Raw genomic sequence first — 115,343 nt, 5'->3', positions numbered from 1 at the left:
ATCGCAGTCATCAAGCCATTCAAGCTCGACGAAGTGCGCGAAGCGCTCGGCGGCATTGGAGTGGCGGGAATGACCGTTACCGAAGTCAAGGGTTTCGGCCGCCAGAAGGGCCAGACCGAAATCTACCGCGGCGCCGAATATTCGACCAACATGCTGCCCAAGGTGAAGCTCGAAATTGCGGCAAGCGACGATCTCGCCGCGCAGGTCGTCGAGACGATCCAGCAGACCGCCAGCACCGAAGCCATCGGCGATGGCAAGATCTTCGTCTTCGACCTGGCCAGCGCCACGCGCATCCGCACCGGCGAAACCGGCGACACCGCGCTTTGAGGGGGCATCCGCACATGACCAGAAAACATCTCTACACTGCACCCCTGGCGCTCGCCGGGTTGCTCGTTTCCGCCCCTGCCTTTGCGCAGGAAGCGGTCCTTCCCGAAGCCGCGGAAGCGGTCTCGGGCGGCACCGCCTATATCCTCAACACCCTGCTGTTCCTGATCGGCGGTTTCCTCGTCATGTGGATGGCCGCTGGCTTTGCCATGCTCGAAGCCGGGCTGGTGCGTTCGAAGAACGTCTCGGTCCAGTGTCTCAAGAACATCGGGCTCTACTCGATTGCGGGCCTGATGTTCTGGGTGATCGGCTACTCGATCGCCTATCCGGGTTTCGAAGGCGGGTTCATCGGCGTCGCCGATTTCCCCTATGCCATGCAGGGCGTGGGTGAAGCCGATACCGGCACCGGCTATTCGGTCGCCTCCGACTGGTTCTTCCAGATGGTATTCTGCGCGACCACCGCATCGATCGTTTCGGGCACCGTGGCCGAACGCATCAAGATCGTGCCCTTCTTCATCTTCGTCACGCTGCTGACCGGCTTCATCTATCCGGTCATCGTCAGCTGGGAATGGGGCGCCGGCTGGCTCGACGCCATGGGCTTCTCCGACTTCGCGGGTTCGACGCTGGTGCACTCGACCGGTGGCTGGGCTGCGCTGATGGGTGCGCTGATCATCGGCCCCCGTCTGGGTCGCTACACTGCCAAGGGCATGACCGTGTTCCCCGGGTCGAGCATCCCGCTCGCGACGCTGGGTACGTTCATCCTGTGGCTCGGCTGGTTCGGCTTCAATGGCGCCTCGCAGCTTGCGATGGGCACCGTGTCCGACGTGTCCGACGTGTCGAAGATCTTCGTCAACACCAACATGGCGGCAGCTGCCGGCGTGGTCGTGGCGATCATCCTGACCCAGCTGCGCTATGGCAAGGCCGACACCACCATGGCGCTCAATGGCGCACTGGCCGGTCTCGTCGCCATCACCGCCGAACCGCTGACCCCCAATGTGGGTATGGCGATCGTGATCGGCGGCATCGGCGGCGCACTGCCCGTGATCTTCGTGCCGCTGCTCGACAAGCTCAAGATCGACGACGTCGTCGGTGCGATCCCGGTTCACCTCGTGGCTGGCATCTGGGGTACGCTCGCCGTGCCGCTGACCAACACCGAAGTGCCGTTCATCGCGCAGCTTACCGGCGTGGTGGCAACCGGTGCCTTCGTCTGCATCACCTCGGCCATCGTCTGGTTCGCCCTCAAGGCCACCATCGGCGTACGTCCGAGCGAAGAAGAAGAATTGGCCGGTCTCGACGTCGGTGAAACCGGCATCGAAGCCTACCCGGAATTCTCCCGGGCCAATTGATTACCAGTTCGGCGGGGCGCCTTCTCTCTCTCCTCTCTCTCCCGGCGCCCCGCCTACCCATGTTCCTCCTGCGAACACCGACTTAATTGGGCCGGAGATCAACTCTCCGGCCCCTTTTTTTGGTCGGGTCGCACAGCGGGGCCGCGGTGATCGCTTGTGACGCTCGCACATATGAAAACGGGCCGGAGGAAACCTCCGGCCCGTTCGTCTTTCCGGCCATGTCAGCGGGGTCAGGCTGCGAGGGCGTCCTTGACGAAATCGGCGCAGCGTTCGCCGATCATGATGCTCGGTGCATTGGTGTTGCCCGAAACCAGCCGCGGCATCACGCTCGCATCCGCGACATACAGGCCCTCGATCCCCCCCGCCTTGAGCGTGTGATCGACCACCGCATCGCTATCGCCGCCCATCCGGCAGGTGCCGACCGGGTGATAGACCGTATCGGCGCGGTTGCGGATCATGGCGTCGAGCGCGGCATCGTCTTCCAGATCGATCGGATAGCGATCCTGCGGGTCGTATTTCGCCAGGCTGGGCGAGGATACGATGCGGTGCGACAGTCGCACGCCTGCGCGCAGCGTTGCCATGTCGCGCTCATCATCGAGGAAATTGGGATCGATCCGGGGCGCCATTCGCGCGTCGGCGCCGTTCAGCCGCACCGTCCCCCGGCTTTCGGGCCGCAGGACGCAGGCATGCAGCGAGAAGCCGTGACCTTTCACCTTCGTGCGTCCGTGATCCTCGAGCATGGCGGGAACGAAGTGCCACTGGATGTCGGGCGCCGGGGCATCGGGCATGACCTTCCAGAACCCGCCCGCTTCGGCATAGGGCGTGGTCATGATGCCGGTGCGCTTGCGGCGGTGCTCGATGATGGCCTTTGCCATGCGGACCGTACCCGCCAGGCTGTCGCCGATCAGATCCTTGCTCTCGGTCTGCCAGCTCGACACATAGTCGATATGGTCCTGCAGGTCCGCGCCGACCGCCGGCTTGTCGAGCACGACGTCGATACCGTGCTCCTTGATATGGGCGCCCGGTCCGATGCCCGACAGCATTAGTAGCTGCGGCGTGTTGAAGGCGCCGGCGGACAGCACCACCGCGCCCCGGGCAGTGACCGTACGTTCCTTGTCGCCGACCGAATAGGTCACGCCGGTAACGCGGCCGTCCTTGATCACCAGCCGCTGGACGCTGACCCCGATGCGGACGTCGAGATTTTTCGAACCGCGCTTCGGTTCGACATAGGCGCGCGCGGCCGACCAGCGTTCGCCGTTCTTCTGGGTAACCTGATAAAGCCCGAAACCGGCCTGTTCCTCGCCGTTGAAATCGGTGTTGCGTGGGAGCTGCAACTGCGCTGCCGCCTCGACAAAAGCGACGCTGCCCGGATTGGGCCATTTCTGGTCCGAAACCCACAGCGGCCCCGAAGCCCCGTGATAGGCGTCGCCGCCGCGCACGTTATGCTCTGCCCGCTTGAAATAGGGCAGCACGTCCTCGTAGCTCCAGCCGGTGCAGCCGAGCTCGGCCCAATTGTCGTAATCCCAGCGATTGCCGCGGATATAGATCATCGCGTTGATCGCCGAAGACCCGCCCAGTCCGCGCCCGCGCGGCTGGTAACCAACGCGGCCGTTGAGCCCTTTCTGGGGCACCGTTTCGTAGCGGTAGTTCGACCCTTCGCGCAGAAACGGCATCAGGCCTGGCGTCTTGACCAGAATGGTGTCGTTGCGCGGTCCGGCCTCCAGCAGGCATACGCTTTTCCCGGCCTCGGCCAGTCGACCGGAAACCGCGCTGCCCGCGCTGCCGCCACCGATCACGATGACATCGAATTCGTCCATGGTATCTCCTCTCGATTCGAGAGGTTAGGCAGCCTCGGCGTCGCCCGCAATCAGGTTTTCAGATGAAACGGACTTTTCCGTCGACCCGGTCCGTTCGAGCCAGTCGCTGCGGATCTGGTCGGATGTCTGGCGACTGCCATCGTGCGTCCAGCCCGGTTCGCGCAGCAGGTAGGACAGCTTGTGCTTCCACGGCGCGCGCCACATGTCCTGCGCAATCCCGATCCATTCGTGAAAGACCGCCCATAGCAGGTTGAAACTGCCCAGTTGCTTGACGATGCCGTAGCGGATTTTTTCGCCCCGCACTTCGGGTTCGAAGGTGCCGAACAGCTTGTCCCAGACAATGAAGACCCCGGCATAGTTGCGGTCGAGATAGCGCGGGTTGGTTGCATGGTGCACGCGGTGATGGCTGGGCGTGTTCATTACCGCTTCGAACCAGCGCGGCATCCGGTCGATTGCCTCGGTATGGATCCAGAACTGGTAGATCAGGTTGAACCCGCCGCAGATCGCGATCATCGCCGGGTGGAAACCCAGCAGCACCAGCGGGAGGGCGAAGACGAAACCCAGTGTGAGAAAGCCGGTCCAGGTCTGACGCAGTGCGGTGGACAGGTTGTAATGCTGGCTCGAATGGTGGTTCACATGGCTGGCCCAGAACCAGCGAACGCGGTGACCGAACCGGTGGACCCAGTAATATTTCAGGTCGTCGAGCACGAAGCACAGCGCGAAGGCCCACCAGGTCCACGGCACGTCGAACAGGCGGAATTCCCACAACCCCATGTACAGCGCGACGAACACGCCGCCGAACAGCAAAGCGGAAACGGTGCTGCCCAGTCCAAAGGCGAGGCTGGTGAGCGTATCCCGCGGTTCGTAGGCATCGCGCCGTGCGCGGCGGGCCCACAGCATCTCGATCAGGACCAGCGCAACGAAGCCGGGCACGGCATATTCTGTCGGCGAGAAATCGGGCATGGTGGCTATTCCTGTATCGCTTCTACCGCGCGAACCCAAGCGCGCGGGTCGTCGAGCACAAGGCGCGCAGCGCCGAAGCGCTTTTCCGCGGTGTCGATTACCAGCGCTTCCCCGTCGCTGCTGGCCCGTGCCTGCGGGGTCAGTATCCGGCCCGCGAAATGGCCGCCATGCGGGCGCAACAGCAGGACCCTGCCGCCGGCATCGCGCAATATCGCGCCGCGTCCGTCGCGATCGAGCCCGATGGCCACGGGCGCAAAACCGCTGACCGCTTCATCGGCGGCTGTCCGCGCATCCTCTTCGTTGGCCAACTCCGGCGGCGGACCGAGCTTGAGCCAATAGGCCAGGCCCGCCAGTGCGAGAATGGCGATCAGCGATCCGGCGAACTGGAGCGTGGCGGCTGAAAAATCCATGTCGTAGGCGATTGGCATGCGGCGCGCTTTCCGGCAAGCAGGACCCAACAGGGAGACGCCAATGAAATCGCTCGCCATTCTTGCTGCCGGGGCAGCACTGGTTGCTTCACCGCTCGCCGCCCAGCAAGCCGATCCGATCGCGCAGGTCGAAGCGCAGCAGGAGCGCACCCAACGGGTGGCCCAGCAGATCTGGGACTTCGCCGAGCTCGGATATCTCGAGACCCGCTCGAGCGGCCTGCTGATCGACGAGCTGGAAGGTGCCGGCTTTTCGATACGCCCCGGCGTGGCGGGCATCCCCACTGCGTTCGTGGCCGAATGGGGAGACAGCGGGCCGGTCATCGGCCTGCTGGCGGAATTCGACGCGCTGCCGGGGATCACCCAGTCCGCGCAGCCGACGCGGGATCCGGTGGCCGACAAGCATGCCGGCCATGCCTGCGGGCACAATCTGTTCGGTGCCGGTTCGCTGAGCGCGGCCATCGCGATCCGCAATTGGCTCGAAGCCACGGGCACACCGGGCCGGGTCCGCCTATATGGCACACCGGCAGAAGAGGGCGGATCGGGCAAGGTCTACATGGCGCGCGCTGGCCTGTTCGACGATGCCGATTTCGTGATCGACTGGCACCCGGCAGACCGCAATTCGGCGGCCTCGCGCAAAAGCCTCGCCAACCGCTCGGGCAAGTTCCGTTTCCGCGGTGTTTCAGCCCATGCGGCGGGTGCGCCCGAACGCGGGCGCTCGGCGCTCGACGGGGTCGAGGCGATGAACATGATGGTCAACATGATGCGCGAACACACCAGCATGGATACGCGCATCCATTACGTGATCACCAGCGGCGGGGCAGCGCCCAATGTCGTGCCCGACTTCGCCGAAGTCTTCTATTACGTCCGCCATTCGGATGCGGACGAGGTGCGGGCACTGTGGCCCCGGCTCGAGGCTGCGGCGCAGGGTGCGGCGATGGGAACGGGGACCGATGTCGATTGGGAGATCATCCACGGCAACAATCCCACGCTGCCGCTCGAATCGCTGCAGACCATGATGGATGCCAAGCTGCGCCAGCTCGAGCCGATTGCCTATACTGCTGAAGAGCTGGCCTGGGCCGGGACGATCCGCGACAGCCTGGGCGAGGATGCCCCGGCCCTGGCGCAAGCGCAGGAGGTCGAGGACTATGCCGTGCTGACCGGATATGGCTCGACCGACGTCGGCGATGTAAGCCGCGCGGTGCCGACCGTGAGCGTGCGCACGGCGACCTGGGTTCCCGGAACGGCGGCGCACAGCTGGCAGGCGGTCGCCGCCAGCGGCCACAGCTACGGGGCGAAGGGAACGCAGCAGGCTGCCAAGGCCATGATCCTCGCTGCCGTCGAACTGTACACCAACCCGCAGCTACGCGAGCAGGCCAAGGCCGAATTCATCGCCGAGCGGGGCGAGGATTACGTCTACGAATCGCTGCTTGGCGACCGCGAGCCGCCGCTCGATTATCGGCAGTGATCACTCAGCCGCACGGGCGGCGAACATATCCATCGCGGGGCGCACGGGGCTGACATCGTAGCCGACCGCCGCAGCGGCCTCGGCAATCGCGTCGGGGTCGCCGCCGCTGCGCGCCTTGGCGAGCGACCACAACAGGGTCGAACGCGTGCCCGAACGGCAGAAGCCGAGGACCGGGCCCTGCGCCGAGGCAAGCGCATCCTGCAGCCGTTCCACCTGCGGTTCGCTGAAGCCTGCGCTGCCGATCGGGATCGCCAGATAGTCCATCCCCGCAGCACGCGTCGCTGCTTCGATGGCGGCGCCTTCGGGCTGATCTGCCGCTTCCCCGTCGGGACGGTTGTTCACCACCAGCGCCATGCCCATCGCTGCCGCTTTGGAAATGTCCTGCGGGCTGACCTGCGGGCTAGCATAGAAAGTGTCCGAAAGTTTGCGGAATTCGCCCATTATACGTTCCCTCCAGCAGCCGCCTGTCGCGACACACGGCGATTGCGTTGCATGATGTTGAGCAGTTCGACACCGATCGAAAAGCCCATCGCGGCATAGATATAGCCCTTGGGCACGTGGAATCCGAAACCGTCGGCGATCAGCACCAGGCCGATCATCACGAGGAAGGCAAGCGCAAGCATCACCAGTGTCGGGTTCTTTTCGATGAACCTGGCCAGCGGATCGGCTGCCACCATCATGATCCCCACCGTGATCACGACTGCCATGACCATGATCGGGATTTCGTCGGTCATGCCCACCGCAGTCAGGATCGAATCGACCGAGAAGACGATGTCGATCGCTACGATCTGCGCGATTACCGCACCGAAGGTCGCCTTAGCGGCATCGGCGACCCCGGGGGTCTTGTCGAGCAGGTCACCCGAATCATCCTCCGGCTCCATCGAATGGTGGATTTCCTTGGTCGCCTTCCACAGCAGGAAGAGTCCCCCGGCCAGGAGGATCAGGTCGCGTCCCGAGAACGCGGTTTCGAAGCTGGGCTTGCCGTATTCGTTCGGGGCCCCGACGAGGCCGAGGTCGAACAGCGGGGCCTGCAATGTCACCAGCCAGCCGATCAGCATGAGCAGGCCGATCCGCATGATCAGGGCAAGCGCCAGCCCGATGCGCCGGGCCCGCTGTTGCTGGTGTTCGGGCAGCTTGTTCGACAGGATCGCGATGAAGATCAGATTGTCGACGCCGAGCACGACTTCGAGCGCGATTAGCGTGAGCAGCGCCAGCCAGGCGGCGGGATCGCTGAATAGGGCGAGTAAATCCATGCCTGCCCTGTGCCGAACCAAGTGGCTGCGTTCAAGCGATCATTCGCACGCAAAGCCTATGCGAAAATGTCACATTTCTGCGCTTTGCTGGTACTTGCAGCTAAATCATTCGCGCGTGGACATCTTTCGCGCTATAAAGGTTGCGTGAGGGTGGGTTTCGTGCCTGTCCGCGTCGGTGTGAACAGCAGTTCTTCGCTCTGGCGGGTTTGGATACTGGACTGCACGACAAGGTATTGTTCGAGTTATGGGTTACGACAGAGGGCGCCGCCGCGGTAAGGACAAGCGCGACGGTTTCGGCGAAGACGGTTACGACAATTTCGGCGGGCCCCCGTCCGATTTTGCTCCCCACGAGGCATTCCAGGGCGATCGTTTCGGCGGCGGTGACCGCGGTGGTGATCGTGGCGGCGGATTTGGCGGCGGCAATCGCGGTGGCGGTTTCGGCGGCGCCAATCGTGGCGGCGGCGGTGATCGCGGCGGCGGTGGCGGTGGCGGAGGCGGCGGCTTCAACCGCATGCCCGCTCAGGTCGTCGGCACCGGCAAGGGCACGGTGAAATTCTTCAACAGCCAGAAGGGTTTCGGTTTCATCCAGCAGGAAGGCGGCGGTGAGGACGTGTTCGTCCACATCAGCGCGGTCGAACGCGCGGGCCTCGAAGGCCTCGCCGAAGGGCAGGAACTGGAATTCAACCTCGTCGATCGTGGCGGCAAGGTGTCGGCGCAGGACCTCCAGGTCGTCGGCGATGTGATTGCCGTCGAATCGCGCGGTGACGCAGGCGGCGCACCCCGCCGCGAGCTGACGGGTGAGAAGGCGACCGGCACGGTCAAGTTCTTCAACTCGATGAAGGGCTTCGGCTTCCTGACTCGCGACGACGGACAGCCCGACGCTTTCGTTCACATCAGCGCGGTCGAGCGTTCGGGCCTCGCCGGGATCAACGAAGGCGAACGGTACGAATTCGATCTCGAAGTCGACCGACGCGGCAAGCATTCGGCGGTCAACCTCGTCCCTGCCCAGGGCTGAGGCCATGCCTCCCGCGATCCGGTTTGACCGGAACCGCGAGACGCAATAGATCGCTGGCAAACACGCAGATGGCGGTTCCTTCAGGGGCCGCCATTTGTCTTTCACCCCGAGAATGCACTGCCCAACCGGTGCCGCTGGAGGACCCATGTCGATTTCACCGCTGATGCCCGTCTACCCGCGCTGCGGCGTGCGCCCCGTAAAGGGCGAGCACTGTCATCTGATCGACGAGGATGGCACGCGCTATCTCGATTTCGCCAGCGGGATTGCCGTCAACCTGCTCGGCCACAGCCATTCGGGGCTTATCGGGGCGATCCAGCGCCAGGCCGAGACCTTAATGCATGTCTCCAACCTCTATGGCAGCCCGCAGGGTGAAGAACTGGCGCAGATGCTGGTCGACAAGACCTTCGCCGATACGGTGTTCTTCACCAATTCGGGTGCCGAGGCGGTCGAGGCGGCGATCAAGACGGCGCGGGCGTACCACCAGCATGACGACGGTGATGCGCAGCGTACCGAACTGATCACCTTCACCAACGCATTCCACGGGCGGACGATGGCGACGATCAGCGCCTCGAACCAGGAGAAGATGCACAAAGGCTTCATGCCGTTGCTTCCCGGGTTCCAATATGCGGAATTCGACAATCTCGACCACGCCAAATCGCTGATGAGCGACAAGACTGCCGGCTTCCTCGTCGAGCCGATCCAGGGCGAGGGCGGCATCCGTCCCGGTTCGGACGAGTTCATCCATGGCCTGCGCAAGCTGGCCGATGACAACGATCTGATGCTGGTGTTCGACGAAGTACAATGCGGTGTCGCAAGGACCGGCAAGCTCTACGCTTACGAGCATTACGGGATCGAGCCCGATATCATGGCGACCGCCAAGGGTATCGGCGGCGGCTTCCCGCTGGGTGCGTGCCTTGCCACCGAGAAGGCCGCTCGCGGAATGGGCTTCGGCACACACGGCTCGACCTATGGCGGCAACCCGCTCGCCATGGCAGCCGGGAAGGCGGTCATGGAAGCCGTAGCGAACGACACGTTCCTGAACGAGGTGGCCGGGAAGGGCGAGCGGCTGCGCAGCCGTCTCGAGCAGTTCATCGGCAATTACCCCGAAATGTTCGAGCTCGTCCGCGGCAAGGGCCTGATGCTCGGCCTCAAGATGAAAGTCGAAAGCCGGCCGTTCTTCGTCCACCTGCGCGACAACCACCAGCTGCTGACCGTGGCCGCGGGCGACAACACGCTGCGTATCCTGCCGCCGCTGGTGGCGGGCGACGCCGAATTCGACGAGTTCTTCGACAAGCTTTCGGCGGGCGCCGCAAGCTATGACGTAGCCGGCTAAGCGGAGCGACACGATGCGGCATTTCCTCGATCTTTCCGATGCAGGCGGGGACGCGATCGCCGCCATGATCAACGACGCGCAGGACCGCAAGGCGGCGCGGCAGGCCTGGCCGAAAGGCCGCGCCGATGCCGATGCGCCGCTGGCGGGCCATGTGCTGGGCATGATCTTCGAAAAGAATTCCACGCGCACCCGGGTCAGCTTCGATATCGCGATGCGGCAGCTGGGCGGTTCGGCGCTGATTCTCGATTCGGGCACCAGCCAGCTGGGTCGCGGGGAAAGCGTGGCCGATACCGCACGCGTGCTCAGCCGGATGGTCGACGCGATCATGCTGCGCACCGACGATCACGATAAGGCGCTGGAAATGGCGCGGCATGCGACCGTACCGGTCATCAACGGGCTCACCGACCGTTCGCATCCCTGCCAGATCGTTGCCGACCTGCTGACGGTGGTCGAACATGGCAAGGCGCTGCCGGGTCTCGAACTTGCCTGGCTCGGCGATGGCAACAATGTGCTGCATTCGATCCTCGAGGCTGCCGCGCTGATGAAGTTCAATGTCCGGGTCGGTACTCCGAAAGGCTATGAACCCGAGGCCGAATTCATCGACATGGCGCGTGCGGCCGGGTGCACAGTCACGCTGACCAACGATGCGCGGGAAGCCGTTGCCGACGCCGATATCGTCGTCACCGATACCTGGGTCTCGATGGGTCAGGAGCATGTCCATAACAAGCTGGCCGCGATGGCACCCTTCCAGGTTTCGGATGCGCTGATGGCATCGGCCAAGCGCGAAGCGAAATTCCTGCACTGTCTGCCCGCGCATGTCGGCGACGAAGTGACCAAGGAAGTCTTCGAAGGTGACCAGTCGGTTGTCTTCGACGAGGCGGAAAATCGCATCCACGCCCAGAAGTCGGTGCTGTTGTGGTGTTTCGACAAAATCTGATGGCGTTTCGCCCGCTCTAACATTTTGCCGAACGCGCACCATATGGCGGCGATGGACGCTATTCCCGCTACGACCGACGAAACATATTCGGATCGCCTGCTCGCCTTCACCATTCCCGCACGGCATGCGCGGGGACGGCTCGTGCGGCTCGATGAGACGCTCGATGTCATTCTTGCCGCGCATGATTATCCGCCGCCGATCACGCACCTGCTGGCCGAAACGCTGGTTCTTGCCGTGCTGATAGGCGGCCTGGTCAAGGATGACGGCTCGCAGGTCACCATGCAGGCACAGACGGAGGCCGGTGCAGTCAACCTGCTGGTTTGCGACTACAAGGGCGGAGAATTGCGCGGCCATGTCGATTTCGACCCGGCCAAGCTGGCTGAACTCGGCGCCAACCCTTCGCTGTTCGCGCTGTTCGGCAAGGGCTATCTGGCGATCACCTTCGATCTCGCCGGTGGACAGGGGCGGTATCAGGGAATCGTCCCGCTCGAGGGCGACACGCTGGCCGAAGCGTGCGAGCGCTACTTCTATCAGTCGGAACAGGTCCCCACGCTGCTCCGCTGCGCGGTCCGGTCCGATGACGACGGCGTGCGCGCTGCGGGCCTGCTGGTCCAGCATCTGCCCGAAGGCGAGGAAGGCCGCGAGCGCCTCCATGCCAAGCTCGATCATCCCGAATGGGAACATGTCGCGATCCTCGCCGGTTCGCTGCGCCATGACGAACTGCTCGACGACGAGCTTTCGCTTGAGGCGATCGCCTGGCGGCTGTTCCACGAGGAAACCGAAGTGCGCGTCCAGCCAGGGGCTGCCATTGCGCGCGGCTGCCGCTGCTCGGTCGAACACTACCGCTCGGTTCTCGAACGGTTTCCCGAAGACCAGCGGGTCGAAATGCGCGACCCTGACGGGATCGTCCGGGTCGATTGCGCATTCTGCTCGAAACAGTTCGAGATAACTGTCTGACGAGACGTGTCGTTGTTTTACAACGGTTCAGAGTGATTGTGATGTAATGCAGGCGAATCACGGGCGCGTCTGGTTTCACGGACGAAAGGTCAATTCCGATATGGCTCGCAAACGGGCATTCATTCTCGCGGCGCTTGGTGCGCCGTTCGCACTTTTGGCGGTTCCGGGCGTTGCGCAGGCATCGCTCGACATGCTCGATACGCTCGACCGGGGCGAATGGGAGCTGCGCTTCCGCGACGGTGGCAATGTGCGCAAGATCTGCCTGCGCACGGGGCGTGAATTCCTCCAGCTTCGCCATCCGGGGACGAACTGCAACCGGTTCGTCGTCGAGAACAGCGCCAGCGACGTCACGGTGCAATACACTTGCCGCGGCAATGGATATGGACGGACCCATATCCGCAAGGAATCGACCGGACTCGTCCAGATCGATGGCCAGGGGATCGCCGGGGGCAAGCCCTTCCAGTTCACCGCCGAAGCGCGCCAGATGGGCCGCTGCAACTGATCGCCCGGCTTGCAGCGCGCTGCATTCGCGCATAGCGGGCGGGCATGACCCAGTCCGACACTCCCGGCCCCGCCGTCATCCTGCTTTCGGGCGGGCTCGATTCCATGGTAACTGCTGCAATCGCGCGCGAACGGGGGCATTCGCTTCATGCGCTGACGATCGATTATGGCCAGCGGCATATCCGCGAGCTGCAATCGGCGCGGGCAATCGCCGAGAAACTGGAAGTCGAGCGGCATGTCGAGCTGCCCCTCGATCTGCGCCAGTTCGGCGGTTCGGCGCTGACCGACGAGATCGATGTTCCCAAAGACGGTGTCGGCGACACGATCCCCGTTACCTATGTGCCTGCCCGCAATCTGGTGTTCCTGGCGCTGACGACGGCTTTCGCTGAAACTGCGGCGTCGCGCGATATCTTTATCGGGGTGAACGCACTCGATTACTCGGGTTATCCCGATTGTCGTCCAGAGTTCATCGCGAGCTTCGCGGAAACCGCGCGGCTAGGCACCAAGCAGGGTGTCGAGGGTCGGCCGTTCGCGATCCATGCTCCGCTGCAGCACATGTCCAAGGCCGATATCGCGCGCGAATGCGACCGGCTGGGGCTCGACCCGGCGTGGAGCTGGTCGTGCTACGATCCGACGGCGGAGGGTCAGGCCTGCGGAACATGCGATTCATGCCGCCTGCGCCGAAAAGGCTTTGCCGACGCGGGGCTTGTCGATACCACCCCCTACTCAGAGGATATAACGCAATAGCGGAGTGGGGATGTGACCGAAGCGAAGGGCGCCGCAGTGCCACAGGAACCGGCGGTAGGCAGCGGAACGGACAAGGTCCCGGCCTATAGCTGGTACGCCCTCAGCGTCCTGGTCCTGATCTATGTCCTGAACTTCATCGACCGGCAGATCCTCTCGATCCTCGCCAACGATATCAAGGCTGATCTGGGCGTCGAGGACGATTACCTCGGCTTTCTTTACGGCACCGCCTTTGCTGTCTTCTACGCGCTGTTCGGCATCCCGCTGGGCAAGCTGGCCGACAGCTGGAAACGCGTTCGCCTGATGGCCCTCGGCCTCGCGCTGTGGTCGACGATGACTGCACTATCGGGCTTCGCCAAGAACGCGACCGTCCTTACCGCGGCAAGGATCGGGGTCGGGGTTGGCGAAGCGACCGCCAGCCCGTCCGCCTATTCGCTCATTTCCGACTGGTTTCCCGCGCGCCTGCGGGCGACGGCCCTGGCGATCTATTCATCCGGCCTGTACATCGGCGGCGGCATCTCGCTGCTCATCGGCGGCTTGATCGTCGAAAACTGGAACGCCGCCTATCCCGGTGGCGGTCCGCTGGGCCTGGTCGGCTGGCAGGCGGCCTTCCTCGCTGTGGGCATACCCGGGCTGCTGCTGGCGCTGTGGGTGCTGACCCTGCGCGAACCGGTTCGCGGCGCGATCGACGGTTTGCCGACGCCGGAAGATCCCGCACCGTTCCGCGGTTTCCTGCAGGAGCTTTTCCAAGTCATTCCACCCTTTACCGTCTTCGGTGCGGCCGCTCGCGGCAAGAAGGCGCTGATGGGCAATCTTCTCGGCGCAGCCTTTTTCGCCGCGCTTGCATGGGTGCTCTGGCTTCTCACCGGTGTGGTCGAGCAATGGGTATTCCTCGGCGTGGGGTATTATGCCGTGTTTAGCTGGACCATGGGGCTGCGCGCACGCGATCTGCCCACGTTCAAGCTGACCTGGGGCTCGCCCGCCTTCCTGTGTGTCATTCTGGGGTACGGCACGGTCGCCTTCACCGCCTATGCCGCTTCCTACTGGGGCGCGCCCTATGCCGAACGCGCGCTGGGCGTGGACAAGACCGATCTCGGCTGGTTCCTGGGCGCCCCTGCCGCGGTGGCCGGCTTCCTGGGCGTCATCCTCGGCGGGCGCATGGCTGACTTCCTGCTCGAGCGGCGACCCGACGGGCGCGTGTGGGTCATCCTGTTCGGCTTGATTATGCCCGTTCCTGCAATGTGGCTTGCCTATACCACCGATGATGTCGTGCTTTTCTACATCGGCGCATTCCTCGCCCAGATGCTCAGCGCGGCCGCGCTCGGCGCAGCAGCCGCCTCGAGCCAGGCGCTGGTGCTTCCGCGCATGCGCGGCATGGCCACGGCAACGTTCTTCCTGTCGACCACGCTGATCGGTCTGGGCCTCGGCCCGTTCATGGCGGGCTATGTCTCGGCAACCAATGGCGACGACCTGTCGCTCGGCGTGCTCTCGACACTGGTGGCGGCTCCATTCGGTCTGGTGCTGCTTATCGCAGCGTTGAAGCTGGTTCCTGAAGCTGCCGCCAGCGTCGTCGAGCGTGCCCGTGCCGCGGGTGAGACTATCTAGACGCTGGAGAGCACGCCGCAGGCGATCCGCGAACCGGCATCGCCGGCCGGATCGGTGCGATAATCGTCCGCCCCTGCGTGAACCACGACCGCTGTGCCGTCTTCGTCGAAGATTTCGTCGAGCACGACCCGGGCGTCACCGGTTAGCTCGACCTGTGCCGAACCGGTCCGGTTCTCCCCGATCATCAGATTGGGCATATCACCGAGGTGCTTGCCCCCGGGGGACAGTGCGCCGTGGGTTTGCCCGCCGGGATTGAGATGACCGCCGGCGCTGGTGAAGTCGGGGGCAGTGCACTTGCCCGTGGTATGCAGGTGAAAGCCATGTTCGCCTTGCGACATGCCGGTAGCCGCGACCGCCAGGGTCACCGTTTGCCCATTGCTGAGCAATTGCACCGTGCCAGCGGGCAGGCCGTTGGCGAAGCGCAGCGTCGTCTGCCCGACGCGGTTGTCGGCCAGATCGTCTACGGTGGCGCATCCTGCCAGTGCGAGTGCACCCGCGGCGGGTATCAGGCGAAGGTAGTTCATGGCGATCCTTTCGGTTGCAGACAGTCCGTCATCCCATAACGAAAAAGGGGCCGGATTGCTCCGGCCCCTCTTCATTTTGGCGTATCGCCGTTCGCTTACATGCCCGAACCCGGACCGTAAGTGATTTCGACACGGCGGTTCTGCAGTTCGCGGACACCGTCAGCGGTGGGTACGCGCGGCTGCGATTCGCCGAAGGCTTCGCTGGTGATCCGGCCGTCCGGAATACCACGCGAGCTGAGATAGCCGCGGACCGATGCGTTGCGGCGTTCGGCGAGGCCCATGTTGTAGGCTACCGAACCCGAACGGTCGGTGTGACCGGCGAGCATGACTGCAGCCGTACCGCAGTTGGCATAGGCCGACACGGCGTTGTCGAGGATCGTCGCTGCTTCCGGAGTGATGTCCGACTTGTCCCAGTTGAAGAAGACAATGTACGGACCCGTCTCGCAGACCGGCGCCGGCGGCGGCGGGGGCGGAGGCGGCGGGGGCGGCGGCGGCGGCGGCGGGGGAGGCGGCGGCGGTGCTGCCGGCTCACCGAAGTTGAACTCGAGCGTACCCATCAGCGAGTGGCTGGTGAAGTCGTCTTCGAGAGTGTTGCCGCCGAGGTCGACCAGTTCGACTTCCGTTGCGCGGAAGAAACGATAACGCAGGCCGACATCGATGCTGTCGGTCAGCGGAGCGCGGATACCGGCCAGAGCCTGGTATGCGAGGCCGCTGTCCGAATCGTCAACCGACGATGACAGGTTCGAGTACGGGGTCACTTCGTAGCTGGTACGTGCGACACCGATACCGCCGCCGACGTAGCCCTGAAGGCCATCGTCAGCGCCAAAGTCGAGCAGGCCGTTGAGCATGAACGACAGGGCGCTGGCGTCACCGCCAACGGTGTAAATGCCAGCCGGAGCGACGACGCCGCCGCCGGTGGGCAGGCCAGTCGGACCAGCTTCGACCGAGTCGAGATCTGCCTGACGATAGCTGACTTCGGCTTCGAGGCGGAAGCCACCGAAGTCATAGCCAACGTAGCCGCCGCCGTCGAAACCATAGTCATGGTTTACTTCGTGCGTTGCTGCACCGTCATTGACGTCGAATTCACTGTCTTCGACCAGCATCGAACCGAATTCGGCACCGATATACCAGCTGTCGTCCTTTGCCAGGGCAGGCGATGCAAGGGCCGTAGAGGCCATCGCCATTCCTATGACGAATTTCCGCATTATAGTTTCCCCTTTTTGCGATTTGGAGCCACCGAGTGGACCGTATCTAACTTTCAACCCATAAGGTGGCAAGAAAACAATCGGCGGGACCTGTGGCAAGAATGCCGCTTTTCCTGCGCGATGAGAATAGGTTCCGCAACCAGGATCCCTTCCCGTGACAGCCGAACGATACCAGCCGCTTGCGGTTCCCGTCATTCGTTGCGAATAATCGACAGTGTTGCAATTGCATCGATAATCGCTCCGATCGCCGTTCGTGCTTCGACGTCGATCGTCGAACCCCCGGTGGGGGGCTGCGGGCGAGTAACGCGCCGCCAGCCGGACCGAAAAACGATCCACTGACCTTCTGCCCGGTCGAACATCTGCATGCCGTCGACGGGGGCGCAGAAGCTCCACTGGACGCCGTCCCAGAATGCCAGCGCGTCGGCCTGCCCCTCCCACGCACCTGAGGGGTCGGGCCCGACCAGCCAGCATTCGCCCGCGGCAGGAAGGGCGGGAGGCGTGCTGGCGACCGTCTCGAAGGCGGGATGGAGCAAGGCGTCGACCCGCGCGAGAGCTTCGTTGACGAAGAACTCTTTCTGCGCCTGTCCGGCGGGCATGGCTGTGCTGCGGACCGCGCAGGCTTTCGGGTTCGGCGGCGAACAAGCGAGGATCCCGCTGTCGCCCTCGACCATTACCGCGCGCGCCTCGCCCAGCGATGCAGCGACCAGCGCGATCCGTGCGCCGCGGTTCGTTTCGGCGATATCGCGAACCCATTCGGCACCCGCACGCGTCTTGCCGAAGCCGCGACCGGCCATCATCAGCCAGATCCGCCAGTCGCACTCGGGCGGCAATTGCCCGTCATGCGCCGTGTTGCGGAAGTCATAGGGCCATTCATTGCGTTCGGCCTGGTCGAGCCCGGCTACGAAGGCGTCGCGTGCTGCGCTGCGGGCCCGCGCGAACAAGCCCGGGCGGGTGGGTTCACCGTTCATCGGCGGCAGGCTCGCGGCGGTTGGCGATCTGGCGGCGGAAAATCTCCACCTTGCGTTCGATCGAGGCGCGCACCTCGGCCGCGCTGACATTGGCGCGCGTGGCGCGCTCGCCGGCGATCGTGTCCTTGTGCGCGGCAAGCAGCCGCAACGCGGAGGCCACATCCATCCGGTGCTTCGGGGCCGGGTCGCGCAGATAGCCGAGCACTTCCATCTCCAGATTGGCGTAGCCTTCGAACAGCGCGGCGCGCCATGCGTCAGCGAAATCGCTGTCGCAGCGGCGCAGGCGATAGGCCTCGCGCGGCGGAACATGCGCCCGCTTGGCCGAAGCCGACACATTCGATGTCTTGGACAGCGCTTCGAGAAAGGTGCGCTGCCACTGGCGCGGGGCGGTCTTGTCCGCGCGGTTGCGCAGCTTGGCCGGCCGGCGGGCGCGGTAATCGGCCAGCGTCTGGTCCCAGCGCTGGCGGAATGCCGCGCTGCGCTTGCGCCGGGCATAGGGTGTGCTGTCGCTGACCCCGGCCGCCTGCGCCGCGCGGCTGGCCATGCCATATGCGCGCAAGCCCGCGATGAACGCGTCTTCCCAGGCGTGCCGGTCCGCAGGCGGCGAACGTTTCATGCGATCCTCCCGATGATGCGCAGCGTGAAACGACGAAGGGCGGCCCTCGTGAGAAGGCCGCCCGCTACGGCCCGTGGGCCGGTGAATCACACTATCGCGATGTTCGCTTTATGTACCCAAAAAGCGTGACGATGTCAATTAAAAAGAACCAAATAGGTTCTATGGTCGTGCTTGCCTACAATCGGCGGCTCGCCTAATCCCGGCGCACCACGGGATGCGAGGGAATTTCCCAGATCATGATCATGAAACCGCTGCGCGGGCTGTACGACTGGACGATGGACAAGGCTTCGCACCCGCATGCGGTGGGCTGGCTGGCGTTCTTCTGCTTCGTCGAATCCAGCTTCTTCCCGATCCCGCCGCATCCGCTGCTCGGGCTGATGTGCCTGGCCGAACCGAAGAAGGCGGTGAAGTTCGCGCTGGTCGCCACGCTGGCATCGGTCGCGGGCGCGCTGCTCGGCTATGCGATCGGCTGGGGGCTCTACGACACGGTCGGCGTCTGGCTGATCGGCGCGCTGGGCCTGACCGAAGCGTTCCCGGTAGCGGCCTGCCATTTGCGGGAATATGATTTCGAAGCGATCCTGATTGCCGGCGCCACGCCGGTGCCCTTCAAGCTGCTGACGATCACTGCCGGCTTCGTCGGCATGAACCTCGTCACTTTCGTGCTGTCCAGCCTGTTCGCCCGCGCGCTGATCTTCATGACCGTGGGCATCCTGTTCCGCGTCTTCGGTGCGCCGATCAAGCGGGTGATCGACAAATATCTCGGCACGGTGACCACGGTCTTCGTGGTGCTGGTGGTCGGCGGCGTGCTGGTGCTGACCCAGCTCGGCGGCGGCGAGGATGATGCGGGCGGGCCGTGCGCCAACCCCGCGCCGCTCGAAGACCGCGCGCCGCGGGGCTGATTGCCGCAGCGGCCAAGCGCGGGCAGCGCCTGGCCGCCCGCGCCGCTATCGCTGCCGCTCAGTTCGCGAAGCTGGTTTCCAGCGTGATCTCGGCGTCGAGCAGTTTCGAGATCGGGCAATTGGCCTTGGCGTCAGCGGCCAGTTCCTCGAACTTCGCCTGGTCCAGCCCGGGCACCTTGCCGCGCGTCGACAGCGCCGAGCGGGTGACGACGAAGCCGTCATCCACTTTTTCCAGCGTCACCTCGGCGTCGGTTTCGACCGATCCGTCGCTGTGGCCGGCCTCGGCCAGCTTGAACGACAGCGCCATGGTGAAGCAGCTGGCATGCGCCGCCGCGATCAGCTCTTCGGGATTGGTGCCCGCGGCATCCTCGAACCGGGTCTGGAAGCCATAGGGCTGGTCCTTCAGCGCGCCCGATTGCGTGCTGACATGGCCCTTGCCGTCCTTGCCCAGCCCGTCATAGCGGGCGCTGCCTGAATTGGTCGTCTTCATGGTGGAATCTCCTTTTCCACCATGGGACGCCCCATCCCGGCACTTCGTTCCGGATCAGATGATCCCGACCTGCTTGCCCGCGGCCTCGAAGATCGACAGGATCTGCGCCACTTCGCTCTCGCTGTGCTCGGCGCAGAGCGAACAGCGCAGCAGTGTCATGTTGGCCGGGGTTGCGGGCGGGCGGGCGAGATTGACGTAGAGGCCGCCCTTGATCAGCGCCTCCCACATTGCCGCGCCCTGTTCCAGATCGGGCATGATCACCGCGATGATCGCGCTCTGCGGTTCGTCGGTGCCGAGCGCGAAGCCGAGGTCCTTCAGCCCCTTGTGCAGCGTCTTCGAATTTTCCCACAGATGCGCGCGCTTGTTCGACCCGTGCATCAGCTTGCGGATGCTGGTCGCCGCGGTCGCCACCACGCTCGGTGGCAGGCTGGCAGTGAACACATAGGGGCGGCAGACCAGCCGCATGATCTCGAACTTGGGGTGGTTGGAGACGCAGAACCCGCCCACCGTCCCGACGCTCTTGGAAAAGGTGCCGATGATGAAATCGACATCGTCCATCACGCCGGCCTGTTCGACCACGCCGCGGCCGTTCTCGCCGATGAAGCCCATCGAATGCGCTTCGTCGACCAGCACCATCGCGCCGTGCCGCTTCGCGATCGCGACCATTTCCTTGAGCGGGGCGACATCGCCCAGCATCGAATAGACGCCTTCGAGGATGACCAGCTTGCCCGCGCCTTCGGGAATGCGCTTGAGCCGCTTTTCCATCGCCTCAATGTCGTTGTGCTTGAACGGCACGACCTCGGCATTGCCCATCGCGCAGCCGTCCCAGATGCTGGCGTGGCTGTCGATGTCGAGGATGATGTAGTCACCCTTGCCAGCGATGGTCGAGATGATCCCGAGATTGGCCTGGTAGCCGGTCGAGAAGACCATGGCGTGATCCATGCCGTAGAATTCGCGCAGCGCGTCTTCGCACTCCTTGTGGCCCTGGTAGGTCCCGTTGAGCACGCGGCTGCCGGTGGTCCCGCTACCGAAATCGGTCAGCGCCTGCTTGCCCGCCTCGATCACGTCGGGATCGAAGGTCATGCCCATGTAATTGTAGGTGCCGAGCAGGATCGTCTCGCGGCCGTTGCAGATCGCGCGGGTCGGCGAGAGGACCTTTTCCATCACCAGGCTGAAGGGATCTTCCTGCCCGCTCGCGAGCAGGCCCTCGCGCAGCGCGATGATGTCGTCGAACTTCGAGAACAGGTCGGTGCCGTCGCCGCTGCGCTCGATCGGCTGGTCGGATTGCGAGATGCCGCGGCTCATCAGGCGGCCTGCAGCTTGGTGACCGCATCGACGAGCTGGCCGTAGGTCTCGATCTCGGCCTGCTGGTTCATCGAGATGATGATGTCGAATTCGTCCTCGATCTCGGCAACGAAGTCCATCACCGTCAGACTGTCGAATTCCAGATCGTTGGCGAAGGTGGTGCCCTCGGTGATCTCGACGCCCTTCTTGTTGAAAGGCTCGGCCAGTTCGCGGATTTTGGCGTCGACGGCGGTGCGGTCCATATGGGGTCCAGTTCTCTATCGCGTTGCGGCCCGCACGGGTGCGGGCGGGGGTGGCAGCCGGCAAAGCGGTTATGACGGCCGCTTGTCAAGCATGGCTAGTCGGGCAGCAGCGCTTTCACCGCCGCCATGAAAGGCCCGATCGACACCGGCTTGGCGAGATAGTCCGCCGCGCCCGCATCGCGGATCCGCTCCTCGTCGCCCTTGCCGGCATAGGCGGTCACCGCCAGCACCGGCACGCCGGCCAGCGCGGCATCGGCCTTGAGCTGCCCGATCAGGTCGATCCCGCTGACATGCGGCAGTTGGATGTCCATGATCACCAGATCGGGAACGAAGCGCTGCGCGGTCGCCACCACGTTGCGGCCATCGGCCACGGGCACGACTTCATGTCCGTTCGCCTTCAGGACGTCACAGAACAGCTTACGATTGAGGTCGTTGTCCTCGACAACGAGGATTCTCTTTGCCACTTGGCGCGGACTCCATGCGAATGCGCATGGGCCTTATGCAAAAGCGGGAGCGCTGACAATTATTCGCGAACCGACGAATGGCGAAATGCGGCCGCCCGAGGTGCTGGCGCTCGAAGCGCTCGGCTGGGCGCTGGCCGACGACAAGCGGGCCGAGCGCCTGCTGTCGCTGACCGGCCTCACGCCCGAGCGATTGCGGAACGGGCTGACCGATCGCGGCGTTCAGGCTGCAGTGCTCGAATTTCTAGCCAATCACGAACCCGATCTCGTCCTGGCCGCCGACGCGCTGGACACCACCCCCAAACGCTGGTCGCTGCGGCCAGGGAGCTGTCCAGATGACCCGCCCACTGATCATATCCGACTGCGACGAAGTGCTGCTCTACATGGTCGCGCCCTTCCGCGACTGGCTGGCCGAAACGCAGGGCGTCGAATTCCGCATGGAAGGCAACGATTTCGCCCAGGCGCTGCGCTGGCAGGACAGCGGCGAGATCCTCGCGCCCGAGGAAATCTGGCGCAAGCTGGGCGGCTTCTTCGATACCGAAATGCATCGCCAGACGCCGATCCCCGGCGCGATCGAAGGGATCGCCGCGCTGCGCGAACACGCCGATGTCGTGATCCTCACCAATCTCGTCGACAAGCGCCAGGAAATGCGCCGGGCGCAGCTGATCGACCACGGGCTCGACGCTCGCGTGTTCACCAACCAGGGCCCCAAGGGTCCTGCGCTGCAGGCGATCCTCGACGAATACCGGCCGAGCAAGGCAGTTTTCATCGACGATCTGGCGCAGCATCACCGCTCGGCCCGCGAAACGCTTGGCCCGGCGGGTGCGAACATCACCACGCTCCATCTGTGCGGCGAACCGCTGCTCGCCCCGCATATCGATTGCGCGCATACCGCCGGCCACGCCGACGCCCGCATCGATAGCTGGGACGAAGCGCTGCCGTGGCTGATGGGCGAAATCGAGAAGGAACCCGCATGAGCATCCACGACCGTCTCCGCGCGAGAGGCATCGCGCTTCCGCATGCCGCTGCCCCCGTCGCCAGCTACCAGCCGGTGGTGGTCGATGGCCATACTGCCTTCGTTTCGGGCCAGCTGCCCTTCGTCGATGGCGAACTGGTCACCGGCAAGCTGGGCGAGGGCGTCACGCTCGAGCAGGGCCAGCAAGCCGCGCGGGCCTGCGGATTGATGATCTTGGCGCAGCTCGAAGCCGCCGGGCTGATCGAGCGGGTGGCGCATTTCGTCAAGCTCGGCGGCTTCGTCGCCTGCACGCCCGACTTCTACGACCAGCCCAAGGTCATCAACGGCGCGTCCGACCTGATGTACGAAGTGTTCGGTGATCCGGGCAAACATGCGCGCAGCGCGGTGGGCGTGCCTGCGCTCCCGCTGAATGCCGCGGTAGAGGTCGATGCGATCGTTGCTCTCAAGGCTTGATCGTCATCTGGCGCCTTCACCCGATCCGGCACGGGTCGGGTGGCTGCGCGACTGGAGCTACGCCCACCGCGGGCTCCACAGCGACGGCGTGCCGGAGAACTCGCTCGCCGCCTTTGCCGGAGCGATGGAGCGGGGAATGGGTATCGAATGCGATATCCAGCGCAGCCAGGACCATGCGGCAATCCTGATGCACGACTGGGAACTCGACCGGCTGACCGGGGTCAGCGGTCCGACGGCGGGATATTCGGCCGAAGAGCTGGCGCAGCTCGCCTTCCTCGATACCGAACACAAGCTGGCCCGGCTCGACGATCTGCTCGCGCTGGTCGATGGTCAGGTGCCGCTGCTGATCGAGATCAAGTCGCGCCGGCGCTACGATGTGGCGCAAAGCTGCGAAGCCGTGCGCGATGCGCTCGCGGGCTATTCGGGGCCGCATGCGGTGATGAGCTTCGACCCACGGGTTTCGCGCTGGTTCCGCCGGCATGCGCCGCAGACGGTGCAGGGCCTCGTCATGCGCGAGGACGAGAAGGGGCAGACGCAAAAGGGCTGGCAGCGGCGGCTCGTGGTGCGGGCGGCGCGGCCTGAATTCATCGCCTACCATGTCGCGGCTCTGCCCAGTCCGATGGTCGCCGCGTTGCGCGATGCCGGCCTGCCGGTGCTGACCTGGACGGTCGATACACCCGCGTTATGCGAAATCGCGGCGTTGCATGCCGATGCGCCGATCGCCGAGGGCGAGGGGGTGGCATGAGCGAGGCTGGCACGCCTGGCGACCTGGCCGCCCGCGTCAGTGGTTCGGTCGGCGCTTTCGAGCGCGCCGAATGGAACGCCCTGGCGGGAGCGGACAACCCCTTCGTTAGCCATGAATTCCTGACTGCGCTGGAAGATTCGGGTAGCGTCGGTCCCGGCACCGGCTGGCAGCCCGCACCGCTGGTTATCAGTACGCAGGACGGCCCGCTGCTGGCCGCCATGCCCGCCTATCTGAAGGGGCACAGCCAAGGCGAATACGTCTTCGATCATAGCTGGGCCGATGCCTATGAAAGGGCAGGGGGCAGCTATTATCCAAAGCTACAGATCGCCGCCCCGTTCACGCCTGCTACCGGCCCGCGGCTGCTCCTCTCGGATGAGGCGCTCGCTGCGCCGCTGCTGGCTGCTGCCGGACAATTGTGCCTCCAGAACGGTTTTTCTTCGGCGCATGCGACCTTCATCGAACCATCGCAGCATCCGCTGTTCGAAGAGGCCGGATGGATGCTGCGCAGCGATATCCAGTTCCATTGGCACAACCGCGGGTTCGCCCGGTTCGACGATTTCCTCGCCACGCTCGCCTCACGCAAGCGCAAGGACCTGCGCAAGGAGCGCGCCGCCGCGCAGGCAGAGGTCGACATCATCCACCTGCGCGGCGGCGATATCCGGCCCGAACACTGGGATGCGTTCTGGGCGTTCTACCAGGACACCGGCGCGCGAAAATGGGGAACGCCCTATCTGACCCGCGCGGCCTTCGATCTGCTGGGCGAACGGATGGGGGAGAAGATCCTGCTGGTGCTGGCACTGCAGGACGGCGAGCCGGTGGCGGGTGCGCTCAATTTCATCGGCGGTGATGCGCTGTACGGCCGTTACTGGGGCTGCACGCGCGACATCCGCTTCCTGCATTTCGAATTGTGCTATTATCAGGCGATCGAGGCAGCGATCGAACTGGGACTGGCGCGGGTCGAAGCCGGCGCGCAGGGTGGGCACAAGCTGGCCCGCGGGTATGAACCGGTGGAAACGGTTTCCGCGCACTGGTTCGCCGATGCCGGTTTCCGCAGCGCGGTAGAGGATTTTCTCGAACGCGAGCGCGCGGGTGTTGCAGCCGATCGCAACTATCTGGCGACGCGGACCCCGTTCAGGAAAGATTAGCGCTCAGGCGGCTTTGCGGCTACTGTCGGCCAGCCATTCGCGCGCGCGGCGCTGGGCTTCGGCAATCTCGCGCGCGGTCATTTCCTCGGCGATATCGGCACGGCACCAGCTGGCTTCCTCATGCCCCTTCGATGCCGCGATGTTGAACCACTTGTGCGCTTCGATCAGATCGCATTCCACGCCGCTGCTGCCGGCCGAGAATGCCACCCCTAGGCTGTAGAGCGCACCGATCGCGCCGCCTTCGTACTCGGTCAGATATTCGGCGATCAGCGCCGCACCGTCTTCACTCTGGATGATCTCGCCACCGCCGCCTTCGATACTGGTCAGCTGCATGGTCATTCCCCCAACAAGACCGGCTCAGGTGCCGGACGCGATAGAATTGGCCAAATTATGGTCAAGAAATGGTTAATTCGCGATTCTTTCCCGGGCGGCGCGGGTGCTGGCGGCGTGTTTTCGGTCCTGTGGGACGCATTTCGGTGATGTACGGGATTGGCGCTTGTGTGCCCGCAGGCGCTTGCCTATAGGCACGCGCCGAGCGGGTCATTCGGAGCGCCGGAAAAATCCGGGCCGACAGGGCGGCATGTTCCGATGTCTAAATCGACCAGGTAAGAGGGTCCTCAATGGCCTCTGTGGCAAATGAGAACGGGAAGCTGGCCAAGGCACGCGCTGCGGTGGGTGACGACTACGTTCCCGACGATACCGAAGAATACATGAACGAGCGGCAGCAGCAGTATTTTCGCGTATTGTTGCTGGAGTGGAAGAAATCGATCCACGATGCGGCCGGGCAGACGTTGCAGTCGCTTCAGGACGGTCCGATCCGCGAACCCGACCTCAACGACCGTGCCTCGTCCGAGACCGACTGGGGCATCGAACTGCGCACGCGCGACCGCCAGCGCAAGCTCATCTCCAAGATCGATTCCGCGCTCCGGCGCATCGACGAAGGCGAATATGGCTGGTGCGAAGTCACCGGTGATCCGATCGGGCTCAAGCGGCTGATCGCGCGTCCGGTGGCGACCATGACGGTCGAAGCGCAGGAAGCGCACGAACGGCGCGAGAAGATCTCGCGCGACGATTGAGCGCACGCTAACCGATTCTTTAGGTCTCCAGCCTAGCGTGCAGACCGTTCCGGGACTATCGTGGATGTTCCGGGAAATGCATCTAGGGATACGACGCAAGCAATGTCCTCGGTCGATACGCGCAATGTTGGTCGCGACAGCCTGTTTCTGTTCGCGCAGCTGACCCTCGACGGTCAGGCCGAACCGGTGCGCGTCAAGGTGCGCAATCTGTCGGCTGGCGGGATGATGGCCGAAGCCGGCGGCATGGCGATTTCCCGCGGCGACCGGGTCGGCATCGAATTGCGCAATGTCGGCACGATCAAGGGCAATGTCGCCTGGGCGCAGGACGACCGGTTCGGAGTCGCCTTCGAAACCGAGATCGACCCCAAGATCGTGCGTGCCCCGGTGGGCACCAAGACCGATACGCCCGCCTATCTGCGGTCGACCTCCGCCGCATCTCCGCTTTCCGAAGACGAGCGCCGCCTGCGCAAACTGTAATTGTCTGGCTGACGCCGCAGGCGCAGCCTGCTAACCGGCGATGATGCGCGTTTGGCTTTTCGCACTCCTGTTCGCAGCGCTCGGCGCTTGTAGCGCCGGCGGCGACGACGGGGTGGTGGATGTCGCCTTCATTGCCGATCCTGCCGAACTCGAAGCGCAGGGCGTGCGGCTGGGCTATGCGGGCCAGCATGTGCGCGGCGCGCTGTCGACCGGGCTGGTGCGGCTCGACCCGCGGGGCGAAGTCGTGCCGGGCGTGGCCGAACGCTGGATCGTCACCGATGGCGGCGCAAGTTACATCTTCCGGATCAACGAATTCGACCTCGCGGGCGGCGATCGGCTGACGGCGCAGGCGGTGCGCGATGCGCTCCAGCGACGTGTGCGACAATTGCAGGGCACCACGCTCGGGCTCGATCTCGCCAAGATCCGCGATATCCGCGCAATGACCGGGCGGGTGATCGAAATCCGGCTGACCAGTCCGATGCCCGATTTCCTGCAATTGCTTGCCCAGCCTGAACTGGGCATCGAATTCGGCGATCAACCCGTCGGCCTCATGCGCGGTGACATGCAGGACGGCTCGCGCCTGCTGGCGCCGTTGCCGCCCGAATTGCGCGGCCTGCCCGAGCAGCCCGGATGGGAAGACACCATCCGCGTGCTGCGGGTCCATGCGACCGATGCCGAGGACGCGACCGAGGGCTTCGCGCAGGCCCGCTTCGACCTGGTGCTCGGCGGAAGGCTGGCTTCGCTGCCGCTCGCCAACAGCGGGCCGTTGTCGCGCGGCAATGTGCGGCTCGATGCGGCAATCGGGCTGTTCGGTCTCGAGATCCGGCGCCCCGAGGGGTTCCTGGGAAGCGCGGCCAACCGCGAAGCGCTGGCCATGGCGATCGACCGCGAAGCGCTGATGCAGCCGTTCAATATCGGCGGCTGGTCGGCATCGACGCGGATCGTCCCGGTCGCGCTGTCGACGATTGCGCAGCCACCCGCCGAACGCTGGGAAGCGATGACGCTGGAACAGCGTCGGACCGAGGCCCGCCAGCGCGTTGCCCGGTGGCGCGCTGACAGCGGCGAAGGGCCTCAGCTGCGCATCCATCTGCCGCGCGGGCCGGGCTCCGACCTGCTGTTTGACGGGCTGAGCGAGAACTTGGCCGCCATCGGCGTGTCGACCCAGCGCGCGGCGGAACCCGACGCCGCCGATATCGTGCTGCGCGACCGCGTGGCGCGCTACGCCTCGCCGCGCTGGTTCCTCAACCAGTTCAACTGCGCGGTAAGCCGGGGCGCCTGCAGCGAGGATGCCGATTATCTCGTATCGCTGGCGCTGGACGCGCGCGACGGGGTCGAGGCGGCGTCCTATCTCTACGAGGCCGAAGCCGCCTTGCTGGCCACCAATCGCTACATCCCGCTCGGCGCGCCGATCCGCTGGTCGCTGGTACGCGCCGATATCGAGGCGTTCGCCGAAAACCCGTGGAACATCCATCCCTTGTTCCCGCTCTCGCGGGCCCCCATCTAACCCGCCATGGACAATCGCGACCGCCCGCGTCCCCTGGGGATGGAACTGCCGACCGGCACCGATCCGGTGTCGATCCGCAAGCGTATCGAGGCGATGGAGCACCTGCTCGAACGCAGCCTTGTCGTACCGGGGACCAAATATCCGATCGGGCTCGATACGATCATCGGCTTTGTCCCCGTCATCGGCGATATCGTGACGGCAGCGCTCGCGGGCTACATCGTGTGGGAAGCCAAGAACCTCGGCCTACCGCGGTGGAAGCTGTGGCGCATGATCGGCAATATCGGCATCGACAGCGCGGTCGGCGCCGTGCCGATCATCGGTGATGCATTCGACGTGGTCTACCGCTCGAACACCAAGAACCTGCGCATCGTCAAACGCCACCTCGACAAGCATCATCCGCACACGCAGGTGATCGAGGGGTAGTTTCATCGGTGACCGATGCACGCTAGGGCAGCGGGCATGGCATCCGATGTTACCTATTCCAGCTACCTCGATCTCGAGCGCATTCTCGCGGCGCAGCATCCCGCGTCCGAAGCGCATGACGAGATGCTGTTCATCATCGTCCACCAGGCGAGCGAGCTGTGGCTCAAGCTGTGCCTGCACGAGCTGACCAAGGCGCGCGCATGCATCCGGGCTGACGACCTGCGGCCCTCCTTCAAGATGCTCGCGCGCGTGGCGCGTGCGCAGGGACAGCTGATCCAGAGCTGGGATGTGCTCAGCACGATGACCCCGCATGACTATTCGACCATCCGGCCACACCTGGGCGGATCGAGCGGGTTCCAGAGCGCGCAGTACCGGATGATGGAATTCCTCCTTGGCGGACGCAATCCGGACATGGTCAACATGCACGAGGCGACGCCCGACGTGGCCGAAGGTCTGAAAGCGGAACTCACCCGCAAATCGATCTATGCCGAAGCGATTGCGTTGCTGGCGCGGCGCGGCTTCGCCATTCCCGACAGCGTGCTCAAGCGCGACCGGGCCAGGGCGTGGGAGCATGCGCCCGCGGTCGAGGCGGCATGGGCCGAGATCTACCGCGATCCGCAAGCCTATTGGGACCTCTACGAACTGGCCGAAAAGCTGGTGGATCTGGAGTATCATTTCCAGCGCTGGCGCTTCGGCCATCTCAAGACGGTGGAACGGATCATCGGCTTCAAGAAAGGCACAGGCGGCACCCCCGGCGTGCCCTATCTGGCGGGCGTGCTGAAAGCCGCCTTCTTTCCCGAACTCCTGAGCGTGCGGACCGCATTATGAGCAGCTGGAAAAGCCCCCGGCGTATATGGGACATCTCGCAGACGCTGCGCCCCGGATTGCCCGTCTGGCCGGGCGACACCGCTTTCGCATTTGATCGCACATGGAAGATGGAGGATGGATCGCCCGTCAACGTCGGGCGGATGACCATGAGCACGCATTCGGGCACGCATGGCGATGCACCGCTGCATTATTCTGCTTCCGCTCCCGATATCGCCAGCGTTGCGCTCGATCCCTACGTCGGGGAATGCCTGGTGGTGGATGCGACGCGGGTCACCGGTGGCAGGGTTTCGGTCGGCGATCTGCCGCATATCGAAAGCGCCGACCGCGTGTTGTTCCGGACGTTCGAAACCTTCCCCCACGAGCAATGGGACGCCAGCTTCACCGCGATCGATGCCGAAGCGATCGAATGGCTCGCATTGCAGGGCGTCAAGCTGGTCGGGACTGATGCGCCCAGTGTCGATCCGCAGGACAGCAAGACGATGGATGCCCACCGGGCGGTGCTGGAGCATGACATGCGCATTCTCGAAGGGCTGGTGCTCGATGGGGTTCCTGAAGGGCGTTACGAACTGATCGCGCTGCCACTCAAGATAGCGGGCGGCGATGCCGGACTGACCCGCGCCATTCTGCGCGAGTCGCCCGATGCATGAACCGATGAATTCGCGCGCGCGTATCCTCGACGCTGGCGACCCGCTGGCGGGCTTCCGCGATCGGTTCATCGTGCCCGAAGGCGTCATCTACCTCGATGGCAATTCGCTGGGCTGCCTGCCGAAAGCTACGCCCGCTCGCATGGAACAGGTCGTGCGCGAGGAGTGGGGCGAGGGCCTTATCCGCAGCTGGAACACCGCCGACTGGATCGATTGGCCGCTCCGGATCGGCGGCAAGATCGCGCCGCTGATCGGGGCATCACCGCATGAGGTCATTGCCTGCGATTCCACCAGTGTGAACCTGTTCAAGCTGATTGCCGCGGCGCTTGAAATGCGCCCGGGCCGCAAGACCGTTCTGAGCGAGCCGGGCAATTTCCCGACCGATCTCTACATGATCGAGGGGCTGGAAAAGCAGGGCCTTGCCAAGCGGCGACTGGCCCCGCGCGAACAGCTCGCCTGCGCGCTGGACGAGGACGTCGCGCTGCTGCTGCTGACCCACGCGCATTACAAGACTGGCGAAGTGTTCGACATGGCCGCCATGACCCGGGCGGCGCATGAAGCGGGAGCACTGGTGCTGTGGGACCTGTCGCATTCGGGCGGCGCGCTGCCGGTCGATCTTGGCGGGTGCGGAGCCGATTTCGCGGTTGGTTGCGGTTACAAATACTTCAATGGCGGGCCGGGCGCACCGGCCTATGCCTTTGTCGCCGAACGTCACTTGCAAACTGCGCGGCAGCCGCTCACCGGCTGGTTCGGGCACGCCGCCCCCTTCGCCTTCAGCGACGATTACGAACCCGCGCCGGGGATCGACAGGCTCCAGTGCGGAACGCCGCCGATCCTCGGCCTTGCGGCGCTCGAAGTGGGCGTCGATCTGATCGGGGAAATCGGGGTCGAGAGACTCCACGTCAAATCGCAGGCGCTCTCCGAATTCTTCCGCCAGTGCCTTGCCGAACGCGGTGTCACGCTCGATCTCGTCAGTCCTGCCGATCCTGCACAGCGTGGCAGCCAGCTGTCGTTCCGCCATGCAGAGGCTTACGCGATCTGCCAGGCGCTGATCGCGCGCGGCGTCATCGGCGATTTTCGCGACCCCGATATCCTGCGTTTCGGGTTTGCGCCCGCCTATCTGCGCTTCGAGGACATGGCCGAAGCCGCGCGGCACCTTGCCGAAGTGCTCGAAAGCGGCGAATGGCAGCGCGACGAGTTCCGCGAGCGAGCTGCGGTGACCTGATCCGCATGCTCTGGGAGCCTGGCGAGATCGGCCAAGCTGACCGCTTCTTCACGCCTCCAGTTCGATATCCCAGTAGAGCCAGTCGCGCCATGTTTCGTGGAGATAGTTGGGCGGGAACATCTTGCCGTGCTGCTGCAGCTGCCAATGGGTTGGGCGGATCGGTTCGCTGGCAAGCTGCATGCCCGCCTGCCTCGGTGTGCGGCCACCCTTCTTCATGTTGCACGGTGCGCAGGCGGTGGCGATGTTCTCCCAGGTGGTCTTGCCGCCCAGCCGGCGCGGGATGACGTGGTCGAAGGTCAGATTGTTCATCGCCCCGCAAAACTGGCAACTGAAGCGGTCGCGCAGGAACAGGTTGAAACGCGTGAACGCGGGAAACTCGCTGGGCTTCACATACTGCTTGAGCGCGATGACGCTGGGGATCTTCATGTCGAGCGAGGGCGAATGGACCTCGCGCTCGTAGGTGGCGATCACATCCACCCGGTCGAGAAAGATCGCCTTGATCGCGGTCTGCCACGGCCACAGGCTGAGCGGGTAATAGGATAGCGGCGTGAAGTCGGCATTGAGGACGAGCGAAGGGCACGACTGCAGATTGCGCGTCGGATCATCTTCGCTACTGCGGAACCTCGCGGCCCGTTCAAGCAGTTCGGCCCTGAACACTCGTGCGTTCCTCCCCGATGACTTAGAAAATGCACTTGCAAGGAAAAGCGTCAAGCCTGTTACAGACAGGCTATCCACAAACTTGTCCGCAACCCGCGCCGTTTCGAGCTGACCTCGCCAGGACCGCATGACCGTAACCCGCTTCGCCCCCAGTCCGAATGGCCCGTTGCATCTGGGCCACGCCTACTCGGCAGTGGTCGCGCATGATCTTGCGAAACGGGCCGGCGGGCGTTTCCTGCTGCGGATCGAAGACATCGACGGTCCGCGCTCGCGCCCCGAATTGGCGGAAGCGTTTCGCCGCGATCTCGCGTGGCTCGGGCTCGAATGGGAAGAAGTGCCCGCGCAATCGACCCGGCTCGCGACCTATGCCGCTGCCGCGCAGGAGCTGCTTGCGCGCGGATATCTTTATCGCTGCACCTGCACCCGCGCCGAGATCGAGTCGCTGAGGCCGCGGATTGGCTCGCAAGGCGCGGTCTATCCCGGAACCTGCAAGACCCGCCCGCCCGAGCCGGACAAGCCAGCCGCGCTGCGGCTTGATATAGCCCGCGCTCTTGCCGATGTCGGACCACTCGAATGGGAGGATGCGGTGGCCGGTGTTCAGCGGGCCGACCCGCTTAAGGCAGGCGACGTGGTGATCGTACGCAAAGACGCGCCGGCCAGCTATCATCTGGCCGCCACGCTGGACGATGCCGCCGACGGCGTGACGCTGGTGACGCGCGGAGCGGACCTGTTTGCGGCGACGCCGATCCACCGCCTGCTGCAGGCGCTGCTGGGTCTGCCCGTACCGCGCTGGCACCATCACCGGCTGCTGGTGGATGCGAGCGGGCAGAAACTCGCCAAGCGGCGCGGCTCGCCCTCGCTGGCCGATCGGCGGGAGGCGGGTGAGGATGGTCTGTTGCTTGCAGAGCAACTGCGCTTGCACCGTTTTCCGGGTGGCATTTCGCTCGCGAGTGCCTAAGTCTGTGTGGCTATGAACACATTCCTCATCATTCTCCTCGTCATCCTCATGGTTCTTGTGGTGGCCTCGCTCATCCGCGGGATCGTCGCCTTCATGAAGAGCACCAAGATCGACCTGGAGAGCGGTGAGCAGACCGACGCGACCGACATGCAACTGACGCAGAACAAGATGATGTTCGCGCGGATCAAGTACCAGGCGCTGGCCGTGGTGGTGGTGGCCGTCCTGCTCGCCATCGCGAACTGATCCGGCGCAGCGCTGCGTGGTCAAGCTCAACAAGATCTACACGCGTACCGGCGACGACGGGACCACGGGTCTTGTCGATGGTTCGCGCCTGCCCAAGCACGATACCCGGATGGAAGCGATCGGGGCTGTGGACGAAGCCAATTCGGCGCTCGGCCTCGCCGCAGTTACCTTGGCGGACACTCCGTTCGCGGCCCCGTTGTACCGGATTCAGAACGATCTCTTCGACCTCGGCGCCGATATTGCGACGCCGGCGGGTGACAATGACGATTTCGCCCCTTCGGAAATGGTGCTGCGGATAGTTGCAGGTCAGACCGTGTGGCTCGAACAGGCGATCGACGAGGCCAATACGCGGCTCGAACCACTGACGAGTTTCGTGCTCCCCGGCGGGAGCGAAGGGGCCGCACGGCTGCATGTCGCCCGCGCTGCAGCCCGGCGCGCCGAACGCGCGATGACGGCGATGGCGGCGCAGCATCTGACCAACCGCCACGCGCTGGCCTATATCAACCGCCTGTCGGACTATCTGTTCGTACTCGCGCGCGTTGCCAATGACGATGGCCGCGCCGACGTGAAGTGGGTGCCTGGCGCCAACCGCTGAGGCGCTAGCCAGCGCCCTGCGGCTTCGCTAGTGCAGCGCCGTTGCTGCAGACGCGAAGGAAATTTCGATGAACAATACGGTTGCCATCATCGGTGCGGGCCAGATGGGTTCGGGAATAGCGCAGACCGTGGCCGCCAACGGCATCGATGTGCTGCTGGCCGATGTCAGCCTAGAGGTCGCCGAGCAGGCACACGCCGGGATCGACAAGGCGCTGGGCAAGCTGGTCGGCAAGGGCAAGATCGAGATCGCCGATGCCGAGGCGACGCTGAAGCGCATCACGCCGGTCGCCGATTACGCGCCGATGCAGGACGCGAGCCTGATCATCGAGGCGGCGACCGAGAAGGAAGCGATCAAGCAGGCGATCTTCGAGAAGGCTGGCCAGTACCTCGCCGCCGATGCCATCATGGCCTCGAACACCAGCTCGATCCCGATCACGCGCATGGCAAATTATGCGCCTGATCCCGCGCGCTTTATCGGGCTGCACTTCTTCAATCCGGTGCCGGTGATGAAGCTGATCGAGGTCATCCCCGGCCTTGCGACCGCGCAGGCGACCACCGACCGCACCACCGCCTTTGCCGAGAGCCTGGGCAAGGAAGTGGTCCTGTCGCAGGACGAGCCCGGCTTCGTCGTCAATCGTATCCTGCTGCCGATGATCAACGAGGCGGTGTTCGTGCTGGGCCAGTCGACCGCCGCGATCGAAGATATCGACAAGGGTTGCCGCCTCGGCCTCAACCACCCGATGGGCCCGTTGCAACTGGCCGACTTCGTCGGGCTGGATACCTGTCTCGACATCATCATGGTGCTCTACAAGACCACCCGCGATGCTAAGTACCGCCCCGCGCCGCTGCTGGTGAAATATGTCGAAGCCGGCTGGCTTGGCCGCAAGACGGGCCGCGGGTTCTACGACTACTCGGGCGAGGAGCCGGTTCCGACGAGATAGTTTGTGGGTGCGGTCAGGACATCCGTCCTGCCCTCTCGGCACCAGCCCACGCCCCCGCCCGGCCACCCACGGCACGGTATTTTATGGGTGGCCGGGCGGGGGTGTGGGCTGGTGCAGCAGCAAGATAGCGGCGGATGCCGCTAGCGCACGCAAAGAGAATCCGTGACGGGACACGGGCTGGCTGCTCCCCACCATCGGACCTCCATAGGAACCGCGCGGCCCCGCCCACCGTTGGTCAGGTAAAGGAGACTACGCATGACCGACAAGAAGGTAAGCAGCCAGGAACAGCGCCAGGCCGGCCTCGCGCCCGAAACCCACAATGACGAGCAGGACGATCACCGCATGCAGGCACAGGAAGTGGCCGAGCAAGCCCGCGGGGTCACCACCAAAACATCGTCGCCGACCGAGAGCACGAAGGGCGACAACAAGAGCGGCCTGATGGGTGATTCAACGCAGGACACGATCGACCACATGCGCGACATGGAAAGCTCGGGCCGGATCGACATGTCGGCCTATCGCGGCGAGGACAACCACGACGACAATGAGGACAAATACGGCAAATCGGCCAAGGTCGACCCCGATTTGCCATCCGACGGCAGCTGATTCCGGCGGCCTCGCTATCCGGAGATGGCACCGTCGTTCAGCACCCAGAGCCCCGCGGTAAGCACGAGCGATCCGGCGGCGATGGCATAGGCAAGCGCACGAAAGTTCGGGGTCGAGATGGCCTCGAACTTGTGCGTCTGCAACTTGTCGAGCGTGTGGCAAGCACGGCGTTCGGCAGTAATCGCCAGCCACCCCCCGGCCAGAATGAACATCGTGGCGATCGCCTTGGCCAGCCACGGCGGATCGAACGCCCCGAAAACCGCCTTGAAGCCCAGCCCGATACCGATCGCAGCGAATGAAGTGCGCATCCAGCCGGCGAAAGTCCGTTCCATCGCCATGATGTTGCGATCCTCGGCAAGGTCGGTGCGGACCTCGGCCCACTCGGTCGACTTGTCGGGATCTTCGGGGGGATCATCCTGAGCCATGAGATATCAATCGCGGATCGCGGGGGCGGTTCCTATCCTAATTCACGATCTCGACCGGCTCGGCGTCTCGCGCGGGCGGGCCGGGGAGCGGGCTGGGCCGCGCGCCTACCAAGGGCTCGGCGTCTTCTATCAGATAGCTGTCATCGAACGGTTCGGGGACGAAGGGTTCGGGTGTTGCAGGCCCCGTCGGTGCATCTTCGGCATACCATGCGGACAGGGCCGCATCGTCTTGCGAGGACCGCTGCTCCCGCCGCGCGGGCACATCCGTATCGATCAAGGGCTCGGGCGCACGATCCGCAAATTCGCCCTGCCCGGGCGGCGCGTCGCTAAGACGCGCTATCACGCCGGGATCGTTCTCCCCGCCGACGAGGATCACTACGCCGATCAGAAACAGGACGACGAGCGCCAGTTTCTTGAGCAATCCGGGGGCAGTCCGTCATCCATCGCCCCGGTATAGGGCAGGGCGGTTAAGCGTCCGTTTCCCGGGCCGTCGTCTGCAAGGCGTAGAGCGTATCGAGCGCTTCGCGCGGCGAGAGGGCATCGACGTCGATCTGCTCGATCGCTTCGCGCAGCGGGTCGGGCCGAGCTTCTTCTGCCTGCGCGGTGACTGCGAAAAGCGGCAGGTCGCCAAGGCCGGCGCCGAGCCCGCCGGTCTGTTCGCGGCCCTTCTCGAGCTTGTCGAGCACTGCCTTGGCCCGCTTGATGACCGGTGCGGGCACACCGGCCAGCTTGGCGACCGACAGGCCGTAGCTGCGATCGGCAGCGCCGGTCGCCAATTCGTGCAGCAGGACGAGATCGCCCTTCCATTCGCGCGCCCGCACATGATGCAGGCTCAACGCGTCGCAGGTCTCGGCCAGTCGGCTGAGCTCGTGATAATGCGTGGCGAAGAGGCAGCGGCATTGCAGCTGTTCATGCACCGCTTCGACCACCGCCCAGGCCAGCGCCATGCCGTCATAGGTGCTCGTGCCGCGCCCGACCTCGTCGAGGATCACGAAACTGCGTTCGGTCGCCTGGCTGAGGATGGCCGCGGTTTCGACCATCTCGACCATGAACGTGGACCGTCCGCGCGCCAGATTGTCGCTTGCCCCGACGCGGCTGAACAATCGGTCGGCCAAACCGACCCGGGCCGAATTTGCAGGGACATAGCTGCCTGCCTGGGCCAGCATCAGGATCAGCGCGTTCTGGCGCAGGAAGGTTGACTTGCCGCCCATGTTGGGGCCGCCGATCAGCCACAGGCGGTTTGCCTGCGCCAGGGTGCAATCATTGGCAACGAAACGTTCGCCGCTCCTCGCCAGCGCGGCTTCGACCACCGGGTGCCGGCCGCCGACGATTTCGAGGCAGGGCTGGTCGCGCATCTCGGGGCGCGCCCAGTCTCCTTCTACCGCGCGTTCGGCAAGCGCGGCCGCCACGTCGATCCGCGCAAGTGCGGCGGCGGTGGCGGCGATCGCTTCGCGGGCTTCGATCACTTCACCGACCAGTGTTTCGAAATGCGCTTCTTCGGCGGCCACCGCATGCGCGCCCGCTTCGGCGATCCGTGTCGCTTCCTCGTGCAGGCCGATCGAATTGAACCGCACGGCGCCGGCCATCGTCTGGCGGTGCGTGAAACCGCTGTCCGCTGCCATCAGCTTGTCGCCATGCTTGGCAGGCACTTCGATGAAATAACCGAGCACCTTGTTGTGCTTGATCTTGAGCGACGGCGTACCGGTCTCATCGCGGTACCTGGCTTCGAGCGCGGCGATAGCCTTGCGGGCGTTGCCGCTGGTTTCGCGCAGGCTGTCGAGCGCATGATCGTAATCCGCAGCGATAAAACCGCCCTGGCTGCGTTCGGTCGGCGGCGAGGGGACCAGCGCGCGCGCCAGATGGTCGACCAGCGCAGCATGGCCCCCCAATGCCTCGCACATGTCCGCCAGCAGTGCGGGAAGGTCCGGGCTGGCGCTGAGCATGTCGCGCACCCGTCGTGCTTCGGCAAGGCCGTCGCGGATCTGGCCCAGATCGCGCGGGCTGCCGCGCCCGGCGACCAGCCGTCCGAGTGCGCGGCCGATATCGGGGGCCTGGCGCAGGACGCCGCGTACGTCCGCGCGGAATAGCGGGTCGCTGTGGAAATGCTGGACGCTGGCAAGACGGGCTTCGATGGCGGCGCGATCGGCAAGCGGGGCGGACAGATCTTCGGCCAGCTGCCGCGCGCCTGCTCCCGTGGCGCAGCGATCGATACAGGCGATCAGGCTGCCGGCCCGCCCCCCATTCTGCGCTTCGAGAATCTCGAGACTGGCGCGAGTCGCTGCATCCATCGCGAGATGGGCTCCGCTGCCGCGTGCGACCGGGGGCAGGAGGAAGGGCAGCGTGCCGCGTCCTGCATGCTCGAGATAGGCGATCAGCCCGGCCGCTGCAGCAAGCATGGGGCGCGAGAAGTCGCCCAGTCCATCGAGCGTGGCGATCTGGTGGATCGTCTTGAGGCGGGATTCGCCGTCTTCGCTGCGGAAATCACTGCGCGGCCGGGCGATGATGTCGGCTGGGGCATCCGGCCAGTCATCGGGGGCGAGCAACTCGCTTGCGCCCAGTCGCGCTAGCGCTGCATCAAGCGCGGCGATCGGGCATTCCTCCAGCTCCATGCGTCCGGTCGAGATATCGCATGCCGCCAGCCCGACGCTGTCGCGCAGCGGAGCCACCGCCACCAGCAGATTCGCGCGGCGCGGTTCGAGCAGCGCTTCCTCGGTCAGCGTCCCCGCAGTGACGAACCGCACGATATCGCGCGCGACGAGGCTTTTGGAGACGGGGGTGCCCTCGCGCCGTGCGCGTTCCTTGGCCTCGTCGGGCGTTTCTGTCTGTTCGGCGATCGCGACCCGGCAGCCGCCCTTGATTAGCCGTGCGAGATAGCCCTCGGCGGCATGCACGGGCACCCCGCACATCGGCACGGGTTCGCCGTCATGTTCGCCGCGCGTGGTCAGCGCGATGTCGAGCACGCCGGCGGCGACCCGGGCGTCCTCGAAGAACAGTTCGAAGAAATCGCCCATGCGGTAGAACAGCAGCGCGTCGCCTGCCTCGCGCTTGAGCGCGAGATATTGCTGCATCATCGGAGTGGGCTTGCCAGACATGAAGCGGGCCTAGCGGGGCCGCCGCCGATCTCGGGAGTCGCCCGGGGCACCCTTTCCCCTATGACTTCGCCGCGTGAGCGGTTAGGGGCGAGCCGCAGCGACACGAGGATACACATGGCCGACGAGAAATCCGCATTCACCACGCGTGAGGCGCTGTTCTACCACGAGACGATCCGCCCCGGTAAGATCGAGATTATCGCCTCGAAACCGATGGGCAGCCAGCGCGACCTCAGCCTGGCCTATTCGCCCGGCGTCGCTGCTCCGGTGGAAGCGATTGCGGCCAATCCTGCGGATGCGGCGCGCTATACCGCGCGGTCCAATCTCGTGGCTGTCATTTCCAACGGCACCGCCATCCTCGGTCTCGGCAATCTCGGCGCGCTGGCGTCGAAGCCGGTGATGGAAGGCAAGGCGGTGCTTTTCAAGCGCTTCGCCGACGTCGATTCGATCGATCTCGAACTCGATACCGAAGACCCGGACAAGTTCATCGAGGCGGTGGCCCTGATGGAGCCCACCTTCGGCGGCATCAATCTGGAAGACATCGCCGCGCCCGAATGCTTCATCATCGAGCAGGCACTGCGCGAGCGGATGAACATTCCCGTGATGCATGACGACCAGCACGGCACCGCGATCATCGCGGCGGCCGGCCTGATCAATGCATGCCATCTCACCGGGCGCGACCTCCAGGATGTGAAGATGGTGGTCAACGGCGCGGGGGCGAGCGCGCTCGCCTGCACCGCGCTGATCAAGGCCATGGGTGTGCGGCACGAAAACGTGATCGTGTGCGACCGGTCGGGCCCGATCACCCCGGGACGCGACAATGTGGACCAGTGGAAGAGCGCGCATGGTGTCGAGACCGCAGCCACCAGCCTCGAAGAAGCGCTCAACGGCGCGGATATCTTCCTCGGGCTCTCGGCGGCGGGTGCGCTCAAGCCCGAATGGGTTGAGCACATGGCGGACAAACCGATCATCTTCGCCATGGCCAACCCGGTGCCTGAGATCATGCCCGAGGAAGCCAAGGCGGTGCGCCCCGATGCGATCATCGCCACCGGGCGCAGCGACTACCCCAACCAGGTCAACAACGTGCTCGGGTTTCCGTTCATTTTCCGCGGTGCGCTCGACGTGCAGGCAACCGCGATCAACGAGGAAATGAAGATTGCCGCAGCGCGGGCCATTGCCGAACTCGCGCGTGAACGCGTGCCCGAGGAAGTGGCGGCCGCCTACGGCGTGACGCACCAGTTCGGCGAGAATTACATCATTCCCGCCCCGTTCGACCCGCGGCTGATGGAAGTCGTTTCCAGCGCGGTGGCCAAGGCGGCGATGGACAGCGGCGTGGCGCAGGCGCCGATCGCCGATTTCGACGAGTATCGCCACAAGCTCAAGGCGCGGCTCAACCCGACGACCGCGGCGCTGACCAATATCTACGACCTCGCCCGCGCCAATCCCAAGCCGATGGTCTTTGCCGAGGCGGAGGAAGACGTCGCGCTGCGCGCCGCCATCCAGTACCGCGAATTCGGTTACGGCGAGCCGATCCTGGTCGGTCGGACCGAAAAGGTCCTCGAGAAGCTGCGCGAACTGGCAGTCGACGATCCCGATGACTGGATCATCGAGAATTCGAACGTGTCGGACAAGGTCCCGGCGATGGTCGACTATCTGTACAAGCGCTTGCAGCGGCGCGGGTATACCGAGCGCGACGTCGCCCGCATGGTCAACCAGGAACGCAACGTCTTCGCAGCGCTGCTGGTCGCGCTGGGGCATGGCGAGGGCATGATCACCGGCCTGACCCGTACCTTCAGCCAGACTGCGCGCGAGGTGGGCCGCGTGCTCGATGCGAAACCGGGTGCGACGCCTTTCGGAATCCACATGATGGTGGGCAAGAACCACACCAGTTTCCTCGCCGACACCACGATGAACGAGCGTCCCTCGGCGGGCGAACTCGCATACATCGCGCGCGAGACCGCGGCGGTCGCGCGGCGCATGGGGCACGAACCGCGTGTTGCCTTCCTGTCCTATTCGACCTTCGGCAATCCGTCGGGCCAGTGGCTGGGCAATATCCGCGATGCGGTGGCGCTGCTCGATGCCGACGATTCGGTGAATTTCGAATATGAAGGCGAAATGGCCCCCGACGCGGCGCTCAATCCCAAGGTCATGGCGCTCTATCCCTTCAGCCGCCTGTCGGGTCCGGCCAATGTGCTGATCATGCCGGGCCTGCAGTCGGCCAACCTGTCGGCCAAGCTGCTGCGCGAACTGGGCGGCGAAACGACTATCGGGCCACTGATGATCGGCTCGGAAAAGCCGGTCCAGATCGCGCCGATGACCGCCATTGCGCCCGATGTGCTGACGCTGGCGGTGCTCGCCAGCGCCGGGGTGGTCGGATAGGCTAGAACGCCAGTTCGTCGCCCTTGTAGTCGACGAAGCGGAAGCTGGCGCCGCTCGCGCCCTCGAGGACGTCTGCGAGGCCGTTGACGCTCTCGTCGATGGTCAGCTTGGCCTGCGGCCCGCCCATGTCGGTCTGGACCCAGCCCGGGTGCAGCGCCAGCACGGCGATGCCGCGTGCGGCGGCGTGTTGTTCGGCCACGCCCTTGGCGAGCATGTTCAGCGCAACCTTGCTGGTGCGGTACAGGTCGTACCCGCCCGAGCTGTCGGAGATCGATCCCATCAGCGACGACATGACCGCCAGTGTCCCGCCGTCCCTGAGCGCGGGCAGCAGCGTCCGCGCCGCGCGCGCGGGGCCGAAGGCATTCGTCACCATCACGTCCGCCACCTCGTCGGCAGTCGCCTGCATCGCATCCTGGTGGAGCGCGCCGGTAACGCCTGCGTTGATCACCAGCGCATCGAACTGCCCATCCTCGAAGCCGAGATCGGCGTAGCTGTCAGGACGGGTGACGTCGCAGCTCACGATGCGCAGCGCCTCGCTTTCCAGCGCGTGCAACGCGTCGCTGCGCGAACGCTCGCTCGCGACAACCTGCCATCCGCGCGCAAGGAACTCCTTCACAAAGCCAAGCCCGATACCGCGCGATGCCCCGAGAATGAAAATCGTCCTGTCTGCCATCGCCATATCCTCCATCGGCTCTCTCTTCTTCGGGTCCCGGCTAGCCTGCCATTGGTGGGATTGGCAAAGCCGCTGGTCGAATAAGTGCCCGCACCATCGCTGGCAGGCCCCGGGCCGCCGATTGGTTCAGCGGGGCGCAAGCGCGGCTTCGCCAACCGCCGCCGACGTGCATTCAAGCGCACGCGAAAGGATAACAAGATGAAAAAGACAATCGCAACGGTCGCAATCGCCGCGGGCATGCTTGCCACCCCCGCAATGGCACAGGCGCAGAACGTGGCCCCGGGCGGCTTCTACGTCGGTGCGCTGGCCGGCTACGAGGGACTCAATGTCGATTCGGGCGACGGCAGCGTGAGCGCCGATGCCGATTCGGCAGTCTATGGCATTACCGCCGGCTACGACCTCTCGCTCGGCAGCGCTTTCATCGGCGTCGAAGGCGAACTGTCGACCAGCGGCGGCTCGACAGAGTTCCCCGACAGCTTCGGCGGGGCCCGTGACGGTCTCGATGCCGACGGCCAGTATTACATCGGGGCCCGCGCCGGCTTCGCGGTGACGCCGGGCATCGCCGCCTATGGCAAGGTCGGCTATACCGCGCTCGACACCAAGTCCTTTACCAGCGCCGGTTCGCTCGACGATCTTGACAACAATGCCAACGGGCTGCGCTTCGGCGGGGGCTTGCAGGTCCAGCTGCCCGGTCCACTCGAAGGCCGGCTCGAATACCGCCGGTCGCAATATGACGACATCGGCGGCGATGTCGGCGACGCGACGACCGACCAGGTCGTGGCCGGGCTCGGCCTGCGTTTCTGACGCAGAGCTTCTGACCCGCGAGGCCGTCCGGGTGACCTGGCGGCCTCGTGCTATTTCCGGCGGAAGCGAAAGTACCAGATTTTAGTGCAGGAAAACAGCAACATGTTGAATTGAAACTTTATAAACGGGATTCTTGGGCTCCGTTCTTGCGGCTAGCAATCACCGGGCAATCACCGTTTGGATTTCGATTTTTCTCAGCCTGCGCTCTCTCATCTTTGAAGTGATTGGCGCCCCTGTCTCAAATGCCGCGATGCACCTTAGCGAGAGCAGGCGGCAGGCTCAAATTTCAGATTGTCGGCGATCCAGCGCTTCTGTTCTCCACTCCGCCTGTCTCAGTGTCCTTCGTCCGAGAGCCTTTCTCGGCTGGGCTAATCAGCTGTAGTCGCCGCATCAGCGTAGCGTCCTTGGTGAAGCCTGACGTGACCCCCTGATTTTCCTCCAAGTTCGATTAGAGTCCGGCCCTGATAGAAGGACGGACGAGATGAAGAGAACGAGGTTTAGCGAAGAGAAGATCATTGGCGTGTTGAAGGAGGCCGAGGCGGGGATGAAGACCGCTGATCTTGCTCGTCGGCACGGCGTGTCGGAAGCGACGATCTACAACTGGAAGGCCAAGTATGGCGGGCTGGAGGTGTCCGAGGCCCGACGGCTGAGGGAGCTTGAGGGCGAGAACGCCAAGCTCAAGCGGCTGCTGGCCGATACGATGCTGGACAACGTTGCGTTGAAGGATCGTCTGGCAAAAAAGTTCTGACGCCCGCCGCTATGCGGGAAGCTGTGGCTCATCTCCAGGCCTGCCACGGGATGAGCGAACGGCGGGCGTGCCGTGTCATCGATGCCCATCGCACGAGTGTGCATTATCGTTCCAAGCGGGACGATAATGCCGAGCTCAGAGACAAGCTACGCGAGCTGGCCAACCAGCGTCGCCGGTTCGGCTATCGCCGTCTGCATATCCTGCTGCGCCGGGAGGGCGTGATGATCAACCGGAAGAAGACTCAGCGATTATATCAGGAGGAAGGGCTTGCTGTCAGGCGACGACGCAGCCGCAAGCGTGCTGTCGGGACCAGAGCTCCGGCCCCGGTGCTGGCCCTGTCGAACGAGCGCTGGAGCCTGGACTTTGTGCATGATCAGATGGCTTCAGGAAGACGGTTGCGAGTGCTCAATGTCGTCGATGATGTGACCAGAGAGTGCCTGGCAGCAGTGCCTGACACATCGATCTCCGGGCGCCGTGTCGTGCGTGAGCTAGCCGATCTGATCGCCGAGCGCGGCAAGCCCGGCATGATCGTCAGCGATAACGGCACTGAGCTGACCAGCAATGCGGTGCTGGCATGGTGCGGGGAGATGGGCGTGGAATGGCATTACATCGCGCCGGGCAAGCCGATGCAGAACGGCTTCTGCGAGAGCTTTAACGGCCGGATGCGCGACGAGCTGCTCAACGGGACACTGTTCCTCAGCATGGCTCATGCCCGGGTCGAGATCGCTGCCTGGGTGGATGACTACAACCGGGAGAGACCACACTCGTCCCTTGGCTACGAAACACCGGCGGCGTTCGCCGCCGAACTGCAGAAGCAATGGCCTGCTTCGCTACGCCCTACAGGCTCCGATACGCAGCCCATTGCTTCAACCGCGCTCATGCGCAACAACGCGGCTCGGCTCTAATCGCATCTGGAGGAACGTTGGGGGTCACGTCAGTTTGTCTGACGCTGCGGCCTTAGGTACGGGCCTCGATTGATTATTGGCTCTAATGCGAGTCCCATGCGCGCTGATTGCCCAAGTAACTGTTAGATATGATGAAAAGAGGGAGGCGCGGGTCCGCATTCCACACCGTCAGTTCTTCGCCTTCGTTCTCGGTGTCCGAAGTAGGTGTCACAATTTCGGACAGAATCGAGGCGAGGTGTCTCTACAAAGTACCGTTCACAAATGTCTTTTGCGGTAGAATTCTCCATGCACGAACCGGGCCGACGTCGGACTGATAGTTTTTGGTCAACAGGCTCTATGGATTGGCCACAACACTGGGGTTGAACCTACCACTTATGGCCTGAATTGCGCTCGCACCGAAGGCAACACAACGTTGGTCACTCCCTATTCCATCAGCACTACTGTAGAGTGAAGTGATACCCTGGCCATCGATGCAACATCGTTTAAGCGCACCCCTGCCTACAGGTTCCCTCGCTAAGCGGGAGCTTGGGCCTGTAGGCAAAAGGGAAACGCTAAAGCATCAGAAACTACCGCCTATAGCAACGCCATAACGCCGTGGCTCAAGGGTGTAGATATTAGTGAAGTTGCCCGAAGAGGCATCGGTGACGTAAAGTCCAGTGACAGAGCTACTGTCGAAGATATTCTGGACAAAGCCCCGAATAAACCATCTCTCGTCCGCGCTGTTCAGCTGCACGATCGCATTCGCCTGAACGAACGGCTTGATTCGGTTGACCCGGCCGTTGAAGATATTGCCATATTGTTCCCCTGTCAGGGCGAGATCGAACCGGGGAACGAGGGTCATGCCATTGTCGAATTCGGCGGTATACTGGACACCCATGGCTGCCTTCATCTCAGGCGCCTGCGGCAATTTATTGCCATTGATGTTCACTTCTACACCGGGGCTCAAAACATTGATCCCGCTATTCATAGGAACCGCGCCTGCAAGGACATCACATATACTGAAAGCGCCGCTGGAAGGAAGATTTCCGTCAGCCGGAAATTCTTCAGGCCCGCGCAGACCAAGAGCTGCATTGACTCCAGCGACGAACGCATCCGCGATGCCTCTTCCTGGCCCCGTCACCGCGCAATTGGAACCGTTGCTGATATCTTTGATGATGACGGCGTCTGGATCGCCGCCACCGGGATCGCGCGGGTTTGAGAAGAACTGGTCTCCATCAACCTCAGCGTTAAGGTAGCTCAACGTCAGGTTGATGAGCCAGTCCGGGTCCGGACGAATGACGGATTCCACCTCCACACCCCAGATAGTGGCGTCGATGGAGTCGTTCACCGACGTCCGCGCAACGATCCGGCTGAGCTGCAATCCGCTATATTTGTAATAAAATGCGGTTGCGTTCAATTGTAATTTGCCGTTTGCAAATACGTTCTTCGATCCGATTTCGAACGCGTCGATCGTTTCCGACCCGAAGCTTTCAGGTACCTGGAAGATTGGAATAAGCGGAGGGTTGATTCCCCCTGACTTGTACCCTCTCGAGTAGGAAGCATAGACCGTATTATCTGGAGTAACCTCATAGTCTAAGACAGCGCGGCCGGTTATTTCGTCGAAACCCACTTCCCGGAACTGGACCAGTTGATTTCCAGCCACTCCCAAATCTGCATCAAAAGTTCCCACGAATGGCGAATCGAATGCGTCGCCATCGTTGGAATACGGATTGAGGAAGCTCGCAAGTGTGTTCCGCGCTGTGACATCTTTCTTGTCATCATTGTAGCGCAGCCCGCCGGTGAAGGTGAGCCTATCCGTGATGTCGAAATAGACCTCTCCGAAAATTCCGAAGCTTTCCAGGTTCGATTCAAGGGAGTTGTTTCGAAACATGGATGTTGCGAGGTACGAGGGCGGTAAGCCCCCCGAAAGCGATCCAAAAGAGCCAAGGATCGAGCTTGCGTAGTCGAGCGCGAACGAGTTCACATAATAGCTGTTATCCGTAGTTGTCGATTTCGCGTAAATACCCCCGAGCAGGAAGTTGAACGCCCCCCGAAATCACTCGCGAGAAGAAGTTCAGCGTTCCATGATTCGCGTGTTTCAGAGGACCTGTCAAATGACAGGGGTGTATCGCCGCACACCGAATTACCTTCGAAAGACCCCCTGTTTCCGTCATCGTTGTCGGACGTACAAAGTGTACCCTGCGGTCCATTGGGAATAAGGGCTTCGACGATTGGCGAAAAATAGCCAGAAGAGCCGGGGATGAAGGGAGGGGCGGGCGGCGCAAGGCCCGTCGGCAAACCGTTCGCTCCGAAGAACGAAAGAGTGTTGAGCGCCGTGGCAAAACCGGCTCGATCCTGGATGCCGAGGAAGTAATCTTGGCGGGAGTCCACTTCGGTATCCTGATACAGACCAGTTGCTGTCAGCGTCATTGCACCGATGCGCTGCTCGATACGCGCCTGAGCCTGTATTTCTTCAGCAAAATAGAATGGTGTGAAAGCCGTATTCACCGTCCTGACGTCATCAGGCTTGTCGAAGCCGGCAAAAGCGTCCGGCCCGTACAGGCTGCCAAGTCCAAGAGCGGCTGGAATGCCTTGGATTGCGAGAAATTCGGATGACGCAAGCACCGCGCCAATCGTCGAGTTGGCGTTGGTGATGTCGAAATCACGCCGGTTATTCAGACAGCCGAGGATGCCAAGAGGATCGCGCTGGCAAGCCTGCTTTTGATTTCGTAGCCGGGAATCTTCTTCGCGAAAATAATACCCCATGAGATCGATCGTGGTATCGGACGTAGGCTCAAAACGCAGTGAACCGCGCACCGCGTACAAATCGCGATCATCAACATCGGAATCGTTAAAGAGGTTGGTCGTGTAGCCATCCCTTTTGATATAGATGCCCGATACTCTGGCACCTATCGTATCGCCAATGGGAGCGTTGACCATTCCCCTGGCTTCAATGCTATTGAAATTCCCGTATTCAAATTCCGCAGAAGCACCGAAACCGGTGAGGTCCGGCTTCGCGGTAACAATGTTAACAACGCCGGAGGTTGCGTTTCTTCCGAATAGCGTACCTTGGGGCCCGCGCAGAACCTCGACGCGCTCCAGATCGAAAAATTCGGTTTCGAATAACCTCGTTCCGAACAATGGCGACCCATTGGCGTGAATGGCCGTCGCCGAATCGCAAGTTACGCCAACGCAAAGGTCGCCGATACCGCGAATTGTAAAGGTTGATGCGGTGAAGTTGCCCTTGGCGAAAGAGACATTGGGCAATGTCAGCTGAAGATCTGCAGCGTTTTCGATCTGCTGGCTTTCGAGCGCCTCGGCGTCAAAAGCGCTGACGGCGATCGGCACTTCCTGCAAGCTTTGTGCTTGGCGCTGCGCTGTTACGATGATGACGTTGCTGTTGCCGGTAGGGTCTTCGGTTTCCGCTTCCTGAGCGCTCGAAACCTGCGGCAGAGCCATCAAAGCTGCACCCGACAGCCAAAATGCTTTCTTCGTCATTCCCATATCTCCATCCCCCAATTGTTTTTCTTATGTTTTTTTTTACGAGCTCATACTGCCCGTCATAAGTTGTCGCTCAAAATTGGGGCAGCTCATGGAGCTGCCCCTAGTTTAAGGAGAGGGTAAGCATGAGAAAATAAGAGTCTTACCCCTATGACATGTGCTACTCTTTGACGCTCCTATCGTAAAGGGCTTTATTAAAATCCCTTGCGCCGGATGGGCCTGAAGGATCATCGGAATTATACTTCTTAGAAGCCTGCTCTGACTGTCAAACCGTAGGTTCTCGGCTCAGCAAGGAACGCACCATAGATTTGCTGAGGGGCTTGGAAAGGGGCATTGAACGCGACTTGCGTGTAACCAATATCGAAAAGGTTCTGCCCCCACAGTTCGATGGCCCAGCGCTGATCGGGTCCTCTGAGGCCAATCCTGGCATTCACAAGGGTGAAGCTTTCTTGTCGCTTTGCAGGCAGAAGGTCCGATCCGGTGTTGTATTTGCTCGTGGTGCGCTGGTTGATGTAGAATAAGCCGCTAAGTCCACTATTGCCGATCGGCGGGGTCCAGCTAAGTGAGCTCGTAATCGACAGCTTTGGCGCATTGGAAAGGTTCTGGCCGGGAAGAAGCTGCAAGGCCGGATCAAGCGGTAATCCGCTATCGTCACCGATTAGGTTATCTTCATAGCGGGTGTCGGCATAGGTAAGTCCGAGATTCAAGCTCAGGTCACCGCCCGGATTGAGGGTTGATTCGATCTCAATACCTTCACTGATCACGCCAGGTTGAACGTCCTCGACAGCGCAAGATCCCGTTGTGGCATCATCGTCTAGATCGGCGCCCCCCAAATCGTTTGCACAACTGTTGACATTCTGAACGACGTAGACGGCACCATTGAACGTGTTGAGCTGGAAGTTCGTAAACTCTTGTCGAAACGCAGCGAGGCTGACCGAAAACGGATAGGAGGAGTACTTAAGGCCGATCTCAAAGGCGTCGACCTCTTCCTGTTCGAACTGAAGATTGGCACTTGTACCCGCAGTGATCGGGCTAAACAACGGATTGTTCAGCGCCGAGCGATCAAGATTAAAACCACCCGCTTTGTAGCCCCTGGAATAGCTACCATAAATAAGCAGATCATCCGTCGCCTTATACGACAACACGGCGGTGCCGGTGAATGCATCTTCGGAGCGCTCATCGTCGAGATTAAGCCCGTTCACTTCGCTTGAGCTGTTACCCTGACATGCCAGCACGATCAGTGGCGCTGCGAGCGATCCCGCGTCCGTCCCCAGAAGCGGAGAAAGCGCAGCACGCTGATCCGGACAGATCGTATTGGTGTTGTTGAGGTCGGCGGCAAGCGTCTTGGTTTCGTTAGTATACCTTAAACCAAGGGTCAGATCGAGACGGTCGGTAATGTGAAAGATATTGTGCGTGAAAAAGGCGAAATTTTCGCTGTTCTGGAAGAATGCACTGTCCTCGTCGCCGACGTTTCCAAGACCCTGCAGGCGCAGGATACCGTCAATCAGCAGAGGTGTCGCAGGTCCGAAAGCACTGGTCGCTTGAAGGCCGCCAAAAACGGCCGGAGCAAGGCACCCCGGATCGCCAGGACTCAGGGCGGTGGGCGCAAGAGACAAGGCCACTCGGCAGGTCACGAACTCACCATATTGCGTGCCGAACTTAAGATTGTCGCGCACGGTCAGATCCTCATTGGCGTAGTAGCCACCGACGAGCCAGTCCAGCTGGTCGTCGAAAGCTGAGCCTTGTAAGCGGAGTTCTTGACTGAAAGTTTCGAAATACCGCCCAAGCGCGTCTTTGCCAGGAGCCCTGTAAAGGATGTCGACTTGACCATAATCGGTATCGGCCGCTTGGTTGTTTCCATATTTACGGAAAGCTGTGATCGAAGTTAGTGAAGCGCCGCCCAGATCCCAATCTGCCTGAAGCGAAACGCCCCAATCTTCGGTCTCGCCTTCATACGACCGGCCCGGGGTGATGTAGAGATCGCGTTGAATTCCGGGCTGGAATGCCGCTGGATCCTGACCAAGCCCGATCAGGATTGGAATCACAGGGTTGCTGAGTTCTGTCAGGCCGGGACCTCGCGGGTTTCTGTCGAACTGGTCTCCGGTCAGCGATTGCCGCGCGAACGCCGCATCATCGCGGGTAAGGTATTCGGATGCACAGCAAGCCTCCTCTTTCTTGGAATAATCGCCGATAAGACGAAACCGTAGTGTGTCGCTGGGCTCGAACAGCATTTGGCCGCGAACAAGCCAGCGATCACGATTGTTTATAGTGACACCGTTGACGACATCATCGTAAAAACCGTCACGTTCGAAATAGACCCCGTCAACCCGCGCGGCGATTGTATCGCTTATTCCGCCAGAAATTCCTCCTTCAACTCGGATTGCATCGTAGTTGCCGTAGCTGGCCGCCACGTAGCCCTCGGGCCTGAACGTAGGAGACTGTGTCACCACGTTAATGAGGCCTGCCGACGCATTGCGACCAAAAAGCGTCCCCTGGGGGCCGCGAAGCACCTCCACACGTTCGATCGGCTGTATTTCATTAAGGCCGGCACCACTGCGCGAGCGATACACGCCGTCGACGAAGACCGCGACGGAACTTTCGAGGCCTGGATTGTCCCCCACAGTGCCGATCCCGCGCACGCGCGCGGACCCATTCGCTTCGTTACCTGTGGAGGAAACGAGTAGGGATGGTGCGATTTGGTTGAGTTCGCGAATGTCGTTTGCACCGCTTTTCTTTAGCGTTTCCGCATTGATGGCAGAGATGGCCACCGGCACATCCGCCAACTGCTGTTGGCGCCCCTGCGCCGTAACAATGATAACATTTTCGTCCGCGCCGCCTTCAACCGGCCCGCCAGTTTCGCCAGGATCCGATAAATCGGCCGCATCAATTGCGTCGGGGTCTAAAGTCTGTGCATGGGCCAAACCCGGAGCCGCCAACAGGCTGAACCCGCATACACCGCTCAAAAGTATATGTTTCATACGATCATCTCCCTTCGCCAAGTCTTTGATTGTTTTGCAATTTTTAGAAAAATTGTGCCGCATAGTGAATTACTAAATCGATTTATCATGTCTGACCAATCAGTTTTAGTAAAGGACTGATCTAACATTGCTGTTCGTATTCCGGTGAACTTTTCCAACAAGCAAGCACGCTTCTCAGAGTTGCCACGAACGCCAAGGGCTGATCGAGCATCAGGTGGTGACTGGCTTCGGGAATCGTTATTATCGGAATGTCGTTGCCACCTATATCGCGGATGTAATCGGCTGAATCCTGCGAAAAAAGCATGCTGTTGCCCCCGTGCACGATGGCCTTTCGGCCCGGTGCCTGCACCAGGCGCTTGCCCATAGTCAGCCATTCCTCGGGCTTATTGCTCCGCCGAAAGACCTCCGGCGAAAATTTCCATGTCCAACTGCCCTCCTCTCGACACAGCGAATGATACGCAATGTAGTCCAGTAAGAACGGCTCTGCGACCGGCTGGGGCGGAGATAGGACATAGCGTTCCCGTGCTGCTTCGTAGGTGGGATAATGCCTGTTGGGTTTATCCGGATTTCCTGAGCCAGGGCTCGATCGCTCTTTATTCCAATATCCATCGAGCATTTCGGGACGCATGATCATGAGATCGCATACAACCACTCCCGCGAAGGCATCGGGCGACTGGGTAACGGCTGTCAGCGCGGCACCGGAACCGAAACTGTGGGCAATGATCGTTGGCTTGTGCCCATCAGCGAACAAGCCCAGCGCCTCGGCGATCTCGACGAATTCCTTACCGCGGGCCGCAGCGCCCGCTGAACCGCGCATCTCGCTGTCACCCATGCCCGCCAGATCGAAGGCGACGATGTCATAGTCCTGGGCAAAGAATGGGGCGATAAAGGCGAAGCATCGGGCATGAGCGAGGAAACCATGCGTCATCAGCAATTTCGGCTTATCGCGGTTACCCCATCGAAAATAGTGGACCTTCGCACCGGTTATCTCGACATAACCTTCTTCGCGCGGCACTCTGAGCGCGGTTATGAACCACTCGGGCAGGTGCGAACCATCACCGGCCCATATGGGATCGATGTCGGCTGGAAGGTCGTTAACTGACGTCATGTCATTCATTGCGCGAAAGGTTCCTTGCTGGTGAGATTTGTGGTGGCAAAGCCGCGATAGGCATTGCGCGCGGCCTCCTCGCAAAGGGCGGCATAACCGGCCACGCTGGGGAAATTGATGAGTTGCCGTTTTTTGCCGGGAATATTTGCGCCCATGTACCACGAATCCGCTTCCGGAAAGAGCGTCATCGCGCCAACCTGAGCGACCATTTCGGTCCAACCAGCTTCTGCGTCCGGGTTCGCCTCGAAGCGCTCGATATCGTTATCTCTCAGCCAGATCAGGAAGTCGCAAATCCAGTCGCCCTGAATTTCGGCAGCGGTCGGCCCGTTGGAGAACCCCGAAGGGCTCAACGGGCCGTAAGCGAACAGCATATTGGGAAATCCGGCTACGGCCATGCCCAGATAGGCGCAGAGCCCGTCTTCCCAAGCAGCCGACAGTGAGAGGTCGTCTTTCCCGGTGATGTTCATGTCAATAAGGCCGCCGCGCCCCGCATCGAATCCCGTCGCGAATACGATCAGATCGCAGTAAAACGCCCCGTCCTGAATTTCGATACGGTCGGCGCTGATCCGGACAATCGGCGTGTCCTTCAGATCGACCAGCGCGACATTATCTTGCGCGAAAATCTCGTAATAATTCTGTTCCAGCGATGGCCGCTTGGTGCCGAAGGGGTGGGGCGGTTCGGCAGGAGCAAGTTTTTCCGCAAGCGCCGGATCGACGATCCGCTCCCGGACCTTCTCGCGCCAGAAATCATAAGCGTAGCGGTTTGCTTTGCGATCGGTGAGCATATCCGCAAAATTGTGATACCAGAATTTCAGGCCGCCGCGCTGCCAGAGATACTCAAAATGTGCGGTGCGCTCCTCATCGCTAACCTCAAGTGCCGATTCATCCAGCGACTGGCATTCAAAACCCCCGCTGGTCTGCGTGCGTTGCTCGAAAATGGCTGGGTAACTCTGCTTTTCGCAGACCTGCCCTTCCTCGGTCATTGTTTCCTGCCGCATCGGCAGGGCGAGAATCGGTGTTCTTTGAAATAGTGTGAGCCGATCTGCCGATTTTGCCGCCTCCTGCGCCACCTGGACACCGCTGGCACCGGTGCCGATCAGGCCGATCTTCCGGCCAGCCAGATCGATCCCGACCTGCGGCCAGCGCGCAGTATGGCACCAGTCACCCGAGAATGTATCGAGGCCCGGAATATCGGGCACATAAGGTTTCGATGCGAAACCTAGAGCGGGGAGAAGAAACCGCGCTGTGACCGTATCTCCGCTGTCCAACTGCAGAAGCCAGAGCGAGGCCTCTTGGGCGAAGCGCGCGCTTTCGACCCTAGTGCCCAAACGCATGTGCGGCCATAGATCAAGGGTATCGCAGACATGACGAAAATAGGCGCGCAGTTCTTCCCATCCGGGAAAACGCTCGCTCCAAGACCATGTCTGCCATAGCTCGGGAAGCGAGAATTCGTAGAGGGGTACCTGCGAATCCACCCGCGCACCCGGATAACGATTCCAGTACCATATGCCGCCGGGCTGGGCGGCAGCATCGATCAGCAAGACATTGAACCCGGCATCGCGCAATTTGTGAAGAAGGTAGATGCCGCTGAACCCGGCACCCACGATCACCGCATCATAATCGGGGGTGGTCTTGCCGCTCACACTGCCGCCCGGTTGCCTTCTGCGATCTTCTTCGCGACAGCGTAATCCGCCTTGCCGTTGGAAGCGCGCAAGGCCGTGGTTGTGGGGTGGATAGCCTTGGGCGTCTTGTACCCTGCGAGTTGCTGACGGACATGGTCCTTCACGCTCTGCTCATCGAATTCGCCACGCTCGCTCAAATGGACCACGGCGGTCACCGCCTGTCCCCATTTCTCGTCCGGCACGCCGACCACCAGCGCATCAGCAATCGCAGGGTGCGTTTTCAGCGCCTCTTCGACCTCTTCGGGATAAACTTTTTCACCAGCAGTGTTGATGCAGACGCTGCCCCGGCCAAGCAGGGTCAGGCTGCCATCGGATTCGACCCGGCACCAATCGCCGGGTATCGAATACCGAACCCCGTCAATGGTCTTGAAGGTTTTGGCGGATTTCTCGGGATCTTTGTAGTAGCCGATCGGGATCGCGCCCTTGCGAGCGATGAAGCCGGGCACGCCGCTACCCGCGTCGACCTTCTGGTCGTTCTCGTCGAACACATCGCAAAACTCGCCGATACCGAATTTTGCGGTGTTGGTGCCGCCTTCTGAAGTGGTAACAGCAAGGCCATAGCCCAGCCCTTCGGACGCGCCGAAACTGTCCATCAGGACCACTTGCGGGATATGCTTGCACAGGCCCGCCTTGACCTCCTTGCTCCACATCACGCCCGATGAAATGATCGATATGAGACTGCTGGTATCCCAGCGGTCAGGATAGTCGTCGAGCGCCCGCAGCATCGGCTTGGCGAAGGCGTCGCCGACGATGGCGATGCTTTCTACCTTATGCTTTTCGACCGTGTCCCACAATTCTTCGGCATCGAATGACGGGTCGTTCAGCGTGACAATTGCACCGCCCGACATCAGCGTACCGATCGCCGTGATGAAGCCGGTCCCATGCATCAGCGGGCAAGAGGGAAGGGTGCGGCGTGATGTCTCCCCACCTTTGATGAGCTCGATGTTTTCTTCGTGCGACTGCGGCACCGGGCCAAGCAGCTTTTGCGCATCGAGCTGAGCTTTGCGCATATCGTCATGCTGCCACATCACCCCTTTGGGCATGCCTGTGGTTCCGCCAGTGTAGATAAACAGCAGATCGTTTGGCGAACGCTTTATGCCCAGCGGCGAACCATCGCCTTGCGTGGTAAGGCTTTCATACGGCACGGCAAAAGGCGCGATGTCGGCCGGATTACCAATCTCGACGAAGGTGTGAACGTTTGTCAGTCTGTCCTTGAGCTCAAGGATGTTGCCGCGAAATTCGGAGCTGTAGACGATCACTTCGCTGTCGGAATCGTCGAAGATGTAGAACACCTCTTCGGGCACGTAGCGGTAATTGATGTTCACATGGGTGAGCCGCCCCTTGAAGCAGGCCGCGATCAGCTCGCCATATTCAGGCCGGTTACGCATGTAGAACGCAACTTTCGCCCCGCTGCCGGCACCGCGTTCGCGTAAATTACGAGCGAGATTATTAGAACGCCGGGACATTTCCGGCCAGGTGACGATCCGGTCGCCATGGATCAGCGCGGGCGCATCCTTCGGCATGACCGGTTCAATCGCATCAAGGATGTCCCCAAGGTTCCAGTCGATCACGGTGTTATCTCCTCTCGTGAAGGGCCGCGCTTGTCTCGCGCGCGTCCCCGCAATTGCTTACATCATGCCGCCCTGGTCCATCCCTGCTGCACCGCCGCTTCGGCTCTCACCACTTCGGGTCCGCCCAAAATCTGGCGGTCGAAACCGATCCGCTTGAACCAGTAATGGAGGCCCAGGAGATCGGTAAAGCCCATCCCGCCATGCACTTCGGTGGACGTGCGAGCGACGAAACGATGCACTTCGCCCGTATGAGACTTTGCATGGCACGCAGCGAGCATAGCTTCACCCGGTGCAGCATCAAACGCATGGGCAGCATACCAGACCAGCGAACGGCATGGTTCATGACGGGCGGCCATCTCCGCACACATATGCTTGACCGCCTGAAAGCTTCCGATGATCCGCCCGAATTGTTCGCGTTGCCCCGCATAATCCACCGCCTTTTCGATCATGGCCTGACCTGCGCCAATGCTGTCCGCGGCGAGGACCACGCGCCCAGCATCGCGCAGCCGAGAAGCAGTCGCCCCGCCATCATCGGCCAGCGGTTCTGTCTCAACTTGTTCAAAGCGCAGTTCACCTACGCTGCGGGTCCGGTCGATGGTCGTGAGCGGGATTTTCTCAAGCCCGGCGGCATCGGCGCGCACGATGTGCAGTCGGCCGCCTGTATCAGCCACCAGAAACGCATCCGCCCCGGCAAAGTCGAGCGCGAACAAAGCCGTTCCATTCAGCTTTTCGCCGTCGCAGGTCACGCCTGCGCCGCTGCGTGCTTCGACAGTTTCGGCTAGTGCCACCGCAATCCGCGCCTTGCCGCTGGCGATTTTGGGCAGCCATTCGGCCTGCTGTGCATCACTGCCTGCCTGCGCCAACGCGATGGGGGCAAGTACATGGTTGGCAAGGAACGGCACGGGAGCAACCGCATAGGCGAGCTGTTCGGCCACGACCGCTGCATCAAGTAAAGTCATGCCATGGCCGCCATACCCTTGGGGAACCATCATTCCCGTCAGACCCAGTTCGCTAAGCGCCGACTGGACCTTTTCACTGTAAGACGCCTCGCCTTCTGCGCATTCACGCACATGATCAAGCGGGCAGGTATCGGCGAGGCATCGCGCGATTGCCTCGCGCAGCATTTGCTGGTCCTGAGATAGTCCGAAATCCATCAGGCCGCTCCCTGTTGTTGGCGAGCCGCGACGGCTGCGCCTTGCTGTGCTGGCGCAGGTTTGGCCAGCTTGGGTTCGCGCGGCATATCCAATCCGCGTTCAGCGATGATGTTCTTCTGGATCTGTGCAGTGCCCCCGCCGATAATCAGGCCCAGTTGGAACATGTAGTTCCACTGCCATGCGCCGCCGTCACGCTCGCGCTCGCTGCCATGATAAAGGACGCCGATTTCGCCCATTGCATCAATCGCCAGAGCCGAAATCTGATGCGCCAGTTCGCAGCTTTGTAGCTTGACGATCAGCTTGGCCATGCCGCCAGGATCGCCTTTTAGATTGTCCGACAGGATGCGCATTCCGTTGTATTTCATCGCCGCAACTTCGGCCTGAAGCGCGGCGAGTCGGTCGCGCAGCGCGGCATTGTCGATGGCCCGGCCTTGACCAATGCGTTCTTCTTGCATCAGCTTGACCAGCGCCTGAAAGCGGTTTTCCAGAGCATCGGGATCGCCGAGCATACCGCGTTCATGTCCCAGTGTCGCATTGGCGACGAACCAGCCCTGACCGCGCTGGCCGACAATTTGATCCATCGGCACGCGGACATCGGTGAAGAACGTCTCGTTGAATTCGGCGTGTCCAGTCATGGTCTTGAGCGGGCGCACTTCGATCCCCGGCGTATCCATCGAGAAGATCAGGTATGAAATGCCCCCATGCTTGGGCGCGTCAGCCTCGGTTCTGACCAGACAGAAGATCATGTCCGCCTGTTTGGCCGTGCTGGTCCAGATTTTCTGCCCGTTGATGACAAACTCGCCGTTTTCGACATGTGCGCTGGTTTTCAAGGCAGCGAGGTCCGATCCTGCCCCCGGTTCCGAATATCCCTGACACCACACGATTTCGCCCTTCAAGGTCGGCTCGACCCACTGGCGTTTTTGTTTCTCGGTCCCCAGTTCCAGCAGCGTCGGGACCAGCATGGAGATGCCCTGATTGGCAAGTCCGCCAGGAACGCCTGCGCGTGCGAACTCCTCAGCAATGATCCGTGATTTGAGAATGTCGGGTTCGGCCCCATAGCCGCCATATTCCTTAGGAATCGTTCGCGCGGTATAGCCGTATTCGATCAGCAGTTTCTGCCATTCGACCGCTTCGGCAGAGGGGCGGGCGGCGCGGCCTTGTCCGGCGGGCGCATGATCGCCGTGCTGGTCCAGGAATTGCCGCACTTCCTCGCGGAAAGTGTCGTATTCAGGTCCATAAGCAAGATCCATTGCGGGCCTATCCTTCGTCGGGCAAGTTCGTATCGGGGCGAAAAACCGGCAGGCGAAAATCCGCAGCAATCGGTTCGAAATCGAGCATTACCGGGAGGTCCAGCTCCAACTTGTCGTGGTCGCAGTCGATCAGCCGGGTCGCCATACGCACGCCTTCTTCCAGTTCGACCACCGCCGCGATAAACGGAATGTCGGCGGCGAGGGCAGGGTGCAGGGCCTGATGCGTGACCGTCCAGGAAAACAACGTGCCTTTCCCGCTGCTTTGTTCCCATGAATAATCGGGCGATCCGCATTTGGCGCACATATAGCGCGGCAAATGGCGGAAGGTGCCGCATTCGCCGCAGCGCTGGAAATACAAATGGCCGTCCTGGCACCGGTTCCAGAATTCCTGTTCCACCGGATCCTGCGGGCGCGGCTTCGGTTTGGGCGGCACCTGCTGCGCAGAGGCACGCATTTTGGGCGGAAGATCGTTCTCGTCGCTCATGCGAACCTCCTCAGGATAGCGATGCTGCCATCACCCAGATCGCCCCAGCCGGTGACAAGTCCGGCCTGTGCGTTTTCGACTTGCCGCTCGCCGCAATCATGGCGCAGCTGGCGCACGGCCTCGACGATGTGGTTCAATCCCCAAACATGCGCCTCGCTTAGCAGTCCGCCATGGGTGTTAACCGGGTAACGCCCGCCCAGTTCGATCTGGCCGCCGGTGACAAATTCCGTCTGACCGCCCGGTTCGCAATATCCCAGCGCCTCCAGTTGCAGAAGGACGACGTAGGTGAAGCAGTCGTAGATTTGGAGGAAGTCCATGTCCTCCCGCCGAACGCCCGCCATCTCGAAAGCGCGCGGGGCTGCATAACTTAGGCCGATCTTGAACGGATCGGGCCGGGAAGGGATGTCGTCTGCCGGATAAGGATGCCCCTCGGCTGCGCCGGCGATGCTGACAGGAACATGAGGCATGTCTTTCGCCCGGTCCATCCGCGAGACCACAACCGCGCAGGCACCGTCCGTTTCAAGACAGCAATCATAAAGCCGAAACGGTTCGGAAATCCACCGCGCCGAACGATAGGTTTCACTGTCCAGCTCGCGGCCATAGGTGAACGCTTTCGGGTTCAACTGCGCATGACGGCGGCAGGCCAAGGCAACGGCTTCCATTGCATCCTCGCCTACTCCGTAAAGCTGCGAATGCCTGGTCGCGAGCCAAGCATACATCTGGACCGGCAGGAACACACCATAGGGAATATAATAGCCCTGGATCGTGTTGGTCAGCGTGTTCATGTTCATCGGCCGGGTGGGCGGGGCACCAGGTTTTGGCCTGAGGGCCGAATACCCATTCCAGCCCAGCGTCACGAGCACATGATCACACAGGCCGCTGGCGATCGCCATGGCTGCATTCTGCAACGCCGCGGTCAGGCTGGCGCCGCCCATATGCACCGTGGAGGCATAGCGCAGCACATCGATGCCCAGATTGGCCGCCATCTCCTCCGATGTCGTATAAATCGGGGGCGGGACCATGCCATCAATGTCGGACGGCTTCAGGCCCGCATCCGCGATGGCCCGGCGCGATGCTTCCAGCATCATGTCGACTGCGGTATTCTCGGCCCCTTTTACAAAAGCGGTTTCGCCAACACCCGTAATGGCGGACTTGTCGCTGAAGCTGAGGGACGCAGAACCGCTCATGCCTGCACCTCGCTTTGCCGTCGCGCTCGGCACTCGCCTTGCAACAGACCGGGTTTCGGCCGGTCAAATACCGGCGAGCCGTTCATGGTGTGGCGGCCTGACGCGCGCCTTTGCGGCAGAACCAGTGCATCGTTCATTTTGATACCTCCGCTGCTGTTCACGAATAGGCTTTGGCGGATGAAAACGCCTTCTCGGCACCGTCGACAAGGTCCTTCATAACTTCGGCGGCTGGGCGGATCGAGTCGATCAGACCGATCCCCTGACCTGCAAAGCCGGGTATGACGTCCTTGCGCTCTGCCTGGATGCCCGAGGCCATTACCGGCCCGGAAATCATCGACTGATATGGCATGGGGAGGGGCTCCTTGCCCGCTTCCACCCAGGCATCGGCCCACCGGTTGCGAATCATGCGCGCTGGCTTGCCTGTAAGCGATCGGCTGACAACCGTATCGGCATCACCGCTTTCGGTGATCGCTTCTTTCTGGAAGCGTTCGATGCCCGCTTCTTCCGTCGCGAGGAACGCAGTGCCGATCCATGCACCTTCCGCGCCCAGCATCATTGCAGCGGCCACGCCGCGACCATCCGAAATACCGCCGGCCCCAATAACGGGTACGCGGTCACCCACTGCATCGACGACCTGGGGAATGAGGGAGATGGTGCCGATCGGGGAATTGTGCCCACCGCCATCGTGACCCTGCGCAACGATCATGTCGATGCCAGAATCCACCACCTGCTGGGCGTGCTTGACTTTGCCGATCACCGCCATGACCTTCGTGCCATTGGCGTGGAGGCGGTCCATCCATGGTTTCGGATTGCCCAGGCCAGCGGCATAGACGGGCACCTTTTCCTCGATAACCACTTCCATCTGCGCTTCGAAGAACTCTTTGGAGAACAGCTGCGGCGCGCCCTTTCCCATTTCAGGTGCGCCCGCCGCCCGCATGGCCGCCGCAGCATCGACCCGGGGTAGGCCCTCCCGATCCATGAATTCGCGAGTGAACTGCTGATACTCGCCTAGCAGGTCCATGGGATTTTCAGGCGTGCCACCGCTTTGCGGGGCAGAGCCGCGCCTGACCGAAGCGGGCAGCAGCGTATCGACGCCGAAGGGCTTGTCGGTAAGCTCGCGGGTCTGGCGGATCCAGTCGCGCAATTGTTCGGGCGAACATGCCGCTGCGCCTAACACGCCGAGTCCCCCAGCATTCGATACCGCTGCGGCTAGCGCCGGAACGCTTGCACCGCCCATACCGGCCAGAAGGATCGGGTATTCAATACCCAGCATTGCACAGATTCGGCTTTGTAGTGCCATTCTCTCATCCTCTTCGCATCGGTCCATTTTGAACCTTCAAACTGTTATAACTGCTAGATTTCCCCCCATTTGACCCGCTGTGACACCAATTCGGGGCTGCGCTGCGCAAGATATGATGCTGAGCCAGAAACCAGGCGGCACATCGCCCGGCGCGCAGCCGCTTGATCGCCCGTGCGCACAGATTCGAGAACGCGGCGCAGAAATCTCAACTGGACCGCTCGCTCTTGTGCTGAATACCCCAGCGCGTCCGAAAATTCGCGCGTCAGCAAATGCATCGCCGATGTCAGCAAGCCAAACAGCGGATTGCCGCTTGCCCAGCCAAGCAGGTCATGGAAACGGCGATTCAGTTCCTCGAAATTATCGCTGGCTTCATTACGCTCTAGTTCCTTGAGACAATCGCCGAGCGCGCTGAGATCACCCGTGGTTGCGCGCAGCGCAGCATAGGCTGCGACATCGGGCGCGATCGCCTCGCGTAATTCCAGAAGTCCGCGCAGGTCCGCTTCCATGAAATGCAGGATTAGCGAAAGGCTGTTGGCAAAGTCGCCGGTCTGCGGGCGCGCAACGACCGGGCCGCCGCCGCGCCCCAGTTGCAGGTGGATTACACCCTGAAGTTCCAGAAAGCGCAGGGCTTCGCGCAAGGTTGCGCGGGCAACCTCGTAACGGGCCAGCATTTCGTCCTCGCGCGGCAGCCGGTCACCAGCGGAGTGGGCCCCTGCCTCGATGTCGCGGACGATGTTCTGGGCAAGCGACAGAGCGCGCTTGGCTTTCTTCGCTGTATCGACCTGCGGATGCATCTTTTCTATCTGACTCCTCGATAAGTCTTATAAGATTTAAATCAGTTTGGTGTCTACTGGCAATTTTCCCACCCTCCTATAACGGGGGCAATTGGATAAAAGAGTATAAGCTTTATTGACGAATCTGGTCGATTTCGTATGTTGTCGGCTTAGAGATCATCGCTTGCAGAGAAGGATAGGATATGGGCGCCCAAGTCATTGAGGCCGACATTGCCGAGAAGGTTGCTGCGATACCTATCGATGAAATCGACGTCGCCCGGCCAAGCTTGTTTCAGAACGACACCATAGGATTGTTTTTCGATCGGCTCCGCAAGGAGGATCCGGTTCATTATTGCCGTGAAAGCTATGTCGGGCCCTATTGGTCGATCACCAAGTTCGACGACATCATGGCAGTCGATACCAACCATAAGGTATTCTCTTCCGAAGCGAAGCTTGGGGGTATCGCAATCCAGGATATGCATTCGGTTGAAGGCGGGCTCGAACTGGAAATGTTCATTGCAATGGACCCGCCCAAGCATGATCAACAACGCAAGGCGGTGACTCCATCGGTTGCCCCTTCAAACCTTCAATTGCTGGAGCCGATCATCCGCGAGCGGGCAGGCGAGATACTCGACCAGTTGCCGGTCGGTGAGGAATTCGACTGGGTCGACAAGGTTTCCGTCGAATTGACCACCATGACTTTGGCAACTCTGTTCGATTTCCCGTGGGAAGAACGGCGCAAGCTCACCCGCTGGTCCGACATCACGACCGCGGCGCCAGAGACGGGCATCGTGGAATCATACGAGGCACGGCGCGAGGAGTTGATCGAATGCGCGATGTACTTCAAGGGGCTCTGGGAACAGCGTGTGAATGAAGAACCGAAGAACGACCTGATTTCCATGATGGCACATTCGCCAGCTACAAAGGATATGCCCTTCCTGGAATTCCTGGGTAATCTTCTGCTGCTCATCGTCGGCGGCAACGACACCACCCGCAATTCGATCAGCGGCGGTGTTCTGGCGCTTAATCAGAACCCTGATGAATACCGCAAATTGAACGACGATCCTTCTCTGATCACCAGCATGGTGCCCGAAATTATCCGGTGGCAGACCCCGCTAACCCATATGCGCCGTACCGCGCTCGAAGATTACGAAATTGGCGGTAAGCAGATCAAAAAGGGCGACAAGGTCGTGATGTGGTATCTTTCGGGCAATCGCGATGGCAGCGTCATCGACCGGGCGGACGAATTCATCATCGACCGGAAGAATCCGCGCCATCACCTTTCTTTCGGCTATGGCATCCATCGCTGCATGGGCAACCGGCTGGCAGAGCTGCAGCTGCGCATCATCTGGGAAGAAATTCACAAGCGTTTTTCAAAAGTCGAAGTGACCGGAGAGCCCGAGCGCCTGTTTTCCAATCTGGTACGGGGTATCACCAAACTTCCGGTGCGTTTGCACGCCCGTTGATTGTAGAAATCGAAATTTTACGGAGCTGGAAATGATAAAGGTAACGTTCGTCGCGAGCGACGGTGAACGACGCGAAGTCGAGATTGAGGAAGGCGAAACCGCGCGCGAGGCGGCCCTGTTCAACGATGTGCCCGGTATCGACGGCGATTGCGGCGGGGTGTGCGCATGCGCGACATGTCACGTCTTTGTCGATCCTGAATGGATCGACAAGGTGGGCCGAATAATGGACGACGGTATGGAAGCTGATCTGCTGCAATTCGCCGAAGGCACCACCGAATATAGCCGTCTTGCGTGCCAGATCCCGATGAAACCCATGCTGGACGGGCTCGTCCTCCACGTCCCTGAAGAACAATATTAGAATCCCGCGAAAGAGAGCTCGCCTCAGCCAGAAACGATGCGGACCAAGAACAGACGATGCCTAGCGGGCTGGTCAACATGGAACCGTTAGCTATTCCGATAAGAAAAACATTCCTTTCCTATGGGTAATGTAACCGCGTCAGCCAACCACCTCGCTGGCTGTACCGTAACCGGCATTTTCCGGAATGGTCAGGAAATTCTTTCCGTCTCGCTGAACGATCTGCGGCAGGACTGGGTCTATCGTACGCGCCTCGGCGCGGGTGATGCAGTCCTGTGCGCTGTTTGCCTGCGCCAGCAGTTCCAGGTTCAGCCTGGTGGGGAAAATGATCGTCCGTTCCCCGGCCTCGCCCAACGCTAGGGCGCCAGCAGGAGATAGCCATTCAGCATCCACGGTTTCGTAGCCATCACAGGCCGCAATCTGCCGCTCTGGCGCGCGCGCAACGTAGAACCAGGTATCGAAGCGCTTGTTCATGAAAGTTGGGGTGATCCAGCGGGCGAAATCGCTGAGCCCGTGCAGCCTCAGCCGCACATCTGCCTCGCGGACCACGTCCAGGAAAGACCGTTCTCCGTGCTCGACCGCCTTGCGGCTCGCCAGATCACACGATCCTTCGAAAGCGGTGCCATCGTTGGTATCGGCAAGCAGAATGCCCGCTTCTTCATAAGCTTCCCGGATTGCTGCAATTCTAAGGGCCCGCTGCGTCGGGTCGAGCACATCCCAGCCAGTGCAGTGGTCCGCCCAATGCTCCGCATCATCGCCTGCGGCGGGTTTGCCGCCTGGAAAGACCAATGCGCCGGAAGCGAAATCGATCTGATGGTGGCGTTTTACCATCAGGACCTGGAATTCTGGTTTATCGCGCAGCAGCAACATGGTGGCCGCGGGAACGGGATCGACGGGTTTTTGACTGGTCACACTTCTTTCTCCGATTGGTTCATCAATCTACATGCGTCGGCATCCTGAGGTGCGCTTAGGCAAATAGGTTCAGTTCCATTTGCGAACCAGCGCGACCAGTGCGAACGACAGGGTAATTGCGGCCAGCACAATTGACTGGTCTGCCAGAAGCGCGGCGGAAACGATGAGCGCGGCAACCACCGGCCCTTTGACCGACTGGTTTTGCTGTTGTGGACGGTCCAACTGCTCGAAGCTGGAGGGATCCACCTTCACCGGGATCGCGCCGGTCTTGGCAATTGCGGTCACAGTGTCGATCAGGTCAGGCAGGGACGCCGACAGGCCGAACAATCGCCGACGCAGTTTGGTCAGCTGGTCGCGGGTGGCTCCCAATGAGAATCGCTCCGACAGCAGTTGGATAACTATGGGTTTCGTCTCTTCAGCGATGTTATAGTCCGGCGCGAACGCACGGACAAAGCCCTCGGCGGTTAACAATGTGCGTAACAGGATGGCAAGATCGGGTGGCAGTACGAGGCGGTATTCGCGCAAAAGGCCGAAGACCCGGTCGAAAATTACCGAGAACTCAATACCGGACAGCACTGTCCCGCGGAATTCTTCGATGAGCTGACCTAGGTCGATAGCGAATTGTCCACGATCCACCGCCGGATTGTCTGCCCAATGGAGCAGCAGATCGGCGACATCCTCTGTTTGCTCATCGGCGATCCCGAAGATCAGCCGAATGATTTCCTGACGCCGCGCGCCACTAAGAAAACCGATTGCGCCGAAATCGATGAAGCCAACCTTGTCTGCGGCGATCCGAAACACATTGCCGGGATGGGGATCGCCATGAAATTCGCCGTTGAGGATCATCATCCGCAGCACTGCATCTGCATAACGTCTGGCGAATACGGCGTTATGCTCCGAGTCCGTTGCCCGGTCGATTTGCGAGGCGGGAATGCCGGGCAAGCGTTCCTGCACATTCACCCGCAAACCGGTAAGGTGCCAGTGAATTACCGGGGTCTTCGCTCCCAAAGTTTCGAGATAGCCGCCAATCCGTTCGCAAGCGCGCGCTTCTGCTGCAAGATCCATCTCGCGGGTAAGGTTCTTGCCGAAGGTTTGGAGGAACTCCACCGGACGATAACGGGCGATGTCGCTGGACCGGCGCTCAGTTGCCCCTGCCAGCCGCACCAGCAGACGCATGTCGGCTTCCAGCCGTGCCGCCGTGCCGGGCCGACGAACCTTCACGATCACGTCGCTGCCGTCTGGCAAGGTCGCCGCATAGGTCTGGGCAATGGAAGCAGAGGCCATCGGTTCGCGTTCAAAGGCCGTGAACTCTTCTTCCCAATTCTCTCCCCAACTGGCGACGAGCACCGGCTCGATTGAGGTGAAAGGCAGCGGTTCGACCCGGTCCTGAAGACTGGCCAGAGCGTCAATCCATTCGTCGGAGAACAAATCACCGCGGGTCGCTAGAAGTTGACCGAGTTTTACTCCGACAGGGCCTATATCGCGAAGCAGGGCCACCGTTGATTTCGGCCGCAATTGTTCGGGGGTAATGTCGGCGTCAGGGTGAGGCGTTATTCCAAGGATATTACCCAGACTTTTCGCGCCGTGACGAGCGAAAATACCACCCAGTTCCGCCAAGCGAGAAATGTCCCCGATAGGTTGTTCTGTGCCTCCGGACATCTGTCTCAGTCCGCTGCGACGGGGAGTTGCGCCAGGTTATTTGAAATCCGGCCGAGTAAAGTTTTCATCTCAGACTTCTCTTCGGATGTAAAACCTGCCCACAAGATGCCGTGTAGCCGGTCGGCAGATTGTCTGAGCTGAGGCAGAATCGCATCAATCTCGGATGTTAAACTGATCCTCCATGCTCGTTTGTCCGACGGCGCTCTCTCTCTCTCGGCCAGCCCGCGTTGACAGAGAGCCATCACGGCCTGGCCGATCGTAGCCGATTCAAGTTCCAGTCGTTTACCTATGGCTGCTTGGGTCAGCTCGGGTTCTTGCAACAGCAAGCCGATGATCCTCCACTGCGTCCGATTCAGGCCAAGGCCGACTACGGAAAGGTCGTAGGACCGTCTGGCGCTCCGGCTGATCTCGTCCATTAGATACAATAGCCGGTCATCGTCATTGATGGGCGACCGACGGTCATCTGGTTTGCTTGCTAAAAGTTTAGAACTGGCCATAGCATTTCGTAAGCCGAACCAGAGCCAAACGCCAATTAAATTTCATAAAGTAATTTACTATCTGTCAGGCGGTCGCTAACTCGCCCCACCCATGCATTGAGCGAGGTTGAACGAGCGCGCGAATGACGGATATTACCGAAACCGTTGAGGATGATAAGGTTCCGGTCGCGGACCCGGGTTCACGCAGCAAGCTGCGCTTGTTTATTCTGGTGGCAGCGATTGGGGCCGTCCTTGCTGGTGGCTGGTGGTATTATCGCTATGTCACCTACGGACAATACATGCAGTCCACCGACAACGCCTATGTCGCAGCGGACAGTGTGGTCGTTTCTTCAAAGGTCGGAGGATATGTCGATGCGGTGCTGGTTTCGGAAAACCGGCAGGTCGCGCGCGGCGAAGCATTGGTTCAGCTCGACCTGCGCGATTACCAGGCCCAGGCTGCGCAGGCGCGCGCGCAGATCGCGGCCACGCTGGCCGGTGCCGAAACGATCCTATCGCAGGTGAGCGAACAGGATGCCGCAATTCGCCAGGCGCAGGCGCAGCTAGCCGCTGCGCGTGCTGCTCTGGATCTCGCCAACGAACAGGTGAACCGTTATCGCCCTCTGGCTGCGAGCGGGGCGGAACCGCGCGAAAAGCTCGACCAATATCTGACACAGGCAGCGCAGGCCCGGGCCGAGCTATCTGCCGGGCAGGCTGCTGTAGCGGCCGCCAAGGGACGCCGCGCCACATTGTTTCAACAGATCGAGCAAACCCGAGCGCAGGCCGATGCAGCCCGCGCGCAGCTCGATGTGGCGGACCTTAACGTTTCTTCGACCCAGTTAAAGGCAAGCAGAGCAGGGCGCATCGGTGACCTGTCGGTAAGGGTCGGACAATTCGTCCAGCCCGGCCAGAGGCTAATGACGCTAGTGCCGGTCCGGCAAATCTACGTTACTGCGAATTTCAAGGAAACACAGGTCGGTCTCGTGCGGCCTGGCCAGTCAGTCAGTCTCGAAATCGATGCGTTGGATAATGTCAGGATTTCCGGAACGGTGGAGAGCATTTCTCCTGGAACCGGCGCTGAATTTTCCATACTACCGCCTGAAAACGCGACCGGGAACTTCACCAAGATCGTTCAGCGCATCCCGGTTCGCATTTCTATAGACGCGGCGCCCGAAGTGCGCCGGCTACTGGTGCCAGGGATGTCTGTCGTCGCGACTATCGATACTCGTAGTGCCGCCGGCGAACTTGACGAGATTTCGAGCGCGACCGAATGACCGCGGCCATGTCTGCTCAACCTGGCAATGCCGGTATGACACTCAAGCCGCAAAATGCTGATATTACCGCTTGGGTCGCGGTAGCTGCGGGCGCGCTTGGGGCGATGCTGGCGACCCTCGATATCTCGATAGTCAATTCCGCGCTTCCCGTCATACAGGGTGAAATCGGCGCGACTGGTACTGAGGGTACATGGATCGCCACTTCGTTTCTTGTCGCGGAAATCGTCGTGATCCCACTCAGCGCCTGGTTGGAGCGTTTGCTTGGCTTGCGTACGCTGCTAATCATCGCGGTGACCGCGTTTACCGGTTTTTCGGTACTATGTGGCATAGCGACCGACCTCACGACCATGATTATCGGGCGTACAGGCCAGGGGTTCATGGGCGGTGTGTTGATCCCGACGGCGATGACAATCGTCGCGAAGCGCCTGCCCCCCCATCAACAGCCCATTGGTATGGCGCTATTCGGCATGACCGTCGTCCTCGGCCCGGTCATGGGGCCACTGATAGGCGGCTGGCTTACGGAAAATCTCAGCTGGCACTATGCATTCTTTGTGAACGTCCCAGTCTGCGCAGGCCTGCTTTTGCTTTTGTTTATCGGCTTGCCTCACGAAAAGCCAAACTGGGACTACCTAACCCAAGCGGACTGGGCCGGTATTGCGGGTTTAATTCTGGGCCTGGGCGGCCTCACGGTCGTATTGGAGGAAGGCCACCGCGAGGAATGGTTTGATTCCTCTTTCATCAGATGGCTCAGCCTGATTACTGCAGCCGGGTTCGCGTCGCTGATCTACGGTCAATTGTATGCTGCCAAACCGGTTCTAAAGCTTCGGTTGCTTCTAAGCCGTCAATTCGGAAGCGTTGCCATCATGGCACTGGCGTTGGGGATGGTCATGTACGGTTCGACCTACGTCATCCCGCAATTCCTGGCGATCATATCGGATTACAACGCCTTTCAGACTGGGCTGGTCATTTTCTGGATGGGCGTCCCGGCGTTCCTGTTGATGCCGGTTTTGCCGTTTATGATTCGCCGCGTCGATATCCGCATTGCAGTCGGCGCGGGCATGCTACTGATGGCCGTAAGCTGTTTCGTAAGTACAAGCCTTACAGCCGAATCTGGTGGGGCAGTCTTTACCGAAAGCCAGCTTATCCGCGGAGTGGGCATGATCTTGGCAATGATGTTTCTCAATCAGGCGACCGTTGCTTCGGTAGCGAAGGACGATGCTGGCGATGCGTCGGGAATTTTCAATGCTGCACGCAATCTGGGCGGGTCATTTGCATTAGCGGGCCTGGCTTCGTTTCAGGACCAGCGCACCTGGCATCACAGCCGCCGGATGGAAGAAACCCTGAATGCAAACAGCATCTCGCTGCAGAGCTATCTTGAGTCCTTGGCGCAGAACTTCGGCAGCATGGGTGAAGCAATGGCCGTTCTTGGCCGGACCATCCAACGTGAAGCTTTCATCATGACTTACAACGATGTGTTTTTCGTAATGGGTATGCTGACGCTGATCACGGTGCCGTTGGTCGTGTTCTTGAAGCCGCTACCCAAGAACGTTTCCCTCTCGATGCACTGATACTGATGTGACCCCCAAACCAACTCTTATTCTGCTCGCAACCGCTACTCTGGCAGGATGCACGGCTGGCCCGGACTATTCCGGGCCGCCCGAAATACTGACCGCCAGCGGAGTAAAGGGCTTCATTCGCGCGGACGACAATGTGTCCGATATTGCCCCGGAACTCGCCAATTGGTGGGTTCTGCTCGATGACCCGGCACTGGATCGACTGATCGAGGACGCGCTCGCCGATAGTCCTTCCCTCGAAGCCGCGTACGCGCGGATCGCGCAGTCCCGCGCATCGCTTGCTCAGGAAGATGCGGGCCGACTGCCCACTCTAGGCACGCAGGCGACTGTCGTGCAGGGCCGCTTGCCGGGCCTGGACATCCAGGACGGTCCGCAACTTCCTCCTGGGACGCCGGGCGCAACGGTGGAAGAAGATGACGACAATGTCAGCCTCTACAATCTCGGCCTGAACGCCAATTGGGAAATCGATTTCGGCGGAGGGACCGGACGGCGCATCGAGGCCGCAAATGCCCAGCTGGCGGTAGCCGTGGCGAATGCCGAAGATGCGCGCCTCCAACTCACTGCAGAAGTCGCAAATGCCTATGTAAATCTGCGCGAAGCCCAGCAGCGAGCTGCACAATACCAGCTTCAGATCGAATTGCAGAGGCAAGTCCTCGCTCTGACCTATCAACGCTATCAACTTGGCGCGTTGCCGCTGTTCCCGGTCGGGAACGCCAATGCTGAACTAGAATTGTTGAACGCGCAGCTCGCGGAGGCTCAAGCAGATGAGGCGGTCTTGCTCGATGCGCTCGCGGTCTTGACGGGGCGTGTTCCTGGTGCGCCTTCGCTCGAAATTGCGCCAGCTGGCGAGATCCCTCTGCCGCCCGAAAGGGTGGCGGTTGGCGATCCGGCAAGCCTCATTGCGCGGCGGCCCGATATTCGTGCTGCTGAACGCAACCTCGCTGGTGCCACAGCGCGGATCGGCATAGCCGAGGCTGCAAAATTTCCGAAACTCTCGTTCATGGGCATTCTTGGACTAGGCGGGTCCTCTCCGGAGGATATCTTCGACGTGGGCGAATTTTCCGCAATTGCAATCCCGCGTTTGCAATGGAATTTCCTCGATTTCGGTAGGATCGAGGCTTCGATCGACCAAGCAGAGGGAGGGCGCCGCGAGGCCGATGCGAATTACCGGCAGACGGTGCTGGCAGCTTTGCAGGATGCCGAACGCGCGCTATCCCGATTCGCGCAGCAACGCGCGGCGTTGGCGGCTTTGGCGCAGATCAATCGGCAGGCTATAACGGCCGCCGATCTCGACCAGCAGCGGTTTGACGCCGGGACCATATCGCGAGTGGATCTTAACCGGACGTTGCGCGCGGAACACGAGGCCGGGGCGGATCTGGCCAGAGCGAGAGCCGGCCTTACTCTGGCCTGGATTGCGTTACAGAAATCGCTTGGTTTAGGTTGGCAGGCCCCGTCCTAGATGGCGACCTTAACGATCACCACATATATATGCGCCACGCCCGCTCGCGAGCAATTTCTCGTCCGGCGCGTAAACGTTGGTTTCTGCCACTGAGATCTGTCGGCCGACTTTGACTATAGAACCGGTTGCGATCAGCGGGCCTGAGGTTGCCGGGCGATGGTAATCCACCCGCAGGTCGGCGGTCGCCTTCACCTTCGTCCCCCGGGCAATGAGTGCGTAGAAACCTGTCAGATCGATCAATGATGCAAGTACGCCGCCATGGGCAGATCCTAGCGCTGGATTGGAAACGATTTCCTCGCGCCAGGGCATCTCGAGTTCCAGCCGCTCCGGGGTCAGCGATCTGACCTTCAAATCGAGCCACGCATGGAATGGAGCGATACGGAGGATTTCCTCTACGCGTGCCCTGTCGATGCCCGCTGGCGTGTCTCTCATTTGGTAATTCCCTCCATGGAGTGATGTCGGTTCAGAAATTCCAGAATGACATGGGCGAAGGCATCATTTGAATCGCCTACAACCATGTGGGTTGCACCGGCGATGTCGGTATATTCGGCATGCGGTGCGAGTTCGCGGAGATGCTCCACCGCGTCTTCCGAAACGAGGTCGCTTGAACCGCCGCGTATCAAATGCAGTGGTAAGTCCAGGTTCCGGGCTGCTTGTGTCAGCGTCTCGAATTGCCGCTGATGCCGTTCTTCGCCGTGCTTGCCGACCGCTCTGTCGCCAAGGATAAAGGCCGGGTCCCAATGCCAGTAGTATCGCCCGTCGTCCTTGCGCCGCAGATAGGTGCGCAGCCCTTCGCCACTCGATCGCCTTGGGCGATGGGGCATATAGTTCGCGATGGCTTCCGATGCCTCTTCAGGTGATGCGAAGCCGGTTTCTATATGCTTTTTCATAAAGCCGACTATGCGGTTGACGCCGCGTATCTCCATCTGCGGCGCTATGTCGACCAGCGTTAGCGATGCGAAGCTTCCGGGTGCCAAGTCCCCTTCAGCGAGCATACCAGCCATTCCGCCCAGAGAAGCCCCGACCAACGCAGGCTTGCGCCCCATCTTTGAAGCAATGGCGACCAGATCGGACGCGAAATCGCGTGCTTCATAAGCCCCATCGGGTGCCCAGTCGCTATCGCCATGACCTCGCATATCGATAGCGATTGCGCGAAAACCCGCTTCCGCAAGGTCTCCAATCACATTCTTCCACGCACGGCGTGTCTGTCCACCACCATGAGCGAGCAGGACGGGCATCGCGCCTACATCGCCGCTTGCTTCGGCGCTAAGGCTTAAACAGCCGGCCCCCTCAATGCTGATTGTTTCATAAGACATCCCCCTCTCCCTGCTCATCACGCATCCAATAGTAAAGTACTTTAATGCTTCCACCAGCAGCAGCGCGAGTGATTTTGGTTTCGGAACGGCCGTAACTATGCACCGAACTTCGCTTCGAACGACGATCGGCCACAAAGCGACTGTGCTTTTGTCGGCAAGATATCATTCGCGTTGGTTTTTATATCAGATACCTTTTCTCTACCTCGCCCTTCATCAAGAGATGGCAAGAGCCAGTGCTTGGATAGTAAGGTAGATAACATCGCCGCTGGCTCTGTGACTGCGCAGCGATGAGAAGAAAGCCCGATGGTGGGCCGCCAGTGCGAGGATCGCGGTGTTTTTGGGCACAAGCGACACCAAGCTCGGCTCGGTTCTTGGCCTATCGGAAATGTCGACCTGACAATTCCGGTCGGAGAAAGCCGCATTTTACCCCGGCAACTGTATCGTCCGAAGCGGTACGAATCTTGTTGTGGCTTTTTCGGCCCTTGATAATCACGAGCGTTGATAGTCCGTTCAGCACCTACCGTTGTTGTCTAACCCACTTACCCGCACTCCCTAGTCCTGGTACTTCGCACCTGCCGATCGATTGGCCGCTGCGACCGAGGGTGGGAGCGTACCGAATGCCATGCTTTGGAACTGTCTTCGCCATCTTTCCGACCGAACTGAAGATGCGAGTTAGAACTCCATACCTCGATTTCTCATTCTGAGGTCTGACCAAAACATTCAGCATATCAGTCATTTATCGCTCCTAACCCGGATTGCGTCGGCCGATTTGCGGGCTTTCTGATTAGACTACAGAAATTACTCTAGTTGAAACAAGATGTTACACCGTTGGTGCGATGCCTCTTCTGGATACCAACGATTTAAAGCATTGAAATATAATTAGAAAGAGGGCCTCTATGCGAGTCCCTCGAAAAGGCCCGCAAGGCGTGTACGATTCATTTCTTGGATAGTTGGCATGTGACAGCTCCGCATCTAATCAATACCGGTAACAATAATCTGCATCCTGCGGCAATCATCAAGATTGCCGAATTCTGACGTATGAACGAACTCTAAGCTGTGCACGGTCTTGAGCCTACCAGAAGAGACGATTACGCAGTTGCGGCTGAAGAAGGCGGAGCTTGATTCATTGAGCGACGGCTTCGAGGCAGTGACGTGACCCCCAACGTTCCTCCAGCTGCGATTAGAGCCGAGCCGCCGCCGCTCACAGGCAAGGGTAGTGCGTTTATCAGCGCAGCCGCCGCTAGAGAAAAAGCGTTGGTGAAACGCCGCATCGTATGCCTCCAGTCTATACGGCAAGCCTGGGGTCAAATCGCTACTCCAGCAAGTGGATGCCGCTGGGTCGCGAACAGGCATCGAAGGTTTACGTCTGTCGTGCTCAGAAGCCCGAGCCTGCCTTCGATTTGGCCGGGCACGATGCGAACAATGTAACTTTGGTACTTTGTTTCAGTTATTTTCGCTCGCTAGCCGGAAGCAGGTTGCGAAGCGGCCCTGGTCAGCAGGGCTTAACCCCGCCTTCTTGAATAGCGGCTGCCAGCGCGCTGCAACCATCACGCGCAACTCTTCGGTCGTTGCCGAAGCCTCATCGGGGCCGAGATCGAACACTGCTGCCCCGGCCAGCGCATTATCGAGCGTGGCATTGCGGCCTTCAGGGCCAACTCCCAGTACGAGGCGTCGCTCCAGTCCTACCTGCGGCTTGGGCACGACATCGTAGAGCGGAGACAGGCGCCAGCCAGTTCCGTCGAACAGAAAGCCGTGATTGCGCAGGTGATCGTCATCATTGGTGACAAGTATGTTGAATACCATTCGGCGGAACAGCTCATGGAGGTCTTCGCGCACTTGCGTCCCTTGCTGGCGTATCGCGCCTGCGAGATCGGCGTAGCTGTAGCGGCTCACTTCGCTTTCATGGGCACCCAGCATGGTCAGTCCCGAGGCGAACGGTCGCCGCTCCAGCCAATTGCCATGCGGCACGCGGTCAAACCGTTCGATGAGATAGATGTCACGGTCCAGCACGCACCGGAAATCGAGCGCAGGAACGTTGAGGCCGCATTCGCTGGCCAGCTGCATAGTCGCCAGCTCTACGCGGCATTCAGGAAAGCTGTCGCCGTGCTTCTGGAATTTGGCGATCCAGGGCTGATAGCCGATTTGTGTTGCCGCCTTTGGACGGGCGCCGCCGAGCGACGAACCGGCAGCAAGCAGCGCGCGCAAGTTGTCATCCAGCTCATCGACGTGTTGCGCTCGTTCGGCTGCCTCGGCGAGTTTGGCGAGGGTGAACTCCTCGCCCGGAGCAGGACCATCGCCCCATGGAGTGATGCGCTCTGGTCGCTCCGGAGTTGGCCCGAATGCGAGCGCGCCGACGCGGTGTTCTCCCGAAGCAAGGATGAGGTCGATCTCGCTCGGCAGACGGTCGCCCATAGCCTTGTACATAAGATATTGGCCCCAGCCATCGGGAGCGGCGTCGCGGATGCCGCCGAAGACAGCAAACCCTTCCTCCGTGCGGAAGGTCCGGCTGGTCCCGGCATCGTGCAGCGGGAGGGCCACCGGATCGACGGGGATTCGGTCAGGGCGCTCAAGATACCGGCGTCCATAAGCGAACGTTGCAAATTGGTTGCGCGGTTCGTCGGTCATCGTCAGCAGTCCCGCCGGGACAGGACCTTCGGGAAGATGGACGAATACGTAGGAGCGGACGATTGTCATGACCGATCAGAAATCCAGCTCGTCATCGCTGGCTGCATGCGTTCGCTCGGGCAAGCGCGAGAGGTCCTCGCTTATGCCCGCTCGATCACTCTCTGGCGCAACCAAGCTGGCAAGGCGCTGGGTCATTCCCAGCACATGCAATGCGCTCACAAGGACTGCGAGACCAACTGTCGGATCACCAGCTTCGAGCCGCTGAAGTGTCTGAACCGACACCAGCATTCGTTCCGCCATCAACCGCTGCGGCATTTTGCGGCGACGCCGGGCAAGCGCGATGTCCTTGCCGAGCTGAGTTATAGCTCGCTGGCTTTGTGGCGGCAGTCCGCTAGCTGCTCTGGAAGCGCGTGGCATAGGCAGTACATGACATATCATGTTAATTTATGCAATAGCGCATGATATGTCATGCATTCTATGACCAGACACGACAAGCTATTGCGGTCGCCGCTTCCTGTCAGGGTACTGCGGACGCCAGTAAGAGCAGAGGTAGGCTGTGGGGAGCGAGCCAAAAGGACCGCATAACCCATGCCCACTCATGAAACGACAAGACCCACCTCACTGGAAGGGACCGCACGCCGTATCTGCGAAAGTCGAGGCGGCAGATGGTCGGGCACGAAGGGCATGGCCTGTTGTCCTGCACATGATGACAGCACGCCATCGTTGGGCGTGACGCTCGGTCGCAAAGCCATCCTTTTTCACTGCTTTGCCGGTTGCGATCAGCAGGCAGTGCTTGCTGCGCTGGCACGCGAGGGCTTCAACGCTTCCATCCTATTCTCGGACTCTTCGTCAGTAGTCCGTTCCGAGCCGAATGAAAAACGCAATCCTTCAGCGGCGGCGTTGAGGATCTGGCGCGAAGCGGAGCCTTTGCGTCCCAGCCCGGCCAAGGCCTATCTCGAGAGCCGCGGCATCCTCGCCGCCTCTTCTGCTCTTCGGTTTCATCCGCGAACACCGCTCGGCCCCAAAGGGCGCACCCGCTACCTACCCGCAATGATTGCTACGGTCAGTCTCGACGAGGGACCGATCGCTATCCACCGGACCTTCCTCTCGCGGGACAGCTGCGCGAAGGCTGGTTTCGACAAACCCAAACGGGCTCTTGGCTCGCTAGGTGAAGCTGCCGTTCGGCTCTTCGCCCCGGTGGATGGTAAACTCGGACTCGCCGAAGGGATCGAGAGCGCAATGTCGGCCTATGCCTTGACCGGCATCCCCGTCTGGGCAGCACTGGGCAATGAGCGCTTCGGTCTGGTCAGCATTCCCGAAAGCGTGAGCGAGCTTCATCTCTTCGTCGATTACGATAGCGGTGGTGATCTCGCAGTCGAACGGGGCCTATCCGCTAATGCGTGTGATGGCCGGACGTTCCATATCCGGAAGCCGTCTGCGCGAGGCACCGACTGGAACGACGAACTCCAGGCATGGCTGCGGCGTAAGGCAATGCGGTAAGAGGAGAGAGGGCTTTTCGATTTCCTGATCCGGCAGAGGGCGCGTGTCCCGATGCCTCAATCAGGAGGACTTTTCGCCATGTTTCAGTCAGACCTTTTTCCCGCCCACCGACAATCTCAGGCCGTTCCGTTGGCCTGCGCTATCGGCGTCAAAATTACCGAGCGCCTCGCTTCTGGACGTCATCTCACTCGAGCCGATATTTCCGCTTTGTTCGCTGACGAGACCGGAGTTCAGGACTGGGGCAGCGCCTGGACCATCGACGACTACAACAATGCGATCGAGATAGGCTCCCTGCTCTGGCTGCGTGGATCTTCGCGGATCGATCTGACGACCGGCTTCCACGAAGCGGAAGCGCGCTTCGACTGGCTCGAGGCGGCTCTACCGCCTCGTCATGTGCGCAGCGAAGCCCAAGTCGAACTTCAGCAATTTTCGACCCCGCCGATGCTGGCCTGGCTGCTTGCGAAAGCCGCAGCGCTTTCCTCGCGCGACACCATGCTCGAGCCCTCTGCAGGCAATGGTGCTTTCGCGACCTGGGCCTACGGCCAAGCCGCATCGCTTACTCTGAACGAGATCGATGCTGGCAGACGCGACAGCCTGGCACACATCTTTCCGAATGCCGCGATCAACTCCTACGATGGCGAACTTATCGCCTCGCGCCTTAATATCGGCCGATATACATCGCCTGCCGGTGCGAACTCTGCCGAGCCCCGTGGAGCATCGGACAGCGATCCGACCTTCGGCACCGTTTGCGACGAAACCAGCCTCTGGGGCTGATGCGGCCGTACTCAGCTATGCCGCACTGGCGGAAGCTGCACCTGTGCCTGAGCAAGTAGGTATCTATCTCCCCTATCGGCCAAGCCGCATCGCGTTTGCTGATGCTCCGATACATCCCACTCAACTGGTGGAATCGGTCGCAATGGGGTCGGTTGCGGCACCTGTTCCGGAGGTCCGGCCGCTGCTGCCCGCGAACTGGAAAGCAGACAAGCTCCTCTCTGCGGCACAGTGCGAGACGCTCATCTACGCCTGCCAGGCCTTTGACCGCGATCTACCCGGACAGTTTCGACCGAGTCAGGAAGGGGCGATGCTTGAGCTGTCCGAGGACGGGCAAGCCTACCGGCAGGGCTTCTTCCTCGGCGATGGTACTGGAGCGGGCAAGGGGCGGCAGATTGCGGCGGTCATGATGGACCGTTGGCTCGCGGGTGAACGTCGGCATATCTGGATCACCAAGAACGAGGCGCTGCTGCAAGATGCACGCCGCGACTGGGAAGCACTTGGCGGACTGCCGCTCGATATCCAGCCCCTCTCGCGCTGGAAGCTCGCGCGACCCGTAACGCTGTCCGAAGGCATTCTGTTTGTCACCTATCCGACACTGCGCTCGGGGCGCGCCGAAGACACGCGCCTCGACCAGATCCTTGCCTGGACGGGCGAAGAGTTCGGAGGCGTAATCGCGTTCGACGAATCCCATGCGATGGCCAACGCCCTCGGGTCTTCGTCGACCCGCGGCAAGGTCAAGGGCTCGGAGCAAGGCATGGCGGGCCTCCGGCTGCAGAACCATCTGCCGCGCGCCCGCGTGCTTTATGCTTCCGCCACCGGCGCGTCGGAGATCGCTAATCTTGGTTACACCGCCAGGCTCGGCCTCTGGGGACCCGAAACTGCGTTCCCGACGCACGAAGCTTTCATGAGCGATATCCGCGCGGGCGGGGTCGCGGCGATGGAACTCGTTGCTCGCGACCTCAAGGCACAAGGTCTTTACCTCGCCCGCGCGCTGTCTTTTGCCGGGGTCGAATACGAGATCCTAGAACACTGCCTGACCGAAGCGCAGATCAGTATCTACGACGCCTATGCCGAAGCCTGGGCGATCATTCACCGCAATCTCGATGACGCGCTCGAAGCCACACGAGTCGTCGACGAGGACAGCGGCGATACGCTCAATCGCAATGCCAAGGCTGCCGCGCTGTCAAAATTTGAAGGCACAAAGCAGCGCTTCTTTTCGCAGCTGCTTCTGTCGATGAAACTGCCGAGTCTTATCCCGGCTATGGAAGAAGCGCTCGGTAGAGATCATTCGGTGGTCGTGCAGCTGGTTTCGACAGCTGAGGCCATGCTCGACCGCCGGCTCGCCGATCTCAGCGACGAGGAACGCGAGGCGCTCGATATCGACCTTAGTCCGCGCGAATACGTCATCGACTATCTCGCCAAGAGCTTCCCGGTGCGCCTGATGCAGGTCTTTACCGACGAGGACGGCAATCTGCGCTCCGAAGCGATGAGCGATGACGACGGTAATCCGGTTCTTTGCTCGCGTGCCATTGCCGCGCGCGATGCGCTGATCGAACAGCTTTGCGCGCTTCCTCCAATCGCCACAGCGCTCGACGCGATCATCGAGCATTTTGGGACCGGGGCGGTCGCCGAAGTAACCGGGCGCAGCCGCAGGCTCGTTATCGGCAGGGATGGGCAGCAGCGGCTCGAACGGCGAAGCGGCAGTGCCAATGTCGCCGAAGCGCAGAGCTTCATGGAGGGCACGAAGCGCATCCTCATCTTTTCTGATGCTGGCGGGACCGGGCGTTCCTATCATGCCGATCTCGACTGCCAGAACCAGCAGCGCCGCGTCCACTTCCTGCTCGAACCGGGCTGGCGGGCGGACAATGCAATCCAGGGGCTCGGTCGTACCAACCGCACCAACCAGGCCTCGGCCCCGCTGTTCCGACCGGTGACCACCGATGTGAAGGGCGAACGGCGGTTTATCTCGACCATCGCTCGCAGGCTCGACAGCCTTGGTGCCCTGACGCGAGGACAGCGCCAGACCGGCGGTCAGAACCTCTTCGATCCGGCCGATAATCTCGAAAGCGATTATGCTAGGGATGCACTCAGCCGTTGGTTCCACTTGTTGTATGATGGCAAACTGGAGGCGACGAGCTTCGGCGATTTCGTCGAGCGAACCGGCCTTCGGCTCGAGAATCCCGATGGCGGGCTGACCGACAACCTTCCGACTATCCAGCGCTGGCTCAACCGCATCCTTGCTCTGCCGATTGCGCTCTAAAATTCTATCTTCGATGAATATCTGGGGTTGGTCGAAGCGCGAATCGAGGCAGCGCGCGAAGCTGGAACTCTCGATCTGGGCCTTGAGACGGTTCGCGTCGATAGCTTCGAAGTTCTCAGCGACGAGCTTTTGCGAGCCGATCCTGTTACCGGCGCAGAAACCCGCCTGGCCTCGCTTGGGGTGAAACGCCACCTACGCCCGCTCCGACTGAAGCGTCTCGTGCGGATGCACGAGATCGGGTCGCTTCATGCCATCCCGTTACGCAATGCGCGATCGGGCAAGGTTGCTCTCTCGGTCCCGGCCCGGCGGCTCATTGCCGATGATGGCGCGGTGATCGAACGCCGTCGGCTGCTCCGGCCGCTCAAATCGGCTAACTGGACGATCGAGGCACTCGGTGAAAGTTTGTGGGAGGAGATCGGCGTGACCGAGTTCACCAAGGCCTGGTGCACCGAGGAAGTTAAGGCAGCCGCTTCGCCAGTGACCGAGCGCCTCCACCTCGCAACCGGGCTGCTTTTGCCGGTCTGGAAGCGCTTGCCGGGAGATCATGTTTGCGTCACCAGGCTCGTTGCTGAAGACGGGTCAGCGGTCATCGGGCGCGAAGTGCTCGATGTCGATCTCGCCAAGATTGCCGAAACGTTCGGACTGGCAGGGGTGGCCGGTCCCTTACCAGACGAACTGGGGAAGCTGGTTTTGGCGAGCGGCACGCCGCAGCCTCTTGCCAGTCATGACGCGGTAATCGTCAAACGCTCGCTGGTCGGAGGCGAGCAACGGCTCGAACTTACGGGATACGCGCCTGATCGGCTCGACTGGTACAAAACCATGGGCTGTTTCACCGAGATCATTCGTTACCGCACGCGACTGTTCGTGCCGGTCTCCAAAGCATCGATCATTCTACCCGCCCTGGCCGTCTGAACAGCGATCAGCCGCATGGCGATGGGTTAGAGGGGAGGGTGCCTTTGGGCTAGTCGGGCCATGCATGCCGCATGGCTCCTTCCCATCAGGAGACTACCCATGATCCAATCAATTTCCTTGAAAAAGCTTGTCCCGAGCCCGCGCAATGTGCGTAAAACCAGCGATCCCGCTGCCGACGAACAATTGAAAGCCGATATCGCAGCACGAGGTCTCTTGCAGAACCTTGTCGTGCGCAAGGCGAAGCGCGGCAAATTCGAGGTCGAGGCCGGAGGTCGCCGCCTCGCGGCGCTTCAGGCGCTTGCAGAAGACGGCACTCTGGCCAAAACCCATGAAGTGACTTGCTTGGTCATCGAAGGCGAGGAAAGCGAGGTCCGCGAAGCAAGCCTTGCTGAAAATTTCCAGCGTCTCGCCATGAACCCGGCCGATGAAGCGCAGGCATTCTCGGCCATTATCGAGGCTGGTGGCTGCGTTGAGGACGTCGCGCGTCGGTTTGGCCTGACTATCCGCTTCGTTGAAGGCCGCTTGCGTCTGGCCGCACTTGCCCCCTGCGTGTTCGAAGCGCTTGCGGATGGCACAATCACCCTAGACATGGCCAAGGCCTATGGCGCGATCTCTGATGTCGATCGTCAGGCGCATGCCAGTCAAAGTCGCCCGAACCGGTTCCGGCATCGCGCCGTCGCGCGACATTCGCGCTTTATCGTAGAACATCTCGGCTGCAGCTTCGCCGCGCAGGCACACAGTCCGCCGGAGCAACAGGCGGGTTTCGAACATATTGCCACCGGTTCGCGAGCAGACCGTGTTTACGAAGTCATAGGGCCGCCTCAGGAAATGGAGTGTGCTGTCGAAGGGCCCTCGCGGTATGAGTTCTTCGCTCTGTTTTATGGAACGTTTCATAGACCAATACCGTCCTCTCGATTTGGCATATCGGTGCCGAGCCAGGCACGGCAAAACCAACCGGCGCGCTTTTGATTATGCTCCCGCCGATAAGTCTCGCATTGCCCCTTATGCTGCGATCAATCCTGCGGCTGCGGTGTGACGCGCAGATAAGGTTTTACCGTCTCCCAGCCTTTGGGGAATTTCTCACGCGCTTCTTCATCGCTGAGCGAAGGCACGATGATGACGTCCTCGCCCTGCTGCCAGTTCACAGGTGTGGCCACGCTGTGGTCCGCCGTCAGTTGCAGCGAATCGATAATCCGCAAGATCTCTTCGAAATTTCGTCCCGTGCTCGCGGGATAAGTGAGCGTAAGTTTCACTTTCTTATCGGGACCGATGATGAACACCGAGCGGACGGTGAATGAATCATCAGCCTGCGGATGGATCATTCCATAGAGATCAGCGATTTCACGATCCGGGTCCGCGACCAGCGGAAAGTTGAGAGCATGACCCTGGGTTTCGGCAATGTCGCCCGCCCAAGCTCGATGATCTTCGAGCGGATCGACGCTGAGACCGATCACTTTGACGCCGCGTTTGTCGAATTCAGGCTTGAGGCGGGCCACCTCACCAAGTTCCGTCGTGCAAACAGGAGTGAAATCCGCAGGGTGCGAGAACAGCACCGCCCAGTCGTCACCCATCCATTCATGGAATTTGAGCGTGCCATCGGTTGTGTCGGCTTCGAAATCGGGTGCGGTGTCGCCAAGTTGAAGTGTCATTGAAAATCTCCTGTGGTGAGCGCTAAAGCAACGCAGCTACACGTACAGATGGGTGCTACAGTTGCTGTAGGTGCAACCGAGATCGCGACCAAGCGGCGTTCAGACGTGATAGACGGCATCGCCAGCGTGCTGGTGTGGCGACCTTCCGCGCTATGCGGAAGCGTTCGTCTTTTCTCATTGCGTCCGGTCTTAATCAGCTCGTATTCGCGCTGGTTTCAGGCTGGTCTTCGCCCACCAGGACCAAAAGCCCCAGTCCCGCTACGATCGCGACGTCGGCCAGATTGAATGATGGCCAATGAAAATTGTCCCAGTACAAATCGATAAAGTCCCTGACGGCGCCAAACATCAGCCTGTCTGCAACGTTGCCGAGCGCTCCGCCAATCGCCAAGCTCAAGCCGAGCGCATGGATGGGGGATCGGGTTCTCATCAGCCAAATCCCGAGCATGCCCGACAGCAGAACGCCGATCGCGATAAGGATCGCCGGTGCTGCTTCACCAGCCAATCCGAATGCCACGCCGCTATTGGTGATGGCGACTAAATTGAAGCCCGGGAACACTGCGATCGCGTTGCCCGGACCAACGAAAGAATGTGCCCAGGTTTTCGACAATTGGTCGAGGCCGAAGCTGACCAGAATCAAAACGGGCGCAAGCCGTTTCGCCGCGCTCAAGGTCATCGGACGCTGGAGGGTGCATTCACGACCACCATCTTTTCTTCGCTCATATCGGCCATCGTATAACCTATACCGCCTGTTCCGAGACCCGACTGACGACGTCCTGCGAACGGCATCCAGTCGACGCGAAATGCGGTATGATCGTTGACCATTACGGCTGACGCGGCCAGCGTTTCGACGCAGTAATCGGCCCAGGACATTCGGTCGGTAAACACAGCCGCCTGAAAGGCGTAGGGAAGCGCGTTCGCTTGGCCGATCGCAGCATCGACGTCGTCGTATCCGTAAATGCAGACCACAGGGCCGAACACTTCCTTGCGCGATACATCGGCGTCGTCGGGCGGATCGACAAGGACCGTGGGCTGGTAAAGGGTGGAACCCGTGCGTTTACCCCCTGCGGCGAGCCTGCCGCCGCCCTGAACGGCTGCATCGACCCAGGACTCGACGCGGTCGACTTCGGCAGGACGAATGAGCGGACCGCATTGAGTTTCCGCATTGGTCGGATCGCCCACCGTCAGTGCTTCTGCTCCCGCAGCGAGCTCGGCAGCGAAGTCCGGCAATTCGGCGCGCGGAACGAACACGCGCTGCACCGAGACGCAGACCTGACCAGAATGATAAAAGCCGCCTTTCAGGAGCGGAGGAATTACCTTGGCATGCGCAACGCTGTCATCGACGATGATCGGGGCCGCGCCCCCATGTTCCAGCGCCAGACGAGTGCCAGGGGCCAGTTTGGAGCGGAGCATCCAGCCAACTCTGGCCGAACCGATGAAGGAGAAGAATGCCGTTCGCGGATCGGTGACCATTTTTTCGGCGACCTCGTCCGAGCACGGCACGAAACGGCACCAATTTTCATTGAGTCCGGCTTCATAAAGGATTTGGACGAAGCTCTTGCAGGAAAGGGGCGTGTCCTTGGCCGGTTTCACCAGTACAGGGCATCCGCTTGCAACCGCCGGTCCCACCTGATGGGCGATCAGGTTCAGAGGATGATTGAAAGCGGAGATCGCCACGACCGGCCCGATCGGCTCACGGAAAGTATAGGCTTTGCGTCCTGCCCCCGCCTGCGTCAGGTCCATCGGGATTTCGCGCCCGCCGCTGGCGAATAATTCGTGTATGCACAATTCGACGCTCTGAATGGCGCGACTGGTTTCCACGCGCGCGTCGATGATGGGTTTGCCGCCCTCGCGCGCAATCTGCATTGCCAGCGTCTCCGCGCGCTCGCGCATCAGCACGCTGGCGCGCTGCAGGATGGCGATGCGTTCATGGGCGGGGAGCCGCGCTTGCCGGTCTTCGTGCAGCGCGCGCGCCTCGTCGAGCCAACGATCGATTTGTGGCCAGTCGACCAGCTCCACGCTGCCAATGCATTCCTGGTCGTAGGGATTGAGGACCTGCCACGTCATTGAGGACACTCCATCGCCTTGAGTTCATCGATCAGAACCTTGCGGTTCTCGGAGTAATCCACCGGCAAGTCGACAAGGTGAACGCCGCCGCTTTCAAACCCTTCATTCAAGGTCGGTACCAGTGCTTCGCTGCTTTCGATCCGGTGGCCCGTCGCACCATAACTCTTCGCATAGGTAACGAAGTCGGGGTTGGCGAAGCTCAGACCGTAATCGGGAAAGCCAAGTTCTTCCTGCTTCCACCGGATCATACCGTAAGCGGAATCATTGAGGATGAGTACGACGAGGTTGAGGCCGAGCCTGACCGCGGTTTCCACCTCCTGCGAATTCATCATGAACCCGCCATCGCCGCATACGGCGAGCACGCGGCGCTCGGGCGAGAGCATCGCTGCCATCATCGCCGAGGGGAGACCCGCTCCCATCGTCGCCAACGCGTTGTCGAGCAGAATGGTGTTGGGCTCATGCGCGATATAGTTGCGGGCGAACCAGATCTTGTAGATGCCGTTGTCGAGTGCGACGATGTCGTCCCGGCCCATGACCGCCCGTACATCTGCAACGATGCGCTGGGGCACCATCGGAAAGCGGCCATCGTCGCTGCCTTGGCGGATGTGCGCCGCGATGTCCTCATGGACATTGGCGTAGGCTGCCGGGTCACTAGGATGTTTGCCGCGCAGCCGGTTTCCCAGTCGCTCGACAGATCCGGCAATATCGCCAATGACTTCCAGCTGCGGGAAATAGACCTGGTCGACCTCTGCGGCCTTGTAATTCACATGGATAACGGTGCGTCCGTCAGGCTCCATGAAAAAGGGCGGTTTCTCGACCACGTCATGGCCGATATTGACGATCAGATCGGCACGATCGATGGCGCAATGAACATAGTCATCCGATGATAGAGCCGCCGTTCCAAGATACAGGGGGCTTGCCTCATCAAGCACTCCCTTGCCCATTTGCGTATTGAAAAACGGAAATTGAGTGTCGTCGACGAACTTTCGGAGCGCCTTACAAGCGCTACGCCGGTTGGCCCCGGCACCGACCAGAAGCAGCGGCCGATCGGCGGCCAGAATACGCTCGGCAGCTTCGTCTAGCGCGGCATCTCCCGCCACCGCATATTGGCGAGGGTGGGGCGCCACGACCGGTTCGGAGGTTTCCTCCTCGGCAATATCTTCAGGCAGCTCCAGCAGAACTGCTCCGGGCCGCTCTTCCTGGGCCCTCCTGAAACCTTCTCGCACGAGCGAGGGAATGCGCTCTCCATTTACGATCTGCTTCGCCATTTTGCACAAGGGGGTGAAAAGCGAGACGACATCGACGATCTGGAACTGCGCCTGCTTCGAGACCTTGATGGGTTTTTGGCCAGTTATCATGACCAGTGGGAAAGCACCCAGAGCGGCATAAGCTGCGGGCGTCGTGAGGTTTGTCGCCCCTGGCCCCAGCGTGGCAAGGCATACGCCGGCTTTACCGGTAAGACGTCCATAGGTTGCCGCCATGAACCCTGCCCCTTGCTCGTGCCGGGTAACGATCAGACGGATCGACGAGGTCCGCAGTGACTCCAGAAGATCGAGGTTTTCTTCGCCCGGAACCGCGAAGATATACTCGACGCCTTCGGCTTCCAACGCGGCGACAAGAAGATCGGATGCTTTCATGGTATGGTTCTCGCATTGGTGAGGGCTTGGAGGCTGTTGGTGGCAGATCTTCTGCTCGGCTACTGATTCAAGCTGTGACGGTGAATTGCCCCATCATGCCGGCGTCTTCGTGCTCGAGGATGTGGCAGTGATACATGTAAGGCAAATCCGGGTCGGTGTAGTCCTCGAACCGCAAAAGGAGCCGCACGGTCTCGCCCGGATAGACGACAACCGTGTCCTTTAGTCCCTGTTCCGCCGCATCAGGTGCCCGGCCGTTCCGGTCGAGGATACGGAACTGCACATCGTGAATGTGGAACGGATGCGCCATCATCGAGGCATTCTCGACTTGCCAGATTTCGGTGGTATCGACCCGCACTGTCTCGTCGATACGCTGCATGTCCATCGATTTGCCGTTGATTGTAAAACCGCCTCCGCGCATCATGCGCATTCCCATGCCCATATCGAGAACGAAATGGCGCGTCCGGACCGCGTCGCCTGGATCGATCTGAGGCAAGGTAGCGAGCTGGCGCGGCAATGCGATCGACCGCCTGCGGCTTGCGGCCGGCCGGATGTCCAGCACGGTAAAGCGACGCCTTTCATCCATCATGCCGCCCATCATCCCATCGCGACGCTCCCGTTCGCCCATCATACCGCCACGGCCGCCTCGGTCGCCCATCATCCAATTGTCCGTCGGCCGGTCGGAATCGCGCATGGGCCCGGGCCCTCTCATTCCCCGGCCCCTATTTCCCATGCCCATGATTTCGAGCCCGTCCGCAAGCAGCGAAACCGGCCTTCCATCGCTGACATCGACGATTACCTGCGCGCGTTCGCCGGGAGCGAGAACAACATTGTCGGTTGGCAGCGGCGCGGCGAGCAAACCGCCGTCGGTTCCGATCTGATGGAAGCTGCGGCCATCGTCGAACCCGAAACGGTAAAAGCGTGCGTTCGAGCCATTGACTAGTCGCAGCCTCAAACGATCGGACTTTGCCTCGAAGACGGGCTCGACGACGCCGTTGACCAGCATCGTGTCACCCATCATTCCCATCATGATATTATGCATGCGTGTGGAATAAACGAGGCTTCCATCGCGCGCGAAAGCGCGATCCTGTACGACCAGCGGTATATCATCGATGCCATAGTCGTTTGGAAGGTCGAGCGCCTCGCTCGCGCTGTCGCGGACGTAGATCATTCCGGCCAGACCCTGATAGACCTGTGGCCCCGAGCGGCGGTGCGCATGCGAATGATACCAGAACATCGCTGCGCGCTGTCGGACATCGAAACGCGCGGTCCAGCTCCCTCCTGGCTCGATCGGCTGATGCGGTCCGCCATCGGCTCGCGCCGGAAGATGAAAACCGTGCCAGTGGACGGTCGCCGTTTCGGACAGATCGCTCGTGACATTCATCCGCACCGTATCGCCGGCGTGCATCTCAAGTGTGGGGCCTAGATAGGGTTGGTTGATGCCGATGGTCGGCGTTTCGATCCCTTCAAAAAAATGTGAGACGCCGTGGCGCAGATTGAGATCGAAAACCCTCTCGCCGCCTTCTCGTTCCCCTGAATAAAGAGGAGGAACGAGAAGTTGCGAGCGCGCGGTTACCGAAGCAAGCGCCGCATTCCGGTCTGTCAACAGGTCGCGCCGGGCATACGCGGCTATTCCCAGTGCACCTGCGCCAAGCACTGCACCGCCAAGAATAGAACGTCTGTCGATCATAATGCTTCCCTTGCCCGGAGCGTCGTCAACCGGTTTCGGCCTGCGGTGTTCCGGATTGCATGCCTTTCATTCTGTTGCGCCAATAACCCAGCGCGATGAGCGCGAGCGTGAGAATTTGCGCCGCCACTGGCTCAAGTGCCGGTGCGATGCCCAGAATCGGTATGCGGGGCAGATTCGGAAGCGGAGTGATGCCCAACAATCCGGCTTCCTGGAGCCCCGAAATACCCTTCCCGGCCAAGACGACGGCAAGAATGCCGATCAGAACCGAACTATACGCGAAGAATGTTCCAATTGGCAGTCGGCGACTGTAGCGCAGCATCGCCCACGCAATCAGCGCTAGCAAGACGATTGCGGCGGCAGCGCCAGCAAGAATCGCGTCGGTATGGCCCTGACTCCAGAGCGCTGCGAAGAACAGGATCGTCTCGAAGACCTCCCGGTAAACCACGAGGAAGGCCAGCCCGAACAGAAACCATGCGGACCTGCGCGAGAGAGCGTGCTGCATGGTTTTCCGGATATAGCGTTGCCATTCGCCGGCCTGCGACTTGCCGTGCATCCATATGCCGACCGACAGCAGGACGAGAGCGGCAAAAAGCGATCCGAACCCCTCCACCAGCTCGCGGCCCGCACCACTCACTCCGATCAGGTAGGTCGCTGCCACCCACGTCAGGGCTCCGGCCCCAAGAGCGGAGAGCCATCCGCCATGGACGAAGGGCAGAACTTCCGTTCTCTCGGCCTTGCGCAGGAACGCGATCATCGCGATCACGATCAGCAATGCCTCTAGCCCTTCGCGCAACAGGATCGCAAAGGCTCCCAAAAATGCCGACGCTTCGCTGGCATTGGCCGGGGCGAGCACCGTCTCGGCCCGGTAGAAAAGAACGTCGAGCGCATTCACCTTCTCGGCGACGGCGGCCACCGGATCACCGCGGCTGATTGCCGCTCGAAGCTCGGCCATGCCGATTTCGACAGATGCGAGGAGATCGGCATCGCGCGTGCTTAAAACGGCCTCCAGCGGTTCGAAGCCATCGAGATAGGCCGAGAGTGCAAGTTCGCGCGCCTCGGTTTTATTACCCGCTTCGTAAGCGGCAAGACTTTGCTGCAATCGTTCGCGCGCCAGAGCGAGTGAGCCGGTCGTATCGCTCGCCACGGCTTCAGGATGAGCCCTCAAATAGGCCATGACGGCATCGGCCCGCTCGGTTCCGATCGCCTCGCCGAGGGCTGCCGGTGTGAGACCGGATAGAGCAGCGAGATCGGGAATGCGTGCCCGGATCGCCGGTTCGTCATTCCAGATACGTCTTCCCCGCTCTACCTCCGGAAATGCAATCGACCCAGAATAATAAGCAAGGCTCCAACGATCTTCCGCCGGGAGATCGGAAAAGCCCGGCATGGCGGTTCCCTCGAGACCTTGTCCAATGACCTGATAGAGCGCGAAAGCGCTCCGCTCGCGGGCTCGGGCGACGTCGTCAAAAGCGATTGGTGGGGGATCGAGTCCCTCTGCGGCGGGGCCGGCGCCGTCTCCGCTTACCCCATGACAGCTTGCGCAGCTCTGGGCGTACAGCGCGGCGCCTCGCGCAAGGTCGGGTACCGCGTCCGGGGCCAGCGGAACGGGAAAGGCCGCGATCAGCTCGCTTGCCAACCTGCGCGCGTCTCGTGCGACGACAGCAGGCTCCACTTTCGCCGAGATTGCCTCGGCAAGCGCCTCTGCATCCGCAACCAGCTGTGCACGTTGCGCATTTGCGGGTAGGGCCGCCATGCGTTCGACTACAGAAGCAGAAAATTCCTGCATTTCGGCATATTCCAGCTCGTTGGTGACTTTACCGTCTTCGACCGCTTCTATGTAATCCACCGCGATGTAGTCGAGAAGGCGCCAACTCGTTTGGACTTCGTCGTGCGTGTCTGCGGAAGCGGGCATTGCGACTGCCATCGCCAGAATAGCGATTAGCTGGCCGACAAAGGCGCGTAGCGTCATTTGGAGACGACCCTTTCGAGAGCTGAAGCATGTTGCGCGCGAAGTTCCTCGGTTGCGCGCCGGACGATGAGGTAAGCCGAATGCAGAAATATCAGCGCGATGATCGCCGCGACCAAAAGATCCGGCCAGGCTTGCCCGGTCCAGGCGACCAGCGCTGCAGCGATGATCACTCCGACATTGGCGATCGCGTCATTGCGGCTGAACAGCCAGATCGCGGACACGTGTGCGTCGCCTTCGCGAAACCGCATCAGCACAAGCGCCGCCGCAATGTTCACCACCAGTGCTGCAGCCGCGATACCGCCCATCAAACCGGCTTCCGGCGCGACCGCGTTCAGTGAGCGCCAGACTGCCAGACCGATTACTCCAAGGCCCAGTGCGCCCAGAAACAGGCCCTGTGTCAGCGCGACCCGGGCGCGCGTGCGGGCACTCCACGCAAGAGCGAGGATGCCGATGAGCGTGATCGATCCATCGCCGATGAAGTCGAGGGCGTCGGCCTTGAGCGCTTGGCTGTCCGCCAGAAACCCGCCGAAGACCTCGAAAACGCCAAAGCCCAGATTGAGCAATACGACGATCCAAAGGGCGCGGCGATAGGCCGGGTCTGCACCTGCTCTTTGCGTATCGCCTGTGCAACCGCAATCCGATGTTTCGTTTTCCAACATAAGCCAGTAGGTAACACCTCTAGCAACTGTAGGAGCAAGCCAAAATTGCGAATGGTTCGCGGTTTCGGAGCTGGAGGAGTGAGTTCATGCTTATCGGAGGTCTTTCGAAGGCGACGGGCACCAAGGTCAATACGATAAGGTTTTATGAGGATATCGGACTGATGCCCGAAGCCGCGCGTACGGCAGCGGGGCAGCGAACCTACAAAGAGCAGGACGTCGAGCGCCTTTCCTTTATTCGGCATGCTCGAAAATTGGGGTTTTCGATCGATGAAACACGCTCGCTTTTAAGCGTGAAGGCGAGACCGGATCAGAGCTGTGACGAGGCGGGTGACATCGCTTTGCGGCACCTTCGAGCCGTGGACGAGCGCATCAGTCGGCTACAAGCGCTTCGTTCCGAACTGAGAAGTGTGGTCGCGGCCTGCACGGGCGGCGAGGTTTCCGAATGCAAAATCATCGAAACGCTTTCTCGAAACCCAGCCGCCTCTTCCGCGGGTCGCTGACGCGAAAGCTATAATGGGACTATGGACACCGAACCCAGACAGCAAAAAAAGTGCTTGCACCTCCAGTCGCTGGAAGCGTTATCATCGTGATAATCCAGATTCTGATGTCGTGATCTAGGATTGGATGGCTGATTATGACGGAACTTGGGTAATTTGAATATTAATCAGCTTTCGCCTTATAAGAACGCTGCATTCATTCCATGGAATTTGGTCGAAAAAGAAACTACTCGAACAATATTCATTGTCCGGACGCTTCGTGACAATATCACATTACAGCAACCGAGAAGATTTTTGTTTCAACTTTCGTTTCACCTTGTTAGGGGCCACAGGATGTTCGATCTGAACGCCTTGATTCCCGTCAGGATTGTCGCCGCCCTTTTGGCGGTCGCAGCGCTGATGGCGTCTCCGGCGGTCGAAGCAGCGCAATGTGCGGACGAGCTGTCAGAAATAGCCTATTCGGTCCAGATGTTCGACATTGATGCGGACGAGAGCCCGCAAAACGAAAGCCCGGAGCAGCAGGAATGCGCCCACGGGCATTGCCATCACGTCGCCGCAGCACTGAAATCGAAGCTTTTAAACGACATGCCCGACCGGCTTAACATCACGGTTGGGTCGCATATGGCCGAAGAATTATTCGGCGATGCGAGCAATTTACCCAAACGCCCTCCTCGCGCCTGACGACCGTCACTGCGCTGCTTGACGCAGCGCATTTCGATTTGTCAGCAGAGAGAGTTTTGAAAAATGCCAGCCATCAAATGGCGAGGGGCCCTGATAGCAGGGCTAACCCTCGCCGCAATTGTCACGCCTGTGGCAGCGCAGGAGCGGGAGCTTCTGACGCTCGACGAGGCGTTGGGCCGGACAGGCGTGGTTGCCGAACCCGCTAACACCGAGTTAAACCCGCGCATCGTCGGCCCTCGAGCGGAAGCCGAGGCGGCGCAGGCTCTTGTCGGACAGGCGCGGTTGCGGCCCAACCCTGAAATATCGCTCGAGGTCGAGAACATCGCCGGGAGTGGGGCCTTCTCCGGGCTAAGCGCCACCGAATATACGCTTGCTGTCGGACAGCGGCTCGAACTTGGAGGTAAACGCGGCACACGCGTCGAGGCTGCCCGGGCGCAGGCACAGCTGGCGGATCTGCGGGCTGACCTTGCGGGGGCCGAACTCGGATTTCTTGTCCGTGAACGCTACGTAGCAGCGGCTGCAGCAGCCTCGCGCGTCGAACTGGCCCTCGATGTGGTTGAGCGAAACGAAGAGCTCGCCCGCATTGCCGGTCTCCTCGTAGAAGTCGGGCGCGAGCCCCCGCTCCGTGCTCTTCGGGCCGAAGCGGCCTTGGCGGAAGCGCAAGCCGAACTTCAGGCCGCCGAAGCGACAAGTCTTGCAGCCCGAACGGCCCTCGCCTCGCTATGGGGCGATCAGGGGGCGCCGCCGCTTGTTCCGAGCAGGTTCCCCGGGATCGAACCGCCCGGTGCTGTAATGGCGACAGCAAGCGGTCTGCAATTGCGAGTGGCGCGTGCGGAAAGCACCGCCGCCGCCGCCGAGATCGATCGTGAGCGCAGCCTGCGCATTCCCGATCCCGTCGTTTCCGCCGGTGTTCGACGCTTCGAGGAAAGCAATGACAGTGCCTTTCTTCTCGGTGTCTCGATCCCGCTTCCCTTCTTGAATCGTAATCAGGGCAATATCGCTGCAGCCGAAGCAAGGCTGCGCGCCGCCAATGCTCGCGAGGCTGTAGCGTTGGCCGATTTCGAGCAAGCCGTGACGCGCGCACGATCGCAATATCTTGCTGCCGAAGCGCGCGTCGAGACGCTTTCCACGACATCACTCCCCCAGGCCGAGGAGGCTCTTCGGCTCGTCCGCATCGGTTATCGCAATGGCCGTTTTCCGTTGATCGAAGTGTTGAGCGCAGCCGAAGCGCGCGATGCCATTCGCGAGGCGTTGATTGCTGCGCAAGAAGACCGGGGACAAGCTGCCGCCGAACTGATCAGGCTGGCCGCACAATGAGGAATACCAAAATGAACCGCAAAAGACTGGCGATCATCGCCGGAATTGTCATACTTGTTTCGGCCTTGATGCTGATGTTCTGGCCTGACAGCCAGGTCGACACCCACGCGGACGAAGAGGTCGCAGAGACAGAACTGCCCGAGGGGCTCGTGCTAATCGAGCAAGAGCAGATCCGCACCGCCGAGATCGAGGTCGCAGCGGTGCAAACGGGTGCCGCTGTCGAACTCGTATTTCCTGCAACGGTTGCGGCAAGTCCGACCGCCAGCGCACGCATCGATGCACGGGCTTCCGGTGTCGTGCGCAGCGTTGGCAAGACGCTTGGCGATTATGTCCGGCAGGGCGAGACCGTCGCTCGGATCGAAAGCGCCGATGCGGCTGCACTCGCTTCCCAGCTTAGTGCCGCCCGCGCCCGCGTAACCGAGCTTTCGGCGGCCTATGAACGGGAGCGCCGGCTATTCGAAGCCAACGTGACCGCACGCCAGGATCTCGAAGCGGCGCGCGCCAATCTTGACGTTGCCCGTTCCGAACTGAACCGGTCGCAGGCGGCCGTCGCCGCGGCAGGCGTGAGCGGCGATGGACGCTCGCTCGCTGTCACCAGTCCGCTTTCGGGCCGTGTGACCGCCGCTCCAATCGTGCTCGGCTCGTTCGTCGACGCCGGGGAGGAGCTTTACAGCGTGGTCAATCCCAGCGGCTTGCAGATCGAGGTTGCGCTGCCTTCCGAAGATGCTTCACGCATCCAGCCTGGCGACGAGGCTGCGTTGATCCTCGGCGATGGAAGGGAGATCGGCGCTCGCGTCCGGTCGGTAACGCCTTCGCTCGATGCCGAGAGCCGTAGCGCGACAGCGGTTCTTACCTTGACGCGCGCCGTTCCCGGTCTGCAGCCCGGATCGTTCCTTCAGGCGCGTATTCGCCCCTCGGGCGAATTGGACCAGAGCCGTATCGCGGTACCCGAAGATGCTGTGCAGGTGCTCGAAGGACGCGATGTTGTCTTCGTGCGGACACGACGCGGATTTCAGGCTCGGGAGGTCGAGATCGGCAGCCGGTCTGCCGGAATGGTGACGATCCTCTCCGGGCTCGAGCCCGGTCAGCGGATCGCGACTGCCAATGCCTTCCTGTTGAAGTCCGAGCTCGAAAAGGAGGGCGCAGAACATGGCCATTGATCGAACCACGGCATCTTCTCCCATGTCTTCGGACGAAGGTAGCCACCGTCACGGCCCGATCGGAGTCATCCTCGATGTCGCCGTTCGTTTCCGCTGGGCGATCATCGTCCTGACCGTGTTCGCAGCGATCTACGGAGCGTTCAATCTGGTGCGCCTGCCGATCGACGCGGTTCCCGACATCACCAACACGCAGGTCCAGATCAACACCAGCGCTGCTGCGCTCTCACCTTCGCAGGTCGAGACGCAGGTGACCTTTCCGATCGAGACCGGCCTCGCCGGAATCGAAGGTCTGGAGATGACACGATCGATTTCGCGCAACGGCTTCAGCCAGGTCACCGCGATCTTCGAGGAAGGCACCGATCTATACTTCGCCCGCCAGCAGGTAAACGAGCGGCTCGCACCGATTGGAGCCTCGCTGCCAGAGGGGGCGGAGCCCACCATGGGTCCGATTTCCACCGGCCTTGGCGAAGTGCTGATGTATACGATCGAATATGAGCACCCTGGTGGCAAGGGTGCGACCACTGGTGGCCGCACAGGCTGGCAGTCCGACGGCAGCTTCATCACCGAACGTGGTGACCGCCTCGAAAGCGAAGTGGCGAAGGCGGCCTATCTGCGCACTGTGCAGGATTGGGTCGTCGCACCGCTGATGCGCTCTATCGACGGCGTGGCCGGCGTGGATTCGATCGGTGGGTTCGAAAAGCAGTTTCTGGTTCAGCCCGATCCCGCGCGCTTGACCGGCTATGGCCTGTCGTTCGATTCTGTTGATCGATGCGCTCGAGGCCGCCAACCTCGCGGCCGGTGCCAACTTCGTCGATCGTGCCGATGAAGCGCTGCTCGTCCGCGTCGATGCGAGGCTGGGCAGCATTGCCGACATAGAAGAAGCCGTCATTGCGACCCGCGAGGACGTGCCCATCCGCATCGGCGATGTGGCCGATGTGGAGATCGGCGGCGACCTGCGAACCGGTGCTGCTTCACTGAACGGTGAAGAGGCGGTGGTGGGAACCGTGCTGATGCGCGCTGGCGAGAATAGCCGCACCGTCGCAGCCGGTGCTGCCGAACGGCTCGACGAGGTCCGTGCATCGCTTCCGGACGGAGTTGTCGCTGAGATTGTCTACAATCGTTCCTCACTAGTCGATGCGACGATCTCCACCGTCGAAAAGAACCTGCTCGAAGGCGCATTGCTCGTGATCGCCGTCCTGTTCCTCTTGCTCGGCAATATCCGCGCCGCCATAATCACCGCGCTGGTCATTCCCGTATCGATGCTCATGGCAGCGGTCGGCATGAACCGGCTCGGTGTCTCGGGCAATCTGATGAGCCTGGGCGCGCTCGACTTTGGCCTGATCGTCGATGGTGCGGTCATCATTGTCGAGAACAGCGTCGCCCGGCTTGCAGCCCGACAGCACCGCGAGGGCCGCTTGCTCACTCTGGGCGAGCGACTGACCGAAACGCGTCTCGCAGCGCAAGAAATGATCAAACCGACCGTCTACGGTCAGGCGATTATCTTCCTCGTCTTCGCGCCGCTGCTCACCTTTACCGGGGTCGAGGGCAAGACCTTCTCGCCCATGGCGATCACAATGATGCTCGCGCTGGCTTCGGCCTTTGTGCTGTCGCTGACCTTCGTCCCGGCGATGATCGCGGTGCTGCTCAACAAGAAGCTTACCGAAAAGGAGGTGAAGCCCATTCGCTGGACCAAAGAGCGCTACGGTCCCGCCGTGCGCAAGGCCATTGCGCGGCCCTGGCCGATGATTGGTGCCGGGGTTGGTCTCTTCACAGTAGCGGTATTCGTATTCGGCTTTCTGGGCAGCGAGTTTACGCCGCAGCTCGATGAACGCGACATCGCGGTGCAATCCTTGCGCATCCCCTCGACATCGCTCGAACGCTCGCTGGCGATGCAGCGGCGGGTCGAAGACCGGCTCGAAGAGTTTCCCCAAGTGGATCTAGTGTTCTCGCGGACCGGCACGGCGGAAGTCGCCAGCGATCCAATGCCGCCAAATGCTTCGGACGCCTATGTTATCCTGAAGCCTCGCGATGAATGGCCCGATCCCGATTTGCCGAAAGATGAGCTTGTTGGTGAAATGGAAAGCGCGCTCGGAGGCCTCATCGGCAATCTCTACGAATTCAGCCAACCAATTGAATTGCGCTTTAACGAGCTGATCGCAGGCGTGCGCGGCGATGTCGCCGTCAAGCTCTACGGCGATGACCTCACTGCCTTGACTGAATCGGCGGGCCAGGTCGCGAGCGTGCTCCGAGGTGTCGAAGGCGCCGCGGACGTGAAGGTGCAGCAGGTGACCGGCTTTCCGACGATGGATATCGCCTTCGACCGCCCGACCATCGCGCGCTATGGTCTGACCGTCGAAGACGTGGCCCAGTCGGTCGCCATCGCACTTGGTGGACGTCCGGCAGGGCTCGTGTTCGAAGGCGATCGCCGGTTCGATGTCGTCGTGCGTCTCGAAGATGCGACGCGCGACGATTTCGACCAGCTCGGCGCGCTCCCGATCGTGCTTGAAAACGGGGTCACCGTTCCTTTGCGGACATTGGCCGATTTTCAGGTCGTCGATGGCCTTGCCGAGGTTCGGCGAGAGCAGGGCCGAAGGCTTGTGATCGTCTCGGCCAACGTACGCGAGCGCGATCTCGGCTCCTTTGTTGAGGAAGCGCAGGAAAGGGTTTCGACCGGCGTCGATATGCCGCCGGCCTCCTTCATCGAATGGGGCGGACAGTATCAGAACCTGCAGGAAGCGCAGGCGCGGCTCACCATCGTCGTCCCGATTGCCTTCGCTCTGGTTCTCCTCTTGCTGTTCATGGCTTTGGGTGGATGGGTTCCAGCGCTTGCCGTGTTCAGTGCCATTCCCATGGCCTTGGCTGGCGGGGTGTTCGCTCTGGCGCTGCGAGGCTTGCCATTCTCGGTGTCGGCAGCGGTCGGCTTTATCGCGCTTTCCGGCGTGGCGGTGCTCAACGGTCTCGTCATGATGACCGCGATCCGGCAGCGACTCGACAGCGGGATGTCACTGGATGAGGCGATTGCCGATGGCGCGCTGGCGCGACTGCGACCGGTGCTCATGACCGCGTTGGTGGCGTCGCTGGGTTTTGTGCCGATGGCGATTGCCACAGGAACAGGTGCTGAGGTGCAACGTCCCTTGGCTACGGTGGTTATCGGCGGGCTGATCACAGCCACTGCGCTCACGCTGTTCGTTTTGCCAGCGATCGCTCGCCTGGTACTCGATGATGGCAAGGAGAAGCGAAGCTGGCGCCAAAGATGGTGGGACCGCCTGCGTCGCAACGTCACGCCTGAGGAACGTAAAGAACTTCGGGATGTTACTTGAAGGGGAGGGCTAATTGAAGTTAGCTAGGTCAATTTGTCTGCCTCAGATCGCTTCGGGACTGACAAGTCTCGAAGCGATCCGGTATCGGACTCAATTGCGGGCGCGCGGAGCCTCGGCAGAACGCCCGGCTGCGATACGGGCACGGCGTGGGTGTTTTTCGCCGATGGCTTCTATGCAGAGGTGCAACCTTCGGACGGTGATCTGTCCGCTGTCGGCATCTGGCGCGATGAGGGTGAGGCCATCGCATATACCATGACCATAAGCCCTTCGAACGGCATGCGCGGCCAATGCAAGTGCGCCATCTTACGATCGAAGATTGTAGCCCGGGACGGCCCTTCACCTGCACCTATCGAGGTTTCGAGCGCATCTTTTACCGCTGTCCAGAGGACGCGCCAAAGCCGCTCGACGGTCGCGCGGAACATTCAAGAGGAGAAATCGCCATGCTCACCGCAATCGAAGATAACGGTCTGTTGCTCATCAGGGCGGACGGAACGCTTTCCGATAGCGACTATGACCGCTTCGTTCCGTTTTTCGAGCGCGTCGCGGCGCGAGTTCCTGGGACGGTTCCGATGCTTATCGAACTTGCTCCCGACTTTTCTGGCTGGGATATGGGCGGTCTCTGGCGCGACCTGAAATTCGATGCGAAGCACAAGGACAGCTTCGGCCGGATCGCGATGGTCGGCGATAGTAGTTGGGAAGAGTGGGGCACCAAGCTTTTCGATCCGCTATTCCGCGCGGAGATGAGGTTTTTCACACCTGTCGAGCGGGTTGCCGCCGAAAGCTGGGCGAGAGACGGAAGGAATGCGTCATGAGCGGCGAAGGCGAACTCAACCTCGATTCGGCCGAAAAGCGCCGCACTCTCTGGATCGTTTTCTGGCTCAATGTGGCGATTGCGATAGGGTTTTTCATCACCGGGGTAATCGGCGATTCCAACGCGCTGATTGCCAATGGGCTCGACAATTCGTCGGACGCGATTGTCTATGCATTGAGCCTGCTTGCGCTCACCCGCTCCCGGGTCTGGAAGCGCGGAGCCGCGCGTTTTTCCGGGGTCATGCTGCTTGTGTTCGCAGGCGGTGTGATTCTCGATGCCATCCGGCGCTTCATGGAGGGTTCGGATCCGATCGGCGGCGTCATGATGGTGATGGCGCTGGTTGCCGGTGCGGTGAACCTCTGGTGCCTTTACCTGCTGAAACGTTTGCAGAATAAGGATGTCAATTTACGTGCAGCCACCACGTTCAGTTTGAATGATTTCGTTTCGAACGGCGGGATTATCATAGCGGGTATCGTAGTGTTTTTCACCGGATCGAATTGGCCCGATCTCGTCGTCGGGATCGGTGTGGCCTGCATAGCGATCTACGGCGGCATCGAGATCCTGCGCGATGCGCATATGGACATCCATGAGGAAGAGGGCACAGAGCACGAGGGCTGGCGCAAGTGATCGCGGTCTGGGCAGCGGTTCTCCTCGCCGCCGTCTGGGCCGCTCATTGGGGCGCGGAACGCCTGTCCGCACCGCTCAAGAAATTACGCAAGCAATGGGGGTTCTCCGTCGCGGCGGGGGGCTCCTTTTTAGGTCTAGCCGCCGCTTCGCCAGAGATGGGCATCAATGTGACGAGCGCTGCTCGTGATGTGTCCGATATCGGCCTTGGCGCCATGCTGGGTTCGACCGTTCTGGTGATTCCGGTGATCGTGACGACCGCTTATCTGGCGACCCGTAAAGGGGCCCTTGAAGGTGCTGACAAGGAGCACAAGAAGCATCGTCGTGATCATTACGTCGCGGTCGATAAGGGGGCTCTTACCGTCCAGGCGCTGCCTTACCTGGCGATCCTCGCGGTCTTCGCTCTACTGACGCTTCCCGCCCCTTGGCGCGGGTTGCAGCCGATCGATGGATGGCTGCTGCTGATCGCGTATCTCGCCTATCTCCTTCAGGCTCTCGTTCGGGGCCGAGAGAAGGGAGAGGAGGTAGAGTGGAGTCTAAAGGAGAAATGGATGGCCATAGCGGGCGTCGGCGCCCTGGCGGTCGGGGCCTACTTCACCGTATTCTCGACCGAAAGGATCGTGAGCGCACTCGGCATCCCGAATATCGTCGGCGGTCTTTTCATCACTGCCGCCGTCGCATCGCTGCCCGAGGTGTTCACGACCTGGAGCGTCGCGCGCTCCGGTCAGGTGACCTCCGCCAGCACAAGCGTGATCGGCGACCATGTCGTGACCATGACGCTCGCCTTCATCCCGCTCACCATCATCGGAACGCCGATCGAGAATTTTCAACTCTTCTGGGTCAGTCTCGCGTTCGTCGTGCTGATGGCCGCGCTATACGCTCTCTTTCTTTCGTTGGGAGACGAAGAGAAAAGAGGCTTTGGTCGATGGCACATCTTCGCGTTCTGGGCAGCCAATGCGGCTTTTATTGCCGTAATATTCCTGTGGGTGAAGCCTTTGCAAGTCTCCGGAGGAGCCGGATGAGCAATGACAACCGAGATCAGGGTGAACGGAGCGGCCATAGCCACCGCGAAGAGGATCATGACGATCAGCCCTTGCTTATGAGGACATCTCCCCGAAAAGATTTTGATGGAGATTTGCCTGTCGCGCGGAAGAAAGTCGCAGACGAACTTCCGGCGGTACGGGGTTTGAAAAGCTAATGAGCCTTTTCGACACTATCTTTGAGACACAAAGCCGATCGCATGTTTTGCTTCTTGCGATATTCGCAAGCACCGGCTTGGTCGTAGGGACGTTGTGGGTCGAACGGGTGGGGGCGGGATTGCGCCGGTCCGATCTGTTGTATCCTGGTGCTGCGGGCGTTCTGTTTGCGACCGTTGCGCTGGCGATCACGCCGTTCGTACAATCGACAGTCGATCGCTGGGCCATCCCTGTGCTCTTTTTGCTCGGCGGAATAGCCTATGTTCTTCTGTGCAGGGCAGCCGGTTATCTCAAGCATCGTTTCGCGGATGGCAAAAGAAAACAGCATGATCGTGACGAGGATTTGTCCAACATGGCTGTATCGTCCATTTTTTCAATCGTCGATCTGATCGGCTATGGTTTGGTGCTTGGTATTACAGCAGCCGCTTCCGTGACTTTAGCAATAGTCACCGCGGCAGGGTTAGCCATGGCGAATATCTTGGTTAGTCGCCAGATTGGCTCCAGGCTCATAGCCGCCAACTCAAGCCGAATGGACCGCATCGCGCTACAGGTCGGTCTCGCTCTGGCCTTCATCGGTTCTGCGCTGTTGGCATTCTGGATGGTACACAGCGTCGATAGTTTCGGCTTGCCTTGGCTCCTCACGGTTTTTGCAGGGTTGCTTCTGGCTGCGGCGGTAAGAGCTTTGCTTCTTCATCAAGCGGCACACACAACGAGGCACTTCAAATCGCTTCTTGCTTTTCTCGTCGGGTTCGCCCTTCTCGCACTCATTTTTGCCGGGCTCGCCGAATTATCCGACGTGGTGAATATTTCGAACTCGGGTTTGGAGCATCCCGTAGAGTCGGCGGCAGCCACATTTAGCAAATGAACCACTAACAACGGGACACGAATAATGGGGCATTCCCACGGTCACGCCGGACATAATCACGGCGAAGAGAACCTGAGCGATCGCCAGCTAATCTTCGCAGTAGCGATCAATGTCCTGCTTACGGTAGCGCAGATCATCGGCGGGATCGTGTCGGGCTCGCTCGCGCTGATCGCTGATGCCTTGCACAATTTCAGCGATGCGGCCGCGCTTGGCCTGGCCTGGTTCGCGCGCAAGATCGGGCGGCGTCCCGCCGATAAACTGATGACCTTTGGCTATGCGCAGGGCGAAGTCGTCGCCGCGCTCATCAACCTCACGACCTTGCTCATCATCGGCTTCTACCTGCTGGTCGAGGCAATCAACCGGTTCGCCGATCCGCAGCCGGTCGAGGGCTGGACCGTCATTGGCGTGGCGGGCATAGCGCTGGTCATCGATCTGGTGACTGCCTTCATCGTCTATCGCGGTTCGCATGACAGCATCAACATGAAGGCGGCCTTTCTGCACAACGTCTCCGATGCTCTCGCGTCGGTCGGTGTGATCGTCGCTGGCGCGCTGATCCTGCTATACGATCTCTACATCGCGGATCTGATCATCACCCTGATCATCGCCGGTTATGTCATCTGGCAGGGGGTGACCCTGATGCCGAGGACCGTACGGCTCTTGATGGGCGCGGTTCCCGACGAGCTGGAGTTTGATCGGATCGTTTCGGCACTCGAAAATTTGGATGGGATCGACGGAGTACATCATGTTCATGTCTGGTCGATCGGCGAGCATCACCGGGCGCTGGAAACGCATGTAACCCCTGAAGGCGCTTCACTTGAGCAATTCGAGAAAGTGAAGGGCCGGGCTAGGTCCATGTTGAAAGAAGAGTTTCAGATTGAGCATGCGACATTCGAAGCGTGCTTTGAAACGGACTGCGAAGCTGATCTCGTTCCCGGGCATCAAACCGCACATCCGCATGAAGTTGGCGGACCCCATCAGCACTAATCCGTATGCTCGTTCCGATGGCTGCGGCAGATCTTGGAAATTTGCTGGAAAAGTCGAAACCCGATTTGCCAAAGTTCAGCTGCAAGGTCCGGGTGTGTATAAGTGCATGAAAAACAAAACTAAGTCAGACCGGCGATAATGTGCGGCCATGCCATGGGCCTGGCAATGATCACGCTCGAGGGACCGACGCCACGCGTGGTGGCAAATGCAATGTGGCGGGCCGAATAAAAAGAGAGATCGCCGACCGTCAGACTTGTTCTTCCAAATTCAGGTGAGGCGCCTTCATTCTCGCTAGATAGTAGCCGCAAGATCCCGCGTCCGGCATCTCAAGACTATGCGCATTAGCGCCACCGCCAAACTTCCTTGAGCCTTTTTGCTCTTGCGAGGCAATCGCAAGAAGGTTAGGGCCCCGATTTCTACACTCGGAGAACAGGAAGTTTTTATGTATCGTACTGCCGTCTCGTCCCTCGCAATCGCTCTGTCCGCACCGGCCGTGGCACAAGAGGCTACCGGGCCTGATAACGGAGAGGTGCGCGCCGAACAGATTGCAGACGAGCGCCGGGAGAATCCGGTGGAATCGATCATTGTGGTCGGCGGCCGGATCGATCCCTATCGTATCGCGGGATCGGCCGATATTATCGATAGCGAGGATCTGCGCCGGTTCGATCACGGGGATGTAAATCGCGTCCTGCGCCAAATCCCCGGCGTCAATACGCAGGAGGAAGACGGGTTCGGCTTGTTCCCGAATATTGGTCTGCGCGGCAGTCCGGTCGAACGTTCGAGCAACATCACGCTCATGGAAGACGGCGTGCTGATCGCGCCTGCTCCCTATGCCGCGCCGGCAGCGTATTATTTCCCGGCCATCGGACGCATGCAGGCGGTCGAGGTCACAAAAGGCGCTGCAGCCATTCGCTATGGGCCCCGTACGATTGGCGGGGCGGTCAATCTTCGGTCGACCGACATTCCGACCGACGGGCTGTCTGGCTTCGCCTCCGGGCAATACGGGTCGCGCGACTATTATCAGGGACAGGCCTGGGTCGGTGGAGACACGGACTACGTCGGCGCGTTGCTCGAAACCTACCAGCAGGGAAGCGACGGCTTCAAGACGATCGACGGGCGTTCCGACGCCGACACCGGCTTCGAGCGACAGGATTACCGTGGACGCCTGGCTGTTCACACAGCACCGGACGCGCCTGTCGAGGCACGACTGGAATTCGTCTATGGCCGATCGGACCTTGAAGCCAACGAGACGTACCTTGGACTGGCCGATACCGATTTCGCGGCGGAGCCCTATCGTCGCTATGCGGCAAGCCAGCGCGACGCTTTTTCCGGTGAGCACGATCAATATCGCGTTACCGGCAGCTTGGCATTTTCTGACGGAACGAGGATCACAGCTACGCTGTACCGGAACGACTTTGCCCGCAGCTGGTCCAAGCTCCAGGATATCGACTTCGACGGCGATGGCAGCTTCGATTCAATTAGCTCGGTTTTCGTTAATCCAGAGGACAATGCCGGGGCGCTTAGCATCTTGCGCGGGGCGGATAGCTTCGAGGGCGCGGTTCGCATACGGAACAACAACCGCGTCTATCGCAGCGAAGGCGCTCAGATTTCGCTTGAGCGCCCCTTCGAGATGGGCGGCGCGAGGCACAACCTTGCCGTATCTGTCCGCTACCACGAGGATGAGGAAGACAGGCTGCAAAACGAGGAATTCTACTCACAGATCGGGGGTGATCTCGTCTTCGAACGGCAGACCGATCTTGGTCAGCAAGCCAACCGGGAAGCGAAAGCAAAGGCGATCGCGTTCTATATCGAGGACCGGATCGAGATCGGTGCCCTGACACTGACTCCCGGCTTGAGGTATGAAGGGATTGACCTGACCCGGCTCGACTATGCCGGGTCGGACCCGGATCGCTCAAATGGGCCGACACGTGTCCGTCAGACCAATATCGATCAGTGGTTGCCAGGTCTTGGCGCCACCTACGAGTTGGGTGATGCCATATTGCTGGCAGGTGTGTCGCGCGGTTTCTCACCTCCCGGTCCAGGCAATCCTGATGCACGGGCCGAGGAAAGCTGGAACTACGAAGCCGGGGTCCGCTATCGGAGCGACAAGGTCCAGGTCTCCGCGATCGGCTTCTACAACGACTACTCGAACCTTCTGGGCAACTGCACTCAATCCGTGGGCTGCAGCGTCGGTGATATTGGCGATCAGTTCAATGGCGGCGCGGTTACGGTCAAAGGGCTGGAACTGTCGGCGGCGGTTGAACCTCGCCTTTCCAATTCGGTCTCGTTCCCGCTCTCGCTTGCCTACACGTTCACGGATGCAGAATTCGACAGCAGCTTCGACAGCGAATTTTTTGGCGACGTAAACGAAGGCGATGACCTGCCGTACATCGCGCGCCATCAGCTCTATGTCGAAGCGGGGGTAAACATGGGACGTGCGGCGGCTACCGTTGGCGCCAACTACGTTTCCGAGTTGCGCGACAATCCAGGAAGCGGAGCCGTTGCTGAAAACGAGAGGATCGATGATCGCATCGTCTTCGATATTGCGGGAAGTTACGCGCTGACTGACAAATTCTCCCTGTTTGCGCGCGTCGACAATGTTCTCGACAATCAATACGCCGTGAGCAGGCGCCCGTTCGGTCTGCGACCAGGGGTTCCGCGGCGCATTGTGGGTGGTGCTCGGGTCAGTTTTTAAACTCCGCGTGAGGCTTTTGGCGTTGATGTTCGCGCCCCCTTCATTTTGCGTGCTTGGAGGCGAGAACTGAGATGAAAGCTGACCCTAGATCGAATGCCAGACGGGATTGGGCAGGGCGGAACTCCCCACCAAGACTGTTGCGGACGCCTGGGGGTGAGCTCGTCCGCGAATCCTGGTTCTCGAACGACAATCGTATCCCTGAAAAGTCGACCGGTGTTTTCAGTATCAGGGATTCGTCGCGATCTTTCAGGCCACGCGTGGCGCGAAAAGGATGACTGTGGCACCGCCGAGGCAGATCAATGCTCCTAGCAGATCCCAGCGATCCGGCTGTGTATCTTCGACGAGCCAGAGCCAGCCAAGCGACGCGGTGATATAGACGCCGCCATAGGCGGCGAAGGCTCGCCCTGCAGCATCCGCCTCAATGCGAGCAAGGAGATAGGCGAACAACACGAGCGCCAATACTCCGGGAAGGAGCCACCAGGCGCTCCTGTCCATTCTGAACCAGGCCCAGAACGCAAAGCACCCCGCAATCTCGGCGAGCGCGGCAAGGGGATAGATCCATATCGCGTTCACGCTTCAGTCCCCTCGGCGAGCGCTTCAATGACCAGACAGGTGCCGACCGTTCCTTGCTCGCAGTTTTCCAGCATCCGGCGCAGTTCCCTTCGGAGAGCCTCCAGATCGGCAATCTTGCGGTTGACTTCGCCCAGGTGCGCTCGTGCCAGCGTGTCGACCGCATGGCAGGCCCGCGACCGGTCGTCGGCCAGTTCGAGAAGTTCGCGAATGCGCGTCATGGAAAACCCCAGGTCGCGCGCGCGCGGCGAATGAAATTCAGTCTCCGGGCGTGCTCGGGACCGTAGTCGCGATAGTTGGCCTGTGTGCGGGGCGGGGACGCGAGAACGCCCTCGCGTTCATAGTAACGGATGGTTTCCGCTTTTACGCCCGCCGCGCGGGCGAGTTCACCGATCCGCATAGGCTTCCCTCGATCGCTTGACCTTGTAGCGACTACAAGGTGTATAAATCGATTCGACACAAGGAGTCGAGCGAATGGGAAAAAATTGCTGCGGTCCTGTCGAGGACGTCGAGGCGAATAATGATCCGCTGTGGCGCCGTATCCTGTGGATCGCTCTCATTCTCAATGCGGTTATGTTCAGCGTCGAAATCGTGGCGGGCCTTGCTGCTGATTCGCGTGCATTGCAGGCTGACGCACTCGATTTTCTGGGCGATGCGGCAAATTACGCCATAAGTCTCTGCGTTGCCGGAATGGCGCTTGCGTGGCGCGCTTGCGCAGCCATTGCCAAAGCAGCGACCATGCTGGCGTTCGGGCTATGGGTGCTTGGCTCCGCGATCTGGGGTTTCTTTGTCGGTGCCTCGCCGGACGCCGGGACCATGGGCATTATCGGAACCGTCGCGCTTGCGGTGAATCTCGCAGTTGCCGCGATGTTGTTCCGGTTTCGCACGGGTGATGCCAACATGCGCTCGGTGTGGATTTGCTCGCGCAACGACGCGATCGGCAATGTAGCGGTTCTGGGCGCGGCGCTGGGTGTCTTCGGAACCGGGCGCGCGTGGCCCGACCTGGTCGTGGCCGCCATTATGGCCAGCCTAGCAATTTGGGGCAGTATTGAGGTATTCGGTCAAGCGCGCGGTGAGTTGCGCTCTGCTTGAGAAGGGACTCCGACAGGCAGTTACGTGATAGCACGACCTCTGCTGGCTTACGCTAACTTCCTTTCAAAGCCCATTGAAGGCCAACCGCTTTCAATTATTGCAGGTGACCGCATGAGTACTGGTCCATCAAAACCATCCTTGCGGTGGACTCCGGAGACGGTGATGTTTTCGGCGGCCGGGTAACGATTGTCTCTCCTGATGGTGACAGTCTTGATGCAATTCGTCGCGCTGCTCATCCCGGCGACCGCTGCTCATTAGGAATCACTTTCGCTCGCTTCGACTAGGCTGACCCAAGTCCCATTTTTCGTGAGAGCCAAAGGGTCGCGGTCGGGACAAGAACCCACATGATTATGGGAACGAGTCCGATCTTTGTCCCAGGGACTAGCGGCATAGTGGGACTGTAGGTCCAGCCCCAGGCAGCCCCAACGGCCAATATTTCGACCACGGATGTTATCGCGAGACCGATGGCGAGATAGATAAGGAAGCGGGATATTGGCCAGTCGACAAGCCAAGGTGTTCGGCGGTTTCCCAACGAGGCGCCCAGATAGGCCGCCACCATGATACCCGCGTCACCGAACGATGCCAGACCACATCGGTATGCGGCTTCAACAGGACCAAGCCCGTCAGTGCTGTAGAACGGGAGCTGGAACATTTCCCAGGCGAAGGCAATCAGTCCGCCGAAAATGGCGATCCACAGGGCGGGATGCGCGCCCCGCCACACTGCTTCGGGCCTACCCGTATTAATAGGCTCCAAAGCTCACCATCCTATTGCATTGGCTCCGCCATCGCCATGCCGATCCGCTAAACAACGAACCGGTCCCAGCTTCCGTAATGTTCGTCGCTCCGATGCCCTCTTGGCAGGCTCAGTACAATCAGAAGCGCTCCGAGCATCGTACCGACAACGTTGCCAACAGTACTGGCGCCTCCGTCCATAAGCCACGGAGCCACGATGAGCCAGGCACCGAACGCGACGTTGAGAAAGCGCAATGGCCTTGCGACCTCCGCCATGGCAATTACCGAGACCGTGATGACCAGCGCGCCGACCAGATGGTCGCTGTCAGCAAGAGGCGGTACATTCCCAAGAACGAGCCTGGAGAACATCAGGAAAGCACCGATCAGCACACTGATGGCCAATGTCCATGGGACCGTGACCCCGCGCGCCGCCGAACCGCCGATCGCCGCGAGCGGAGCATCGAAACCGGGATGTGAGTCCTTGCTGCCGCCTGGCAGCGCGTCGCCGCGGAAGAACGAGCGCCAGAACGGTCGCCCGCGCCGCGTGTTGAGAACCAGGAACTGGCCCATCGCGACCAGCTCGTCGAGCGAATAGGGGATCATGATCAGCATCGCGGCCGCCGCCATGAGGCAGATCGTGCAATAGGTGCCGATCATGATCGGCTGGATGATGATGAAGTAGATGCTGATCACGCCGAGGGGCACGACGACGATGCCGAACAGTGTCACCATCCAGGGCATGGTCCGCCAGCGGGCCCTGCCGCCCATGACGCCCATCAGGATCTCGAACATGTAGCTCATCGCACCGATGCCGCCATCGGCCACCGGCCAGGCCTTGGAGACATCGGAGGTAATGATGTATTCGGTCCCGTTGAGCGCGCTTGGCGAAGCGAAGAACGGCTCCCACACGCCGTCGATATGGCCGAGCTGATATGCCGTGAGGATACGTGAAAGAAAGAAACCGACGGCGCCGAGAATAATGATCGGCATGCGCTGGACATAGGTCGAGGGCGAATAGGTCCAACCCGGCGGCACGTCGCTGTCGTCCATCATGCCTTCCGGAGCCATGCCCGGCATCATGGGCACCAGGATGGTGAAAGCGATCACCAGTGCGCCGATGAAAGTGTCGTTGGCATAGACGGCAGCATCGGGCGTCCAGAACAGCAACGGGGCGCCGAGCAGCCAGATGCCGATACAGGTGTTCGCCCATTGCGCCCAGCCTCCGCGCGGCGAAAGGGAAATGGCCGCGAAGATCATGATCAGCACGCCGCTCACCAAATCGTTCCAGGCTGTCAGCCAGCTTCGTAGCGCGGGATCCCAGAGATCGCGATCCTCGGTTATGCGCGTGACTGCAGCGGTAAATTCGCTCTGGTCGAAGGTCCCGAAGACAAACGGTGTGGTCGCGAGCCATAGGCCGAGCAACATCGTAAACCAATGAACCCAGAGCATGTTGAAATGCATCTTGCGCATGTGACCGGCGTGGTCCGCCAGAGCATCTTCGCTTAGCGGGGCAGGCTCTGCCTCATCGGCTTCATCGAAATTGCTGCCGGCCACCCGCGCGGCATTGAGCTTGTTCTCAGCGTACCAGGCCGAAGGATCGGCTTTCAGACCTTCGACGATCCGCGGGAGGGCGGTCCTCAGCCTGTGCTGCGGCGTCCAGTCCAGCCTTTCCCGCGCATTGCTGAGATCGAGTTCGTAGTGGTCGTCCGAAATGTCCACCATCCACGGCCGGATGAAAGTCTCTTCGCCAAGCACTTCGTTTTCGACCCAGGCGCCGGTCTTGGCGAGGCCCTTCGGCACCGTGCGCGTCGTCCAGTCCTCATCGTGGATCAGGCGTCCAAGCGACTTTTGCAGTTCGCCATAGGACATCACGTCATCTTCGCCGAGAAGAACCGGCCATTCACTGGGAAGCTCGCTCCGCCGGTCGACGATTCGCTCGATCCCGTCGAGCAAATCCTCAAGGTGCAAATATGGCTGTCCGGTGTCGAGGTCACCGGGATAGACGCGGGCGCTCGGCCGCTTCTCGTAAATTCGCGCGACCTGCTGTGCCAGAAACGCCGAATGGCCTTCATCGTCGTATACGCCCGCAGGCCGCACGAAGACCGCATCGATGTCGCCGCGCTTCTCGCGGATCAACTGCTCGGTGCGGACCTTCGATTCTGCGGTAGGGCAGATCCGTGTCCAGCGGCGAGGTCTCGTCGATCAGCCCGCCGCCCTTGATGGGGGCATGGGCCAGCATCGTGCTCACGAACACGAACTGGTCGATTTCGAAATCCTGAAGTGCGTCGAGCAATCGACCGGTTCCCTTGACCGTCACCGCGTCATATTTGGGGTTCGGTTCACCGGTAAGATCGAAATAGGCAGCAAGGTGGACGAAGGAGGCGATCCTTTTGCCATAGGCGGTTCGAACGCGTTCGAAGGCGGCATCGATGCTCGCCTGGTCGGTGACATCGACACAGACGCATTCGGCCTCTGCCGGGGGATGGGGAGCGGCGTCGCGGTCGAATCCGATCACGCGGTATCTCGCTGCAAGCTTCTTTACGATGGCTGAGCCGATATAGCCGCTCGAGCCAGTAACGATCACGACAGGTTTATCGGAGTTGTCAGTCAAGATATGATCCTTGCTTCGACTTTGAACGACCTCACGACCCTTGAGCGGTGCCTAAAAACCTCAATCTAACAGAGTTTCCAACCCGAAAGCGTGCGGGAAAACGCAGTCCTTCTCCCTGTTACGAAATAACGATCGATTTCCCTCACATCGAGAGCAATTTCCGCAGCGAGCGGGCATTGGATTTAACTAACGGCACCCTTCCTGCCGAGCCTCGGGTTTCCTCGGCAGCCGATAATACGGACCAGCGCGAAAGACCAACGAGTCGGCTTTGAAATAGGAACACATGGTAAGGGGAGACCGTAGTTCTGTCATATCAAACTACAATTTTCGAAGAGTAGGAGGCGACATGAAGGCCCAAGACGTAATGACATCGAACCCCGCATGCTGCAATCCATCGAGCACCGTGCAAGAGGCAGCTTTACTGATGGTCGATAATGATTGCGGCCAAATCCCCGTTGTCGATGATTCCGGTGCGTTGGTGGGCGTGGTGACCGACAGGGACATCGCCTGCCGCTGTGTTGCCAAAGGCAATTCCTCCGACCAACGCGTTGAGGAGGTGATGACATCATCACCTGTTACTGTCACCGCCGATGCAAGCGTCGACGAATGCTGCACCAAGATGGAAGACAATCAGGTTCGGCGGCTTCCGGTGGTCGATGACGAAGGCAAATGCTGCGGCATCGTTGCGCAGGCCGATATCGCCAGAAGCGCAGCTGAGAAGGAAACCGGCGACCTCGTGCGCGAGGTATCGGAGGCCAGTTCGGAGCCAGCTTCGGCGGGATGCTGCTAGTCGCACAAGACTATTGATTTTACGCGGATAAAGCGGACGGGGCGATCTGATCGGTCCCCGTCCGCAATCGCTCGTTACTTGTCAATCGCCTCGCCCCCGACTATCTCGGGCCGGTGAAGTTCATTCGTACCTTGACCTTGATCCTTTTTGGCTTCGGACTCTTTGTCCAGGTTGGAGCGAATGCGGCAGCCCTTCCTCAGATCGAGGCGGCGGAGATGAGCGACTGTGCCGAGATGGCCGATAACGATACATCCACCGATCCGGCAGGACCATGTTCCAGCATGACGCTCGATTGCGTGATTGCCATGAATTGCTTGCCGCCTTTGGCTCTGTCGAATGCGACTGAAATGGAGGGTGCGCCCCTTCGCTTGATGCCGAGCTACCTTGTTTCTGCGGCCCCGTGGTTTGAAACAGATCCACCGCTACCGGAATCGCCCCCTCCAAAACCTATCCTCACCGTCTAGTTTTCCCTGAAGGCGCGTTGCGACTTTTGCGAGACTGACGAACGATGCAGCCGCACGAACCGGTCTTCGCCGGTGCGGCATGTTATGTCGTCAGCTCGCTCTGCACGAGTGAGATTTATGAACTGGCGAATTGGTTGGGTGCCGTTTTCGGCCCTGCTGGTCGCGCAGGCTGCCCAAGCGCAGTCGGTCGGCTATGAAGAAACCCTTGCGGCGGCGCGGGCGGAACAGCCCATGCTTGAAGCGGGCGCTTTGCGTGTACAGGCGAGGCGCGATGCTGCGGACGCAGCGGACGAATTGCCCGATCCACGCGTTCGTGCAGGCGTGATGAACTTGCCGGTCACCGGACCCGCTGCATTTAATCCGTATGCGCAATTGCCGACGCAGCTCGCGGTGGGCATCGAGCAGGAAATTCCCAATCTTGCCAGGCGGCGAGCACGATACGGCCTTGCCGGATCCGAAATCGGTATTGCCGAAGCCCGTCTTGGCTTGTCCGAACGTTCCATCCTCGCCGAGGCCGGGACGGCTTGGATTGGCCTGTATTATGCTCAGCAGCGCCTCGCTCTTGCGCGCGACTCTCTGGACAGCTTAAGGGACTTCGTTCCGGTCGCAGTCAGTGCCGTCGCTTCGGGATCGGCCAGACCTGCCGAAAGCCTTGCGATCCGGCGCGAGCTTCTCGAAATCGAGGATGCCATTACCCGGATCGAGGCCGCGCGCGCAGCCGCGCGTGCCCGGCTGCAGCGATATATCGCCGGAAGCGAGCCCGTCGCTGCGGGGGCGCTCCCCAAGTTACCGTGGACCCGGAAGAGCTTCGGTTCGCGTTGGAGGCCAATCCGGAATTGCGTCTGGCGGATGCCGAGCAGCGACGTGCCGAAGCTGCAGCCGATCTGGCACGCGCTGAAAAGCGACCTGATTTCGGCGTCAGCGTGACTTATGGACACCGTAATCCTGATTTTGGCAGTGTCATATCGGTCATGGGATCGGTCACTTTGCCAATCTTCACTGACAGGCGGCAGAATCCGCGCATCGCGGCGGCCGAAGCAGACGCTGCTGCCGCCTCGGCCGAGCGCGTCGACCGCCTGAGGGCGATCAGGGCCCGGTTCGAAACCGATCTTGCTGAATGGCGCAGCGCGCTACAGCAATGGGAACGTGCGCGTGACCAGCTTCTCCCGCTCGCGCGCGACCGTGCCGACCTAGAAACCGCCAGCTTCGCTGCTGGACGCGCCGACCTCGTTGAAGTGATCGCGGCCAAATCTGCGCTGGCATTGCTCGAACTCGAGATCCTTGAACGCGAACAGATGGCTGTCGAAGCCGCTGCAACTCTACGTCTTACATATGGGGAGGACAGGCCATGAACGCCGCTTTCGAACGTTTTACGCCGCGCCAGCGCACTTATGCGACCGCCGCAGCCATCGCCCTTGTCAGTCTGGCGACCGGATACGGCTTGTCGATGCTCGGCGGAGATAGCAGCGGCGAAGAGCTCGGTGCCGACACCGGCTGCGACGAAGTGCTTTACTGGTACGACCCGATGGTGCCCGACCAGCGCTTCGATGAGCCGGGCAAATCTCCGTTCATGGATATGCAACTGGTCCCAAAATGTGCCGGAGGCGGAGCGCAGGCGGGCGAGGGCGTCAGTATCAGCTCGACCCAAGTGCAGAATTTCGGAATTCGCACTGCCGAGGCCGAATACGGCGTGTTGGAACCGGATGTGAGTGTGACTGGCACGCTCGCCTATAACGGTAGCGAAGTAGCGATCGTGCAGCCGCGCGCGGGCGGCTTTGTGCAGCGGACATATGGTCACGCGCCGCAAGACCTGATTACAAGAGGTGCACCGATCGTCGATCTGCTGATCCCCGAATGGGGCGGTGCCCAGCAGGAATTCCTTGCCGTAGCGGCAACAGGAGACGCGGCGCTTACCAATGCTGCCCGCCAACGGTTGCGACTGCTCGGTATGCCGGAAGGCGTGATCTCCTCAGTCGCTCGAAGCGGCAGACCTCAATCGACGATTACCGTCACCGCGCCGCAATCGGGCGCAATCACATCGCTCGGTATAAGGCCGGGCATGACCGTCATGGCAGGCCAAAGCCTTGCCGAAATTAGCGGCTACAGCCCGATCTGGCTCGAAGCCGCTGTACCCGAGGCATTGGCCGGAAGCGCCCGCGTCGGGCAGCCGGTCAGCGCGACGCTCACAGCTTTTCCTGGCGAGCGATTTGCTGGACGGATCATCGCCATCCTGCCGAGCGCGCAGGACACAAGCAGGACGATTACCGTGCGGGCCGCCATGCTTAATCCAGGGCTTCGGCTCAAACCGGGCATGTTCGCGCAAGTCACATTGGCACCTGAGCGACGTGAGACGTTGCTGGTTCCTTCGGAAGCGGTCATTCGCACTGGCGAGCGGACTCTTGTGATGATTGCACAGGAAAGCGGCGGCTATCGCCCCGCAGAAATTCGCATCGGCCGCGAAGCGAACGGGCGCACCGAAGTCCTTGCTGGCCTTGCTGCGGGCGAGCAGGTCGTTACTTCGGGCCAGTTCCTGCTCGACTCCGAAGCCAGTCTTACCGGTATCGATGTGCGTCCTGTCGATCAGGCCCCATCGGCGGCGACCCGAGACCAGACGTCAAGCGAGGCCGACGAGCCGCAAACCTATAGGGCAACCGGTACAATTGAGCGTATCACCTCAAGCAGTGTGACCCTGCGGCACGGCCCGGTGCCTGCACTCGAATGGCCAGCGATGACCATGCCTTTCGCCACCGAGGGGCCAGAGCAACTGCGCGGTTTCGCGCGCGGTGACCGGGTTTCCTTCACATTTGCGCAGGCCGACACCGGGCCCCGCATTGTCTCGATCCGAAAGACCGGCCAATGATTGCGCGCATTATCGATAGCTCGATTGCCAATCGCTTCTTCGTGGTGTTGGCGGCGATCGGGCTGGCATTGGCCGGTTTCTGGGCTGTGAGGACAACACCGGTCGATGCATTGCCCGATCTGTCCGACGTGCAGGTGGTGATCCGCTCGAACTATCCGGGACAAGCTCCCCGAATTGTCGAGGATCAGGTGACCTACCCGATGGCCACAACCATGCTGTCGGTCCCCGGCGCCGAAACAGTGCGCGGCTATTCCTTCTTCGGCGACAGCTATGTCTATGTCATCTTCGAAGACGGAACCGATCTTTACTGGGCGCGCTCGCGGGTTCTCGAATATCTCAACCAGGTCCAGAATCGGCTGCCCGAAGGAGTTCAGAGTACGCTCGGGCCCGATGCCACCGGGGTCGGCTGGATCTACGAATATGCACTGGTGGACCGTAGCGGCGGACACGACCTTGCCGGGCTGCGCAGCTTGCAGGACTGGTTCCTGCGCTACGAGTTGCAGACCATACCCGGGATCGCCGAGGTCGCCAGCGTTGGCGGCATGGTCAAACAATACCAGATCGTTCTCGATCCCTACCGTATGGCCTCGCTGGGTGTGACGCATGCGCAGGTTGTCAGGGCAGTTCAGGCGGGCAATCAGGAAACTGGCGGCTCAATTGTCGAGATGGGCGAAGCGGAATATATGGTCCGTGCATCGGGTTATCTCGGAACTCTGGCGGATTTCCGCAGCATTCCGCTGCGCGCCGAAGCGGGCGGCGTGCCGGTCACGCTCGGCGATGTCGCGAATGTCCAGATCGGTCCGGAACTGCGGCGCGGCATCGCCGAGCTGAACGGTGAAGGCGAGGTTGCAGGCGGTATCGTCATCCTGCGGCAGGGAGCCGACGCGCGGAGCGCGATTACGGCAGTGGAAGCCAAACTCGAACAATTGCAGGCGAGCCTTCCTGAAGGGGTGGAGATTGTCACCACCTATGACCGCTCGCAACTGATCGACGCATCGGTCGACAACCTGACGACCAAGCTGATCGAGGAATTTATCGTCGTGGCTTTGGTGTGCCTTTTGTTCCTGTGGCACGCGCGCTCGGCTCTGGTCGCGGTCGTGACGCTGCCTATGGGTGTGCTCGCGGCCTTCCTCGTAATGCGCTTCCAGGGAGTGAACGCCAATATCATGTCGCTCGGCGGTATCGCCATCGCGATCGGGGCGATGGTCGATGCGGCGGTGGTCATGATCGAGAATGCCCATAAACACATCGAACGCTGGACCGAGGAAAATCCCGATGCGGTTCTGTCCGTCAACGAGCGATGGCGTATCGTCACCGATGCCTCGAAGGAAGTCGGCCCGGCGTTGTTCTTCAGCCTGCTGATCATCACCTTGTCGTTCCTGCCGGTGTTTACCTTGCAGGCGCAGGAAGGACGGCTCTTCGCGCCGCTCGCCTTCACCAAGACCTACGCCATGGCCGCTGCTGCGATCCTTTCAATCACTCTGGTTCCAGTGCTGATGGGCTGGCTGATCCGGGGAAAGATCCCTGCAGAGGACAGCAATCCGGTCAACCGCGTGCTGACCCGCGCTTACCGACCCGGCCTCGACTGGGTGATGCGCCGCCCCAAGACCACGCTCGCCATCGCCGGTCTGATCTTCTTGACGACGCTTGTTCCTTTTTCCCGGCTCGGCGGTGAGTTTCTCCCACCGCTCGATGAAGGCGACCTTCTCTACATGCCCAGCGCCCTGCCCGGATTGTCCCCCGGCGAGGCGTCGGCGCTGCTCCAGCGCACCGACCGGCTGATCATGACCGTACCGGAAGTCGAAACCGTGTTCGGCAAAGCCGGCCGTGCCGACACCGCCACCGACCCCGCCCCGCTCATCATGTTCGAGACAACCATCCGCTTCAAACCGCGCGAAGAATGGCGCGAGGGCATGACGCCCGACATGCTGGTCGAGGAACTGGATCGCGCTGTGCAGGTGCCCGGCCTCGCCAACGTCTGGGTCCCGCCAATTCGCAACCGGATCGACATGCTCGCTACAGGGATCAAGAGCCCGATAGGGATCAAGGTTTCCGGAGAAGACCTGGGCGAGCTCGAACGAGTTGCGCTCCAGGTCGAACAAGCCGCCAAGAACGTTCCGGGCGTCAGCTCTGCACTGGCCGAACGGCTATCGGGAGGCCGCTATGTCGATGTCGATATCGACCGGCTGGAAGCAGCCCGCTACGGCCTCAACATCGCCGACGTCCAGCAGATCGTATCTGGCGCAATCGGCGGTGCAAACGTGGCCCGCAGCGTGGAGGGGCTGGCGCGATATCCGATCAACGTGCGGTATCCGCGCGAAATTCGTGACAGCGTGGACGAGCTGCGTAACCTGCCGGTTCTCACCCCGTCGGGTCAGCAGATTACGCTCGGCACCGTGGCTGCTGTGAGCGTGACCAGCGGCCCGCCCATGCTCAAGAGCGAGCAGGGCCGACCCACGAGCTATGTCTACATTGATGTGCGCGGACGCGATCTTACCTCGGTGGTTGGCGATTTGCAGGAAGTCATCGCCGCAGAAGTCGATCTGCCAGCGGGTGTCAGCCTGTCCTATGCCGGGCAATTCGAATATCTCACACGTGCCTATGAACGCCTGCAGATTGTCGTCCCGGCGACGCTCGCAATCATATTCCTGCTGCTCTATCTGATCTTCCGCCGGTTCGACGAGGCGCTGCTCATCATGGGCACGTTGCCATTCGCGCTGACCGGTGGCTTCTGGCTGCTTTACCTGATGGGGTACAACCAGTCCGTCGCAACCGCTGTCGGCTTTATTGCGCTGGCCGGTGTGTCTGCGGAATTCGGCGTCATCATGCTGATCTACCTGAAAGCCGCGTTGGACCGGCGCGGCGAGAATGCAGATGCAGAGGAAGTCTCTGCCGCCATCCGCGAAGGCGCCTTGCTGCGAGTGAGGCCCAAGGCGATGACCGTGGCGGTTCTCTTGGCCGGTCTGTTCCCGA

The 115,343-nt window shown here is 61.1% G+C and carries 103 protein-coding genes and 4 pseudogenes (2 of these 107 running past the window's edge); 57 read left to right on the top strand and 50 right to left on the bottom strand.

What is annotated here, in order from left to right; all coding sequences use genetic code 11:
* Together WKH79_RS10200 and WKH79_RS10195 are read left to right on the top strand one after the other, a co-directional pair.
* Window positions 1-327: the 3' portion of a P-II family nitrogen regulator gene (locus tag WKH79_RS10200; protein WP_050601371.1), read on the top strand. It extends 12 nt beyond the left edge of the window; the window shows 327 of its 339 coding nt (coding positions 13-339); its start codon lies off the left edge, out of view; its stop codon occupies window positions 325-327.
* Between the two features lie 14 nt (window positions 328-341).
* Entirely contained in the window at window positions 342-1,670 is a 1,329-nt protein-coding gene (locus WKH79_RS10195) for an ammonium transporter (protein ID WP_050601370.1), read from the top strand.
* A gap of 230 nt (window positions 1,671-1,900) precedes the next feature.
* On the opposite strand, the gene WKH79_RS10190 is transcribed toward WKH79_RS10195, so the two are convergent.
* Genes WKH79_RS10190 through WKH79_RS10180 form a run of 3 tightly spaced genes read right to left on the bottom strand, consistent with a single transcriptional unit; the run spans window position 1,901 to window position 4,860 of the window.
* Complete coding sequence (locus WKH79_RS10190) at window positions 1,901-3,487, bottom strand: GMC family oxidoreductase N-terminal domain-containing protein (protein ID WP_341858792.1); 1,587 nt, start codon at window positions 3,485-3,487, stop codon at window positions 1,901-1,903.
* A 24-nt stretch (window positions 3,488-3,511) separates the two neighbouring features.
* Entirely contained in the window at window positions 3,512-4,450 is a 939-nt protein-coding gene (locus tag WKH79_RS10185; protein ID WP_050601368.1) for a sterol desaturase family protein, read from the bottom strand.
* Window positions 4,451-4,455: 5 nt separating this feature from the next.
* Window positions 4,456-4,860 (bottom strand): hypothetical protein, encoded by a 405-nt coding sequence (locus WKH79_RS10180; RefSeq protein ID WP_341858791.1) that lies wholly within the window; start codon window positions 4,858-4,860, stop codon window positions 4,456-4,458.
* 61 nt (window positions 4,861-4,921) lie between these two features.
* Here WKH79_RS10180 and WKH79_RS10175 point away from each other — a divergent pair, with 61 nt between their 5' ends.
* Window positions 4,922-6,343, top strand: coding sequence for an amidohydrolase (locus tag WKH79_RS10175; RefSeq protein ID WP_341858790.1), 1,422 nt, complete (start codon window positions 4,922-4,924; stop codon window positions 6,341-6,343).
* Here WKH79_RS10175 and WKH79_RS10170 read toward each other — a convergent pair whose 3' ends face one another.
* Both WKH79_RS10170 and WKH79_RS10165 read right to left on the bottom strand, forming a co-directional pair.
* Window positions 6,344-6,784, bottom strand: coding sequence for a TIGR01244 family sulfur transferase (locus WKH79_RS10170; RefSeq protein WP_341858789.1), 441 nt, complete (start codon window positions 6,782-6,784; stop codon window positions 6,344-6,346).
* The gene (locus WKH79_RS10165; RefSeq protein WP_050601364.1) at window positions 6,784-7,596 is read right to left on the bottom strand and encodes a TerC family protein; all 813 of its coding nucleotides are present in this window, start codon (window positions 7,594-7,596) and stop codon (window positions 6,784-6,786) included. The genes WKH79_RS10170 and WKH79_RS10165 overlap by 1 nt, the downstream gene beginning before the upstream one ends.
* 244 nt (window positions 7,597-7,840) lie before the next feature.
* Between WKH79_RS10165 and WKH79_RS10160 the strand changes: the two genes are divergently transcribed.
* The 7 genes from WKH79_RS10160 (at window position 7,841) to WKH79_RS10130 (ending at window position 14,688) form a co-directional block, all read left to right on the top strand.
* Window positions 7,841-8,611, top strand: a complete 771-nt coding sequence (locus WKH79_RS10160) for a cold-shock protein (RefSeq protein WP_341858788.1) — start codon at window positions 7,841-7,843, stop codon at window positions 8,609-8,611.
* Window positions 8,612-8,756: 145 nt separating this feature from the next.
* A complete protein-coding gene (locus WKH79_RS10155; RefSeq protein ID WP_341858787.1) occupies window positions 8,757-9,944 on the top strand; it encodes an aspartate aminotransferase family protein in 1,188 nt (395 codons plus the stop codon).
* A 13-nt stretch (window positions 9,945-9,957) separates the two neighbouring features.
* A complete protein-coding gene (argF, locus tag WKH79_RS10150; protein ID WP_341858786.1) occupies window positions 9,958-10,881 on the top strand; it encodes an ornithine carbamoyltransferase in 924 nt (307 codons plus the stop codon).
* Window positions 10,882-10,932: 51 nt separating this feature from the next.
* Window positions 10,933-11,838, top strand: a complete 906-nt coding sequence (locus tag WKH79_RS10145) for an Hsp33 family molecular chaperone HslO (RefSeq protein ID WP_341858785.1) — start codon at window positions 10,933-10,935, stop codon at window positions 11,836-11,838.
* A 100-nt stretch (window positions 11,839-11,938) separates the two neighbouring features.
* Window positions 11,939-12,340, top strand: a complete 402-nt coding sequence (locus WKH79_RS10140; RefSeq protein ID WP_341858784.1) for a hypothetical protein — start codon at window positions 11,939-11,941, stop codon at window positions 12,338-12,340.
* Between the two features lie 44 nt (window positions 12,341-12,384).
* On the top strand, window positions 12,385-13,086 hold the full coding sequence (gene queC / locus WKH79_RS10135) for a 7-cyano-7-deazaguanine synthase QueC (protein ID WP_063512168.1): 702 nt from the start codon (window positions 12,385-12,387) through the stop codon (window positions 13,084-13,086).
* A gap of 36 nt (window positions 13,087-13,122) precedes the next feature.
* Window positions 13,123-14,688, top strand: a complete 1,566-nt coding sequence (locus WKH79_RS10130; RefSeq protein WP_341860113.1) for an MFS transporter — start codon at window positions 13,123-13,125, stop codon at window positions 14,686-14,688.
* Here the strand turns inward: WKH79_RS10130 and WKH79_RS10125 are convergent.
* The 4 genes from WKH79_RS10125 to WKH79_RS10110 all read right to left on the bottom strand — a co-directional run bounded on the left by WKH79_RS10125 (window position 14,685) and on the right by WKH79_RS10110 (window position 18,001).
* On the bottom strand, window positions 14,685-15,212 hold the full coding sequence (locus WKH79_RS10125) for a superoxide dismutase family protein (protein ID WP_341858783.1): 528 nt from the start codon (window positions 15,210-15,212) through the stop codon (window positions 14,685-14,687). The two genes, WKH79_RS10130 and WKH79_RS10125, sit on opposite strands and share 4 nt — an antisense overlap.
* A gap of 95 nt (window positions 15,213-15,307) precedes the next feature.
* The gene (locus WKH79_RS10120; protein ID WP_341858782.1) at window positions 15,308-16,417 is read right to left on the bottom strand and encodes an OmpA family protein; all 1,110 of its coding nucleotides are present in this window, start codon (window positions 16,415-16,417) and stop codon (window positions 15,308-15,310) included.
* A 191-nt stretch (window positions 16,418-16,608) separates the two neighbouring features.
* Window positions 16,609-17,385, bottom strand: a complete 777-nt coding sequence (locus tag WKH79_RS10115) for a DUF2793 domain-containing protein (protein ID WP_341858781.1) — start codon at window positions 17,383-17,385, stop codon at window positions 16,609-16,611.
* The gene (locus tag WKH79_RS10110) at window positions 17,375-18,001 is read right to left on the bottom strand and encodes a hypothetical protein (RefSeq protein WP_341858780.1); all 627 of its coding nucleotides are present in this window, start codon (window positions 17,999-18,001) and stop codon (window positions 17,375-17,377) included. Before WKH79_RS10110 ends, WKH79_RS10115 begins: the two co-directional genes overlap by 11 nt.
* Before the next feature lie 236 nt (window positions 18,002-18,237).
* On the opposite strand from WKH79_RS10110, the gene WKH79_RS10105 reads away from it, so the two are divergent.
* Complete coding sequence (locus WKH79_RS10105) at window positions 18,238-18,900, top strand: YqaA family protein (RefSeq protein ID WP_063505721.1); 663 nt, start codon at window positions 18,238-18,240, stop codon at window positions 18,898-18,900.
* 58 nt (window positions 18,901-18,958) lie between these two features.
* On the opposite strand, the gene WKH79_RS10100 is transcribed toward WKH79_RS10105, so the two are convergent.
* The 4 genes from WKH79_RS10100 to WKH79_RS10085 form a co-directional block, all read right to left on the bottom strand.
* A complete protein-coding gene (locus WKH79_RS10100; RefSeq protein WP_050600489.1) occupies window positions 18,959-19,390 on the bottom strand; it encodes an OsmC family protein in 432 nt (143 codons plus the stop codon).
* Window positions 19,391-19,444: 54 nt separating this feature from the next.
* Complete coding sequence (locus WKH79_RS10095) at window positions 19,445-20,695, bottom strand: aminotransferase class I/II-fold pyridoxal phosphate-dependent enzyme (RefSeq protein ID WP_050600488.1); 1,251 nt, start codon at window positions 20,693-20,695, stop codon at window positions 19,445-19,447.
* Window positions 20,695-20,937 (bottom strand): acyl carrier protein, encoded by a 243-nt coding sequence (locus tag WKH79_RS10090; protein ID WP_050600487.1) that lies wholly within the window; start codon window positions 20,935-20,937, stop codon window positions 20,695-20,697. Before WKH79_RS10090 ends, WKH79_RS10095 begins: the two co-directional genes overlap by 1 nt.
* A 95-nt stretch (window positions 20,938-21,032) precedes the next feature.
* Window positions 21,033-21,401, bottom strand: a complete 369-nt coding sequence (locus WKH79_RS10085; RefSeq protein WP_063512417.1) for a response regulator — start codon at window positions 21,399-21,401, stop codon at window positions 21,033-21,035.
* Between the two features lie 85 nt (window positions 21,402-21,486).
* On the opposite strand from WKH79_RS10085, the pseudogene WKH79_RS10080 reads away from it, so the two are divergent.
* From WKH79_RS10080 to WKH79_RS10060, 5 genes and pseudogenes are all read left to right on the top strand, one after another.
* A pseudogene (locus tag WKH79_RS10080) lies at window positions 21,487-21,645 on the top strand (DUF3572 family protein); the annotation flags it as partial.
* Window positions 21,646-21,733: 88 nt separating this feature from the next.
* Window positions 21,734-22,375 carry a hypothetical protein gene (locus WKH79_RS10075; RefSeq protein ID WP_063505014.1) on the top strand — a complete coding sequence of 214 codons (642 nt, stop codon included), beginning with the start codon at window positions 21,734-21,736 and terminating at the stop codon, window positions 22,373-22,375.
* Window positions 22,372-22,827: a RidA family protein gene (locus tag WKH79_RS10070; RefSeq protein WP_063505015.1), complete on the top strand. Its 456-nt coding sequence runs from the start codon at window positions 22,372-22,374 to the stop codon at window positions 22,825-22,827. Before WKH79_RS10075 ends, WKH79_RS10070 begins: the two co-directional genes overlap by 4 nt.
* Entirely contained in the window at window positions 22,802-23,572 is a 771-nt protein-coding gene (locus WKH79_RS10065) for a glycerophosphodiester phosphodiesterase family protein (protein ID WP_063505016.1), read from the top strand. Before WKH79_RS10070 ends, WKH79_RS10065 begins: the two co-directional genes overlap by 26 nt.
* Window positions 23,569-24,717, top strand: coding sequence for a GNAT family N-acetyltransferase (locus WKH79_RS10060; RefSeq protein ID WP_050600481.1), 1,149 nt, complete (start codon window positions 23,569-23,571; stop codon window positions 24,715-24,717). Before WKH79_RS10065 ends, WKH79_RS10060 begins: the two co-directional genes overlap by 4 nt.
* Window positions 24,718-24,720: 3 nt before the next feature.
* Here WKH79_RS10060 and WKH79_RS10055 read toward each other — a convergent pair whose 3' ends face one another.
* Window positions 24,721-25,050: a sel1 repeat family protein gene (locus WKH79_RS10055; RefSeq protein WP_050600506.1), complete on the bottom strand. Its 330-nt coding sequence runs from the start codon at window positions 25,048-25,050 to the stop codon at window positions 24,721-24,723.
* Window positions 25,051-25,337: 287 nt separating this feature from the next.
* On the opposite strand from WKH79_RS10055, the gene dksA reads away from it, so the two are divergent.
* The 7 genes from dksA to kynU all read left to right on the top strand — a co-directional run bounded on the left by dksA (window position 25,338) and on the right by kynU (window position 30,894).
* Window positions 25,338-25,793 (top strand): RNA polymerase-binding protein DksA, encoded by a 456-nt coding sequence (dksA, locus tag WKH79_RS10050; protein WP_050600480.1) that lies wholly within the window; start codon window positions 25,338-25,340, stop codon window positions 25,791-25,793.
* A 102-nt stretch (window positions 25,794-25,895) separates the two neighbouring features.
* Entirely contained in the window at window positions 25,896-26,270 is a 375-nt protein-coding gene (locus WKH79_RS10045; protein WP_050600479.1) for a PilZ domain-containing protein, read from the top strand.
* Window positions 26,271-26,313: 43 nt separating this feature from the next.
* On the top strand, window positions 26,314-27,774 hold the full coding sequence (locus WKH79_RS10040) for a peptide ABC transporter substrate-binding protein (protein WP_341858779.1): 1,461 nt from the start codon (window positions 26,314-26,316) through the stop codon (window positions 27,772-27,774).
* Window positions 27,775-27,780: 6 nt separating this feature from the next.
* On the top strand, window positions 27,781-28,197 hold the full coding sequence (locus WKH79_RS10035) for a DUF4112 domain-containing protein (protein WP_050600478.1): 417 nt from the start codon (window positions 27,781-27,783) through the stop codon (window positions 28,195-28,197).
* A 36-nt stretch (window positions 28,198-28,233) separates the two neighbouring features.
* Window positions 28,234-29,025, top strand: a complete 792-nt coding sequence (locus tag WKH79_RS10030) for a tryptophan 2,3-dioxygenase family protein (RefSeq protein WP_341858778.1) — start codon at window positions 28,234-28,236, stop codon at window positions 29,023-29,025.
* Window positions 29,022-29,672, top strand: a complete 651-nt coding sequence (gene kynB / locus WKH79_RS10025) for an arylformamidase (RefSeq protein WP_341858777.1) — start codon at window positions 29,022-29,024, stop codon at window positions 29,670-29,672. The genes WKH79_RS10030 and kynB overlap by 4 nt, the downstream gene beginning before the upstream one ends.
* Window positions 29,673-29,676: 4 nt before the next feature.
* Window positions 29,677-30,894 carry a kynureninase gene (gene kynU, locus WKH79_RS10020; protein ID WP_341860112.1) on the top strand — a complete coding sequence of 406 codons (1,218 nt, stop codon included), beginning with the start codon at window positions 29,677-29,679 and terminating at the stop codon, window positions 30,892-30,894.
* A 48-nt stretch (window positions 30,895-30,942) separates the two neighbouring features.
* Here kynU and WKH79_RS10015 read toward each other — a convergent pair whose 3' ends face one another.
* The gene (locus WKH79_RS10015) at window positions 30,943-31,551 is read right to left on the bottom strand and encodes an HNH endonuclease (protein WP_050600475.1); all 609 of its coding nucleotides are present in this window, start codon (window positions 31,549-31,551) and stop codon (window positions 30,943-30,945) included.
* Between the two features lie 127 nt (window positions 31,552-31,678).
* On the opposite strand from WKH79_RS10015, the gene gluQRS reads away from it, so the two are divergent.
* From gluQRS to WKH79_RS09990, 5 genes are all read left to right on the top strand, one after another.
* Window positions 31,679-32,509 carry a tRNA glutamyl-Q(34) synthetase GluQRS gene (gene gluQRS, locus WKH79_RS10010; protein ID WP_341858776.1) on the top strand — a complete coding sequence of 277 codons (831 nt, stop codon included), beginning with the start codon at window positions 31,679-31,681 and terminating at the stop codon, window positions 32,507-32,509.
* Between the two features lie 12 nt (window positions 32,510-32,521).
* Entirely contained in the window at window positions 32,522-32,752 is a 231-nt protein-coding gene (locus WKH79_RS10005) for an HIG1 domain-containing protein (protein ID WP_050600473.1), read from the top strand.
* A 16-nt stretch (window positions 32,753-32,768) separates the two neighbouring features.
* Entirely contained in the window at window positions 32,769-33,347 is a 579-nt protein-coding gene (locus tag WKH79_RS10000) for a cob(I)yrinic acid a,c-diamide adenosyltransferase (RefSeq protein ID WP_341858775.1), read from the top strand.
* Window positions 33,348-33,414: 67 nt separating this feature from the next.
* Window positions 33,415-34,287, top strand: coding sequence for a 3-hydroxyacyl-CoA dehydrogenase NAD-binding domain-containing protein (locus WKH79_RS09995; RefSeq protein WP_341858774.1), 873 nt, complete (start codon window positions 33,415-33,417; stop codon window positions 34,285-34,287).
* 255 nt (window positions 34,288-34,542) lie between these two features.
* Window positions 34,543-34,890, top strand: a complete 348-nt coding sequence (locus tag WKH79_RS09990) for a hypothetical protein (protein WP_341858773.1) — start codon at window positions 34,543-34,545, stop codon at window positions 34,888-34,890.
* Window positions 34,891-34,904: 14 nt separating this feature from the next.
* On the opposite strand, the gene WKH79_RS09985 is transcribed toward WKH79_RS09990, so the two are convergent.
* The 3 genes from WKH79_RS09985 to mutS are packed head-to-tail and all read right to left on the bottom strand — an operon-like array spanning window position 34,905 to window position 38,407.
* A complete protein-coding gene (locus WKH79_RS09985; protein ID WP_050600469.1) occupies window positions 34,905-35,315 on the bottom strand; it encodes a DUF202 domain-containing protein in 411 nt (136 codons plus the stop codon).
* A gap of 37 nt (window positions 35,316-35,352) precedes the next feature.
* Window positions 35,353-35,736, bottom strand: coding sequence for a hypothetical protein (locus WKH79_RS09980; RefSeq protein WP_341858772.1), 384 nt, complete (start codon window positions 35,734-35,736; stop codon window positions 35,353-35,355).
* A gap of 46 nt (window positions 35,737-35,782) precedes the next feature.
* Complete coding sequence (mutS, locus tag WKH79_RS09975; protein ID WP_341858771.1) at window positions 35,783-38,407, bottom strand: DNA mismatch repair protein MutS; 2,625 nt, start codon at window positions 38,405-38,407, stop codon at window positions 35,783-35,785.
* Between the two features lie 114 nt (window positions 38,408-38,521).
* On the opposite strand from mutS, the gene WKH79_RS09970 reads away from it, so the two are divergent.
* Window positions 38,522-40,783: an NADP-dependent malic enzyme gene (locus WKH79_RS09970; RefSeq protein ID WP_341858770.1), complete on the top strand. Its 2,262-nt coding sequence runs from the start codon at window positions 38,522-38,524 to the stop codon at window positions 40,781-40,783.
* Between the two features lies 1 nt (window position 40,784).
* Here WKH79_RS09970 and WKH79_RS09965 read toward each other — a convergent pair whose 3' ends face one another.
* Complete coding sequence (locus WKH79_RS09965; protein ID WP_341858769.1) at window positions 40,785-41,456, bottom strand: SDR family NAD(P)-dependent oxidoreductase; 672 nt, start codon at window positions 41,454-41,456, stop codon at window positions 40,785-40,787.
* A 198-nt stretch (window positions 41,457-41,654) separates the two neighbouring features.
* Between WKH79_RS09965 and WKH79_RS09960 the strand changes: the two genes are divergently transcribed.
* Together WKH79_RS09960 and WKH79_RS09955 are read left to right on the top strand one after the other, a co-directional pair.
* The gene (locus WKH79_RS09960) at window positions 41,655-42,260 is read left to right on the top strand and encodes an outer membrane beta-barrel protein (protein ID WP_341858768.1); all 606 of its coding nucleotides are present in this window, start codon (window positions 41,655-41,657) and stop codon (window positions 42,258-42,260) included.
* Window positions 42,261-42,741: 481 nt separating this feature from the next.
* Window positions 42,742-43,913, top strand: a protein-coding gene (locus WKH79_RS09955) for an IS3 family transposase (RefSeq protein WP_341858767.1) whose coding sequence is annotated in 2 segments (ribosomal slippage) — window positions 42,742-42,994 and window positions 42,994-43,913 — 1,173 coding nt in all. Because the reading frame shifts where the segments join, the coding sequence is not laid out codon by codon here.
* A 559-nt stretch (window positions 43,914-44,472) separates the two neighbouring features.
* Here WKH79_RS09955 and WKH79_RS09950 read toward each other — a convergent pair.
* The 12 genes from WKH79_RS09950 to WKH79_RS09895 all read right to left on the bottom strand — a co-directional run bounded on the left by WKH79_RS09950 (window position 44,473) and on the right by WKH79_RS09895 (window position 60,901).
* Window positions 44,473-45,876, bottom strand: coding sequence for a TonB-dependent receptor (locus tag WKH79_RS09950; RefSeq protein WP_341858766.1), 1,404 nt, complete (start codon window positions 45,874-45,876; stop codon window positions 44,473-44,475).
* A complete protein-coding gene (locus tag WKH79_RS09945) occupies window positions 45,873-47,390 on the bottom strand; it encodes a TonB-dependent receptor plug domain-containing protein (RefSeq protein WP_341858765.1) in 1,518 nt (505 codons plus the stop codon). Before WKH79_RS09945 ends, WKH79_RS09950 begins: the two co-directional genes overlap by 4 nt.
* Window positions 47,391-47,638: 248 nt before the next feature.
* Entirely contained in the window at window positions 47,639-50,371 is a 2,733-nt protein-coding gene (locus tag WKH79_RS09940; RefSeq protein WP_341858764.1) for a TonB-dependent receptor, read from the bottom strand.
* A gap of 121 nt (window positions 50,372-50,492) precedes the next feature.
* Window positions 50,493-51,488, bottom strand: a complete 996-nt coding sequence (locus tag WKH79_RS09935) for an alpha/beta hydrolase (RefSeq protein ID WP_341858763.1) — start codon at window positions 51,486-51,488, stop codon at window positions 50,493-50,495.
* Window positions 51,485-53,122 carry an NAD(P)/FAD-dependent oxidoreductase gene (locus WKH79_RS09930; protein WP_341858762.1) on the bottom strand — a complete coding sequence of 546 codons (1,638 nt, stop codon included), beginning with the start codon at window positions 53,120-53,122 and terminating at the stop codon, window positions 51,485-51,487. Before WKH79_RS09930 ends, WKH79_RS09935 begins: the two co-directional genes overlap by 4 nt.
* Window positions 53,119-54,732: an acyl-CoA synthetase gene (locus tag WKH79_RS09925; protein ID WP_341858761.1), complete on the bottom strand. Its 1,614-nt coding sequence runs from the start codon at window positions 54,730-54,732 to the stop codon at window positions 53,119-53,121. Before WKH79_RS09925 ends, WKH79_RS09930 begins: the two co-directional genes overlap by 4 nt.
* 62 nt (window positions 54,733-54,794) lie before the next feature.
* Entirely contained in the window at window positions 54,795-55,886 is a 1,092-nt protein-coding gene (locus tag WKH79_RS09920) for an acyl-CoA dehydrogenase family protein (RefSeq protein WP_341858760.1), read from the bottom strand.
* Complete coding sequence (locus tag WKH79_RS09915) at window positions 55,886-57,136, bottom strand: acyl-CoA dehydrogenase family protein (RefSeq protein ID WP_341858759.1); 1,251 nt, start codon at window positions 57,134-57,136, stop codon at window positions 55,886-55,888. The genes WKH79_RS09920 and WKH79_RS09915 overlap by 1 nt, the downstream gene beginning before the upstream one ends.
* 7 nt (window positions 57,137-57,143) lie before the next feature.
* Entirely contained in the window at window positions 57,144-57,620 is a 477-nt protein-coding gene (locus WKH79_RS09910; protein WP_341858758.1) for an OB-fold domain-containing protein, read from the bottom strand.
* Complete coding sequence (locus WKH79_RS09905) at window positions 57,617-58,807, bottom strand: transporter (RefSeq protein WP_341858757.1); 1,191 nt, start codon at window positions 58,805-58,807, stop codon at window positions 57,617-57,619. The genes WKH79_RS09910 and WKH79_RS09905 overlap by 4 nt, the downstream gene beginning before the upstream one ends.
* A 157-nt stretch (window positions 58,808-58,964) precedes the next feature.
* Window positions 58,965-60,080, bottom strand: a complete 1,116-nt coding sequence (locus WKH79_RS09900; RefSeq protein WP_341858756.1) for a nitronate monooxygenase — start codon at window positions 60,078-60,080, stop codon at window positions 58,965-58,967.
* Window positions 60,081-60,160: 80 nt separating this feature from the next.
* Complete coding sequence (locus WKH79_RS09895; protein ID WP_341858755.1) at window positions 60,161-60,901, bottom strand: FCD domain-containing protein; 741 nt, start codon at window positions 60,899-60,901, stop codon at window positions 60,161-60,163.
* A gap of 182 nt (window positions 60,902-61,083) precedes the next feature.
* On the opposite strand from WKH79_RS09895, the gene WKH79_RS09890 reads away from it, so the two are divergent.
* Entirely contained in the window at window positions 61,084-62,346 is a 1,263-nt protein-coding gene (locus WKH79_RS09890; protein WP_341858754.1) for a cytochrome P450, read from the top strand.
* Window positions 62,347-62,377: 31 nt separating this feature from the next.
* On the top strand, window positions 62,378-62,704 hold the full coding sequence (locus WKH79_RS09885; protein ID WP_341858753.1) for a 2Fe-2S iron-sulfur cluster-binding protein: 327 nt from the start codon (window positions 62,378-62,380) through the stop codon (window positions 62,702-62,704).
* Window positions 62,705-62,842: 138 nt separating this feature from the next.
* On the opposite strand, the gene WKH79_RS09880 is transcribed toward WKH79_RS09885, so the two are convergent.
* The 3 genes from WKH79_RS09880 to WKH79_RS09870 form a co-directional block, all read right to left on the bottom strand.
* Entirely contained in the window at window positions 62,843-63,613 is a 771-nt protein-coding gene (locus WKH79_RS09880; protein WP_341858752.1) for an NUDIX domain-containing protein, read from the bottom strand.
* 69 nt (window positions 63,614-63,682) lie between these two features.
* Window positions 63,683-65,230, bottom strand: coding sequence for an AarF/UbiB family protein (locus WKH79_RS09875; RefSeq protein WP_341858751.1), 1,548 nt, complete (start codon window positions 65,228-65,230; stop codon window positions 63,683-63,685).
* Window positions 65,231-65,277: 47 nt separating this feature from the next.
* Window positions 65,278-65,688, bottom strand: a complete 411-nt coding sequence (locus WKH79_RS09870; RefSeq protein ID WP_341858750.1) for a MarR family transcriptional regulator — start codon at window positions 65,686-65,688, stop codon at window positions 65,278-65,280.
* Between the two features lie 203 nt (window positions 65,689-65,891).
* On the opposite strand from WKH79_RS09870, the gene WKH79_RS09865 reads away from it, so the two are divergent.
* Genes WKH79_RS09865 through WKH79_RS09855 form a run of 3 tightly spaced genes read left to right on the top strand, consistent with a single transcriptional unit; the run spans window position 65,892 to window position 70,052 of the window.
* Window positions 65,892-67,019 (top strand): HlyD family secretion protein, encoded by a 1,128-nt coding sequence (locus WKH79_RS09865; protein ID WP_341858749.1) that lies wholly within the window; start codon window positions 65,892-65,894, stop codon window positions 67,017-67,019.
* Window positions 67,020-67,054: 35 nt separating this feature from the next.
* Window positions 67,055-68,587: an MDR family MFS transporter gene (locus WKH79_RS09860; RefSeq protein ID WP_341860111.1), complete on the top strand. Its 1,533-nt coding sequence runs from the start codon at window positions 67,055-67,057 to the stop codon at window positions 68,585-68,587.
* Between the two features lie 7 nt (window positions 68,588-68,594).
* Window positions 68,595-70,052, top strand: a complete 1,458-nt coding sequence (locus tag WKH79_RS09855) for an efflux transporter outer membrane subunit (RefSeq protein WP_341858748.1) — start codon at window positions 68,595-68,597, stop codon at window positions 70,050-70,052.
* Between the two features lie 9 nt (window positions 70,053-70,061).
* Here WKH79_RS09855 and WKH79_RS09850 read toward each other — a convergent pair whose 3' ends face one another.
* The 4 genes from WKH79_RS09850 to WKH79_RS09835 form a co-directional block, all read right to left on the bottom strand.
* Window positions 70,062-70,484, bottom strand: a complete 423-nt coding sequence (locus WKH79_RS09850) for a hotdog fold thioesterase (RefSeq protein ID WP_341858747.1) — start codon at window positions 70,482-70,484, stop codon at window positions 70,062-70,064.
* Window positions 70,481-71,368 (bottom strand): alpha/beta hydrolase, encoded by an 888-nt coding sequence (locus WKH79_RS09845; protein WP_341858746.1) that lies wholly within the window; start codon window positions 71,366-71,368, stop codon window positions 70,481-70,483. Before WKH79_RS09845 ends, WKH79_RS09850 begins: the two co-directional genes overlap by 4 nt.
* Before the next feature lie 1,443 nt (window positions 71,369-72,811).
* Window positions 72,812-73,993: a HipA domain-containing protein gene (locus WKH79_RS09840; RefSeq protein ID WP_341858745.1), complete on the bottom strand. Its 1,182-nt coding sequence runs from the start codon at window positions 73,991-73,993 to the stop codon at window positions 72,812-72,814.
* Between the two features lie 75 nt (window positions 73,994-74,068).
* Window positions 74,069-74,410 (bottom strand): helix-turn-helix transcriptional regulator, encoded by a 342-nt coding sequence (locus WKH79_RS09835; protein ID WP_156493942.1) that lies wholly within the window; start codon window positions 74,408-74,410, stop codon window positions 74,069-74,071.
* Between the two features lie 171 nt (window positions 74,411-74,581).
* Here WKH79_RS09835 and WKH79_RS09830 point away from each other — a divergent pair, with 171 nt between their 5' ends.
* The 3 genes and pseudogenes from WKH79_RS09830 to WKH79_RS09820 all read left to right on the top strand — a co-directional run.
* Window positions 74,582-75,493 carry a toprim domain-containing protein gene (locus WKH79_RS09830; protein WP_341858744.1) on the top strand — a complete coding sequence of 304 codons (912 nt, stop codon included), beginning with the start codon at window positions 74,582-74,584 and terminating at the stop codon, window positions 75,491-75,493.
* Window positions 75,494-75,571: 78 nt separating this feature from the next.
* Window positions 75,572-79,439, top strand: a pseudogene (locus WKH79_RS09825) (strawberry notch family protein).
* 99 nt (window positions 79,440-79,538) lie between these two features.
* Window positions 79,539-80,075, top strand: a pseudogene (locus WKH79_RS09820) (ParB/RepB/Spo0J family partition protein); the annotation flags it as partial.
* Window positions 80,076-80,452: 377 nt separating this feature from the next.
* Here WKH79_RS09820 and WKH79_RS09815 read toward each other — a convergent pair.
* The 7 genes from WKH79_RS09815 to WKH79_RS09785 form a co-directional block, all read right to left on the bottom strand.
* Window positions 80,453-81,088 (bottom strand): peroxiredoxin, encoded by a 636-nt coding sequence (locus WKH79_RS09815; RefSeq protein WP_063506149.1) that lies wholly within the window; start codon window positions 81,086-81,088, stop codon window positions 80,453-80,455.
* A 193-nt stretch (window positions 81,089-81,281) separates the two neighbouring features.
* Window positions 81,282-81,761, bottom strand: coding sequence for a signal peptidase II (gene lspA, locus WKH79_RS09810; protein ID WP_050600452.1), 480 nt, complete (start codon window positions 81,759-81,761; stop codon window positions 81,282-81,284).
* Window positions 81,758-83,152, bottom strand: a complete 1,395-nt coding sequence (locus WKH79_RS09805; protein WP_050600451.1) for an aldehyde dehydrogenase family protein — start codon at window positions 83,150-83,152, stop codon at window positions 81,758-81,760. The genes lspA and WKH79_RS09805 overlap by 4 nt, the downstream gene beginning before the upstream one ends.
* Window positions 83,149-84,789: an acetolactate synthase large subunit gene (locus WKH79_RS09800; protein ID WP_050600450.1), complete on the bottom strand. Its 1,641-nt coding sequence runs from the start codon at window positions 84,787-84,789 to the stop codon at window positions 83,149-83,151. Before WKH79_RS09800 ends, WKH79_RS09805 begins: the two co-directional genes overlap by 4 nt.
* A 67-nt stretch (window positions 84,790-84,856) precedes the next feature.
* Entirely contained in the window at window positions 84,857-86,476 is a 1,620-nt protein-coding gene (locus WKH79_RS09795; RefSeq protein WP_050600449.1) for a multicopper oxidase domain-containing protein, read from the bottom strand.
* A gap of 25 nt (window positions 86,477-86,501) precedes the next feature.
* Entirely contained in the window at window positions 86,502-88,442 is a 1,941-nt protein-coding gene (locus WKH79_RS09790; RefSeq protein WP_050600448.1) for a cytochrome c/FTR1 family iron permease, read from the bottom strand.
* A complete protein-coding gene (locus WKH79_RS09785) occupies window positions 88,439-89,101 on the bottom strand; it encodes a cation transporter (RefSeq protein WP_050600447.1) in 663 nt (220 codons plus the stop codon). Before WKH79_RS09785 ends, WKH79_RS09790 begins: the two co-directional genes overlap by 4 nt.
* An 86-nt stretch (window positions 89,102-89,187) precedes the next feature.
* Between WKH79_RS09785 and WKH79_RS09780 the strand changes: the two genes are divergently transcribed.
* From WKH79_RS09780 to WKH79_RS09730, 11 genes and pseudogenes are all read left to right on the top strand, one after another.
* Complete coding sequence (locus WKH79_RS09780) at window positions 89,188-89,601, top strand: helix-turn-helix domain-containing protein (protein WP_050600446.1); 414 nt, start codon at window positions 89,188-89,190, stop codon at window positions 89,599-89,601.
* A 330-nt stretch (window positions 89,602-89,931) separates the two neighbouring features.
* The gene (locus tag WKH79_RS09775) at window positions 89,932-90,279 is read left to right on the top strand and encodes a hypothetical protein (protein ID WP_050600445.1); all 348 of its coding nucleotides are present in this window, start codon (window positions 89,932-89,934) and stop codon (window positions 90,277-90,279) included.
* 129 nt (window positions 90,280-90,408) lie between these two features.
* Window positions 90,409-91,596, top strand: a complete 1,188-nt coding sequence (locus WKH79_RS09770) for a TolC family protein (RefSeq protein WP_269420624.1) — start codon at window positions 90,409-90,411, stop codon at window positions 91,594-91,596.
* A gap of 11 nt (window positions 91,597-91,607) precedes the next feature.
* A complete protein-coding gene (locus WKH79_RS09765) occupies window positions 91,608-92,756 on the top strand; it encodes an efflux RND transporter periplasmic adaptor subunit (RefSeq protein ID WP_050600443.1) in 1,149 nt (382 codons plus the stop codon).
* A gap of 22 nt (window positions 92,757-92,778) precedes the next feature.
* Window positions 92,779-96,076 (top strand): annotated as a pseudogene (locus tag WKH79_RS09760) (CusA/CzcA family heavy metal efflux RND transporter).
* A gap of 440 nt (window positions 96,077-96,516) precedes the next feature.
* On the top strand, window positions 96,517-96,888 hold the full coding sequence (locus tag WKH79_RS09755) for an STAS/SEC14 domain-containing protein (protein ID WP_050600441.1): 372 nt from the start codon (window positions 96,517-96,519) through the stop codon (window positions 96,886-96,888).
* A complete protein-coding gene (locus WKH79_RS09750; RefSeq protein ID WP_050600440.1) occupies window positions 96,885-97,514 on the top strand; it encodes a cation diffusion facilitator family transporter in 630 nt (209 codons plus the stop codon). The genes WKH79_RS09755 and WKH79_RS09750 overlap by 4 nt, the downstream gene beginning before the upstream one ends.
* Entirely contained in the window at window positions 97,511-98,533 is a 1,023-nt protein-coding gene (locus WKH79_RS09745; RefSeq protein WP_050600439.1) for a sodium:calcium exchanger, read from the top strand. Before WKH79_RS09750 ends, WKH79_RS09745 begins: the two co-directional genes overlap by 4 nt.
* A gap of 175 nt (window positions 98,534-98,708) precedes the next feature.
* Entirely contained in the window at window positions 98,709-99,572 is an 864-nt protein-coding gene (locus WKH79_RS09740) for a hypothetical protein (protein ID WP_341858743.1), read from the top strand.
* 24 nt (window positions 99,573-99,596) lie between these two features.
* The gene (locus WKH79_RS09735; protein ID WP_063512547.1) at window positions 99,597-100,556 is read left to right on the top strand and encodes a cation diffusion facilitator family transporter; all 960 of its coding nucleotides are present in this window, start codon (window positions 99,597-99,599) and stop codon (window positions 100,554-100,556) included.
* A 442-nt stretch (window positions 100,557-100,998) separates the two neighbouring features.
* Window positions 100,999-103,251 (top strand): TonB-dependent receptor, encoded by a 2,253-nt coding sequence (locus tag WKH79_RS09730; RefSeq protein WP_341858742.1) that lies wholly within the window; start codon window positions 100,999-101,001, stop codon window positions 103,249-103,251.
* A gap of 246 nt (window positions 103,252-103,497) precedes the next feature.
* On the opposite strand, the gene WKH79_RS09725 is transcribed toward WKH79_RS09730, so the two are convergent.
* Genes WKH79_RS09725 through WKH79_RS09715 form a run of 3 tightly spaced genes read right to left on the bottom strand, consistent with a single transcriptional unit; the run spans window position 103,498 to window position 104,221 of the window.
* Window positions 103,498-103,824, bottom strand: a complete 327-nt coding sequence (locus WKH79_RS09725) for a YnfA family protein (RefSeq protein WP_050600435.1) — start codon at window positions 103,822-103,824, stop codon at window positions 103,498-103,500.
* On the bottom strand, window positions 103,821-104,042 hold the full coding sequence (locus WKH79_RS09720; protein WP_341858741.1) for a MerR family DNA-binding protein: 222 nt from the start codon (window positions 104,040-104,042) through the stop codon (window positions 103,821-103,823). Before WKH79_RS09720 ends, WKH79_RS09725 begins: the two co-directional genes overlap by 4 nt.
* Entirely contained in the window at window positions 104,039-104,221 is a 183-nt protein-coding gene (locus tag WKH79_RS09715; RefSeq protein WP_341858740.1) for a MerR family transcriptional regulator, read from the bottom strand. The genes WKH79_RS09720 and WKH79_RS09715 overlap by 4 nt, the downstream gene beginning before the upstream one ends.
* A gap of 74 nt (window positions 104,222-104,295) precedes the next feature.
* Here WKH79_RS09715 and WKH79_RS09710 point away from each other — a divergent pair, with 74 nt between their 5' ends.
* The gene (locus tag WKH79_RS09710) at window positions 104,296-104,913 is read left to right on the top strand and encodes a cation transporter (RefSeq protein ID WP_050600433.1); all 618 of its coding nucleotides are present in this window, start codon (window positions 104,296-104,298) and stop codon (window positions 104,911-104,913) included.
* An 801-nt stretch (window positions 104,914-105,714) separates the two neighbouring features.
* On the opposite strand, the gene WKH79_RS09705 is transcribed toward WKH79_RS09710, so the two are convergent.
* Together WKH79_RS09705 and WKH79_RS09700 are read right to left on the bottom strand one after the other, a co-directional pair.
* A complete protein-coding gene (locus WKH79_RS09705) occupies window positions 105,715-107,781 on the bottom strand; it encodes a vitamin K epoxide reductase family protein (protein ID WP_341858739.1) in 2,067 nt (688 codons plus the stop codon).
* The gene (locus WKH79_RS09700; protein WP_341858738.1) at window positions 107,714-108,256 is read right to left on the bottom strand and encodes an NAD(P)-dependent oxidoreductase; all 543 of its coding nucleotides are present in this window, start codon (window positions 108,254-108,256) and stop codon (window positions 107,714-107,716) included. The genes WKH79_RS09705 and WKH79_RS09700 overlap by 68 nt, the downstream gene beginning before the upstream one ends.
* A 346-nt stretch (window positions 108,257-108,602) precedes the next feature.
* Here WKH79_RS09700 and WKH79_RS09695 point away from each other — a divergent pair, with 346 nt between their 5' ends.
* From WKH79_RS09695 to WKH79_RS09670, 6 genes are all read left to right on the top strand, one after another.
* Window positions 108,603-109,046, top strand: a complete 444-nt coding sequence (locus tag WKH79_RS09695) for a CBS domain-containing protein (RefSeq protein ID WP_050600430.1) — start codon at window positions 108,603-108,605, stop codon at window positions 109,044-109,046.
* A gap of 113 nt (window positions 109,047-109,159) precedes the next feature.
* Window positions 109,160-109,510, top strand: a complete 351-nt coding sequence (locus WKH79_RS09690) for a hypothetical protein (protein ID WP_082847541.1) — start codon at window positions 109,160-109,162, stop codon at window positions 109,508-109,510.
* 117 nt (window positions 109,511-109,627) lie between these two features.
* Complete coding sequence (locus tag WKH79_RS09685) at window positions 109,628-110,437, top strand: TolC family protein (protein WP_341858737.1); 810 nt, start codon at window positions 109,628-109,630, stop codon at window positions 110,435-110,437.
* Window positions 110,329-110,862 carry a TolC family protein gene (locus tag WKH79_RS09680; RefSeq protein ID WP_341858736.1) on the top strand — a complete coding sequence of 178 codons (534 nt, stop codon included), beginning with the start codon at window positions 110,329-110,331 and terminating at the stop codon, window positions 110,860-110,862. The genes WKH79_RS09685 and WKH79_RS09680 overlap by 109 nt, the downstream gene beginning before the upstream one ends.
* Window positions 110,859-112,370 carry an efflux RND transporter periplasmic adaptor subunit gene (locus tag WKH79_RS09675; protein ID WP_063535323.1) on the top strand — a complete coding sequence of 504 codons (1,512 nt, stop codon included), beginning with the start codon at window positions 110,859-110,861 and terminating at the stop codon, window positions 112,368-112,370. Before WKH79_RS09680 ends, WKH79_RS09675 begins: the two co-directional genes overlap by 4 nt.
* Window positions 112,367-115,343, top strand: partial view of an efflux RND transporter permease subunit gene (locus WKH79_RS09670; protein ID WP_063506064.1) — the 5' portion only. The gene runs 191 nt beyond the window's last position; 2,977 of the gene's 3,168 nt are visible here — the first part of the coding sequence; it begins with the start codon at window positions 112,367-112,369; its stop codon lies off the right edge, out of view. Before WKH79_RS09675 ends, WKH79_RS09670 begins: the two co-directional genes overlap by 4 nt.

This window comes from Qipengyuania sp. GPGPB31, assembly GCF_038396345.1.
Classification (GTDB): Bacteria; Pseudomonadota; Alphaproteobacteria; order Sphingomonadales; family Sphingomonadaceae; genus Qipengyuania; species Qipengyuania citrea.
Note: the sequence above shows the minus strand (reverse complement) of the source record. Positions and strands in the feature narration are given on the sequence as shown.

Bases quoted from the DNA above. Each gene is read 5' to 3' on its own strand.
- WKH79_RS10195 (WP_050601370.1), top strand. From the start codon at position 342: ATGACCAGAAAACATCTCTACACTGCACCCCTGGCGCTCGCCGGGTTG.
- WKH79_RS10190 (WP_341858792.1), bottom strand. From the start codon at position 3,487: ATGGACGAATTCGATGTCATCGTGATCGGTGGCGGCAGCGCGGGCAGC.
- WKH79_RS10185 (WP_050601368.1), bottom strand. From the start codon at position 4,450: ATGCCCGATTTCTCGCCGACAGAATATGCCGTGCCCGGCTTCGTTGCG.
- WKH79_RS10180 (WP_341858791.1), bottom strand. From the start codon at position 4,860: ATGGATTTTTCAGCCGCCACGCTCCAGTTCGCCGGATCGCTGATCGCC.
- WKH79_RS10175 (WP_341858790.1), top strand. From the start codon at position 4,922: ATGAAATCGCTCGCCATTCTTGCTGCCGGGGCAGCACTGGTTGCTTCA.
- WKH79_RS10170 (WP_341858789.1), bottom strand. From the start codon at position 6,784: ATGGGCGAATTCCGCAAACTTTCGGACACTTTCTATGCTAGCCCGCAG.
- WKH79_RS10165 (WP_050601364.1), bottom strand. From the start codon at position 7,596: ATGGATTTACTCGCCCTATTCAGCGATCCCGCCGCCTGGCTGGCGCTG.
- WKH79_RS10160 (WP_341858788.1), top strand. From the start codon at position 7,841: ATGGGTTACGACAGAGGGCGCCGCCGCGGTAAGGACAAGCGCGACGGT.
- WKH79_RS10155 (WP_341858787.1), top strand. From the start codon at position 8,757: ATGTCGATTTCACCGCTGATGCCCGTCTACCCGCGCTGCGGCGTGCGC.
- argF (WP_341858786.1), top strand. From the start codon at position 9,958: ATGCGGCATTTCCTCGATCTTTCCGATGCAGGCGGGGACGCGATCGCC.
- WKH79_RS10145 (WP_341858785.1), top strand. From the start codon at position 10,933: ATGGACGCTATTCCCGCTACGACCGACGAAACATATTCGGATCGCCTG.
- WKH79_RS10140 (WP_341858784.1), top strand. From the start codon at position 11,939: ATGGCTCGCAAACGGGCATTCATTCTCGCGGCGCTTGGTGCGCCGTTC.
- queC (WP_063512168.1), top strand. From the start codon at position 12,385: ATGACCCAGTCCGACACTCCCGGCCCCGCCGTCATCCTGCTTTCGGGC.
- WKH79_RS10125 (WP_341858783.1), bottom strand. From the start codon at position 15,212: ATGAACTACCTTCGCCTGATACCCGCCGCGGGTGCACTCGCACTGGCA.
- WKH79_RS10120 (WP_341858782.1), bottom strand. From the start codon at position 16,417: ATGCGGAAATTCGTCATAGGAATGGCGATGGCCTCTACGGCCCTTGCA.
- WKH79_RS10115 (WP_341858781.1), bottom strand. From the start codon at position 17,385: ATGAACGGTGAACCCACCCGCCCGGGCTTGTTCGCGCGGGCCCGCAGC.
- WKH79_RS10110 (WP_341858780.1), bottom strand. From the start codon at position 18,001: ATGAAACGTTCGCCGCCTGCGGACCGGCACGCCTGGGAAGACGCGTTC.
- WKH79_RS10105 (WP_063505721.1), top strand. From the start codon at position 18,238: ATGATCATGAAACCGCTGCGCGGGCTGTACGACTGGACGATGGACAAG.
- WKH79_RS10100 (WP_050600489.1), bottom strand. From the start codon at position 19,390: ATGAAGACGACCAATTCAGGCAGCGCCCGCTATGACGGGCTGGGCAAG.
- WKH79_RS10095 (WP_050600488.1), bottom strand. From the start codon at position 20,695: ATGAGCCGCGGCATCTCGCAATCCGACCAGCCGATCGAGCGCAGCGGC.
- WKH79_RS10090 (WP_050600487.1), bottom strand. From the start codon at position 20,937: ATGGACCGCACCGCCGTCGACGCCAAAATCCGCGAACTGGCCGAGCCT.
- WKH79_RS10075 (WP_063505014.1), top strand. From the start codon at position 21,734: ATGACCCGCCCACTGATCATATCCGACTGCGACGAAGTGCTGCTCTAC.
- WKH79_RS10070 (WP_063505015.1), top strand. From the start codon at position 22,372: ATGAGCATCCACGACCGTCTCCGCGCGAGAGGCATCGCGCTTCCGCAT.
- WKH79_RS10065 (WP_063505016.1), top strand. From the start codon at position 22,802: ATGCGATCGTTGCTCTCAAGGCTTGATCGTCATCTGGCGCCTTCACCC.
- WKH79_RS10060 (WP_050600481.1), top strand. From the start codon at position 23,569: ATGAGCGAGGCTGGCACGCCTGGCGACCTGGCCGCCCGCGTCAGTGGT.
- WKH79_RS10055 (WP_050600506.1), bottom strand. From the start codon at position 25,050: ATGCAGCTGACCAGTATCGAAGGCGGCGGTGGCGAGATCATCCAGAGT.
- dksA (WP_050600480.1), top strand. From the start codon at position 25,338: ATGGCCTCTGTGGCAAATGAGAACGGGAAGCTGGCCAAGGCACGCGCT.
- WKH79_RS10045 (WP_050600479.1), top strand. From the start codon at position 25,896: ATGTCCTCGGTCGATACGCGCAATGTTGGTCGCGACAGCCTGTTTCTG.
- WKH79_RS10040 (WP_341858779.1), top strand. From the start codon at position 26,314: ATGCGCGTTTGGCTTTTCGCACTCCTGTTCGCAGCGCTCGGCGCTTGT.
- WKH79_RS10035 (WP_050600478.1), top strand. From the start codon at position 27,781: ATGGACAATCGCGACCGCCCGCGTCCCCTGGGGATGGAACTGCCGACC.
- WKH79_RS10030 (WP_341858778.1), top strand. From the start codon at position 28,234: ATGGCATCCGATGTTACCTATTCCAGCTACCTCGATCTCGAGCGCATT.
- kynB (WP_341858777.1), top strand. From the start codon at position 29,022: ATGAGCAGCTGGAAAAGCCCCCGGCGTATATGGGACATCTCGCAGACG.
- kynU (WP_341860112.1), top strand. From the start codon at position 29,677: ATGAATTCGCGCGCGCGTATCCTCGACGCTGGCGACCCGCTGGCGGGC.
- gluQRS (WP_341858776.1), top strand. From the start codon at position 31,679: ATGACCGTAACCCGCTTCGCCCCCAGTCCGAATGGCCCGTTGCATCTG.
- WKH79_RS10005 (WP_050600473.1), top strand. From the start codon at position 32,522: ATGAACACATTCCTCATCATTCTCCTCGTCATCCTCATGGTTCTTGTG.
- WKH79_RS09995 (WP_341858774.1), top strand. From the start codon at position 33,415: ATGAACAATACGGTTGCCATCATCGGTGCGGGCCAGATGGGTTCGGGA.
- WKH79_RS09990 (WP_341858773.1), top strand. From the start codon at position 34,543: ATGACCGACAAGAAGGTAAGCAGCCAGGAACAGCGCCAGGCCGGCCTC.
- WKH79_RS09985 (WP_050600469.1), bottom strand. From the start codon at position 35,315: ATGGCTCAGGATGATCCCCCCGAAGATCCCGACAAGTCGACCGAGTGG.
- mutS (WP_341858771.1), bottom strand. From the start codon at position 38,407: ATGTCTGGCAAGCCCACTCCGATGATGCAGCAATATCTCGCGCTCAAG.
- WKH79_RS09970 (WP_341858770.1), top strand. From the start codon at position 38,522: ATGGCCGACGAGAAATCCGCATTCACCACGCGTGAGGCGCTGTTCTAC.
- WKH79_RS09965 (WP_341858769.1), bottom strand. From the start codon at position 41,456: ATGGCAGACAGGACGATTTTCATTCTCGGGGCATCGCGCGGTATCGGG.
- WKH79_RS09960 (WP_341858768.1), top strand. From the start codon at position 41,655: ATGAAAAAGACAATCGCAACGGTCGCAATCGCCGCGGGCATGCTTGCC.
- WKH79_RS09945 (WP_341858765.1), bottom strand. From the start codon at position 47,390: ATGACGAAGAAAGCATTTTGGCTGTCGGGTGCAGCTTTGATGGCTCTG.
- WKH79_RS09940 (WP_341858764.1), bottom strand. From the start codon at position 50,371: ATGAAACATATACTTTTGAGCGGTGTATGCGGGTTCAGCCTGTTGGCG.
- WKH79_RS09935 (WP_341858763.1), bottom strand. From the start codon at position 51,488: ATGAATGACATGACGTCAGTTAACGACCTTCCAGCCGACATCGATCCC.
- WKH79_RS09920 (WP_341858760.1), bottom strand. From the start codon at position 55,886: ATGGATTTCGGACTATCTCAGGACCAGCAAATGCTGCGCGAGGCAATC.
- WKH79_RS09915 (WP_341858759.1), bottom strand. From the start codon at position 57,136: ATGGATCTTGCTTATGGACCTGAATACGACACTTTCCGCGAGGAAGTG.
- WKH79_RS09910 (WP_341858758.1), bottom strand. From the start codon at position 57,620: ATGAGCGACGAGAACGATCTTCCGCCCAAAATGCGTGCCTCTGCGCAG.
- WKH79_RS09905 (WP_341858757.1), bottom strand. From the start codon at position 58,807: ATGAGCGGTTCTGCGTCCCTCAGCTTCAGCGACAAGTCCGCCATTACG.
- WKH79_RS09900 (WP_341858756.1), bottom strand. From the start codon at position 60,080: ATGCTGGGTATTGAATACCCGATCCTTCTGGCCGGTATGGGCGGTGCA.
- WKH79_RS09895 (WP_341858755.1), bottom strand. From the start codon at position 60,901: ATGCATCCGCAGGTCGATACAGCGAAGAAAGCCAAGCGCGCTCTGTCG.
- WKH79_RS09890 (WP_341858754.1), top strand. From the start codon at position 61,084: ATGGGCGCCCAAGTCATTGAGGCCGACATTGCCGAGAAGGTTGCTGCG.
- WKH79_RS09885 (WP_341858753.1), top strand. From the start codon at position 62,378: ATGATAAAGGTAACGTTCGTCGCGAGCGACGGTGAACGACGCGAAGTC.
- WKH79_RS09870 (WP_341858750.1), bottom strand. From the start codon at position 65,688: ATGGACGAGATCAGCCGGAGCGCCAGACGGTCCTACGACCTTTCCGTA.
- WKH79_RS09865 (WP_341858749.1), top strand. From the start codon at position 65,892: ATGACGGATATTACCGAAACCGTTGAGGATGATAAGGTTCCGGTCGCG.
- WKH79_RS09860 (WP_341860111.1), top strand. From the start codon at position 67,055: ATGACACTCAAGCCGCAAAATGCTGATATTACCGCTTGGGTCGCGGTA.
- WKH79_RS09850 (WP_341858747.1), bottom strand. From the start codon at position 70,484: ATGAGAGACACGCCAGCGGGCATCGACAGGGCACGCGTAGAGGAAATC.
- WKH79_RS09845 (WP_341858746.1), bottom strand. From the start codon at position 71,368: ATGTCTTATGAAACAATCAGCATTGAGGGGGCCGGCTGTTTAAGCCTT.
- WKH79_RS09840 (WP_341858745.1), bottom strand. From the start codon at position 73,993: ATGACCGACGAACCGCGCAACCAATTTGCAACGTTCGCTTATGGACGC.
- WKH79_RS09835 (WP_156493942.1), bottom strand. From the start codon at position 74,410: ATGCCACGCGCTTCCAGAGCAGCTAGCGGACTGCCGCCACAAAGCCAG.
- WKH79_RS09830 (WP_341858744.1), top strand. From the start codon at position 74,582: ATGCCCACTCATGAAACGACAAGACCCACCTCACTGGAAGGGACCGCA.
- WKH79_RS09815 (WP_063506149.1), bottom strand. From the start codon at position 81,088: ATGACACTTCAACTTGGCGACACCGCACCCGATTTCGAAGCCGACACA.
- lspA (WP_050600452.1), bottom strand. From the start codon at position 81,761: ATGACCTTGAGCGCGGCGAAACGGCTTGCGCCCGTTTTGATTCTGGTC.
- WKH79_RS09805 (WP_050600451.1), bottom strand. From the start codon at position 83,152: ATGACGTGGCAGGTCCTCAATCCCTACGACCAGGAATGCATTGGCAGC.
- WKH79_RS09800 (WP_050600450.1), bottom strand. From the start codon at position 84,789: ATGAAAGCATCCGATCTTCTTGTCGCCGCGTTGGAAGCCGAAGGCGTC.
- WKH79_RS09795 (WP_050600449.1), bottom strand. From the start codon at position 86,476: ATGATCGACAGACGTTCTATTCTTGGCGGTGCAGTGCTTGGCGCAGGT.
- WKH79_RS09790 (WP_050600448.1), bottom strand. From the start codon at position 88,442: ATGACGCTACGCGCCTTTGTCGGCCAGCTAATCGCTATTCTGGCGATG.
- WKH79_RS09785 (WP_050600447.1), bottom strand. From the start codon at position 89,101: ATGTTGGAAAACGAAACATCGGATTGCGGTTGCACAGGCGATACGCAA.
- WKH79_RS09780 (WP_050600446.1), top strand. From the start codon at position 89,188: ATGCTTATCGGAGGTCTTTCGAAGGCGACGGGCACCAAGGTCAATACG.
- WKH79_RS09775 (WP_050600445.1), top strand. From the start codon at position 89,932: ATGTTCGATCTGAACGCCTTGATTCCCGTCAGGATTGTCGCCGCCCTT.
- WKH79_RS09765 (WP_050600443.1), top strand. From the start codon at position 91,608: ATGAACCGCAAAAGACTGGCGATCATCGCCGGAATTGTCATACTTGTT.
- WKH79_RS09755 (WP_050600441.1), top strand. From the start codon at position 96,517: ATGCTCACCGCAATCGAAGATAACGGTCTGTTGCTCATCAGGGCGGAC.
- WKH79_RS09750 (WP_050600440.1), top strand. From the start codon at position 96,885: ATGAGCGGCGAAGGCGAACTCAACCTCGATTCGGCCGAAAAGCGCCGC.
- WKH79_RS09740 (WP_341858743.1), top strand. From the start codon at position 98,709: ATGAGCCTTTTCGACACTATCTTTGAGACACAAAGCCGATCGCATGTT.
- WKH79_RS09735 (WP_063512547.1), top strand. From the start codon at position 99,597: ATGGGGCATTCCCACGGTCACGCCGGACATAATCACGGCGAAGAGAAC.
- WKH79_RS09730 (WP_341858742.1), top strand. From the start codon at position 100,999: ATGTATCGTACTGCCGTCTCGTCCCTCGCAATCGCTCTGTCCGCACCG.
- WKH79_RS09720 (WP_341858741.1), bottom strand. From the start codon at position 104,042: ATGACGCGCATTCGCGAACTTCTCGAACTGGCCGACGACCGGTCGCGG.
- WKH79_RS09715 (WP_341858740.1), bottom strand. From the start codon at position 104,221: ATGCGGATCGGTGAACTCGCCCGCGCGGCGGGCGTAAAAGCGGAAACC.
- WKH79_RS09710 (WP_050600433.1), top strand. From the start codon at position 104,296: ATGGGAAAAAATTGCTGCGGTCCTGTCGAGGACGTCGAGGCGAATAAT.
- WKH79_RS09695 (WP_050600430.1), top strand. From the start codon at position 108,603: ATGAAGGCCCAAGACGTAATGACATCGAACCCCGCATGCTGCAATCCA.
- WKH79_RS09685 (WP_341858737.1), top strand. From the start codon at position 109,628: ATGAACTGGCGAATTGGTTGGGTGCCGTTTTCGGCCCTGCTGGTCGCG.
- WKH79_RS09675 (WP_063535323.1), top strand. From the start codon at position 110,859: ATGAACGCCGCTTTCGAACGTTTTACGCCGCGCCAGCGCACTTATGCG.